Here is a 114,515-nt window from a genome sequence, read left to right on the forward strand (position 1 = left end):
GGAATGCGCCAGCCCCAGTCATGCAACTGCTGCACGCTCAGCAGCGCAGCCAGCAGCGCCACCAGCCCGGCGCCGGCCAACAGGCCGAGCGCGACGGTCAGCGATTGCCAGGCGCCGAACAGCCCGCGCTTGCCCTTTGGGGCGAACTCGGTCATCAGCGACACGGCGCCGCCGAATTCGCCGCCGGCGAACAGCCCCTGGAACATACGCAGCAGCGTCAGCAGCAGCGGGGCGGCGACGCCGATCGAGGCATAGGTCGGCATGACGCCGATCAACGCCGTCGCCAGCGTCATCAGCAGCAGGACCGCAATCAGCGTCGGACGACGGCCGATGCGATCGCCGATGCGGCCGAAGATCACCGCGCCGATCGGCCGGCAGAAAAACGCCAGCGCGAAGGCGGCGTAGGTGAGGATCAGGCTGGTGATTTCATTTTCACCCTGCAGCGTGAAAAAATTGGCGGCGATAACGGTGGCCAGGAACCCGTACACCCCGAACTCGTACCATTCGATAAAGTTGCCGACCGAGCCGGCCAGCAACGCCTGACGCGAGCGGCGCGCGTCGAGAGTCTGTTGATTCATCCCCGTTCCCATACTTTTGATTTATTGTTCGTCAGTTCTAAATTTATACGACAAAACAATCAATTGATTTCAGCGGGAACTGTGAGGCGCGATTCACCAGAGCAACGGCGCCGGCTCACGGCCGTTTTCGGCGTAGTACAGCGACGGCAGGAACTGCGCCAGATAGCTGAACTCGTTGTAGCAGTGGCGCATCAGGTTAAACCCGATGTCGTCCGACAGTTCGTCGTGGGCGTTGGCGCAGGCTTTACCCAACAGAAAACGGCTGCGCAGCACGCACCCGTAGGGCGTATCGCGCGCCAGATGCAGCATTTCGCCGTCGCAGGGATCGCCGTTGTCATCCAACGCCACCTGGTCGCCGAAGCCGATGCGCGCGCACACGGCGGCGGAGAGCGCCTGCGCGTCACGCGCCTGGCGCAGCGGTTGCGGCGCGAAGAAGTCCTCGGCGGCGTGGAATTTGAGGCGCGCCGCGACCGGTGGCAGCTCCGCCAGCCATTCGACCGCTTCGATGCTGGCGCCGACGTAGCTTTCCCCTTTTTTCCAATGGCGGTCCCAGCCGCGATGTTCGACGTGATCGTGCGGGTGCCACCAGTTGATGTGCTGCGTGTTCTCAAAGAAGGTGAACCACCAGTCCAGCATGCGCCCCTTGCAGCCGTGCAGATCGGTACGGACCGCGACGGTCAGCAAACCGTCGGCGCTGCGACTCAGCCCCATCTCCAGCCGCAGCGGTTCAGGTTTGAGCAACTCGTTGATATCGTTAACGCCCCACGGCGCCAGCAGGGAAGGATGTGTCATAATGGGTTCCTGTTTTATTTTGGAAACGAGTTGTGTTTCCAAAATAAAACTATGCCGCTATGCTGAGTCTGTCAATGCTTGTGAGGAATAAATATGGCGAACCCGAATGAAGAACCGCTGCGTGCTCGCGGCCGGCCGGCCACGCCGGAAACGGCGCTGCGCGCCGCGTTGGCGCAGGCGACGCTGGCGCTGTTGCTCGACGGCGGCTATGCCGCGGCAACGGTGGATGCGGTGGCGAAACGCGCCGGGGTGGCTAAAAAAACCCTGTATCGCTTTGCGGCCAATCGCGACGAACTGGTGGCGCAGGCGGTGAGCGGCTGGACCGATGCGTTTCAGCCGGCCTTCGCCCAGGATGCCGGGCGGTGGGAGGCGGTGGCGCCGCTGTTGGAAAAAGGGCTGACGGCGGTGGCGCAGCAGGTATTGAGCGCCGAAGCGGTGGGGATGTTTCGGCTGCTGCAAAGCGAGTTTCCGGGGCGCGAGGCGCTGCTGGACAGCTATCAGCGCAACGGCATTCTGCGCGGACGGGCGACGGTGGCGGACTGGCTGCGGCGCCAGCAGCAGTGCGGGTGGCTGCGTGAGCGCGACTGGGCGCAAACCAGCGATCTGCTGTTGGCGATGGCCATCGCCGAACCGCTGCGGCAGATGACCCTGGGGCTGTTGCCGCCCGGCAGCGCGATCGACGAGCGCATCGCGGCGGCGGTGGCGCTGGTGATGCCGGGTTTGCTGGCGGAAGGATGAAAAGATGAAAACAAGAAAGGGCCGAAAGTTCGGCCCTTAAACAGCAGGATGCAAAACGTCTGCGTTACAGCTTCGGCCCGGCGTTCACCAGTTTTTCGCCCGCCTGGGTGACGGTATATTTGGCGAAGTTATCGATAAAGCGCTGCGCCAGATCCTGCGCTTTCTCCTGCCACAGCGATTCGTCGGCGTAGGTTTTGCGCGGATCGAGGATCGACGGATCGACGCCCGGCAGCGCGGTCGGCACTGCCAGCCCGAAGATCGGCAGCGTGAAGGTGTCGGCCTGCTCAATGTCGCCATTCAAGATGGCGTCGATGATGCCGCGCGTATCTTTGATCGAGATACGCTTGCCGCTGCCGTTCCAGCCGGTGTTGACCAGGTAAGCCTGGGCGCCGGCGGCCTCCATGCGTTTCACCAGCACTTCAGCGTATTGCGTCGGGTGCAGCGTCAGGAACGCGGCGCCGAAGCAGGCGGAGAAGGTCGGCGTCGGGGCGGTGATGCCGCGCTCGGTGCCGGCCAGCTTGGCGGTGAAGCCGGACAGGAAGTGGTATTGGGTCTGCTCCGGCGTCAGGCGCGACACCGGCGGCAGCACGCCGAAGGCGTCGGCGGTCAAGAAGATGATCTTGCGCGCGTGGCCGGCTTTGGACACCGGTTTGACGATGTTCTCGATGTGATAAATCGGGTAAGAGACGCGGGTGTTCTCGGTTTTGCTGGCGTCGTCGAAGTCGATGCTGCCGTCGGCCCGCACGGTGACGTTTTCGAGCAGCGCATCGCGGCGGATCGCCTGATAGATTTCCGGCTCCGCCTGCGGCGACAGCTTGATGGTTTTGGCGTAGCAGCCGCCTTCGAAGTTGAACACGCCGTCGTCGTCCCAGCCGTGCTCGTCATCGCCGATCAGCTGGCGTTTCGGATCGGTGGAGAGGGTGGTTTTGCCGGTGCCGGACAGGCCAAAGAACACCGCGACGTCGCCTTGCTCGCCGACGTTGGCCGAGCAGTGCATCGAGGCGATGCCCTTCAGCGGCAGCAGATAGTTCATGATCGAGAACAGGCCTTTCTTCATCTCGCCGCCGTACCAGGTGCCGCCGATCAGCTGCATGCGCTCGGTCAGGTTGAAAGCGACGAAGTTTTCCGAGTGCAGCCCTTGCTGCTGCCAGTCCGGGTTGGTGCATTTGGCGCCGTTCAACACCACGAAGTCCGGCTCAAAGTCCGCCAGCTCGGCGTCGCTTGGGCGGATGAACATGTTTTTCACGAAGTGCGCCTGCCAGGCCACCTCGGTGATGAAGCGCACCTTCAGGCGCGTATCGGCGTTGGCGCCGCAGAAGGCATCCACCACGAACAGACGCTTGCCGGAGAGCTGGTTGCCCACCAGCGTCTTCAGATGCTGCCAGACTTCCGGCGACAGCGGCTGGTTGTCGTTCTTGCCGGTACCGTTGTCGGACCACCAGACGGTGTCGCGCGTGGTGTCGTCGCGCACGATGTATTTGTCTTTCGGCGAACGGCCGGTAAATTCGCCGGTCGCGACGTTGACCGCCCCCAGTTGGGTGAGGGTGCCGCGTTCCAGCGGCGGCAGGTCGGCGCGGGTCTCTTCGGCGAACAGCAATTCATAGCTGGGGTTATAGACGATGTCGGCGGCCTGATGGATGCCGTAGCGAGCGAGGGTTTGTGGGGTAACAGCGCGTGAAGACATATTCTACTTCCTTATGAGTCATATTATGCCTTTTTCCCGTGCGGTGCCGCGCGCAGGATTAAGGTTCGGATCAAGCTGACCGGATTCAGCTAATGGCGTTTCCGGTTCTTTATTAATAAAGCAGGGGGCTTTTTCGCCCTCCTATAGCATAGCAGCGAATTTAAGCCTGATTACTTTAATTACAAAATGCTGACGATAATTAATTAAAACCAACCTTGGCGGAGGGTCACAATATTGAATTCCCTCAGCGTAATTTAGTTTTGCATTTTTATTTTTTATCATATTGTCAGTGCTGTCTACTGTTTTATTTCTTATTAGAAAAAGCGAAATCCGCAATAGGATTTTTGTAATTAGTTGTTTTCACTTGGCTATGGCGGGATTGTTGCGCCAGGTGGATCTAACCGTACTGTACGCTTGTCAGCAGGGTGAATAATGAAACAGATAAATGCAGAAATAGCCTGTGATAAAAATACGGCATCGTCCGAATCATCAGGATTAATTAATCAACTTCGTCAAATAGATATCGGTGCGGTGCCGATCGCGTTGTTTATCACGATTTGCGCCATCGTGGCGATTTCCGCCTATGCTAACTTCCTGCCGAAGAATATGATCGGCGGCCTGGCGGTGATAATGACGCTGGGCTTTGCGTTGGCGCAGTTGGGTAAAAGCATTCCCGTGCTGCGCGATATCGGCGGGCCGGCCATTCTGTGTTTGATGGTGCCGTCGGTGCTGGTCTACTTCAACGTGTTCCAGCCCAACGTCATGGGCACCGTCCATCTGTTGATGAAAGACGCCAACCTGCTTTATTTCGTCATCGCCAGTCTGGTGGTCGGCAGCATTCTCGGCATGAACCGGGTGATCCTGATCCAGGGGATGATTCGCATGTTCGTGCCGCTGGTGGTGGGCACGGTCACGGCGGTGATCACCGGGCTACTGGTAGGGAAACTGTTCGGCTTCACCTTCTATCACACCTTCTTCTTTATCATCGTGCCGATCATCGGCGGCGGCATCGGCGAGGGCATTTTACCGCTGTCGCTGGCCTATTCGGCGATCCTGGGATCGACGCCGGACGTCTACGTCGCGCAGCTGGCGCCGGCGGCGGTGCTGGGTAATATCTTCGCCATCGTGACCGCCGGGGTGCTGGCGCGCATCGGCATGCAGCGCAAGGCGCTGAGCGGCGACGGCATGCTGATCCGTTCGGCGCAGGAGAACGCGATGTTCGCCATCAAGGAACAAAGCGGCAACGTCGATTTCCAACTGATGGGCGGCGGGCTGCTGGTGATCTGCGCCTTCTTTATCGTCGGCGGCCTGTTCGAGCATATCGTGCATATCCCTGGCCCGGTGCTGATGATCCTGTTCGCGGTGCTGTGCAAATACTGCCGGGTGATCCCGGCTTCGATGGAGACCGGCGCGCACAGTTTTTATAAGTTCGTCTCCACCGCGTTGGTATGGCCGCTGATGATCGGTCTGGGCATGCTGTACGTGCCGCTGGAAAGCGTGGTTGCGGTGTTCTCGGTCGGCTATGTGGTGGTCTGCGGCTCGGTGGTGCTGTCGATGGGGTTGGTCAGTTTCCTGATTGCGCCTTACCTGAAGATGTTCCCGGTGGAAGCGGCGATCGTCACCTGCTGTCACAGCGGCCTGGGCGGCACCGGCGACGTGGCGATCCTGTCGGCGTCCAACCGCATGGGGCTGATGCCGTTCGCCCAAATCGCTACGCGCATCGGCGGCGCTTCCACGGTCATTGGCGCGACGCTGTTGGTCGGTTGGTTAGTCTGAGTCCAGAGTGTGTTATGGATAGCCGGGGTTGGATTGCCCCGGTTTTTTTATACTTTTTTCGACATCGTGATAATGCTGATTATTACCTTGAAAATCATTCGCATGGCGGAAAATCCCTGTCACACTTTTGATAAGAAAAATCTGTTCTCGGTAAAATGTGTCTATTCTCTTCTCTTAAGGGATTATCGTTCTCATTCAGAGTGCCGATGGAAGGCGCCAGCGCATTACCGATATCCCCGTATTGATTCAACACCGGGCCGCTGCCGTTCAGGCAATCCGCCAGTTGGGGCATCACCCCGATTGAATTGACGAATATGGAGATAAGGTTATGTCATCAAGCAATGCTTCCGTTAAGGCCGAAGGCGTATTAGCCCTGCTGGGCGCTTATAAACCCGATGAAGACGACACCATTACCGTGCTTCATCCGTCGAAAACGTTCGAGAATGCCGGCCTGGAACTGGTGCGCGGCGATCGCAGTTGGCACGACAAGGGCGTGACCGAAAAGCCGGTCTCCCTGACCTACAGTTTCTGGGAAAAGGCGCCGGGCAATATGTCGAGCATGAGCATCAGCGGCTTCAGCAGCTTTAACGCGGAACAGCGCGAGCAGGCCAAACTGGCGCTGCAGTCATGGTCCGACGTGGCCAACATCACCTTCACCGAGACCAGCAACACCGCCGCCGCCAACATCAAATTCGGTCTGTTCGATTACAGCTCGCGCGGCTCCTATGCCTTTGCGTATAACCCGGATTCATCGCCTTCGGTCGCCGGTCAAACCTGGTATAACGCCAAGAACCACACCTTCGTCAACAACCAGATCCATGAAAACGAGTACGGCCGCCAGACCTTCACCCATGAGATCGGTCATGCGCTGGGGTTGCAGCACCCGGGCGACTATAACGCCGCGCCGGGCGTCAGCATCACCTACGCTAAAGACGCGACCTACTTCGAAGACAGCCGCGCCCACAGCCTGATGAGCTATTTCAGCGAAAGCAACACCGGGCAGGACTTTAAAGGCGCGTACTCTTCCGGGCCGTTGCTCAATGACATCACGGCGATCCAGCATTTCTACGGCGCCAACATGAACACCCGCACCGGCGACACGGTTTACGGTTTCAATTCCAACACCGATCGCGACTTCCTCACCGCCACCGGCGCGCAGGACAAGATAATCTTCACCGCCTGGGATGCCGGCGGCAACGACACCTTCGACTTCTCCGGCTTTGGCCAAAATCAGCGCATCAACCTGAATGAAAAGGCGTTCTCGGACGTCGGCGGCCTGAAAGGCAACGTGTCGATCGCGGCGGGCGTAACGATTGAAAACGCCATCGGCGGGTCGGGTAACGATGTGCTGGTCGGGAACGCCGCCGATAACGTGCTCAAGGGCGGCGCGGGCGATGATGTGTTGTACGGCGGCAAAGGGGCGGATCAGCTGTGGGGCGGCGCCGGCAAGGACACCTTCGTCTACTTCGCGGCGGATGAGTCGACGGCGGCGGCGCCGGATTGGATCCGCGACTTCGTGCGCGGTGAGGACAAGATCGATCTGACGCTGTTCAACACCGGCAGCGCCGACGGCATCCGCTTCGTCGATCAGTTCAGCGGCAAGGCGGGCGAGGCGAAGCTGAGCTACGATGCGCAAAATCACGTCAGCGATGTGGCGATCAACCTGGGCGGCGCCTTTGACGGCAACGATTTCCTGGTGAAAGTGGTGGGGCAGCCGCTGGATGCCGGCGATTTCGTGTTGGCGTAATGCAGGCAACAAAAATAGGGCGTTTTGGGCAAAAACCCGACAATTCCTATTAATTACGTCATATTAGCGTGACATAGTAGCGCGCAGAAGGCCGGGCTTGCATACCTCGGGCTTCTGTCGGATCGCCAACCTTTTCGGTTGGCGATTCATTTTCCGCCTTTCAGCATGTTGATGGCGGCGCCGAGCAGGATACGCCGTTCGATGTCGTTGCTCTCGGCCAGCTGCCGCGCCAGATGTTTCTCCAGCGTTTCCACCGACAGCGCCTCGCCGCGATGGCGCAGCTGCATCACGCTGTCGCCGATCAGGCGCGCGACTTCATCCCATACGGGTTTAATCTCCTGTTCCGAGAACGTCATGGCCTACACCTCGGTGGGTTGATTTTCGCCCAATGTAGCAGTTGAACTGCGGCTTCGCTACCGACGGCAAAAAACAGGAAGCATAAAAAACAAGCCATCAGTATTTCTTCTGGTTTTTGCGCTCAATACTGGCAATGTCGAAAAGCAGGAGAACACATCATGAACTGGGTCGAAACCTTCGCGGAGTACTACCGCCTCAGCCGCACGGGTGAAACGCAACATTGGCTGTGCCGTCGCTGGTTGCCACAGGGGGAAGCGCGTCTGGCCTATTTGCGCGAGTTACTGGAGCCGACCGCGGCGCCGCGGCGGTGAGCAGGGCGCCGGCGGTTGGCCGGCGTCGTTTTATGGGATTAACCGAACGCTATCGCCGCCCAACGCAACAGCAGCAACGCCAGGCAGATCAGCAGCAGCACCACCACCATTTTACTGAGCTTGTTGCCCATGCGTTTTGTCGCCACGTCGCCCTCTCTTAACTGAAATACCATCCGCCGGCGATGGCGATGAGCAACAGCGTCGCCAACGCGACGCTGTTGAGTAAATCGCTGAAGGTATCGTCAGCATCGAAATCGTCTTGCCGCATGTTGCCGCCTGGCGTTGCCATTGAGTGAATAATGTTCACAGTATGCGCCCCGTAGCGCTGAAGGCACAGCGAAGAACGGTAAAAACTCGTAAAGACGGCGCTGGCATAACGCGCAGTCGCGCTTGTGACGGATGCAGACGGCCGCCAATACGTTGTACTATCCTGTCTGCATTGAGGCATTTTTCCAAAAGGTATAATCATGGCGACGGCAATTCCACAGAAATACGAGCACCTTGAGCGCTGGGCGTTCGGCGATACCGAACAGCAGGCCGATGAAGTGGTGCAATTGATTTTGAACGGCACCAAAACGGCGACCTGCTCCAACCTGGACGGCGAGGGCATCCCACAGGCCGGCGATCGGTTCCTGGTGGTGGACGGCAAGGGAGAGCCGGTCTGCGCGGTTGAGCTGACCGCGGTGGAAATGAAAACGTACGATCAGGTCGATGAAGCGCACGCCTTTGCCGAAGGCGAGGGCGATCGTTCGCTGGCGCATTGGCGCAAAGAGCTGCAACGCTTCTTCGAAGAGTACGATCTGTTCTCGCCGGACATGACGCTGGTGCTGATGAATTTCAAAGTCGTCGACAAGTTCTAAACGGATGCGCGCCGTTCCCTACGAGTGCCAGTGGGCGAGCCCGGAGATGGCCGCCGATCTGATCGCCGGCCGCGCGACGCTGGCGCAAGACGAGAATTGGGCGCGCAGCGGCGCCCGCGATCGGGCGGAGTACGTCGAGTGGGCCAACCACGTGTGCGGCATGGCCTGCCTGAAAATGGTGCTGGGCCACCGCGATGGCGCAGCGCCGCCGCTGTTGGAACTGGCGCGCCGCAGCCTGCCTTATGGTGCCTATGTGCGTGAGAACGAGCGGATAAAAGGGCTGATTTACGCGCCGTTCGTCGAGTATGTGCGCGAGCAGTTCGCGCTGCAGGCGGAGGTGAAGGTGGGGTTGGCGGCCGCCGATGTGCCGGCGCTGCTTCATGAATGCCGCTACTTTATCGCCTCGGTGCATCCCGCCATTCGCCGGCCCGAGAACATACCGCCGCAGCGGGGCGGGCATCTGGTGTTGATCACCGCCGCCGATGCGCAAAGCGTGACCTTCCATAATCCTTCGGGCGACAGCCCGGCGACGCGCGAGCGAGTACAGCTGTCACTCAACCGCTTCGCCCACTTCTTTGCCGGCCGCGGCATCGCCATCGCATAAAAAAACGCGCTGTTTCTGATGAAAGCAGCGCGTCGTCAACCTACTGGATATATTTTCATGCCACCCGCATCACCCAGGCGTCCGTCTGTCGGTCGTAGTGTTGCTTGTACAGCAGCGACTGCTTGCCGTTGAGGATGGCCGGAATGCTGGTGTGTTCATCCCAGCCGTCGAGCTGCATGCACAGATCCGGATCGGACTTGCAGGGGATGCTCAGGGTGCCTGCACGGTCGGCGGTGGCGTGAAGATGCGCGTCATCGACCTCGAAGCTGCCAATTTTTACGACGGTTTTGCTCATGGGAACTCCTTGCTCAATGATGTGGTAGGAGGTTAGACCAGTCAGGTCATCGGTATGAGCATAGCCAAATGAGCAAAAAATGCCACATAAAAAATACACTCTGGCAACATTCGGCCGGGCGGCTAGCGGCTGCGCTAGTAAGTCACGACATAGCTGACGTTATCCTGATAGGTGCCGACCGGCACTTCGGTCTGCGCCGGATTGACGGCGGCGGTAAAGGGGATGCTTTGCGCCAGGCCAGTGCCGGTGCCGCTTTGCGCGTTGGTGCTGCTCCACACGGTGCTGGTATTGGGCAAATAGATCTGATACTGCAGGAAGTTGCTGGTGCCGCTGAGCATTCGCCGCCAGCCGGTGATCGGGTTGTTGCCGTTGGTGAAGTAGGAGCTGTAAGACTGGGATTTGGTGCAGGTCAGCGTGATGCTTTGGTTGATCGGATTGAATTGCCCCACTAAGGCCATGCTGCCGAAGTTGACGTTGTTGGCGGTGTTGATCAGGCAACTCTTGGTGATGACCGCGGTGACGGTCACGGTGCTGGGTTGATTGGTGCCGTCCCACCAGATGCAAAGCCCTATCAGGCCCAGGCCGCAGATATGGTAGTTCCACACCAGGTTGATGGTATCGGTATAGGTGCCGGCGCTGACGTTCGCGCCGACGACGGTTTTGATATACACCGGAAAGTTGACGTTGGAAGAGATCAGGATCAGCGACAGCAGATTCAGCGAGCTGTAATCGATGGTCTGGCCGACGCTATACGGGTACTGGTAGTTCGAATCCGGGTAGATCAAATAAGAAATTTTATCGCCTGAGCCGTTGCCGTTCAGCAGAGCCATGTTGTTGGTGGTGGAAGCGATCTTGACCGTGACGGTGTTTTGCGTCAGCAAATTGAGCCCGAGCCCGGTGCAGTTCAGCCCCGCAGTGCCCTGGGCGCTTATCTGGCCGTTGTAGACGGCGAAGGAGTTGCTGCTGGGCAGGGTAACCGTGCCGTTGGTGGTGGCGCAGTCCGCCAGCGCGCGTTGTCCACACATCAACAGCAGCGCCGCCAAAAAGATTTTCACTTGCCGAGACATCATTCTTCTTCTCCGTGTGTTACTGGCAGACGAGAGGGCCGACGCGTTGCAGCCCCTGCGGGTTGGCCAGGCTGAAACTGACCTGGCACGGCGGGCCGCCGTCGGCCGGGATTACGCTTAATCGGTTGTATTGCTGCACCGGATCGATATAGGTCATGCCATCCCACCCGACGTAGCTTTGTTGATTGCCGCCGAGCACCGCCACCTGGCTGCCGTTGGCCAGCGGTTTGCCTTGCGCATCGACCAGCTCCACGTCGGCGGCGGACAGGCGCTGGACGGGGAATTCGACCAGGTAGCCGCTGTGATCGCGGATGGCGACGGTTTTTTCGACCGCCGGCAGGTTAACGTCCGCCGGTAAATTGAGCGGGTCGATTTGGAACTTGGCGTGGTAATACGAGGTGACGGTGGGCACCAGCAGATAACCTTTGTCGTTGGTGACGCCGATGCGCTGGTTCTCGTAGCTGACCGGAATGCCGGCGTAGCCGTCGGTCGATACCAGCGCGAAGGCATCGTTGATGGTGTTGGTGGCATAAACGCCGCCGTTCATCGCCACCAGAGAACCGCTGACTTCGCCCCAGCGGGTGTAGTCGTTACGGTTGCCATACAGCCCGGCGCGGGTTTCCAACAGCGAGGTGCGCCAGGTCACATCCGCCTGACGATAATCGCTGTTGCTGCCCTGGCCGCCGGCATAGGCCAGATTCCAACCGAAACCGCCGTCGGTCGGCGCGGCGCGGCTGTAAGCCACGCGTTCGCTCCAGCGGTTGCCGGCGTCGCGGGCGGTGCTGACGTTGGCGGTGCCCCAGGTATCGAACGGAATGCTGATCTGCAGCTGAGAGCTGTAACCGTCACCGCCAATCTCGCGGTTTGCCGAGGCGTACAGGCTGATGTTGCGCCACAGCGTCAGGCTGTACGACAGGTTGACCAGGCGAGTGCGCTGGCCGATGGCGTCGCGCACGTCGAAATAACCGGCGCCCAGGCTGCCGAAGCGGCTCAGGCCGATGCTGCCGGTCAGCTGATCGGTGCGGCGGCTCAGCCGATAGCTGCTCTTGTAGGTGGAAAGATCGCCAAAGTCCGCGCTGCGCAGCACCCGTTGAGCGTTGAGGCTGAAATACTGATTGCTGTAGGTGTAACTCAGGCTGGTTTGATCGCCGTGGCGGCCGGCGTACTGATACACCGGACCGGCATCCGGTTGCTGCACCGGTTGGCCGGTGACCGGATCGTAATACCGCGGCGTGACCGGAGGGGCGTTGAAAGCGTCGCGGCCCGCCTGGCTGTAGCTGTAGGAGGCGTTGAGCACCCCTAGCTGCCCGATGCGCACGCCGGCGCCGGCGCCGGTGACCGCCAACTCCGCCGCACCTTCCGCCCGCCCTTCGATCGTGAGCCAGTCCGTGACGCCGTAACGCCCGCTGCCGCTGGCCACCCACTGGCCGTAGTCCGCGGATCGGTAACCGTAGTTTTGGCGCAGCGCGCCTGCCGACAGGCTGAAATCGCTCAACCCGGCCTGCAGCAGCGAACTGGCGACATAGAACGGCACCGTCGTGCTGATCTGGCGGCCGAGCGCATCGGTCGTCACCACCGTCGCCTGACCGGCGCCGTTGATGTAGGGCACGGTATTCAGGGTGAACGGGCCGGGATTCACGTTGGCGGAGGTGTTTTTATAGCTGTTGATGTACAGATCGACGCTGCTCGGCACGGCGGCCTGGCCGGAGAACTGCGGCAGCGGGTAGGTAATGAGATCCGGCCGCGTGGCGAAATTACGCGCTACCTGCAGACCGCCGATGCGCACCGAACTGGTCCAGGGCAGCGAGCCGGTCGTGAGATCGCCGGCGGTATAGCTGAGCATGGTGTCGTCGTCGCTGTAGCGCCAGCTGCTGTCGTAGCGGATATAGCGATTGTTCTGCTGCGTGGCGGTCTCGCCGTTGAAGCTGCTGCGGAAAATGCCGGTGTTGGCGATAACGCCGAAGCCGTCGAACAGGCGCTGTTCGCTCCAGGCGGAAAAATAGCCCGGATTGCTGCGCCCACCGCTTTGGCTGATGTAGGCGTCGTAATTCAGCAGGAAGGCCCAGGCTGCTTTGCGCCGGCAGCCGCTGCTCCGGGTTGGCGTCGCCGAGGGTTTGCCTGGGGAGCCAATCGTTGGGCACCGAGATCAGCAACTGCTGCGTTTCGCCGCTGTAGGTGACGTCGACCTTATCCAGTTGATCGACGGCGATCTCTTTCACCTGTTTGTCCGTCACCGGCAGGCCGGCATCGATCAGCTGCTGAGGCGTTAAATAGTAATGGCCGCCGCGGTAGGCGACCGGCACGACTTTGCCGGTCGGGCGGCCATTCACCACCGGCTCCAGATACAGCGTGGTATCCGGCATGCTGACGGCGCGGGGCGGCGGTGGCAAATCGTCGGCGGCGGCAGGCGGCGGGCACAGTTCTACCGCCATACAGAGTACGGCCAGGGCCAGCGGCTTGAGCTGCATGCCGCGTGAGGGCGATGGCGACATCCGCATCACCTGCGCCTCGGGCTCAGTAAGACGGGAGGGTTACGGGCTGTTTATTGTCGTTGACCATCGCCTGCAGCTTGCCGGCGGCAAAACTGCCCGACGGCGGCAGGGCGAAACGCATTTGCGAACCCGGCAGCACATAGCCCAGCAGCCCGTTGTTGAGCGGCTGGCCCTGAATGCTGACCTGCGACAGACGAGCATGCACGATGCCGTCATTGCGCACGTCGAGCCAGCGCTGGCTGTTTTGTTGCAGCAGCCGGTAGCTGAGCTTCGGCTGGTTGGCGGTGGCGTAGTCGCGCGGGTGTTCGAAGTCTTGCTTGGTCCAGACGCCTTTGCCGCTGACGAACAGCGGCACCGAATAACGCATCTGGAATTTCAGCCCCATCTGCGCGCCTTTGTCGGGCGCTGCGCCATCTTTATCTTTGATCGGCACTTCATCGACCAGGATGCGGTAAGCCCGCTCTTGTCCGGCGGCGGGCGGCGTCTGCTTGATCAGGCGAATCAGTTGGCGTTTGCCGGGGAGAATGGTGGCGACCGGCGGGCTGGCGAGCACCTCGCTCTGGTTGCGGTAATCGTCCTTACCGCCGGTTTGTTGCCAGCCCAGCACGCGAATTTGCATGTAAACCGGCTTGCTGTCGCGGTTTTCCAGCCACAGGGCTGTCGCCTGCTGGTTGTCTTCAATAACCGGATCGATGGGCCAAATCAGAATGGAGGCGGCGGCGAAGGCCTGCGGCTGGCCGGCTAACAACAATCCTGCCAGCAGAGGCAGGCGAAGCAGAGTAGTACGCATAATGTGATCCTTTTAAAAGCTCAATAACTCACCGTCACTAAGACCGTATCGTTGTAGGTGCCGCTGGTGGGCAAGGTGCTGCTCGCCATTAGACTGGCGTAGATTTTTATTTCCTGCGTACTGCCGGTGGAGGAGACGGTTTGGGCGGCGCCGCCGTTGCCGCCGTCTCCCCAAAAGACGGCGTAGTTGGCATCCTGGTAGAGCTGGTAAATCAGCGTTTCCGAGGTGACCGAGTTCAACAACTTGCGGCCGCCGGCGATGGAGCCGGACACGTTATTGCCGACGTTCAATCCCAGGGTGACGCTGAGCCCGGGGTTGCAGCGGATCAGGATCGAGCCGGCGCCGGCGCTCGAGACAATTTTTACCGGGCTGCTTAAAGACGCCACCTGGCCGAAGCTCATGCTGCCGAACGAGGTAACGTTGGTGACGCCGCTGCCGAGCACGCAGCCTTTGATGATCGAAGCATTGACCGTGAAGCCCTGGCTTTTGGTATCGTTGACGCCGGTATCGCTTTGGGCCGGGGAAGCGCCAGGCAGAGCAGCAAGCAGCAGGGAGCGCGCATTCCGTTCCATCACCAATTTATCGTCACCTGTACCGTGTCCGTATAAGTGCCCGTCGCCGGCGTCGCCTGCACCGGGATCATGCCGTACACCGGCAGCCAGACTTGCTCCGACCGGTGGCGGTCTGCGTCACGCCGGTGACGTTATCCCAGACGGTGGCGTAGCTGGCGCTGGTATACAGGTTGTAGTTCACGCGGGGGCCCGCCGCGCTTTGCAGATAGCGCGAAGCGGTATTGCCGCTCTGTCCGCCGCTGAGCAGCACCGTGTAACTGGTGCCGTTGTTGCAGTTGATCTGCAGTGCGCCGGCGTTCGCCTGGCCGGTCACTTTTATCGCCGTATTGAGGAAATAGACCGTGCCGAAGTTAAAGGTGCCGAACGTGGTGTTGCCGCCGCTGGTGGTGCCTGCGACACAGGATTTGACCAAGGTGGCGCTGACGCCGACCGTCGCAGTGCTGACGTCGGCGCGGCAAGCGCCTGCCAACGACAGCAGCATGCAGGTGACGGCCAGGCGCGTCATGCTTACCAGGTGACGGTCATGGTGACGGTATCGCTGTACGCGCCTGCCGCCGGGGTGGTGCCCGCGGCGGGCACCAGACCATAGACGATCAGCGGGACCGCCGAGCCGGTGCCGGTGCCGGTCAGCACGCCGGTAGTGCTGTTCCACGGCACGGCGTGGGCGCTGTCCTGGTAGAGGTTATAGCTGATGTAGGCGGGCACGCCGCTGGCCATGCGCCGCTGGCTGCCGGAGGCGTTGAGGCCGTTGTCCAGCGCCACGGTGTAGTTGGTGCCGGTGGTGCAGTTCAGCCCCAAGGTGCCGGTGCCGCCGCTGCCGGTGGCGCTGGCGGTGATGACGTTAGCCAGCGACGAGTAGGTGCCGAAGCTGATGGAGCCGAAGTTGTTGGTGGTGCCGGAGCTGTTGCCGCCGGTAACGACGCAGCCGGCGCCGATGGTCATTGTCACGCCCAGCGTGCCCTGAATGGTGCCCGCTGCGTTGGCTGCGCCACTGATGCACAGCAGAGGTGTTAACGAGAGCAAAACCAGCAGAGTTTTTTTCATCATGATTCCTTGCCATGTCAGAGAAAGTCCGCAAAAACGCCACCCAGAGCTGAGTTGCACGCATTTATTTACTTACATTTAAATTAATAGGATAAGAACGTGAAATTGTCTTTATCAAAGGTCAAAACTTTTTAATTGGCACAGGGCAAGCGTGCGCGGGTGAAATAACGTGATGGTGAAATGATTAGAATAATAACGAATGGCGATGGGAATATTGTTATCTTTATTTATCGCCGGGGAAAGCGGCTCCCCGGCGCCAGGGTGATTACAGGTGAAAATCCAGCGCGCCGTCGCGCACCAGCTCGCGCGGCAGGTTGTTCTTGATGCGGCTGCCGATGCGTTTGGCGATGCCCAGCGGTTGCCCCTGATAGGTGACGATGCACTCGTCGCCCGCCGGCGGCTGCTCAGGGTAGAGATCGCGGCCGTGATACCACTCCTGGGCCAGCGCGGCGTCCAGCTCGAAATGCTGTTTGCCGTCGGCGCCCGCGAGGGCGATCGCCGCTTCGTGCTGCCAACGGAAACCTTTCGGGAAGCGCTCCGCCAGCTTGAGGCCGATACGCGAGAAGCGCACTTTGCCGAACAGCGGCTCCAGCTCGGCCGGGAAGAGCCAGATTTCCTTGTCGCGCTCCCACAGCCGGCTGTCATCGCCCCAGGTTAAGCCGGATGCGGCGGCGGCTTGGGCGATCAGCGCCGCCTCTTTGCCGGACAGCGGGCTGAACGGGAATTTACCGACTTTATAGGTCGGCTTCGCCAACGGCGCCACGGCGTGTTTTTTACGCAGGCGGGCGACGAAAAACCCTTCGCTGTCGTAAATCTGCGGGAAGACGTGCAGAAAGCCCTCGGCGGTCAACGCCTTGTCGGCGCCGGGGAACAGCTCACCCAGCGGCTCGATGCTGACCGCGTCGCCATAGGTGTCCAGCAGCCAGCGCACCACCTGCTGATTTTCCTGCGCATTGAGGGTGCAGGTGGAATAAACCATCACGCCGCCCGGCGCCAGCGCATGAAACGCGCTGTCGATCAGCTCGCGCTGGGTGGCGGCGATCTCGGCGACGCTTTCCGGCGACCAGTTGCTCATGGCGTCCGGATCTTTGCGCACCACGCCTTCGCCGGAGCAGGGGGCGTCGAGCAGAATGGCGTCAAAACTCTCCGGCAGCGCGGCGCCGAACACCCGGCCATCGAAGTGGGTCAGCGCCGTATTCTTCACGCCGCAGCGGCTGATATTGGCGTGCAGCACTTTCACCCGGCTGGCGGAGTATTCGTTGGCGACGATGCCGCCCTGATTATCCATCAACGCGGCTATCTGGGTGGTTTTGGAACCCGGCGCGGCCGCCACGTCCAGCACCCGATGGGGCGCTGCGCCGCCGGCGAACAGCGCGCTGACCGGCAGCATCGAGCTGGCCTCCTGAATGTAGAACAGGCCGCTCAAATGTTCGGCGGCGCTGCCCAATCGCAGCTCTTCATCGTCGCGCTCGATCCAGAAACCTTCCGCGCACCAGGGAATGGGTTCCAATCGCCAGTCGTAGTCCCGCACCAGCGCCAGGAAGTCGGTGACGCTGATTTTCAGCGTGTTGACGCGCAGGCTGCGGCGCAGCGGGCGTTGACAGGCGGCGATAAAATCGTCCATCGCCAGCTCGGCGGGCATGATGGCGCGGGTGGCGTCAAGGAAAGCGGGGGGCAGAAAAACGGCGGTGGATTTGGCCACGGGGCGAACTCTCAGGGTGCAATAAAGACAAGGGCGAGAGTTTATCACAAAGCGAAAAAAAACAGGGCCCGGCATTGCCGGGCCCTGAGGAAAACGCGAAAGTTAATCGCGCGGAATGGCGGTGCCCCAGGTTTTCCAGTCCTTCGGCTCTTCCGGATTCAGCAGAAAGTGCTTGTTCGGCGTCGCTTTCGGCGCCAGCGGAATAGTCGGCGGGGTGGCGAAGGCGATACCGCCGCGAATGAACTGCTGGAAGGTGCCGCTCTTGATCACGCCGCCGGTCAGGCCGAACTGCAGGTTGTAACCCGACGCCAGCCAGAACACGCTGTTGTTGCGCACCAGATGCTGGTACTTCTTGCTGATGCGCAGCGCGACGTGCACCCGATCGGACATGGCGCCGAGGTAGAAACCGGTGATGGTGCCGACCTCCACGCCGCGGAACAGCACCGGCGTGCCGATCTGCAGCGAGCCGGTTTCGGCCGCGTCGAGCACGACGCTCAGGCCATCGAGATAGCGCGAGTCGGTGATGCTGGCCTGCTGCAGCTCGAAGGTGCGCAGCTCGCGGCCGCGCCCCGGCTCCACGTTGATATAAGGTTGAAGCAGGGTATCGAGATTGCTGACGCCGGCGGCGGAGATCTCCGGCGACACGATCGAGAAGCGGCTGCCGAGGCGCGCGAAGGTCTGCACGTATTCCGGATACAGCACCGCTTTGGCCAACACTTCGTTGCGCTCCGGCGCCAGCTGCAGCGACTCTACCTGTCCGACGTCGATGCCGAGGTAGCGCAGCGGCATACCCGCCGACAGCTTGCTGGCGTCATAGGTTTTCAGCGTGATTTGGCTGCCCACCGCGCGGGCGGCGGTTTCGCTGGCGTACAGTACGCGGTTGGCGCCTTTGTTCAGCGTCACGCCCTGCAGGTTGTCGAAGCTGATGGCGCCTTTCAGCGCGCGGTTGAGCGGTGAAGCCTGCACCGTCAGGCCGCTGCCGTTGAGCTGCACCTTGGCGCCGCCTTCGGCCCAGAAGATGCTTTCACGGGTCAGCAACTTACGGTATTCCGGGCTGATGTAGACGTCCACCTCAAACTCGTTGGCCTTCGGCCGAACGTTAACGATCTCGCCCACCTGGAATTTACGATACAGCACCACTGAGCCGGCCTGCACGTCCGGCAGGCTGGTGGCGCTGAGGGTCAGGGTGGTGGAAGGGGCGTTGCCGACGATGCCTTCCTCGGCTTTTTCGCTGTTGGCGTACAGCGGGTACTGGCCGCCAGGCTCCCCTTTGCTGCCGGGGATAATGCGCACGCCGCCGTCTACCCACTCCTGCGCGCTGGCGCCGAGCACTTCCATGCCGTCTATCCCCAGCTTGACGTCGAGGCGGCTGTTGACCACGAATTTGCTGTCTTTGTGCAGCAGGCCGCGATATTGCGCATCAATGGCGGCGGTGAACACCACGCCGCTGGCGGTCAAGGTGCGGCTCAGGATTTGGCCGACTTTCACGCCGTGCACCACCAGCGGTTGCCCGACGTCGATGCCGTAGCTTTGCGGCGCCGTCAGCGTGACGGTCAACACGCCCGGCTGTTGCAACAGCGTTTCGCTGCTGTCCAGCACGTTGAAGCGCTGCTGCGGTTCGCCTTCACCCGGCACCAGTTCCAGCGTGGTGCCGGTCAGCAGTTGGCTGAGCTTGGCGTCGTTGAGGCTGATGCGCGGGCTGCGCATCACGATGCGGGTGCCGCTGCGCATCAGATCGACCACCGAAGGATCGATGGTCAGTTCACCGATGACTTTGCTGTCCTGTTGCAACGTCAGCTTGGTCAGGGTGCCGACCTGCAGCCCCTGGTACATCAGCGGCGTGCGGTTTTCACTCAAATTGTTGCCGCTCGGCAGATCCAGCAGAATATTGACGCCGCGCTGGCTGTGGGCCAGGTCCGGGTAAAGGGTATAGTTCTGATCGCCCTTGGCCTGCTGGCCATCGGCCGGCGAATCGAAGGCGATGGCGCCGTTGACCAGCGCCGCCAGGCTCTCCATCTGCACCGTGGCGCCGGACAGGCTGAAATCGCCCTTGAAGCCGGAGACATTCCAGAAGCGGCTGTTGCTCTTCACCAGGTTGGCGAAGCGGCGGTCGATCAGCACGTCGATGGTTACGCCCTTGTTGCCTTCGCTGATGGTGTAGTCATACACCTTGCCGACCGGGATTTTACGGTAATAGACCAGCGAGCCGCTGTTGAGCGAACCCAGGTCGTCGGCGTGCAGGTGAATCATCAGCTCGCCGGTGTTCAGGCGGTACTTCGGCTGGGTATCGAGCGCGGTGAAGTGGGTTTGCTCCTTGCCGCTGCCGGGCATCATGCCGATATAGTTGCCGCCGACCAGCGCATCGAGCCCGGATACCCCGGCCAGCGAGGCCTTGGGCGTCACCAGCCAGAACTGGGTGCCTTCGCGCAGCGAGTCTTCCAGATCGCTTTTGATGCTGGCTTCCACCACGATGCTGCGCAGATCTTTGCTCAGGCTGATTTTTTGCACCGTGCCGACCTCAACGCCCTGGTAGCGCACCGGCGTGCGGCCGGCGACGATGCCCGCCGCCGATTGGAAATCGATGGTGACGGTGGTGCCGCGCTCCTGGAAATTGTTATAGACCAGCCACCCGGCGATCAGCAGGGCGATGAACGGCAGTAACCAGAACGGTGAAATGCGGCGTTTGTTCTTGACCCGCGCTTCAGTCGGTGTAGTCGGCGTTTCCTGTTGCATGTGCATCCCAAATCAATCGGCTATCGAGCCATTCAACGGCAAGAATAGTCAAAATGACCGCCGAGCCAAAGTAAAACGCGGCCGGTCCCATAGTAAAAGATAACAGTTGATCGCGATTTACCAGCGACATCATCAAGGCGATAACGAACAGATCGAGCATCGACCAACGGCCGATCCAGGTGACCAGGCGCAGCAGACGGATGCGCGTCTTCAGGCTGTGCGAGGTTTTGAAGTGGATGCTCAGCAACAGCACGATCAGCACGATCACCTTGGTGAAGGGCACCAGTACGCTGGCGATGAACACGATGGCGGCGATCGGCACGTTGCCGGAGGTGGCCAATGAGACCACGCCGGAGAAAATGGTGTCTTCCAGCCGTGTGCCGTTGGCGTAAATGATGGAAATCGGCAGCAGGTTGGCCGGTATCAGCAGGATCATCGCGGCGATCAGCGCCGCCCAGGTTTTCTGCAGGCTGTAGGGCTGGCGATGGCACATCGGCACATGGCAACGCGGGCAGCGGCCGCGCGCGTCGGGATAGCCGGTATAGTGGCAGGACAGACAAATGTGCAGCGCCGTCGGTGGGCCTTCCGGCTGTTCCTGCGGATAGTAGCGCTCCCACAGCTGCTCCAGGTTGACGTGGATCAGCGTCAGGATGCTCAGCACCGTGAGTGACAGGTAAGCGATCAGCGCGCTGCCGGGCTGGATGTCGGCGTAATCCTGCACTTTGATCGCCGCCACCGCCATGCCGATCAGATAAATGTCCAGCATCACCCACTCTTTGAGTCGCTCCAGCATCAGCAGCACCGGGCGCAGGTTCATGCCGAGCGCATGGCCGAAACGCAGGTACAGCAGCGACAGCACCAGCGTCAGCGGGGCGCCGATGGTGCAAAACGCCACCATGCTGGCGGTGAGCGGATCGCCCTGGCGGCTCATCTGCCAGATGCCCTCCAGCAAACTGGCGTCGATGCGCGTGCCGAGCAGGCGGATGCTGATCAGCGGCTCGGTGAAGGCGAACGGCATCAGCAGCAGCATGGCGATCGCCATGGCGGTCAGGCGCGTCATCGACCAGTCGCGGCCGCTCACCACCTTGGCGTTGCAGCGCGGGCAATAGGCGGCCTGATTGCCGCTGAGCGGCGGCAGCACGAACAGCAGGTCGCACTCGCAGCAGCGTTGGTGGCGCGCTTTGGAAAGGGGGGCGGTGATCGCGTGTATTTTCATTTTTGACAAGTAGCTGCCCTTGAGCCCGCCGGAACTGTCAGCGTAGCTGAAAAATAAACCGGCCGCGTCACCGGCGATCGGGCGCCGGACGGTAAAACGAGGTAAACCGGGATTCTGAGCGGCAAACATACCCCGAGCGACGGGGTTTTGTGAAGCAACAGATGATTAACCTTGTGGCTATACGCATTTAATGCTTATTTTATAGGGCCTAAGCTTTGGGCTTCTGGCCATCTTCACTGTTTTAATGGTTAACACATGACAAAAGAACAATTCTACGCGGAATTAAAACGTGACCTGAGCGCGTTGCTCGGCGGGGAAACCAACTTTATCGCGGCGCTGTCCAACGCCAGCGCGTTGCTCAACGAGCGTCTGGATGACGTGAACTGGGTCGGTTTCTATCTGATGGATGGCGACCAACTGGTGCTGGGGCCGTTCCAGGGCAAGATCGCCTGTGTGCGCATTCCGGTGGGCAAGGGCGTGTGCGGCACGGCGGTGGCGGAAAATCGCGTGCAGCGCGTCGGTGACGTGCATGCGTTTCCGGGCCATATCGCCTGCGATGCGGCCAGCAACGCGGAAATCGTGCTGCCGCTGGCGGTTGGCGGCCGAGCGATCGGCGTTTTGGATATCGATAGCACGGTTTATCAACGCTTCGACGAACAGGACGAAGTGGGCCTGAAAGCAGTGGTGGCGGGGCTTTGTGAGCAACTGGAACAGTGTGACAGTGCGAAATATGTGACTGTGGCGGCAAGTTGATCGACGGTTAACGTGGCAATTACCGATGGCGTCATTATAATGACGCCTGTTCATGCCTGTGGCTTGTTGGCAATACCGTTGTAATCAGGAAATTTCATGGAAAATCAACCTAAGTTGAACTCTAGTAAAGAAGTCATTGCTTTTCTTGCCGAGCGTTTTCCGCTCTGCTTTAGCGCCGAAGGCGAAGCTCGTCCGCTGAAAATCGGTATTTTTCAGGATTTGGTAGAGCGCGTGCAGGGGGAAGAGAATCTCAGCAAAACGCAATTGCGTTCTGCCCTGCGCCTATACACCTCAAGCTGGCGTTACCTGTACGGCGTCAAGGTTGGCGCGCAGCGCGTCGATCTGGACGGCAATCCGTGCGGTGAACTGGAGCAGCAGCATGTCGATCATGCTCGCCAGCAGCTTGAAGAAGCCAAAGCGCGCGTTCAGGCACAGCGTGCCGAACAAAACGCCAAAAAACGTGAAGCCGCCGGCGAATCCGCCGATGCCGCTCCGCGCCGTCCGCGTCCAGCCGGTAAAAAGCCCGCTGCGCGTCGCGAAGGCGGAGCCGCGCCGGAAAACCGCAAGCCGCGCCCACAAACTCGCCCACAGCCCGCTCGCCAACCTCGTGCAGCCAAAGAGGAAAGCCAGCCGCGTTATGCGCCAGTCACGGATATCTCTAAACTGCAAATTGGCCAGGAAATCAAAGTCAGAGCAGGCAAGAGCGCGATGGATGCTACCGTACTCGAAATCGCTAAAGATGGCGTACGTGTGCAGCTCTCTTCCGGTCTGGCGATGATTGTGCGCGCAGAACACTTGCAGTTCTGATACGGAGGCCAACCCAGGCATGAACAAATTCGTCAGATTAACAGCGATTGCAGGGCTGCTGTGGGCGGGTGTCAGTTACGGCGCGGAAACAGCCAACATCCGCATCGGCCAACTGCCCCAACTGCAACAGGAACCCCAGCACGCTACGGTGAGTGAGCGCGTCACCTCGCGCTTCACTCGCTCTCATTACCGCCAGTTCGCCCTCGATGCGGAATTTTCAGGCAAGATCTTCGATCGCTACCTGAACATGCTGGACTACAACCATAACGTGTTGCTGGCCTCCGACGTGGCGCAGTTCGCCGGCAAACGCAATCAGGTTGGCGAAGAGCTGAAAACCGGCAAGCTGGACACCTTCTACGCGCTGTTCAATCTGGCGCAGAAACGCCGCTTTGAGCGTTATACCTATGCGTTGTCGTTGCTGGACAAGCCGATGAACTTCACCGGCAACGGCACTATCGATCTCGACCGCAGCAAAGCGCCGTGGCCGAAAGACAAGGCCGAGCTGGATAGCCTGTGGGATGCGAAAGTCACGTATGACGAGCTGAACCTCAAGCTGACCGGCAAGACCGACAAAGAAATCCGCGACACGCTGACCAAGCGCTATCAGTTCGCCATCAAGCGGCTGACGCAAAGCAACAGCGAAGACGTCTTCCAGCTGGCGATGAATGCCTTTGCGCATGAAATCGACCCGCACACCAACTATCTGTCTCCGCGCAACACCGAGCAATTCAACACCGAGATGAGTCTGTCGCTGGAAGGCATCGGCGCGGTGCTGCAGATGGATGACGACTACACCCTGATCAACTCGATGGTGCCGGGCGGTCCGGCGGCGAAGAGCAAGGCGATCACCGTGGGCGATCGCATCGTCGGCGTCGGCCAGGCCGGCAAACCGATGGTGGACGTGATCGGCTGGCGCCTGGACGACGTAGTGTCGTTGATCAAAGGGCCGAAGGGCAGCAAGGTGCGTCTTGAGATCCTGCCGGCCGGCAAGGGCACCAAAACCCGCGTGGTCACCTTGACCCGCGAGCGCATCCGTCTGGAAGACCGCGCGGTGAAAATGACCATCAAGACCGTCGGCAAAGAGAAGGTGGCGGTGTTCGACATCCCCGGGTTCTATGTCGGTCTGACCGATGACGTGAAAGTGCAGCTGCAGAAGATGGCCAAGCAGAACGTCAAGAGCGTGGTCATCGATCTGCGCACCAACGGCGGCGGCGCGCTGACCGAAGCGGTGTCGCTGTCCGGCCTGTTCATTCCGAGCGGCCCGGTGGTGCAGGTGCGCGACAACAACGGCAAAGTGCGCGAAGACGCCGACACCGACGGCGTGACCTACTATAAAGGCCCGCTGGTGGTGCTGGTCGATCGCTTCAGCGCCTCCGCCTCCGAAATTTTCGCGGCGGCGATGCAGGATTACGGCCGCGCGCTGATTGTCGGCGAGCCGACCTTCGGTAAAGGCACCGTGCAGCAGTACCGTTCGCTGAACCGTATCTACGATCAGATGCTGCGCCCTGAGTGGCCGGCGCTCGGTTCCGTGCAGTACACCATTCAGAAGTTCTACCGCGTCAATGGCGGCAGCACCCAGCGCAAGGGCGTGACGCCGGACATTCTGATGCCGACCGGCGTCGATCCGGCGGAAACCGGCGAAGCGTTTGAAGACAACGCCATGCCGTGGGACAGCATCAATGCGGCGACCTACAGCAAGACCGGCGATATGGCGCCGTTCGAGCCGGAGCTGCTGAAAGATCACCAGCAGCGCATCGCGCAAAATCCGGAGTTCCAGTACATCGCGCAGGATATCGCGCATTACAAGGCGCTGAAGGATAAACGCAACATCGTGTCCCTCAATCTGGCGGTACGCGAGAAAGAGAATCACGATGACGACGCGACCCGTTTGAAACGCATCAACGAGCGTCTGGAACGTGCGGGCAAGAAGCCGCTGAAATCGCTCGACGATCTGCCGAAGGATTACCAGGAGCCGGATCCGTACCTGGATGAAACCGTGCATATCGCGCTGGACCTGGCTCATCTGGAAAAGGATCAGCCCGCTCAGCAGCCGACGCCGGCCAAATAAGGCCACGGCTTTGCCTGTGAAAAACGCACCCTTGGGTGCGTTTTTTTGGTTGCGGCAAGCCCGGCTTAAGCCGGTTTCTTGCGGTGACGCAGCCCGAGCTGAATGCAGGAAACCACCACCAGCAGACAGCCGAACAGCGACAGCAGCAGCGGGATCTCATGCCAGAACAGCCAACCCCAGGCGATGTTGAACACGATGCCGATATAGCGCACCACCGAGACCACGATCAGGTTATCGGAAGAGAAGGCCTGGGTTAAGACGACCTGCCCCAACAGCGACACTAGGGCGATGGCGAGCAGAATGGCGAACTGATAGGCGTTGGGCCAAACGAACGCGTTCCACATCAGCGGCAGCGAGATCAGCGTTGCGATGAACAGGAAGTAGAACACGATCTCGTAGTTGTGGTGGCGCTTGCTGAGTTTGTTGACCGACAGATAGGCGATCGAGGCGAACACCGCGCTCATCACGCCGACCAGCGACGCCAGAGTATAGGCCGAGAAGTGCCACGGCCGCACCAGCAGCACGGCGCCGATGATGACCATTGCCAGCCAAAACGCGGTGCAGGCGCTGACCCGTTCACGCAGCACCAGCAAGGAGAGCAAAATGGAGAAAAACGGCGACAGGTAGGCCAGCATGCTGGCGTCGGCCAGCGTCAGATGGGCGATGCTGTAAAAATAACAAATGAGATACAGCCCGCCCATGGTGCCGCGCAACACCAGCAGCGGCCGGTCTACGCGGCTGAAGGCGATGCGGTGGCGGTACATCAGCAGCAGAACCAGCACACAGCCGATGCTGCTGCGAAAGAACACGATTTCACCGGTGGGAATAGCATCGGAGATGGTTTTAACCAGCGCGTTCATGACGCTGAAAATCAATGAGGCAAAAATGGCCAGTAGCGCACCCTGATTCATGCTTGCCTCCGCCATTGTCGGTAAATGATGTCCGCCTGCTCGTCGCAGGTATCGTCCAGCAACGAACGATGGCAATGCTCGGCGCCGATCCGGGTGACGAAGCGCTGCAGCGCCTGCTGAAAGCGGGCCAACAGACGCTGGGCGGCGGGCATCTCGACGTCAAGCCGCTGCGCCAGCAAGACCAGGACGCGCAGTTTGCGCACGTCCTCTTGCGGCACGCGCGGCAGTCGCCAGCGCCCCTGGGCATCCTGGAAGACGCGGGCGACCCTGACGGCGGAAAAATCATAGTAGCGGCCCTGCGCATCCGGCTCGGAATAGGGGTCGACCAGCAGCGCGGTATAACGCGTAAACAGCGCATAGCATTGCTCCGTCGGCGCGAGCTGCGGGAATTGGTCAATCCAGCGGCGGCTCACCATACGGGGCGGAACCGGGTAGTTGTCGTCATTCAAAAAGCGCAGCAGGTTAATGGCCTCGATGCCGAGCCGGTTGAGCAACTGCTGGTAATCCTGCGAGAGCGCCAGCATGTCGGCGATCGCCTCGGGACAGATGGGGCCCTCGGGGTGGGTTTTATACAGGTACTGGATCGGCGCCTGCGGCTGGAATATCGCCTGCAGCGTGGTTTCGGCCAGCGCCAGCGGAGGATGAACATAATTGGTGATGCTGAAGCGCTCGGCGGCGAGCAGGCTGTTGCAGCGTTGGGCGTCAATGCCGTGATGCGCCAGCAGCGAGCAAAGCCAGTCGAGTTCGGCGCAGTCTGACCTTGTGCCTGCGCCGGCCAGATAAATTCGCTGCTTGAACGCCTTGGTGTAGGCGCGGTAAGGCTGTTCGGCGTTCTGGTATTTGGTGTCGGCGTAGTAGCTCGACAGGCTGATAACCTCGACGTGGGATTGCCCGGCCTCCTGCAGCAGGCTTTGCGCCATCAAGCCGGAGCCGATGGAGGGAGAGAGCAGGATCAGTGAGCGCAGTTGGGGCAACGCCGCCCATGGCACCTGTCGCAGCACGTCATGGTATTGATCGGCGGGGACGGCAAGGATCAGTCTGCGCCAGTCGCCGCCGACGAGCGCCAGATCATCGCAATAGCGGTCAATCGTCACCTGCGCATCGTCTTGGGTGCGTTGCGCCTTACCGGCGCCCGTCAGCCACAGGCTGGGCGTGTGCGCCAGATGTTGCTTCAGGCGGCGCCCTTTTTCGCTGGTGCGGTTGTACAGGCCGATGCGCGCATTGCCCGCGGTCTTGATGTCCGCAGCCAGTTGGATCGCCGCCGGGCCGGCGCCGAGGATCAGGGTGGGAAAGGCATTATTCATGGCGGTGAGGCTCCAAAATCAACAGATCGTACAGTGGGGTGGTGAGCGGTTTACCGCTGACGCGCCAGGGCGAGCCGGCGGCCTGGTGGTGGTAAGGGCAGTTGAAGATCGACTTGAGGCCATTGCCATAGCGCACCAGCAATTTGCCGCACTGGGGCAGCAAAGGCCGCAGCGCCTTCAGCAAACCCTGCTTGTCCGCCACCAGGGAGGCGATGATGATGTGATCGATATCGTTGCGCGTCAGGCCGTTCAGATTGTCGATGCAGGGCATCTGCTGCACCAGCCCCAGGTGGCGCGTGAGCCGGCGGGCAAAACGCTGGGCCGCCGGATCGCAATCGTAGCAAATGACGGTGGCGGAGAGCCTGGCGACCAGCGCCAGCGCCGTGGTGGGCAATGCGCCGCTGCCCACCAGCAGCACCCGTTCGCCGGGTTTAATGTCGGCGGCCGCGATCTCCAGCTGCAGCGCGCGGTCGAAACTGTTCAGGTAGGCGTTGGTTTGCGCCGGTTCCCGGCACAGCGCCGAGACGCGATGCTTTTCGTAGTCGCACAACGCGGCGTTGGCCGTCGCCCGCAGTTGGGTGATCTGCGCCGTTATCAAACGGTCGTTTTCCAGCTTTTGACGATAGGCCTGCAGCTGCGGTTCGTCGTTAAAGGCCTGCAGGCGGCTGAAACGACGTTCCAGCAGGGAAAAATGGCGCCGATCTTGCCGGGCGGAACGGTGAAGCTGGTGAATTTCCTGTTGCAAGCCGGCGAGTTGCGCCAGCATGTCCGCCTTGGTCAGAGTGTACATGGGGATTCTCCGTGTGCGTGTAACAGCTGTGTCGGCAGCAGATAGGGGTAGCCCTGCGGGCTGACGCCGTTTTCGATGCCGACGCCAAATACGCGAGACACCATCGGATGTCCCATCATCTGATGGGTATCGCCGTGGCAAACGACGCGTCCGTGCGCGAGCAGCGTGAGTGAGTGGCAATAGCGCAGCGCCAATCCCAGATCGTGGATCACCAGCAGCGTGATGCAGCGGTGGCGCCGGCCGTAGTCGGCGATCTGATTGAGCACGCGCAGCTGGTGGTGGATATCCAGCGCGCTGGTGGGTTCGTCGAGCAAAATGATCTGCGGCTGAGAGACGAAGGCCTGAGCCAGCATCACCAACTGTCGCTGGCCGCCGCTGAGACGGTTGAAGGGGCGATCGGCGAGCGCGGAAATGCCGCATTCCGTAAGCGCCTGCTCGACCGCATCGGTCTGGGCGGCGCTGATGCGCCAGCTCAACTGGCGTACCTTGCCCAGCAGCACCATGTCAAAAGCGGTCAATGCCGAATCGCAGCGATTAAGCTGCGGCACATAGGCGATACGGCTGGTTTTCGGATCGAGAGGGCGCTCGCGGTAAGCGATCTCGCCGCTGCACGGCACCATGCGGTTAATCGCTTTCAGCAGCGTCGATTTGCCGGCGCCGTTGGGGCCGATGATGCCGCCGAGCTGCGCCTCCGGCCAGCTCAATGAAACGTCTGCCAATAGCGAGCGGCGATGCAGCGAGACGCCGACGCGGGTGAGGGTCAGTTGAGTCATGGGCGTTTAACCTGTCGAGTGACGAAGTAAAACAGCACCGGCACGCCGATCAGTGCGATAACGATGCCGATGGGCACCACGCCGTTCGGCATCACCAGCTTGGCGACGATCGAGGCGCACAGCAGCAGCAGGCTGCCGCAGAGGGCGGAAATGCAGATCAGGTAGCGCTGATCCTCACCCACCAGAAAGCGGGCGAAATGCGGGGCGATCAGCCCGACGAACCCGATGGTGCCGACAAACGAGACCGAGGCGGCCGTCAGCAAGGTCGCCAGCAGAAAGGCCAGCTTGCGCAAGGCGCTGACATTGATGCCCAGCCCCTGGGCCTGCTCTTCGCCGGCGGACAGCGCCGTCAGCCGCCAGGCGAGCCGCAGACTGACGAACAGCGCGCACAGCAACACGACGCCGGTGATCGCCACGCCGTGCATATTGGCTTTGAGCAGGCTGCCGAACAGCCAAAAGACAATTTGCTGCATGGCTTCCGGCGAGGCCAGAAACAGCAGCAGCGATTGCAGCGACTGAAAGAAAAACAGCACCACGATGCCGCTCAACACTAATATTTGCGGCGTCATGCCGCGGCGTTGTCCCAGCAGATAGACAGGCACGCAAGCCAACAGCGCCATCAGCGAAGCCAGCAGCGGCGTGCCCAGCGCCAACGCGCCGCCCAGGCTGAAGCCGGTGAGGATCGCCAGCGCCGCGCCGAACCCCGCCGCGGCAGAGATCCCCAGCGTATAGGGGCTGGCGAGGGGATTGGCCAGCACGGTCTGCATCAGCAGGCCCGCCAGCGCCAGGCTGGCGCCGACCACCAAGGCGGTGAGCGTCATCGGCAAGCGAATCGACCAGAAAACCGCCTGATGCAGTGCGTTGCCAGGCGCAGAGCCGGGCCAAAGCATCCGCACGATATCCGTGAGGCCAAGTTGCGCGGCGCCGACGGTGAGATCGATGGCGGTCGCCGCCAGCAGCGCGCCGAGCAGCGCCAGCGTCAATAGCCCGCGGCGCAGCCTGCGCCGTCGCAAAAACGCACGTCCTGTGTGGGCCACGGTTATTCTCCTTGCCAGCGTTGCAAGAAGACGCCGTCCGCCTCTATCGGCAAATATTGATGGTAGAACTGCGCCAGATTGCGCGCGGGATCAACATCGGTAAACGCGGCGGGATAGAGCGCTTTTGCCAGATACTGGACAAAGATAAAATCGTAAATCGTGCGCGCGCCGCCATGGTAAAGCGCATAAAGACGCTGATTTTTTACCGCCGGCAGTTGCGGCCATCCCGCCCGCCGGGCGTATTGCGTCAGGCGCGTCTGTAGGGGGGCTGCCTGCGTGCCGTAGCCCATCGGCACGGCGTTCGGCATGTTTTCCCAGTCGCCACCGGCGAGAAAAATCACCTCGGGCCGTTGGGTCAGGACATAGTCGGCGCGCAAGGGGGAAGGGCTGCCGACGACGCCGGCGGCGATATTGTCGGCGCCGGCCAGCTGCAGCAGCGGCCCCCAGATCGATGCGCCATAGCTGCTGCCGTACTCGCCGGGGCCCTTGTCCCCCAGCTCAATGTAGGTGACCGGCGGCGGCAGCTGCGCCTGGCGGATGCGCCGCCGGGTATCCTCGAGACTTTGGCGATATTCGTCGGCCAGCCGTTCCGCTCGCTCGGCGTGGCCCATCGCCTGGCCCATTAACCGGATGCTGGCGAGCTTGACTTCAACGCCCTGATTGAAGTCGACGACGATGTAAGGAATGTTGAGCTGTTGCAGCACCGGCAGGTAGTTGGCGAAGCCGTCGAGCTGCCACTTCGCCAGGATCAGCAGGTCTGGCCGCGTGGTCAGCAGGCGTTCAAAATCGAAGCTCTGGTTATAGAGCGAACCGACATCGACCAGCTGAGCGAGCCGTGGCAGCGCCGCCTGATAGCGCGTCCATTGGCTGGCGCGCAACGCCCAGTCGCTTTTGGAGAAGGCGACGACCTGTTGATAACTCTCCGGGCCGTTCACCGCCAGAAAGTCTTCGTAGTAAAAGCCGATATAGGCGCGCTGTGCGGGGGCGGCCAGGGTAACCTGGCGTCCTTCAACGTCGGTGAGGTGAATTTCAGCGTGCGCGACCTGGCAGAAAAGCAGCCACGTCGCCAGCATCCAGACGATACGCGATAACATGATTGACATCCCTTTACGATTAATTGTGATGTTATAATGTAACAATTAATCGCGAGATTCAAACTTTCGTCGCCGCTGAATCAGGCGGGGCATGATGAAACGCGCTGAGCGGATATTGGCCTATAAAGCGTGAGGATAACGGTTCTCGTTGTCATGGCGTGCGGGCAAAGAAATTTTTCTGCAAAATCCCTCCGCCTTGCGCAACAATCGTTTACAATTTGCCAAATCCCGGTCGCGCGTCGTTTTTGTAAAGTTTCGTATTTTTAGTAGGTTAATGGCGCGCAACTCTTGAAACTGTGACGAATGCCCATACGATCCAGGGTATCTGGACAGTGTTTTGTTAACATTTATGAGGAAGTAAACATTTTATGATGCGTATAGCTCTGTTCCTGCTCACCAACCTGGCGGTGATGTTGGTTTTCGGGCTGGTGCTCAGCCTGACAGGAATCCAATCCAGTAGCGTTCAGGGCCTGATGATCATGGCCGGTCTGTTCGGCTTCGGCGGCGCTTTCGTGTCGTTGCTGATGTCCAAATGGATGGCGCTGCGCTCCGTGGGCGGGGAAGTGATTGAACAGCCGCGTAACGAAACCGAAAACTGGCTGCTGGAAACGGTGCGCCGTCAATCGCAGCAGGCGGGCATCGCCATGCCGCAGGTCGCTATCTACCACGCGCCGGACATCAACGCCTTCGCCACCGGCGCACGGCGCGACGCTTCGCTGGTCGCCGTCAGCACCGGCCTGCTGCAGAGCATGAGCCGCGACGAAGCGGAAGCGGTTATCGCGCACGAAATCAGCCACGTCGCCAACGGCGATATGGTGACCATGACCCTGATCCAGGGGATCGTGAACACCTTCGTCATCTTCATTTCGCGCCTGATCGCACAGGTTGCCGCCGGCTTCCTGGGCAACCGCGACGGTGAAGGGGAAGGCAACGGCAACCCGATGATTTACTTCGCCGTGTCGATGGTGCTGGAACTGGTGTTCGGCATCCTGGCGAGCATCATCACCATGTGGTTCTCGCGTCACCGCGAATTCTATGCCGACGCCGGTTCCGCCAAACTGGTGGGCCGCGAGAAGATGATCGCCGCCTTGCAGCGTCTGAAAACCAGCTATGAACCGCAGGAAGCGGGCAGCATGATGGCGTTCTGCATCAACGGCAAATCCAAGTCGTTCAGCGAGCTGTTCATGTCGCACCCGCCGCTCGACAAGCGCATCGAAGCGCTGCGCACCGGTCAGTACCTGAAGTAATCGGCTGAATGAAATGAAAAACCCCGGCTTGCCGGGGTTTTTTTATGGCATGCCTGAACCGCTATTTCAGCGGCGGCGACGGATTCAACAATGAAATTCGGCAATGAATGGGGTGAGCGCTTCACCGAAGTTTGCGGGCGTTAATGCCGTGCAGCAGCGCCCGAAGTCCCTGAAGCCTACCTGCAAACCGCGTCTTTCGGCCTCTCAGCCTGGGCAGGCGCGGTGCCAGATCACCCGGTGAGAGGGCAAGCCGCATCGGGCCCGGTCACGACCGCCTGTTTGGCTTTGGAAGCACATGTTATATGCTCTGGCACAATGACATTTGTCCCTGAGGCCCTATGAAAATCAACCACCTTCCCTTACTCAACGGTGATGAGGTGCCGGCGCGCCTGGCCGCATTGGCTGGCGGTGTCGCCGATGCGGTTGCGGAATTGTTGAACCGGCATGATGACGATGATGAACCGCCGGTTATTCGCTGGCATTCAGGCGATCTGCGCCTGCCGGCGTTTTTCCCCGATGAGCACGACGGCCACGATTACGATTACCTGATCGTGGACGGCGATGTGATCGTGGAGGGATGCCTGGCGGTGTCACCGCAGCGAGAGGACGGCGGCATTGTTGTGCTGGGGCGGCTGCAGGCGGATACGCTGATTTGCTGGGGCGGACTGGTCGTGCGTGACGATGTCCGCATACGCCATGCCTATTGCAGCTCAGGAAACGACGGCGCGTTCGTGGTGGGGGGAGACCTGACCGCGCTCACCCTGGTAGAAACGGGGGAGTTTATCCATGTTCATGGCGACCTCGACGCGCGATGTCTCGCTTCGTTGCAGAACTTCGTTCAGGTTGACGGAGAGACGCGCTGCGACTGCCGCATCGACAGCGCGCAATCCGAAGATCTGATAAAGCGCATGTTCGCCCCCGGCCTGCTCAAGGCCTTCGAGGGGATGGATAACGACGGCCAACGCCTTGTTGGCTGGTATCCGGATGACGACGCCTATTTAGCCTGTTTACGACAAGGCCGCAGCCCGTTGAGGCGCGGCGACTGACGCCTGGCCTGCCATGCTCCCGGCACCGCACCCGACGCGGCCCGGCCGCCAGTGCTGGTCCCGTCGGTTTTACAATCGATGGGGGCTCGGCTCTTTTATGTGCGCTATTTCACCTCACGGCTGGGCTGCGCCGTTTGCGTCGTCGGTTGAGTGATACGCAGGCTGCTGACGGCCGCCGCCAGGGTGGCGAACACCCCAGCCAGGATCAGTGAAGCGTGGGTGCCGGAGGTCGGGAACAGGTTGAACATCAGCGCCACCAGCGCGGCTCCCGAGGTTTGTCCCAGCAGACGGGCAGTGCCCAGCATGCCGCTGGCGCCGCCGCTGCGGTTGCGCGGCGCGGCGGAGATGATGGTGTGGTTGTTGGGCGACTGGAACAGGCCGAAACCGGCGCCGCACAGCACCATGCGCCAGATGATGTCCATATTCGACGGCGCCGCGGGCAGCAGCGCCAGCGAGAACAGCCCGAGCGCGAACACCGCCAGCCCGATGCACCCCAGCAGGCCGGCATGCACGCGTTCCACCAACCGGCCGGCGATCGGGGCCATCACCACGATCGCCAGCGGCCACGGCGTCAGCAGCAGCCCGGTCGCCACCTCGTCGCGGCCCAATGCGCTTTGCAAGAAGAACGGCAGCGACACCATCGCCAGCATTTGCGCGGCAAACGAGCAGATTGAGGTGCCCATCGACAGGGCGAAGATCGGAATGCGCAGCAGATCGACCGGCAGCAACGGAAATTCCTGGCGCAGCTGGCGGCGTACGAACACCGCGCCAATCGCCAGCAGCGCGGCGATCTCGCTGAAGATCAGCGTCAGGCTCTGGCCCTGGGCGAAGCCGCTGATGGCGGTGATCAGCAGGCCGAAGGTCAGCGCGTTCAGCACGGCGCTGGTGGGATCGAAACGGCGGTTATCGCTTTTTTGGCCGTTGGCCGGCAGGAATTTCATCCCCAGCAGCAGCGCGACGATGCCGATCGGCAGGTTGATGGCGAACAGCCATTGCCAGGACGCGACCGACAGGATAGCGGCCGCCACCGTCGGCCCGGCCGCCGAGGAGCAGGCGACGATCAGCGAGTTGATGCCCATGCCGCGGCCGAGAAAACGCTGCGGGTAGATGATGCGGATCAGCGCGGTGTTGACGCTCATGATGGCGGCGGCGCCAAAGCCCTGCAGCACGCGGGCGATGGTCAGGGTGAGCAGCGAGTCGGACAGGGCGCAGAACAGTGAGGTGATGCTGAACACCAGCAATCCAGCCTGATAGATGCGGCGATAGCCGACCAGATCGCCGAGCGACGCCAGCGACAGCAAAGAGACGGTGATCGCCAGTTGATAGGCGTTAACCACCCAGATGGAACTGGCCGGACTGGCGTTGAGATCGCGCGCGATGGTGGGCAGCGCCACGTTGGCTATCGCGCCGTCGAGCACGGATACGGTAATGCCGAGGGCGATGGCGAGGATCGCCCCATAGCGTTGCGGGACGGGGAGGCCGTCGGAACAAGGACGCATGCAGGTCTCAGCGGTATTTATTCAGGAGAGTATTATCATGCTAATCATATTCGCCTGCGATTGCATGCCCCTTGTCCGCTTAATTGTAAACGGCGGTGAGCGGCAGGCGGTTATTCATTTGGCTTCAATCGCTTAGCCTTCAGCTGCGTTGCGCGTCGCGATCTGTTCCGATTATACTGAAACCCTTGTTTAAATTTCCTGAAACAAAACCGTTAAGTAGGGTATTCGCCATGGCTAACGCAGATTCAGACAAGCAACCGGATGCCGTCTCATCCGTGATGAAAGTGTTCGGCATTTTGCAGGCGCTCGGCGATGAGCGCGAGATAGGCATTACCGAACTGTCCCAGCGGGTGATGATGTCTAAAAGCACCGTCTACCGGTTTCTGCAGACCATGAAAGCGCTGGGTTACGTTTCACAGGAGGGCGAGACGGAAAAGTATGCGCTGACGCTCAAGCTGTTCGAACTGGGCGCCAAATCGTTGCAGAACGTCGATCTGATCCGCAGCGCCGACGTGCAGATGCGCGAGCTGTCGAATCATACCCGTGAAACCATCCACCTCGGCGCCCTGGACGAGGATGGCATCGTCTACATCCATAAGATCGACGCGATGTACAACCTGCGCATGTATTCGCGCATCGGCCGCCGCAACCCGCTGCACAGCACCGCCATCGGCAAGGTGCTGCTGGCCTGGCGCGAGCGGGATGAGGTGGCGCAGATCCTGTCGCAGATTGAATTTACCCGCAGCACCGAGCATACCCTGACCAGCGCCGCCGAACTGTTGCCGGTGCTGGATCGGGTGCGTGCGCAGGGATACGGCGAAGATGCCGAAGAGCAAGAAGCGGGGATCCGCTGCATCGCGGTACCGGTCTTTGACAGGTTCGGGGTGGCGATCGCCGGGCTGAGCATCTCTTTCCCGACGCTGCGCTTTTCCGAAGCGGCGCGGGAGGAGTATGTGGCGTTGCTGCACGTCGCCGCCCGACGCATTTCCGAACAGCAGGGCTATCACGACTACCCGTTCTGACCTGCGTTTCGATGAGCAAGGCGCCGTCATGACGGCGCCTTGCTGTTATTTCGCGCCGGGCGTCAACCGCTGAGAAATCCGCTCCAGCACCAACATCAGCACCAGCGTGGCCGCCACCAGGATCATGGTCAGCGTTGCGCCATTGGCGATGCTGCCGCGATCGGTCAGACTAAAAATGGTGACCGGCAGCGTCGCCCAGCTCGGCGGGTAGATCATCATGGTCGCGCCCAGCTCCCCCATCGACAGCGACAGGCTGAGCGCGAAGGCGGAGATCATGTAGGGGGCGATCATCGGCAGGGTGACGTGGCGCAGGCGAAACAGCGGCGAAGCGCCCAGGCTCGCGGCGACGTTCTCGTAGTCGTCAGGCAGCCGGGTCAGCCCGGCCATGACGTTGCCGAAGGTAAAGGCGGAAATCAGCACGAAGTGGGCGGCGGGCACGATCAGGAAGGTGCCGTTCATCTGCAGCGGCCCCTGGCTGAACGCCACCAGCATCCCCAAACCGATAGAGACCGAAGGCACCGCGCTGGGAATGAAAAACAGCGTGCCCAGCAGCCGTCGGCCGCGTTCAGGCACGTGGCGCAGCGCCAACGCCGCCCAGGTGCCGCACAACAACGCGAACAGGCTGGCGCTGAAACCGATAGCCAGACTGGCGATCAGCGCGTCCCAGGAGGCGCCGCTGAACGCCTGGCGGAAGTGGCTGAGGGTGAAGCCGCTCGGCAGCACGCCGCTCCACTGTTCACTGAGGCTGGACATCAGGATCACCGCCAGCGGCAGGCAGAAGAACAGGGCGAACAGCGTGACCGCCAGTGTGCAGGTCAGGGTGCGTCCGGTGCGAGACCAAATCAACATCGTCAGTTCCTCAGCCCGGCGCGCGCCGCGGCGTAGCGGTAAAGGGAGAACAGCCCGAGCGACAGCGCGATATTCACGACGGCGATCGCGCAGGCGACGGCGTAGTCCGATTCCAAAATCGCTTTGGCGTAGACCATCATCGGCAGCGTGGTGACGCCCTTGGCGCCGATAAACAGCACGATGCCGAACTCATTGGTGGTCAACAACAAACACAGGCTGCCGCCGGCCAGCAAGGCCGGCAGCGCGGCCGGTAAAATCACCTGGCGCACCACCCGTCCCGGCCGGGCGCCGAGGATGCTGGCGGCCTCGAGCTGGCTGCGGTCGATCTGCGACAGCGCCGCCATCAGTGGGCGCATCACCAGCGGGGTAAACACGGTGATTTCCGCCAGGATCACCCCCCAAATGGAGTAAAGAAAATCCACCGGCGGCAGGGTGAAACCAAAGGTCGCCATCAGCGTGCCGTTCAGCAGGCCGGCGGAACCGTAGATGAACGTGAAGGCCAGCGTGATGAGGAAGGTCGGCATGGCGATAAAGGTATCGATCACCCGGGCGATCAGTCGGCTGCCGGGGAACGGCGTGAACACCAGCAGCAGCGACAGCAGGGTGCCGAGCACCAGGCAGCCCAGCGTCGCCAGCAGCGCGATCTGCAGCGTGTTGAGAAGGGCGCCGACAAAGCGGCGTGATTCGAACGCCTGTTGCAGCGCGGCGGCGCTGAACAGCCCCTGGTCGTCGGTAAATGCCTGTTTGATGATCAACGCCAGCGGGTAGAAAAACAGCGTCGCCAGCGCCAGCAGCGGCAACAGGATCCACAGGCGGCGCGGCAAACGCAGCCGCTGGGCCGGGCGAGTAAGCGTAGAGTCGGTCATGTCAGTCCTCGATCAGTACTGCATCGTCGGGGGCGAAATAGAGCGGCACGCGTTCGCCGATCTGCGGCATCCGGCTGCGATGGGTGGTGACCACGCGCAGAGGATGGCCTTGAACGTCGAACTGCAGGTGCGTCAGTTCACCCTGCCAATGAATATCGCGCAGCGTGCCGATAAGGCAGTTGCTACGCTGGGCGTCGGCATCGAGCGCAATATGCTGCGGCCGGATGCACAGCAGCTTGTCGAAGCCGCGTTGTGCGCCGTAGGTGAAACAGCCGATCACTTTGCCGGCGCAGCTGACGGTGGTCATGCCTTGCCCGGTGGTGGTCTCCAGCGCGGTGGCCGGCAGCAGGTTGGCGCGGCCGAGAAACTCGGCGGCGAAGCGGTTCGTCGGATGGTGGTACAACGCGCGGGTTTCGCCGTGGGCGATCAGGTGGCCGTCGCGCATGATGCCGATCTTGTCCGCCAGCGTCAGCGCTTCGCCCTGATCGTGGGTGACGTACAGGATGGTCAGATCCGGCAGCTCGCGGTGCAGGCGGGCGATCTCTTCCACCATGCTGTGGCGGATTTGCGCGTCCAGCGCCGACAGCGGTTCATCCAGCAACAGCACTTTGGGGCGCACCGCAATGGCGCGGGCGATCGCCACCCGCTGTTGCTGGCCGCCGGAAAGCTGGCTGGGATAGCGCCTGGCGTAGGCGGACATGCCGACGATGGCCAACGCTTCTTCGACGCGCTCGGCGGTCAGGCCGCGCGGCTTGCCCTGGGCGCGCAGGCCGAACGCCACATTGTCTTCGACGCGCATATGCGGAAACAGCGCATAGTTCTGCACCACCATGCCCAGGCCGCGTTCATAGGGCGGCACGTCGGTGACATCGATATCGCCGATGGCGATGCGTCCGGCGGACGGCTGCACGAAACCGGCAATCGCTCGCAGTACGGTGGTTTTGCCCGAGCCGGAGGGGCCGATCAGCGCCAGCACTTCGCCGGGCGCGATGGTGAGCGTCAGGGGTTTCAGCACTTCGGTGCCGCGGTACGACACGCTGACGCGGTCGAGCTGAATGCCCGACGGCCCGGCGATGTCCCGGCTGTTATCCCGCGCCTCAGCGCGGGAAGCGAGAAGAGAAGGCATGGTCAGCGTCATTCTGTCACCTTGTGCCAGCGGGAAATGTCGGCGGACAGGCTGCTCACCACCTGATTCCAGTCCGGCGCCCAGATATCCACGCCCTGCAGCGCAGCCTGCGACTGCCTGAAGTTATCGTCGGTCGGGGTCACGTCTTTACGCACCGGCATGCCGTAGGAAATGGCGCTGACGCTGCTCTGCGCCTCTTTGCTCAGCAGGAAATCGATCAGCTTTTTGCCGTTGGCGCTTTGCGGCGCGCCTTGCACCAGGCCGATGTAGTAAGGCAGCACCAGCGTGCTGCGCTTGCCGTCCGGCCCGGCCGGCCAGAACACCTTCACGTTCGGGTTGCTGCGCATCTGCGCCAGGTTCATCTGCAGATCGCCGTTGGCCACCAGCAGCTCCCCTTTATTGACCAGCGCGGTCAGCTTGCCGGTGGAGGCGGAAGGGCCGACGTTGTTGCTTTGCAGCTTGCCGAGGTAGTCGAAACCGGCGTCTTTGCCGCCGAAGCTGTGGAACGCCTGCAGCATCACCGCAGTGCCGTCACCCGCCTGGCCCGGCGTGGAGTACTGCAGCTTATTGCGGAACTGCGCGTCCAGCAGCTGTTGGTAGCTGGCGGGCGCCTGCGGCAGCAGTTTGGCGTTATAGATGAAGCTCAGGTAGTTGTTCACCAGCGGCACGAACTGCGGTTGCGCATCGGCGATTTGCGCGGCCGCCTGCGGGGTAAAGTCCTGTAGCAGTTTTTCCGCCGCCGCGCGTTGAATGAACGGCGGCAGCGTCACGAGCACGTCGGCCTGCGGGTTGCTGCGCTCTTTCGACAGGCGTTCCACGATGGCGCCGGAGCCGCCTTCGACGTACTGCACCTTGACGCCGGTCGCCTGGGTGAAGGCGTCGAACTGCGTTTGATACCAGCTGTGATCGCCGTCGTGCAAACCATCGGCGGAGTAGACGGTCACCACCGCCTCGGCGGCCCAGAGCGGCGCGGCGCCGAGTGCGATGGCGGTCATCACGACCAGTCGAGAAAGTTTCATAGCTTCAGCCTCACTGTTACGGGTTAATGCGAAACTGGTATACACCAGGTATGCGGCCACGCTAATCGGCGAATATGACAAACAAATGAAATCAGCAAAATTTCATTGCCGGAAACGGGGAGGACGACGCGGGAGAGAAAGGCGGGCCTGCGTGCGCAGGCCCCGTTGGGCAGGGGATTAAAGCGTATCGACTTCGATGCGCAGGCTGTCGTGGCGCCAGTATTCGATATCGAAATCGAGAATGCGGCCGTGCTGATCGTAATTCAAGCGGCGCAGCAGCAACGCGGGCAGGCCGACCATGGCGCCAAGCGCGTTGGCGGCGCGATAAGGCAGGGCGGTCGGGTAGAACGACAGGTGCATGTTGCTGTAAATCAAATCGTAATGCTGCTGATAAACCTCGGTCAGGCTGCCGTTGAGATCGTGGCTGAGCAGTGCCGGCACCCGTTGCGGCAGGCAGTGGTTCTCGCAATAGCAGATGGCGCGGCCGTCGGCATAGCGCACCCGGCGCAGCAGATACACCTGATCGAACGGTTCGAGCGCCAGCGGTTGCATCACGTCGAGCGGCACCGTGGTTTTTTCGCCGGACAGCAGCGCGGTGCGTGGCGTGCGCCCTTGCTCCTGACAGAGACGGTGGAAGTTGGTGTTTTGCGTCGGATCCAGCCACAGCCGCTCCGGCGTGACGAACCAGCCGCGACGATCGGCGCGGTAGATGGCGCCGGTGGCTTCCAACTGCGCCAGGCTCTCGCGGATGGTGACGCGGGTGGTGGAGAAGATGGCGCACAGCTCGCGCTCCGAAGGCAGCTTGTCGCCTGCCTGCAGCGCGCCGCGGGTGATGCGCGCCTGAAGCTGATCCTTGATCTGCAGATAGTGGGGCATATCGCCCGGATGTTCTTTCATTTCATCTCGCTATGGCATCGGCCTGGCATTCCGGCCCGCTTATTATACATAGCCAGATGAATTTTTTGTTTCACCGCGCTTTGCCGTTTGACCTGGGAAGGAATTTGCCGCCACAATCAGCGTAATCTGGTATAGACCAATAGGTGAATAACATGTCCGACCGTAACTACCTGCTGTTGACCCCCGGCCCGTTGACCACGTCGAAAACGGTGAAAGAGGCGATGCTGTATGACAGCTGCACCTGGGATGAAGATTACAACCTCGGCGTGGTGCAGCGCATTCGCCAACGGTTGGTGGCGCTGGCGACGCCGTCCGCCGGCTATACCTCGGTGCTGCTGCAGGGCAGCGGCAGCTTTGCGGTAGAGGGCGTGCTGGGCACGGTCATCGGCCCGCACGACAAGCTGCTGATCGTCAACAACGGTGCCTACGGGGCGCGGATGATCGAAATGGCGCGGCTGATGGATATTGACCACCACGCTTTCGACTGCGGCGAGGTCAATGAGCCGGACGTGGCGGCAATGGAGGCGGTGCTGAAAAGCGATGCGCGCATCAGCCATATCGCCATGGTGCACTGCGAAACCACTACCGGCATGCTCAACCCGCTGCAGAAAGTCGCCGGCCTGGCGGCGCGCAACGGCAAGACTTTCATCGTCGATGCCATGAGCAGCTTCGGCGGCATTCCGTTGGATGTGGACGCGCTGGGCATCGATTTTCTGATCAGCTCCGCCAACAAATGCATTCAGGGCGTGCCGGGCTTCGCTTTCGTCATCGCCCGCCGCAGCGAGCTGGAGAAATGTGCCGGCCGTTCACGTTCGCTGTCGCTGGATCTGTATGCCCAGTGGCGCTGTATGGAAGACCAGGCCGGTAAATGGCGCTTTACGTCGCCGACCCACACCGTGCTGGCCTTCGCGCAGGCGCTGAAAGAGCTGGAACAAGAGGGCGGTATCGCCGCGCGCCACCACCGCTATCAGACCAATCAGCGTCGGCTGGTGGCGGGTATGCGCGAGCTGGGCTTTGAGACCCTGCTGGACGATGCGCTGCATTCGCCGATCATCACCGCGTTCTATTCGCCTGAGGCCGACACTTACCGCTTCGCCGAGTTTTATCAGCGCCTGAAGCAGCAAGGGTTTGTGATCTATCCCGGCAAAGTGTCGCAGAGCGACTGCTTCCGCATCGGCAACATCGGGGAAATTTATCCGCAGGATATCGAACGCTTGCTGGCGGCCGTCGGGCAGGCGATGTACTGGAATCAATAAGGATTGACCATGAAACAGATCAACGCAGTGATCCTCGACTGGGCCGGCACCACGGTGGACTTCGGCTCCTTTGCGCCAACGCAGATTTTCGTCGAGGCGTTCAAGCAAACCTTCGATATCGACATCAGCCTGGCGGAGGCGCGCATTCCGATGGGGCTCGGCAAATGGCAGCACATCGAGGCGCTGGGCAAACTGCCGGCGGTCGACGCACGCTGGCGGCAGAAGCTGGGCCGCTCGATGAGCCATCAAGACATCGACGCGCTGTATCAAGCGTTTATGCCGCTGCAAATCGCCAAAGTGGTCGACTTCGCCGATCCCATCGAGGGCGTGCCGCAGGTGATTGCCGCTCTGCGTGAACAGGGCATCAAAATCGGCTCCTGCTCCGGTTATCCGCGCGCGGTGATGGCGGTGCTGGCGCCTGCCGCGGCGCAGCGCGGCTACGCGCCGGATTACTGGGTCGCCACCGACGATCTCGCGGCCGGCGGGCGACCGGGGCCGTGGATGGCGTTGCAAAACGTGATTGCGCTGGGCATCGATGCGGTGACGCATTGCGTGAAGGTGGATGACGCGGTGCCGGGCATTGCCGAAGGGCTGAACGCCGGGATGTGGAGCGTCGGGCTGGCGCTGTCCGGCAACGAGTTTGGCGCGACCTGGCAGGAGTATCGCCAAATGCCGCAAGGGGAGATCGAGCGCCGCCGCACGGCCGCCGCCGATAAGCTGTACGCGGCGGGCGCGCACTATGTGATAGACACGCTGGCGCAATTGCCGGGTGTGATCGCCGATATCAACCGGCGGCTGGCGAACGGCGAGCGGCCGTAACGACCGAACGCAGGGCATAAAAAAACCGGGGATCATCCCCGGTTTTTTCGTTCGCGGAAGGCGTTAACGGTGAGCCAATTCGACTTCGTCTTCGCTGTCCATCACGGCTTTGTCGGTTTGCTTCATCAGTTGGCTGGTGATGGTGCCCGCCGCCATGGAACCGTTGACGTTCAGCGCGGTACGGCCCATGTCGATCAGCGGTTCGACCGAGATCAGCAGCGCGACCAGCGTCACCGGCAGGCCCATCGCCGGCAGCACGATCAGCGCGGCGAAGGTGGCGCCGCCGCCCACGCCCGCCACACCGGCGGAGCTGAGGGTGACGATGCCGACCAGGGTGGCGATCCACACCGGATCCAGCGGGTTGATGCCGACGGTCGGCGCAACCATCACCGCCAGCATCGCCGGGTAGAGGCCCGCACAGCCGTTCTGGCCGATGGTGGCACCGAACGACGCCGAGAAGCTGGCGATGGATTCCGGCACGCCCAGGCGGCGAGTCTGCGCTTCCACGTTCAATGGAATGCTGGCGGCGCTGGAGCGGCTGGTGAAGGCGAAGGTGATTACCGGCCACACCTTGCGGAAGAACTTCATCGGGTTCACGCCGGTGAAGGCCAGCAGGATGGCGTGTACCACGAACATGATGGCGAGACCGATATAGGAGGCCACCACGAAGCTGCCGAGCTTGACGATGTCATGAATGTTGGAGCCGGCGACCACTTTGGTCATCAGCGCCAGCACGCCGTACGGCGTCAGCTTCATGACCAGACGCACCAGCTTCATCACCCAGGCCTGCAGGGTATCGATAGCCACCAGCACGCGCTCGCCTTTCGGCTTGTCGTCTTTCAGCAGCTGCAGCGCCGCCACGCCGAGGAAGGTGGCGAAAATCACCACGCTGATGATCGAGGTCGGGCTGGCGCCGGTCAGATCGGCGAACGGGTTTTTCGGGATGAACGACAGCACCATCTGCGGCACGGTCAGATCGGCCAGTTTGCCTACGTAGTTGGTCTGGATGGCCGTCAGGCGCGCGCTTTCCTGCGCTCCCTGCACCAGGCCTTCGGCGGTCAGGCCGAACAGATTGGTGACCAGCACGCCCACCAGCGCCGAGATCAGCGTGGTGAACAGCAATGTGCCGATAGTCAGAACGCTGATTTTGCCCAGCGAAGAGGCGTTATGCAATTTGGCGACCGCGCTCAGGATAGAGGCGAAGACCAGCGGCATGACGATCATTTGCAGCAGTTGCACATAGCCGTTGCCGACGATGTTGAACCAACTGATGGATTCTTTCAGTACCGGGTTGTCGGCGCCGTACACCAGCTGCAGCCCCAGACCGAACACCACGCCGACCACCAGGCCGACCAGCACTTTTTTCGCCAGGCTCCATTGCTTGTGGCGGGTTTGCGCCAGCAGCAAAAGGAGCGCGACAAACACCAGCACGTTAATCACGAGCGGAAGATTCATCCCCAATATCTCCAATAATCTTTCTTATATAAAAACGACTACGCACCATTAGGTGTGTCGCGATGTAAATATCGTAACAGTTTGCCGAGGGGCCTACTTATATCCAAATGGAATTTAATATAGCTTTTTGTGTGATTTTGTTCGTTTTATATACACATGGGTGATGGGTTGAGCGATTTTTTGTGATCAGGGTCTAATATTTCTGATTTGCTCTACGTAGGATTGCACCGGGAGGGTGAAATCACCTTGCCAGCAGATGGCAAACGCCACCAGGCAGAGGCACAGCACGCGCTCCAACTGATTGCCTTTTTGCGAGTTGAGCAGCGGCAGGCGAAAACGCCAGCGGCACGGCCACAGCAGCGGTACGCCGGCGGGCGTGAGCATGTCGGCCAGCAGATGGCTGAAGTAACCGATGATCATGGCGTGCAGCGCGTCGGCCGGGATCGGCCAACTGCGCGGCACATCCAGCTGGAACAGCGCCATGCCGCCGGCGATCGCCAGCAGGCTGTGGGTGAAACCGCGGTGGCCGAAGGCGCGGGCGATGGGAATGGCGATCCAGCGCAGACGCTGGCCCAGCACCGACTTGGGGTGATCGATGTCCGGCAGCAGTGAGGTCAGCAGCGCGGCGGGTATGATGTGCCACCAGTCGCCGGTAGCCAGCTCTGGCGTCACTTCCGCCTTCTTGGCGAAGATCGCGCAAGCGACAGAGAATATAAGGTGTCCTTCCGCGGTCATGCTGTTGCGATTCCGACTGGTAAACTGTTAATTTATCCAGTATATGGGAAAATTCCCAGTAGTGGAAGCAGTTACCCTGTAACCAATTGTTTATTTTTCCCTGTTTTACAACGGCTTGTTACGGCAATGGGTAACAAAGCATCGATTTTGACGCGCGAGAACAAAAAGCGGGCGATGGGGGGCGTATGGCGGTGAGAAAAAAGACGGTTGCTCGGCGTGTGGCGGGAGGAAGCGGCGGCCTTGAACCGCGCTGCGTGGCAGTGACAACGCGCCGCGGGCCGTCGCTTTCCCTGCCATGCAGCATAATGAGAACGTCATGCCAATTCAATAAAATGAAACGGTGTTTCGTTTGTTTTGCGGTGTGGATCCCTTTTATGACGCAGAGCGGCAAACCCAGGGCGCCGATGGCCGGCGCCGCAGGTCAGGCAAAGTGGGCGGGGGTGAGCTGTTCCAGGGTGTCCAGCTTGTGGTCCGCCAGCGCCCAGCGCGGATCGTGACGGTATTCGGCTGCCGGGATCACGATGGAACGCATGCGTGCGGCCTTGGTGGCGATCATGCCGTTAAACGAGTCTTCCAGCGTGATGCAGCGCAGCGGATCGCTGCCCAGGCGTTCGGCGGCGATCAGGTAGACCTCCGGGTGCGGCTTGCTGTACGGCAGGTATTCGGCGGAAACCAGCTGATCGAAGTAATCCTCAAGCTCGAACATCTTCAGCACCTGCCGTTGCATGTGCAGCGGCGAGGCGGAGGCGAGACCGATGTTCAGCCCCTGGCTGCGACACAGCTCCAGCGCCTGCTGAACGCCCGGCAGCAGCGGACGCGTCTCGTGCACCAGCTCGATGGCGCGCTCGATAATCCGCGCCGACACCTCATCAAGCGAAACCCCTTGCCACGGCATCGCCTGATACCACATCTTCACCACCAGATCGATGCGCAGCCCCAGCGTGTCCGGCAGCTTGTGACGGTCGGACAGATCCAAACCCAGCGCGCCGAAGATATCCAACTCAGCCTGCAGCCACAGCGGTTCCGAGTCGATCAACAAGCCGTCCATATCAAAAATTGCGGTTTCAATGCGTTGCGAATAAGCCATTAACGGTTAACTCCTGCCGGCGCGGGTGAATGTGCCCGACACTTTATCATCGCCGGTGACGAGACTAAAACCTTTGCCTGCGCGTTTGGCTTTTGCCAAAACGCAGGATATTCCACACCTCGCGCAATTTTAGCCACCAGCGCTGGTGTTGACGCTCGGTGACCTGTTGCAACATGCGTGCGTAGTCCAGCACCAAACCCGGCGTCCAGGTCATGCTTTCGCCGCGGCTGCGCAGTACCGCCAGCATCCACAGGTTGGGATCGAGCACCAGCAACAGAAAGCGGCGCCACAGATGTTTATCGCCCAGCACGCCTTCCAACGCGCTGTCGAGCGCGCCGATGACCGTGGTGGAGCAGTTGCGCCGGGTCAGATTGTAGGTGGCGTCCTGCCGATAACGCAGCCAGAATGCGCGCAGCGCCGCCGGGTTATAGCGGTAGAATTGAATTTTCTTGTCCGGGGGGCACCAGGCGGCGATCTCGCCCGCCAGGTCGGGCAGGAAACGCCCGTCGACGTTGTTCTGTTCGCCGGCATGCAACAACTGGCGGAAATCCTGAACGGAATGGCTGATGTCGTTGAGCGGGTAGTGACTGATATACACATCCGGCGCGAGCGCCAGGGCGGCGTGACCGGTGGAGATATTGCCGCCGCCGTCGACCGCCGCGATGTATCGGTCGACGATGTAACGCCGGCGCGGATCTTTAGCCGCACCAATCGGTGTCCAGACATACACCGTGAGCGGCGCAGTCTCATCCTCCGGGTGCGGTGGCTGCCGCGCGGGGTGCTGATTCAGAGAGAAGCTTGTCAGTCTCCGGGCGATACGCAATAAGGCCCAGCCGGAAAGCACCATCATCACGCCGAGGCAAAAGGGCACCGTCATCCGATGCGGCGCCGGCCAGCCGACAAAAATCATCAACGAAAGCAGGATCTCGCCGCTGCCCGCCAGCGCCACGCCTTTCCATCGACTGTGTTGAATCACCGTGGAGGAGGCGATGCGCACGGCGCCGTCAAGCAGCAGCGCGCTGCCAAACACCACGGTGGCGACGATGTTATCGTCTGCGGGCACGTCCAGCATTAAAAAGGCCATAAAGACAAAACCCAATCCTTTCAGCAGCACCGGCCTGCTGGCCGAAGAGCCGATCACCAGCGCGGCGGATACCGCCACCAACCCCTCCAGCGCCAGGATGACCGCCAGCGCATCCAGCGCCAGCACCGACCGGCCATCCTGCAGGATGTCGAACAGCATCAGCGCCCCTGCGGCTATCCACAGCCAACCGAACAGCACCAGCAGACGGCGCTGACCGTGCAGCGCCTGCGCGCCCAGCAATAAGATAATCAGTCGAATCATGGCGGCCTCTGCCCGAATGGATAACGTTATCTCTTCAATGATAGTGTGCCGGCGCGGTTAAGTTTTTGATTTCGACTAATTCGGCTAAGCTTGTAGCACAGCGGGAGTGAAGAAAACGGTGGGCGAGTTTCGCCAACAGCAGGTAGACTTAGCCGATTCGGTTACGTCGCTAACAAGGGGAACACATGACGTATCAACAGGCCGGGCGTCTCGCCATTTTGAAACGCATTCTCGGATGGGTGGTTTTTATCCCGGCGTTGCTGTCGACGCTGATTTCCGTGCTGGGTTTTATCTATCAGCACAGTGAAAAAACCAAGGGCATCAACGCGGTGATGCTGGATTTCGTCCACGTGATGGTGGACATGGTGCGTTTCAACACGCCGTTCCTGAACCTTTTCTGGTACAACTCACCGGTGCCCGACGTGGATAAAAGCCTGTTCAGCGGCGCCAATCTGATGTTCATCATCATCTATATTCTGATCTTCGTCGGGCTGGCGCTGCAGGCTTCCGGCGCGCGCATGTCGCGTCAGGTCAAGTTCATCCGCGAAGGGTTGGAAGACCAGATGATCCTGGAGCAGGCCAAGGGCAGCGAAGGGCACACGCGCCAACAGCTTGAGGAGCGCATTACGCTGCCGCACCACACCATCTTCCTGCAGTACTTCCCGCTGTACATCCTGCCGATCGTGATTGCGGTGATCGCCTGGTTCGTGATCCGCCTGTTGGGGCAGTTGGCCGGCGCGGCCTGAACCATGAACGGGGCGCCGCTCGGCGCCCCGGAACGTTATGACGCTTCGGGCTGCAACAGCGCCTCCACCGCGCGTTGGGCAGCCACCAAATGCTGGCCGCCGAACAGATTGCTGCGGTTGAGCAGGTAGTACAGCTGATACAGCGGCTGGCGTTCGATAAATCCGGCCCCCAGCGGCCACACGCTCTGATAGCCGTCGTAGATCTGCGGCGGCAGCTCCGGATACAGCGGCAGCATCGCCAAATCGCACTCTCTGTCGCCCCAGTAGCTGGCCGGATCGAACAGTATCGGCCCGTTGGCGGTCATCGCGCAGTTGCCCGGCCACAGGTTGCCGTGCAGCAGGGAAGGCTGCGGCTGGTGGTGCTGCAAGCGCAGATACACCCGATCGACGATGTCGTCGATGTCGCCGAAGGTCATGCCTTTTTCCGCCGCCAGCTGCAGCTGCCAGCCGATGCGCTGCTCGGCGAAGAATTCCGACCAGCGGCGTTGCCAGGCGTTGGGTTGCGGGGTGGTGGTCAGATCGCTGTCGAAGTCGAGACCGAACTGCGGTTGCTCGCTCCACTGGTGCAGATGCGCCAGTTGTTGCCCCAGGCAGTAGGCGCCATGGGCGTCGAGGGGTTTCAACTGCTGATACTCCAGCAGCAGGAAGCTGTAGTCGCGATCGCTGCCGACGCCGTACACTTCCGGCACCCGCACGCTTTTGCTGCGCGCCAGCAGCGCCAGCTGATCGGCCTCGGCGGTGAATATCGGCAGTTGTTCACGGGCGTCGCATTTCACGAACACCTCGTTGTCACCGTAACTCACGCGCCACGCCGGGTGAATGTCGCCCCCGGGCAGTTCAATCCTTTCGCGTATCTCTGCGCTGCCAAGATGTTCACTTAACAGACGGCTAACGGCTTGCCACATGGTATTTCCCCCTCTGTGCTGCCTGATAATTCATTAGGTTAGCGTCTTTCCCGTGGTGAAAACACGACGCGGCGCACAGCCGGCGTCAAAGGCGGCGATTTTTTCAGCATCCCGCCAGCTCACAGTATATACCCTATTGATTAATTTAAGCGCAATACCGGTTGCAACTTGATGACAACGGATAAGGGGGCAGAGGAAACAGGATGCGGCGGAGAGCGCCGCCGCATCAGAGGAGGGCGTTTAACTGTCGCCCAGGGCGGTTTGGTTACGCTGTAACGGACGCAGTTTACCGTACAGTAAGGCGATAACGAACAGCACGGCCTGTACAATGACGATGCAGGGCCCGGTTGCGCCGTCGATGTGGAAACTGATCAGCGTGCCGAGCACGCAAGAGAACACCGACACCACCGTCGCCACCATCAGCATGCGATCGAAGCGGCGGCACAGCATAAAGGCGATGATGCCGGGGGCGATCAGCATGGCGATCACCAGGATCACCCCCACAGCCTGCAGCGAGGCGACGATGGTCATCGCCAGCAGACACAGCAGCCCGTAGTGCAGCAGCTTGACCGGCAGGCCAATCACCCGCGCATGGTGCGGATCGAAACAGTAGAGCATGAAGTCTTTGCGTTTAAGCAACACCACCGCCAGGGTGAAGCCGGCGATCAGCAGGGTTTGCTTCAGCTCGCCGTCGGTGATGCCCAGCATGTTGCCGAACAGAATGTGGCTCAGGTGCTGGTCGGTGTCGATGCGCGAGAACAGCACCAGGCCGAAGGCGAACATGCCGGAGAAAACGATGCCCATCACCGTGTCTTCTTTCACCCGGCTGTTCTCTTTCAGGTAGCCGGTGGCCACCGCGCAGAAGATGCCGGAGAGGAAGGCGCCGATCGCCAGCGGAATGCCGATGACGAACGCCACTACGATGCCGGGCAAGACGGCGTGCGAGATGGCGTCGCCCATCAGCGACCAGCCCTTGAGCACCAGATAGCAGGAGAGCACGGCGCATACCACGCCGGTGACGATGGCGGCGACGATCGCCCGCTGCATGAACGGGTAGGCGAAGGGTTCGCTGAGCAGTTGGTAGAGCGTGTCCATCAGCGGCCTCCGGTTGGTGACTGTGCTACGCGACGTTTTGCCGCCAGCAGGCCGTGTTTCGGCGCGAAGCAGAACGCCGCCAGGAACACCAGCGTTTGCAGGGTGACGATCACCCCGCCGGTGGCGCCGTCGAGGAAGAAACTCAGGTAGGCGCCGATGCCGCTGGTCAATGCGCCGATGATGATGGCGATGATCACCAGCCGGCTGAAGCGGTCGGTCAGCAGATAGGCGGTGGCGCCCGGCGTGATCACCATGGCGATCACCAAAATGGCGCCGACGGTTTGCAGTGCGGCGACGGTGCAGGCGCTGAGCAGGGTGAAGAACAGGATCTTCAGCTTCAGCGGCGACAGGCCGATCGACACCGCGTGGCTTTCGTCAAAGAACACCGCCAGCAGATCTTTCCACACCAGGCACAGGATCAGCAGCGAAACGCCGATGATGATTTCCACTTGCAGCACGTCTTCGTCGGCGATGCCGAGGATATTGCCGAAGATGATCGACTGTACGTTGACCGAGGTGGGGTTGAGCGACACGATCAGCAGGCCGACGGCAAAGAAGGTGGAGAAGATAAAGCCGATGATGGCGTCTTCGCGCAGCCGGGTGATGTGGCGCACCAGCGTCATCGCCAGCGCCGCCAGCATGCCGGTGAAGAAGGCGCCGGCGGCGTAGGGCAGGCCGAGGGCATAGGCGCCGGCCACGCCGGGCACCACCGAGTGCGACAGCGCATCGCCCATCAGCGACCACCCTTTCAGCATCAGGTAGGCGGACAGAAACGCGCAGGCGGCGCCGACGATGGCGCTGACCCAGATGGCCTTCACCATGTAGTTATAACTGAAAGGTTGCAGCAGAAGGTCCAGCATCAGGATTGTTTCTCCCTGGCCTGACTGTTGGCAGGCGGATCGCTCTTGGTGTGGCCATAGAACACCGCCGGGCGTTCATCGTCGGTCAACACCGTGACGGTGCGCGGATCGTTGTCGTCGTGCAGATCCGGGCCGGAGAGGTTGATATGGCGCAGCACGCCGCCGAACGCCAGCTCCAGATTACTCTGGGTGAAGGTGGTTTCGGTCGGGCCGGCGGCCAACACCGTGCGGTTGATGAGGATCACCCGATCGCAGAACTCCGGCACGCTGCCGAGGTTATGGGTGGAAACCAGGATTAAATGCCCCTCGTCGCGCAGCGAGCGCAGCAGATCGATAATGGCATTCTCGGTTTTCACATCCACGCCGGTGAAAGGCTCATCCAGCAGCAGCACCGTGCCCTGCTGCGCCAGGGCGCGCGCCAGAAACACGCGCTTCTTCTGACCGCCGGAGAGTTCGCCGATCTGCCGGCCGCGCAGCTCGCTGAGGCCGACGCGCTCCAGCGCCTTGTCGACCCGCAAGCGATCCTCGCGCGACGGAATGCGCAGGAAATTCATCTTGCCGTAGCGGCCCATCATCACCACGTCTTCCACCAGCACCGGGAAGTTCCAGTCGACGTCTTCGGTTTGCGGCACGTAGGCGATCAGGTTCTTTTTCAGCGCGTCCGCCACCGGTTTGTCGCTCAGCGACACCCGGCCGCTGGTGGGCTTGACCAGCCCCATAATGCTTTTGAACAGCGTCGATTTACCGCTGCCGTTAACGCCCACCAGCGCGCAGATAGAACCGCCGCTCAGGGTAAAACTGGCGTTATGAATGGCGGTGTGCCCGTTGTTGTAGGTCACGGTGACGTCGTCCACGCTCAATTCAGGGCGGACAAACAGCTCATGGGTCATTGATCGAATCCTTTGGCGATGGTTTGCACGGTGGTGTTAAGCAGATCGATATAGGTCGGCACCGGGCCATCGCGGGTGGACAGCGAGTCCACGTACAACACGCCGCCGTATTTGGCGCCGGTCTCTTTCGCCACCTGCTTGGCCGGCTTGTCGGAAATGGTGCTCTCGCTGAACACCACCGGAATATGGTGGGCGCGCACCGCGTCGATCACCCGGCGGACCTGTTGCGGCGAGCCTTGCTCATCGGCGTTGATCGGCCACAGATAGACTTCTTTCAGCTGATAGTCCTGCGCCAGGTAGCTGAAGGCGCCTTCACTGGTCACCAGCCAACGCTGCGCGGCCGGAATGCGCGCCAGGCGTTCGCGCAGCGGAGCGTCCAGCGCGCCGATTTTCTCTGCGTAGGCCTTGGCGTTGCGGTTGTAGGTTTCCGCATTGGCCGGATCGTGCGCCACCAGCGCTTTGCGGATGTTTTCGATATATACCAGCGCGTTGCTCGGTGACATCCAGGCATGCGGGTTCGGGTTGCCGTTATAGGGCCCTTCACGGATCGGCAGCGGGGTGATGCCTTCTGTCACGACTGCCGCCGGCACCTGCTTGATGTTCTCGAAGAAGCGCTGGAACCAGCGTTCCAGGTTCATGCCGTTCCACAGGATCAGGTCGGCGTGCTGCGCTTTGACGATATCGCGCGGGGTGGGCTGGTAATCGTGGATCTCGGCGCCCGGTTTGGTGATGGATTCCACGACGGCGGCGTCACCCGCCACGTTCTGGGCGATATCCTGAATGATGGTGAAAGTGGTCACCACGCGCAGCTTTTTTTCCGCCAGCGCGGGTTGGCTGACCAGAGCGGCGCCGAGCAGCAAACAGGCGAGCGTGAAGGGGCGTAACAGTGCGGCAGCGCGGGGAGGGCGACTGCGACGAAAAGCGCAAGTTATCAATGGCATGATGACGTCTCCTGGTTCAAATGAAAATGATTATCAATATCAATTGAAGCGAAGTCAAGCGTCACTTGCCCACCGCCGACGGGGCTATTTCTCCAACTGAAAAATAATACCGTCCGGGGAGTTATAGCATTTTATGTATCAGTATGTAACCGCTGAAGGTAGTCCTTACAGGTGCAGATCGCCACCTCCGGCTGTTTTCCCAACGCCAACTGCCCGAACCCCTGCGCAAGTCGCTGCACATCCTCTTGATCCAGAACGGTTATGAACGCAAAACTGTTGCTGCCGAGCTCATGATGAACGCCATTTTCGTCTGTCACCGACGTGACAAAACCTTCACGGGTCAATTGCCCGGTCAGCTTGGCCAGGTCGGTCAGTCCCGCTTCCTGATAGCGAAAAGTCACCACAAAGCAGCTTGTTGCAGATTGACTCATAAATCACCTCTTGGTATATGGATAGCTTGAGATTAGTCCAAAAAATTACTGCAGGTGTCCTTACAAGTTGTATATGCTACGCAACTCATTGAAAGGAGTGAGGGATTCTGTGAAAACAAAAATAGGTTGCCTTACGGCAATTTTGCTTTTGTCGGGGTGCGCCAAAGACCCGCAAACGGCGAGCAATATTTCAGGCAGTGGCACAACGCGCGGCGGTTGGTTAAAACCCCCTCCGCAGGCACCGGTAAACCGCACAGGCACCCCGGTTGCTTATAACGATTACATTCGTCAGGCCGCCAGCAACTACGGCGTCGACGAAACGCTGATTAAAGCGATTATTCAGGTGGAGTCCGGGTTTAACCCGAACGTGGTCAGCACCTCGAACGCAGTGGGATTGATGCAGCTGAAGGCTTCTACCGCCGGCCGCGACGCCTATCGCATGAAAGGACGAAGCGGGCAACCCAGCTCGCGTGAGCTGAAGGATCCGGCGGTCAATATTGATCTGGGAACTGCCTATATCAATATTCTTCAAAGCCAGCAGCTAGCCGGGATCAACAACCCACAGACTTTGCGTTACGCCACCATCGTTTCGTATGTGAACGGGGCGGGCGCCATGTTGCGCACTTTCTCCTCGGACAAGCGCGTGGCGGTTAATCGCATCAATCAGATGAGTCCGGATGAGTTTTATCAGCACATCCAGAAAAAGCACCCGGCACCGCAGGCGCCGCGCTATTTATGGAAAGTGACCACCGCTTATCAGGCGATGTCGCAGTAATCCCATCCTTTGAATCGGCCGCCGAACGCGGCCGATTTTGTTTTCGGCGTCAGTTTTTAGCGCGACCCGCCTCTCATTTTTCGTTATTTCCTCATCGCTTATCAGAAAAACCGCACAAAAAGTTAAATTTACGTTAGCAGATAAATCTTTACGTTCATTCAATAAGTTACCGGTAACATTTTTGCTTTTGCTCGCATTCTGACCTTCAATAAATAGACAAATAAGTAACAAATTATTTTAAAAACCCGTATCGATCGCAAGGTTGCGGTTAAATAGTTGTGACTATCTTTGGATGGAATGTGACATGTCGAATCATAAAACCAACAATTCGCGGCGCGATTTCTTGTTGAAATCGATGACCTTAATTCCTGCGGCGGTAATTGGTGGCAGCGGCGTTGGCGCGCTGACGGCCCCAGCACCAGCGGTCGCTGCCTCGAACACTTCAACGCAGAACGATTACCAACCGACCTTTTTCACCCCGGAAGAGTGGGCCTTCATCAAGACCGCCGTCGCGCGCCTGATCCCGGCCGACGAACGCGGCCCTGGCGCGCTGGAAGCCGGCGTGCCGGAGTTTATCGATCGCCAGATGAACACGCCGTACGCCACCGGTTCCATCTGGTACATGCAGGGGCCGTTCAACCCCGATGTGCCGAAGGAAATGGGCTACCAGCTGCCGCTGGTGCCCAAGCAAATCTACAACCTCGGCATCGCAGACGCCGACGCCTACAGCAAGAAAACCGCCGGCAAGCCTTTCGCCGAACTGGATGGCGCGCAGCAAGACGCCCTGCTGCAAAAGTTCGAGTCCGGCGAGGCGGAGTTCCAGCAACTGCCGTCGAAACTGTTCTTCTCCTATCTGCTGCAAAACACCCGTGAAGGTTTCTTCAGCGATCCGATCCATGGCGGCAACAAAGACATGGTTGGCTGGAAGCTGATTAATTTTCCGGGCGCGCGCGCCGATTTTATGGACTGGGTTGAGCGAGGGGAGCGTTATCCCTTCCCGCCGGTCTCGATTCGTGGGGAGAGGGGCTAACCATGGCAACGGTAATGAAAAAAGTAGACGCGGTGATCGTCGGCTTCGGCTGGGTGGGCGCGATCATGGCCAAAGAGCTGACCGAGGCCGGCCTCAACGTGGTGGCGCTGGAGCGCGGCCCGATGCGCGACACCTACCCGGACGGGTCTTATCCGCAGGTGATCGACGAGCTGACCTATAACATTCGACGCAAGCTGTTCCAGGATCTGTCGAAAAGCACCGTCACCATTCGCCACAACAGCAGCCAGACCGCGGTGCCTTACCGCCAGCTGGCGGCGTTCCTGCCGGGCACCGGCGTCGGCGGCGCCGGTCTGCACTGGTCGGGCGTACATTTCCGCGTCGATCCGATCGAACTGCGCATGCGCAGCCATTATGAAGAACGCTACGGCAAAAACTTCATTCCGAAGGACATGACCATCCAGGACTTCGGCGTGACCTACGACGAGCTGGAACCGTTCTTCGACAAAGCGGAGAAAGTGTTCGGCACTTCCGGCACCGCCTGGACCATCAAAGGGCAGAAAGTGGCGCAGAAGGGCGGTAACCGCTTTGCGCCGGATCGCTCCGACGACTTCCCGCTGCCGGCGCAGAAAAACACCTACTCCGCCCAGCTGTTCGAGAAAGCGGCGCTGGAGGTGGGTTACCACCCTTACAACCTGCCGTCCGCCAACACCTCGGACTCTTACACCAACCCGTACGGCGCGCAGATGGGCCCGTGCAACTTCTGCGGTTTCTGCAGCGGCTACGCCTGCTACATGTATTCCAAAGCCTCGCCGAACGTCAACATCTTGCCGGCGCTGCGCATGGAGAAACGCTTCGAACTGCGCACCAACGCCAACGTGCTGAAGGTCAACCTGACCGATGACAAGTCCCGCGCCACCGGCGTGAACTACGTCGATGCGCAGGGCCGCGAGATTGAACAGCCGGCCGACCTGGTGATCCTGGGCGCGTTCCAGTTCCACAACGTGCACCTGATGCTGCTGTCCGGCATCGGCAAGCCTTACGATCCGGTGACCGGCGAAGGCGTGGTCGGGCGCAACTTCGCCTACCAGAACATGACCACCATCAAGGCGTTCTTTGATAAAGACGTCTTCACCAACCCGTTCATCGGCGCCGGCGGCAACGGCGTGGGCGTGGATGACTTCAACGCCGACAACTTCGATCACGCCAAAGAAGGCTTCGTCGGCGGTTCGCCGTTCTGGGTCAACCAGGCGGGCACCAAGCCGATCTCCGGCCTGCCGACCCCTCCGGGTACCCCGGCCTGGGGCAGCAAGTGGAAAGCGGCGGTGGCGGATGCCTACACCCACCACGTCTCGATGGATGCCCACGGCGCGCACCAGTCGTACCGCAACAACTATCTGGATCTCGATCCCAACTACAAGAACGTGTTCGGCCAGCCGCTGCTGCGCATGACGTTCGACTGGCAGGAAAACGACATCAAGATGGCGCAGTTCATGTACGACAAGATGGCGCCGATCGCCAAGGCGATGAACCCGAAACTGATCGCCGGCAGCCCGAAAAACGCCAACAGCCACTTCGATACCACCAGCTACCAGACCACCCACATGAACGGCGGTGCGGTGATGGGGGAAGATCCGAAGACCAGCGCGGTCAACCGCTATCTGCAGAGCTGGGATGTGCACAACGTGTTCTCGATCGGCGCATCGGCCTTCCCGCAAGGGCTGGGCTACAACCCGACCGGCACCGTGGCGGCGCTGGCTTATTGGTCTGCCCGCGCCATTCGCGAGCAGTATCTGAAAAACCCAGGCCCATTGGTGCAGGCATAAGGACGGCGAACGATGAAAGCATTTGTACCGGCACTGGTTCTCAGTGCAGTGAGTTTCTCCGTTTGGGCGCAGGACGCCACCGTCAGCAGCGAGCTGATCAAGCGCGGCGAGTACCTGGCGCGCGCCGGTGACTGTGTGGCCTGCCATACCGATGGCAAGAACGGCAAGACCTTCGCCGGCGGCCTGGCGATGGAGACGCCGATCGGCACCATCTACTCGACCAACATTACGCCGGACAAGAAAACCGGCATCGGCGATTACAGCTTCGAGGATTTCGACAACGCGGTGCGTAAGGGCGTAGCCAAAAACGGCAGCACCCTGTACCCGGCGATGCCGTACCCGTCGTTCGCGCTGGTGAAAGAGGACGACATGCGCGCCATGTATGCCTATTTCATGCACGGCGTGCAGCCGGTGGAGCAGGCCAACAAGGATTCCGACATCCCGTGGCCGCTGTCGATGCGCTGGCCGCTGAGCATCTGGCGCGGCATGTTTGCGCCGTCGCCGGCGGATTTTGTCGCCGACGCCAAGGCCGATCCGGTGATTGAGCGCGGCCGCTACCTGGTGGAAGGCCTGGGCCACTGCGGCGCCTGCCATACCCCGCGCAGCATCACCATGCAGGAGAAAGCGTTGAGCAACAGCGAAAGCGACGACTACCTGTCCGGGAGCAACGCGCCGATCGACGGGTGGGTGGCTTCCAGCCTGCGCGGCGACCGCAAGGACGGCCTGGGCAGCTGGAGCGAAGCCGAGCTGACCGAGTTCCTGAAAACCGGCCGTAACGACAAAGCCATCGTGTTCGGCGGCATGAGCGACGTCGTGGAGCACAGCCTGCAATACCTGAGCGACGACGATCTGACCGCCATCGCGCGCTACCTGAAATCGCTGCCATCGAAAGACGGCAAGCAGCAGGCGGCGCCGGTCGAAGACAGCGTGGCCAAGGATCTGTGGCGGGGGAATGACAGCAAGCCCGGCGCGGCCCTGTATGTTGATAACTGCGCGGCCTGCCACCGCACCGACGGCGTGGGCTACAAGCGCGCCTTCCCGTCGCTGAAGGGCAATCCGGTGGTGCAGACCGAGGACGCGACCTCGCTGATCCACATCGTGCTGACCGGCAACACCACGCCGGCGGTGCAGGGCGCGGTGTCCAACATCACCATGCCGCCGTTTGGCTGGCGTTTGAACGATCAGCAGGTGGGGGACGTGGTGAACTTCATCCGCTCCAGCTGGGGCAACAGCGCCAAACCGGTGAGCGCCTCCGATGTGGCCGACGTGCGTAAAGACCGCTCGATGATCCGCGATGAGAAGGAGATGGGCAGCGCCGAGGTGCCGGACCATCCGGACGCGAAGAAGTAAACCGTTTAAGGGCTCCGCAAGGGGCCCTTAGTTTTTCTGCCGCCGCCTGCTTTTTCAGCAGATTGTGTTCGCAAATCGTCCGTTCAGCCGATAAAACATAGACCCGCAGCGGATTTTTCATTATCCTTTGCCGTCCTTTCATCAGGCGTAAGTATGAAATATCGCTTTAATTCACTGATTATTATTAAAAAACTCGCGGAGAAGGATATCCCGTTAGGCGCAATCGTTGTCGCCGCAGATTAAGGTAGACTGTCTCATGAGTACGATTTCTCCCGATTCAGGCACGCTGACGGCCGCTCAGACTGCCAAATGGAACAAAACCGACACCGTCTGGATGTTCGGTCTCTATGCGACTGCGGTGGGCGCAGGTACGTTGTTCTTGCCGATCAACGCCGGCCTGAACGGCCCGCTGGTGCTGCTGTTGATGGCGCTGTTCGCTTTCCCGCTGACCTATTTGCCGCACCGCGCGCTCAGCCGCTTCGTGCTTTCCGGCTCCAGCCGCGACGGCAACATTCACGATGTGGTGGTGGAACACTTCGGCGTGCTGGCCGGCAAAATCATCATGGTGCTGTATCTGATGGCGTTCTTCCCGATCGTGCTGGTGTACAGCATTTCGATCACCAACGCGCTGGACAGCTTCCTGATCCATCAGTTTCACGTGGCGCCGCTGCCGCGCCTGTGGCTGAGCCTGGCCGTGGTGGTGGTGCTCAATCTGGTGCTGCTGCGCGGCAAAGACAGCATCGTGGCGGCGATGGGCATGCTGGTGTTCCCACTGCTGGTGTTCCTGATGGGCATTTCGCTCTATCTGATGCCGAGCTGGAATACCGCCAACTTCGTGCATGGCCTGGCCGCCACCCGCTTCGACACGCCGGGATTGTGGCATTCTCTGTGGCTGGCCGTGCCGGTGATGGTGTTTTCCTTCAGCCATGCGCCGATCATCTCTTCCTTCGCCTCGACCCAGAAGAGCCTGTACGGCGACAAGGCGGAACGCCGCTGCGCGCGCATCATGCGCTACAGCTATGTGCTGATCTGCGTTACCGTGCTGTTCTTCGTGTTCAGCTGCGTGCTGAGCCTGTCTCATGAAGACATGCTGCAGGCGAAAGAGCAGAACATCACGGTGCTGACCACGCTGGCCAACAAGTTCTCCAACCCGCTGATCGCCTACCTTGGCCCGGTGATGGCGATGCTGGCGATGGCCAAATCCTATCTCGGCACCTCGCTGGGGGTGACGGAAGGGGCGACCAGCCTGATCGACGGCGTCACGCGCGCGGTCGGCAAGCCGCTCAGCTCGCGCATGACGCACCGCATTTCGGCGGTGTCGCTGTTCCTGCTCACCTGGGCGGCGACGGTGTGGAACCCCAGCGCGCTGCATATCATCGAAACCATCAGCGGCCCGCTGATTGCGGCGATCCTGTTCATCCTGCCGATGTACGCCGTGCGTGCGGTGCCGGCCATGCGCCAATATCGCGCGGCGAGCAACGTCTTCGTGCTGGTGATGGGGCTGATCGCGCTCTCGGCGCTGATCTACGGCCTTATATGATCCCCTGGGCGCGCCGGCTCCGGCGCGCCTCTTATCCTTCCTTTACACATCCCTTTGCAATTAATCGCCGGCATGCCGGGCGTTATCTTTGATAATGCAAGCCATTCTCATTAGTATTTCCTGAATGTATTCATGACTAAGGAGTCTTTCGTGCACCGTCGAATCACTTTGCCGGCGCTGGTTTGCGCCGCCTTACTCGCCTCTCCGGCGATGGCCACTACCTATCCGTTGACCCTGACCGACACCTCCGGCCAGACGGTCACCCTCCCGCAGGAGCCGAAACGCATCGTGGTGCAGGACGGGCGCGACATTCTTACGCTGGCGCTGCTCGATCGCGCCAACCCGTTCGGCCGGCTGGTGGCCTGGAATAACCTGCTGAAGAAAAGCGACGCGGCGACCTGGGAAATCTTGCAGAGCAAATGGCCGGCGGCGAAAAACATCATCGACATGGGATTCAGCGATAAAGGCGAAGTGAATCTGGAGAGCGTGATCGCCAAGCGCCCCGATCTGATGATCGCCCAGCTGCGCTCCAAGCCTTCGCTGAGCCAAACCGGCGTGCTGGATAAGCTGAAGGCGCTGAACGTGCCGGTGTTGTTTATCGATACCATGCTCAAGCCGGTGGAAAACACGCCGAAAAGCGTGACGCTGTTGGGGGAAACCCTCAACCGTGAAAGCGAAGCCAAGCAATATACCGATTATTATCAGCAGCATTATCAGGCCATTCTGGCCAAAACGCAGGCGGTGGAACCTAAACCGTTGGTGTTCTTTGAAGCCAAGGCCGGTCTGAATGGCCTGGAATCCTGCTGCTTCACCCATGCGCACGTCGGCTGGGGCGCGTTGGTCGAAGCGGTCGGCGCGCGCAACATCGGTTCTGCGCTGCTGCCGGGCGCGACCGGCGACGTGGCGCTGGAAAAAGTGATCAGCATGAAACCGGATGCGTATATCGTTTCCGGCTCACAGTGGGCCAGCAAGACCAACGCAGCGGTGCCGTTCGGCTATGGCGTGACGCAGCAGCAGGTGGATGAGGCCTTCAACCGCATGAAGCAGCGCCCGGGGTTCTCGCAGGTGTCGGCGGTGAAGGAAGGGCGGTTCTACGGCATCTACCATAACTTCTACAACCACCCGTACAACATCGTCGGGCTAGAGTATCTGGCGAAGTTTATCTATCCGGCGCAGTTCCCGGATTTGGATCCGGCCAAGACCTACAGCGAGATCCTCAGTCGCTTTACCGAAGTGCCGGAAGGCAAGGGCATTTTGGGCGCGCAGGCGCCGGCGGGGAAATAACGGCAACGGGCGCGATGTCGCGCCCGTTTTTCATGGTCAGGCGGCGGCCGGTGTATAGGTGGAGATGATCTCCAGCACGCCGTTGATGATGAACTGAACGCCCATGCACACCAGCAGGAACCCCATCAGGCGCGAGATCGCCTCGATGCCGCTTTTTCCCACCAACCGCATGATGGCGCCGGAACTGAGCAGGCAGGCCCACAGGATCACCGCGACCGTCAGGAAGATGGCGACCGGCGCCACGGCCAACACCCAGGGTTCAAAACCCAGCGAGTTCGCTTTGACGCTCGACGCCGAGCTGATGATCATCGCGATGGTGCCCGGCCCGGCGGTGCTCGGCATGGCCAGCGGCACGAAGGCGATGTTGGCCGACGTCTTGTGGCGCAGCTCGTGCGACTTGCTCTCCACCTCCGGCGCGTCTTCGGGGCTCTGCTGCGGGAACAGCATGCGAAAACCGATGAAGGCGACGATCAGGCCGCCGGCGATGCGCAGGCCGGGGATCGAAATGCCGAAGGTGTTCATCACCACCTGCCCGGCGTAAAACGCCACCGTCATGATGCAGAACACATAAACCGAGGCCATCAGCGACTGCTGATTACGCTCTTCGCGCGTCATATTGCCGGACAACCCGAGCAGCAACGCCACCGTGGTCAGCGGGTTGGCCAGCGGCAACAGCAGCACCAAACCCAGTCCGATGGCCTGGAATAACTGCAAAATACCCGTCATAAAATTGACTCCCTGTGCAACGTTCAAGCCGCCAAACGGCGGCCCATGAGCTGAACAGCCTAGCCTGCCGTACGCCTGGCGGCAATGGGGATAGCTCGTAACGTTAATTAACCGTCGGCCCGGGCGTTCAGCGTCGCCGGCCGGCGAAATTCGTCGGCGCGAGACTCATCGTCATCGCCGCACTCGCCGGCGAGCTCAGGTTCATCCTCACACCCCAGCGGCGCCTCGTTGACCGCAATCGCGCGCGGCACCGAACGCGCGCCAAAATGCACCCGCCCATACAACGTTGCTAATACCGCGCATAGCACGACGAGGACTGCGAGTAACCGGTTCATGTTGTGCGCTAAGACCCTGTTCTCTGGTGGATAGCGTAAGAATAGTGACGCTAAGGCGGTCTGTCAGCGTAGCGCCGCTGAAAGTAAACGCACGTCTGAAGTCATTATCATTAATTATTTTTAACTGTTTTCACCCTTTAACCGCCTGGTTGATGAAGCGGGTCTATAATGGTAAGGCTTTCTGGCATTTCTTTATAATCGAAAACTTAAAAGGAGTTTTACTATGGAAGTGGCAAAAGAATGGGTAGCGGCGAAAAAAATCTCCTGGGGCAGCGTCATCGGCGGCGTGATCACCGTATTGGCTGTTTCACTGTTGCTGTCGACGTTAGGCACCAGTCTTGGATTCTCCATCGTGGATCCGACATCAGACGATCCGATAAACGGCGCCGGTACCACCGTAGTGATTTGGTCCGCTGTTTCAATCATTATTAGTTTGGCCGCCGGCGCTTTTATTGCCGGGCGTTTGGCTGCTAATGACGGACTTATTCATGGCTTCCTGGTATGGGCGACCTCACTGATTGTGGCGGCGGTGCTGGGGGGGATGCTGGTCGGGTCTGCCGTGAAGGCGACCGGCAATGCGCTGGGCGCTATCGCTTCGACCTCCGGCAGCTTGCTCTCCGGCGCCGGTTCAGCGATTGGCAAAGGGGCATCCGGATTGGCGGACGCCGGCGGTAAAGTGTTTGACAAGTTGGGCATTGACACAACCTTGGAACCTGAACAGCTGCAAGGCGATGTGGTTACGGCGCTTAAAAAAAGCGGTATCCCGTCATTGCAGCCTGAATTCATGCAACAGCAGTTGAATGCGGCCAAAACTGATTTGGCGGACGCAGTAAAAGCTCTGGCACTTCAGCCTGACAATAGCGACGCCATTATTAATCAACTGGTCGCCAAGCTTAAAAAACAGGGTGAGGCCATCTCGCAAGATGTGGATCAAGACGCCCTGAAAAAGGCCTTGGCGGAAAATACCGATATGACGCCGCAGGAAGTGGACCAGACGGTGAAGAATTTGGTCGAAGCCAAAAATAAAACTGCGCAGCTGGTTAATCAGCGTTTGGATGACGCCGAAGCAAAAATCAATCAGGCAAAACAGGAGTATGTGGAGCTGAAACAGAAGGCGCGCGAACAGGCTGCCGCTGCTGCGGACGAATTGTCGCGGGCCGCATTGTGGTCGTTCTTTGCGCTGTTGATTGGCGCAGTGGTCAGTGCGTTGGCCGGCTTGTGGGGCGTTAACACCAATGTCCGCCGTATCGCGGTATCACCTGCGCAGGCGTAATCTTCAGGCTCCTTTGCGCGTCTCGATGATATAGGGATGAGAGCCTGGAATACTGACGACGATGAAGTGACTGCCAGGAAAGACTGGCCTCACCCCGGCCCAGGTGCCGGGGTTTTTTATTGTTTCGGCGTAATTAACGACCACCTTTCGCGCGGCGCAGGGCATTAGGCATCAATTGCCACGATCCCTGAGAACAGGTGGATACCATAGATGCGCTGTAAATAATAATGAGTGTGATTATGAAACAAGAACTGCATATTTTACTGGGGAAAATCGGCGCATTCGCGCTTTCCGCCGCCTTCATGGCGGCATTGGTCGGCCTGGTGTTTATCGATGTGCACTGGCTGCATAACTTCGTGCATGAAACTTCGTTGACCGAAGCGGCGCAGGAGCTGTTGCTGCTCGCCATCTCCGGCGGTTTCTTTGCCGCGGCTCGGCGACAGGCCGAGCGTCGTTCCGCCTGGCTGCTGGTTGGCGGCTTCTTTCTCTGCATGCTGATCCGCGAGATGGACTTCGCTTTCGATGCGTTGTGGCACGGCGCCTGGGTGTGGTTCGCGCTGGCGGTCGCCTTGGCCTGTCTGTGGCATGCCGCAAGGCATATTGCGGCTACGGCGCGCGGTCTGGTCTATGTCGTGTCGCACCCTGGCTACGGCATGATGTGCGCCGGCCTGCTGTGCATCCTGGTGTTTTCACGCCTGTTCGGCATGAGCGCGCTGTGGCAAACGCTGATGCTGGACGGTTACAACCGGGTGGTGAAAAACATGGTGGAAGAGGGATGCGAACTGCTGGGCTACGGCCTGTGCCTGCTGGCCACCCTTAGCTACCTGAAAGGCGTGTTTGCGCCGGATAGAGCGAAAGCGTGAGGGCGGCGGCGCTTTATTTATCCGGAACAATTTTAGTGATACTATTCGCTTAGCCGAATGCGGCTGAGAAGGTATGCGTTCCATTCTGTATACCCAGTGAGGTTTCAATCTGGCAATTGTGGGCGAGATCTGAAACCTGGCTGACCAAACCCAAAATCCAATTTTCGTACTGCATGTGATCTGTCGTGTGGGTCACCACTGTAGATAAGGAATTATTAATGCCTGTTATTACCCTTCCTGACGGAAGTCAGCGTCATTTCGACCACCCCGTTTCCCCGATGGATGTCGCGCGCGATATCGGCCCTGGCCTGGCGAAAGCCTGTATCGCCGGCCGCGTCAACGGCGAGCTGGTCGACGCCGGCGATCTGATCGAATCAGATGCGCAGCTGGCCATCATCACCATCAAAGACGAAGACGGTCTGGAAATCATGCGCCACTCCTGCGCGCACCTGCTGGGTCATGCGATCAAGCAGCTGTGGCCGGATACCAAAATGGCGATCGGTCCGGTGATCGACAACGGTTTCTATTATGACGTGGATATCGACCGCACCCTGACGCAGGAAGACCTGGATCTGCTGGAAAAGCGGATGCACGAGTTGGCCGATAAGGATTACGACGTCATCAAGAAGAAGGTCAGCTGGCAAGAAGCCCGCGACACCTTCGCTGAGCGCGGCGAAATCTATAAAGTGGCGATCCTGGATGAGAACATCAGCCATGACGATCGTCCGGGCCTGTATCACCACGAAGAATACGTCGACATGTGCCGCGGTCCGCACGTGCCGAACATGCGTTTCTGCCACCATTTCAAACTGCAGAAAACCTCCGGCGCTTACTGGCGCGGCGACAGCAAAAACAAAATGCTGCAGCGTATCTACGGTACCGCCTGGGCAGACAAGAAGCAGCTGAACGCCTACCTGCAACGCCTGGAAGAAGCGGCCAAGCGCGATCACCGCAAGATCGGCAAACAGCTCGACCTGTATCACATGCAGGAAGAAGCGCCGGGCATGGTGTTCTGGCACAACGACGGTTGGACTATCTTCCGCGAGCTGGAAGCCTTCGTGCGCATGAAGCTCAAAGAATATCAGTACCAGGAAGTGAAAGGTCCGTTCATGATGGACCGCGTGCTGTGGGAAAAAACCGGCCACTGGGAAAACTACAAAGACGCCATGTTCACCACCGCGTCGGAAAACCGCGAATACTGCATCAAGCCGATGAACTGCCCGGGTCACGTGCAGATCTTCAACCAGGGCCTGAAGTCGTACCGCGATTTGCCGCTGCGCATGGGCGAATTCGGCAGCTGCCACCGCAACGAGCCTTCGGGTTCCCTGCACGGCCTGATGCGCGTGCGCGGCTTCACGCAGGATGACGCCCACATCTTCTGTACCGAAGAGCAGGTGCGCGCCGAAGTGAACGAATGCATTCGCATGGTCTATGACGTGTACGGCACTTTCGGCTTCGACAAGATCGCCGTCAAGCTGTCCACGCGTCCGGAAAAACGTATCGGCACCGACGACATGTGGACCCGTGCAGAAGAAGACCTGGCCGCCGCGCTGACCGAGAACGGCATTCCGTTCGAGTACCAGCCGGGCGAGGGCGCCTTCTACGGACCGAAAATTGAATTTACCCTGCATGATTGTTTGGATCGCGCATGGCAATGTGGTACCGTGCAGCTCGATTTCTTCTTGCCGGGCCGTTTGGGCGCATCGTACGTTGGCGAAAACAACGATCGCGTCGTGCCGGTAATGATTCACCGCGCCATTTTGGGTTCCATGGAACGCTTCATCGGTATCCTTACCGAAGAATATGCCGGGTTCTACCCGACCTGGATCGCTCCGGTGCAGGTGGTGGTGATGAATATCACCGACAGCCAGTCTGATTACGTCCAGCAATTGACCAAAAAACTGCAGGATGCAGGTATTCGCGTGAAAGCGGACTTGAGAAATGAGAAGATTGGCTTTAAAATTCGCGAACATACTTTACGTCGAGTCCCTTACATGTTGGTGTGCGGTGACAAAGAGGTCGAAGCAGGCAAAGTTGCCGTTCGTACCCGCCGTGGCAAAGACTTGGGAAGCCTGGACGTAAACGAAGTCGTAGACAAGCTGCTGAAAGAGATTCGCAGCCGTAGTCTTCATCAACTGGAGGAATAAAGTATTAAAGGCGGAAAACGAGTTCAACCGGCGCGTCCTAATCGCATTAACAGAGAAATTCGCGCGCAAGAAGTTCGCCTAACCGGCGTCGATGGCGAGCAGATTGGTATTGTCAGTCTGAATGAAGCTCTTGAAAAAGCTGAGGAAGCGGGCGTTGATTTAGTAGAAATCAGCCCAAATGCCGAACCGCCAGTTTGCCGAATCATGGATTACGGCAAATTCCTCTACGAGAAGAGCAAGTCGACGAAAGAACAGAAGAAGAAGCAAAAAGTTATCCAGGTTAAGGAAATCAAATTCCGTCCTGGCACCGATGATGGCGACTATCAGGTCAAACTACGCAACCTGATTCGCTTTCTGGAAGATGGCGATAAAGCCAAAATCACCCTGCGTTTCCGCGGGCGTGAGATGGCGCACCAGCAGATCGGCATGGAAGTGCTTAACCGCGTCCGTAAAGACCTGTGTGAAGATATGGATCTGGCAGTGGTCGAGTCCTTCCCTACGAAGATCGAAGGCCGCCAGATGATTATGGTGCTCGCTCCTAAGAAGAAACAGTAAGGCTTACAAGTAATGGAACCCGCGCGGCGCTTGCGCTGTGTGGGTTTTATTCGCCCAACTGATTCGTTGTTTAACAATGCGAAGTGGATTTAATTAAAATGCCAAAGATTAAAACTGTACGTGGTGCAGCCAAGCGCTTCAAAAAAACCGGCAGCGGTGGTTTTAAGCGTAAACATGCCAACCTGCGTCATATTCTGACCAAAAAAGCAACCAAGCGTAAACGTCACCTGCGTCCGAAAGGCATGGTGTCTAAAAACGATCTGGTCCTGGTTACCGCGTGCCTGCCGTACGCATAAGCCATTTTTTTTGAATTTAGAATAAGACTTTAGGAGAGAGCATATGGCTCGCGTAAAACGTGGTGTAATTGCACGCGCACGTCACAAGAAAATCATGAAGCAGGCGAAAGGCTACTACGGTGCCCGTTCGCGCGTATATCGTGTTGCCTTCCAGGCAGTAATCAAAGCAGGTCAGTATGCTTACCGTGACCGTCGTCAACGTAAGCGTCAGTTCCGTCAGCTGTGGATTGCACGTATCAACGCAGCTGCTCGTCAGAACGGTCTGTCTTACAGCAAGTTCATCAACGGCCTGAAAAAAGCCTCGATCGAAATTGACCGTAAGATCCTGGCTGACATCGCAGTCTTCGACAAAGTGGCCTTCGGCGCACTGGTTGAGAAAGCGAAAGCAGCTCTGGCGTAAGTCAGTAGAAGAGGGAGCTTGCTCCCTCTTTTAATCTTTGTTTTCAGCGACAAATATTGACTTTCATTGCCCGCCGCTATATCACTGGTGGACAATCATCGACAAGGTACCGCAATTATGCACGCAGCTATTTTTCGTTTCTTTTTTTACTTTAGCGCCTGATTTCAGGAGGCTTTGCGCGTAAGAAAAGAAACGAAAAGTAGCGCCTAAGCCTCCCTCGTGGAGGCTTTTTTGTTTTTGGCCATCGTCCCGCCTTGCAAAGCGTTGCGGTCAGAACGGCGGGTACTCAGCCGGCCCTGCGCCGCGCAGGCGAGCCGCCTGGCCGGCAACGCATTGAAAAGTCTTTGAAGATTGCTCAAAGGCGTGTTCGAATAATAGATAACAATTACTTAGGGCCATCCCGGCCAGAGGAAGAGGAAAGCAATGCCACATCTCGCAGAGCTGGTTGCCAATGCCAAGGCAGCCGTAGAAGATGCCCAGGATGTTGCCGCGTTAGATTTGGTGCGCGTCGAATATTTTGGCAAGAAAGGTCATTTCACCTTGCAGATGCAGTCTCTGCGCGACGTACCGGCGGAAGACCGCCCGGCGGCCGGCGCGGTGATCAACCAGGCCAAGCAAGAGGTGCAAGACGCCCTGAACGCGCGTAAGAACGCGCTGGAAAGCGCCGCGCTGAACGCGCGCCTGGCGGCTGAAACCATCGACGTCTCCCTGCCGGGCCGTCGCATGGAAAACGGCGGCCTGCACCCGGTGACCCGTACCATCGACCGCATCGAAACCTTCTTCGGCGAGCTGGGCTTCTCCGTCGCTACCGGCCCGGAGATTGAAGACGATTACCATAACTTCGACGCGCTGAACATTCCAGGGCATCACCCGGCGCGCGCCGACCACGATACTTTCTGGTTCGACGCCACGCGCCTGCTGCGCACTCAGACCTCCGGCGTGCAGATCCGCACCATGAAGAACCAGCAGCCGCCGATCCGCATCATTGCGCCGGGCCGCGTTTATCGTAACGACTACGATCAGACTCACACCCCGATGTTCCACCAGATGGAAGGGCTGATCGTCGATAAAGACATCAGCTTCACCAACCTGAAGGGCACGCTGCACGATTTCCTGAATAACTTCTTTGAAGAAGACCTGCAGGTTCGTTTCCGTCCGTCCTACTTCCCGTTCACCGAGCCGTCCGCCGAAGTGGACGTGATGGGTAAAAACGGTAAATGGCTGGAAGTGCTGGGCTGCGGCATGGTGCATCCGAACGTGCTGCGCAACGTGGGCATCGATCCGGAAGTTTACTCCGGCTTCGCCTTCGGTATGGGCATGGAGCGCCTGACGATGCTGCGTTACGGCGTCACCGACCTGCGCGCATTCTTCGAAAACGATCTGCGTTTCCTCAAACAGTTTAAGTAAGGCGGGAATATCACATGAAATTCAGTGAACTCTGGTTGCGCGAATGGGTAAACCCGGCCATCAGCAGCGAAGCATTATCCGATCAAATCACCATGGCCGGTTTGGAAGTGGACGGCGTGGATCCGGTTGCCGGCGCGTTTAACGGCGTCGTGGTGGGTGAGGTTGTCGAGTGCGGTCAGCACCCGAACGCCGATAAACTGCGTGTCACTAAAGTTAACGTGGGCGGCGATCGCTTGCTCGACATCGTCTGCGGCGCGCCGAACTGCCGCACCGGCCTGAAAGTGGCGGTCGCCACCGTGGGCGCGGTGCTGCCGGGCGATTTCAAAATCAAGGCCGCCAAACTGCGCGGCGAACCTTCGGAAGGCATGCTGTGTTCGTTCTCCGAACTGGGCATTTCTGACGATCATGACGGCATTATCGAGCTGCCACTGGATGCGCCGATTGGCACCGACATCCGTGACTATCTGAAACTGAACGACAACACCATCGAGATCAGCGTCACCCCGAACCGCGCCGACTGCCTGGGCATCATCGGCGTCGCGCGTGACGTGGGCGTACTGAACCAGGTTGCGCTGACCGAGCCGGACATGAGCCCGGTGCCCGCGACGATTGACGCCACGCTGCCGATCCGCGTTGATGCGCCGCAGGCGTGCCCGCGTTATCTGGGCCGCGTGGTCAAAGGCATCAACGTGAAGGCGCCAAGCCCGCTGTGGATGCGTGAAAAACTGCGTCGTTGCGGTATCCGTTCTATCGATGCCGTCGTCGACGTCACCAACTATGTGCTGTTGGAACTTGGCCAGCCGATGCACGCTTTCGATCTGAGCCGCATCGACGGCGGCATCGTGGTACGCATGGCGGAAGAAGGGGAAACCTTGACGCTGCTGGACGGCAACGAAGCCAAACTGAACGCCGACACCTTAGTGATCGCCGATCACCAAAAAGCATTGGCGATGGGCGGCATCTTCGGCGGCGAGCATTCCGGCGTCAACGGCGAAACCCAGGACGTGCTGCTGGAGTGCGCTTTCTTCAGCCCGCTGTCGATCACCGGCCGCGCGCGCCGTCACGGCCTGCACACCGATGCTTCTCACCGCTATGAGCGCGGCGTCGATCCGGCGCTGCAGTACAAAGCCATGGAGCGCGCCACGCGCCTGCTGCTCGACATCTGCGGCGGCCAGGCCGGCCCGATTATCGACGTGACTCACGAGAATGAACTGCCGAAACGCGCCACCATCACGCTGCGCCGCGAGAAGCTGGATCGCCTGATCGGCCACGTGGTGCCGAGCGAGCAGGTCAGCGACATTCTGCGCCGCCTGGGTTGCCAGGTGACCGAACAGGGCGACAGCTGGCAAGCGGTCGCGCCGAGCTGGCGTTTCGATATGGAGATCGAAGAGGATCTGGTGGAAGAAGTGGCGCGCGTTTACGGCTACGACAACATTCCGGATGTGCCGGTGCGCGCCGATTTGGTGATGACCCAGCATCGCGAAGCCGATCTGACGCTCAAGCGCGTGAAGACCATGCTGGTCGATCACGGTTATCAGGAAGCGATCACCTACAGCTTCGTCGATCCGAAAGTGCAGGCGCTGCTGCACCCGAATGAAGAAGCGCTGATCCTGCCGAGCCCGATTTCGGTCGAAATGTCGGCGATGCGTCTGTCGCTGTGGACCGGTTTGCTGTCTGCGGTGGTGTATAACCAGAACCGCCAGCAGACGCGCCTGCGCCTGTTCGAAAGCGGCCTGCGCTTTGTGCCTGATAGTGCGGCAGATCTGGGTATCCGTCAGGACGTCATGCTGGCGGGCGTGATCGCCGGCCATACGCACGATGAACATTGGGATCTGGCGCGCAAGCCCGTCGACTTCTATGATTTAAAAGGGGATCTGGAGTCTGTCCTCGAGCTGACCGGTAAATTATCCGAAATTCAGTTCCGGGCGGAAGCCAATCCGGCCCTGCATCCAGGGCAAAGTGCGGCGATTTATTTGCACGGCGAACGCGTTGGTTTCATCGGTGTGGTTCACCCGGAACTTGAACGTAAACTGGATCTTAACGGCCGCACCGTGGTGTTTGAACTGGAGTGGAACAAGCTTGCGAGCCGCGCCGTGCCTCAGGCGCGGGAGATTTCGCGCTTCCCGGCAAACCGCCGTGATATCGCCATTGTGGTGGCTGAAAACGTCCCCGCAGAAGATATTTTGGCCGAGTGTAAGAAAGTTGGCGCAAATCAGGTAGTTGGCGTAAACTTGTTTGACGTGTACCGTGGCAAGGGCGTGGCAGAAGGTGACAAGAGCCTGGCTATCAGTCTGGTATTGCAGGATACCGCTCGTACACTGGAAGAAGAGGAGATAGCCGCTACCGTTGCAAAATGCGTAGAGGCTCTAAAACAGCGATTCCAAGCATCCTTGAGGGATTGAACCTATGGCGCTTACTAAAGCTGAAATGTCAGAACACCTGTTTGAGAAGCTTGGGCTTAGCAAACGGGACGCCAAAGACCTGGTGGAACTGTTCTTTGAAGAGGTCCGTCGGGCCCTTGAGAATGGCGAACAGGTAAAACTGTCGGGTTTTGGCAACTTTGATCTGCGTGACAAGAACCAACGTCCGGGGCGTAACCCGAAGACCGGCGAAGACATTCCGATTACGGCGCGCCGCGTGGTGACCTTCCGTCCGGGGCAGAAGCTGAAAAGCCGGGTAGAAAACGCCAGCCCGAAAGGGTGAGTGACGTGACATCAAAAAAGGCCGCTTGCGCGGCCTTTTTCTTTTCTGGGACAAAATTCAGTTTATTCCTAATCGATAAGACATGACTCCATTGAGCCGTTAAGTCGGCACGGCGAAAATCATTGCCCTTAATTGCGGAATATTCTTATATCTTATTTCATGTAATGCGTGGCTTTTATTTCTCACTTCAATAATGGCCGTAATAATGGCCAGGGCCATCGCCACGGTGGCCGCCGCCTCCGTGAGGGCCCCAGCAACAGGCGCTAAGGGTTGAGGCCAGGGCGACCACGGCCAGCAGCATACCGAGTCGTTTAATCATCTTATTATCCTCCGGTGGGGATCCGTTTAATTATCATTGTCGCGCCGCTTAAGCGATGTCAGTTATTCGTTAAGCCTTGGCAGAGGCAATAATAATTAAAGACGTCGGCAAACAGTGTCGGGATTGTGTAAGGCCGTCGAAAACGATCTGAAAATAGGCACCGGTGAGATAGTCGCTAAATAAGCGCACTGATATAACCACTGCAGCAAGAAAAATAGAGTGAGAAGGCAAAATGAAAAAGATCCTGTTGCTGGTGTGTTTTCCGCTGTTGCTGCCGCTGGCGGCACAGGCCGATGTCTCCGTCGATATCAACGTGCCGGGCGTTTCCCTGCATTTGGGGGATCAGGACCGCCGCGGCTACTACTGGGATGGCTACGACTGGCGTCCCCCGCAATGGTGGCATGCACACCAGGGCCGCGGTTTGGGGGAGCGCAATGCGCGTGGCCTGTACTGGGACGGCGGGCGCTGGCAGCCTTCGCCGCCGCGCGGCTATGAGCATCGCGAGCCGGCGCGCAGCGGCAATCCTTTCCACGGCGATCGCGATAATCGTGATCATGATGGCCGCCATGACGATCGCGGCGACCATGACCGGCGCGATGACGGCCGCGGCCGGCCCTATCCGCAGGGCAACCCCGGTCAGCATCGTTAACCCCTGAGTTTATCGGCGGCTGGTTTTGCCATCATCCTGGCGATGACGGGCAGGGCCAGCCGCTGCTTTCCTGTGCCATCGCTTACGCAAGGCTTCCCCTTGCGGCGTTAACCCCCTAATATTTGACTCAGACGTCAATTATCCGGCCACGACAGCGGCCGGCAGGGAATCGCCGCGCCATGCCAACCAGCCGTACCTTCACCTTACTGTTGCAACATCAACGTTACCGCGATAAACGCCAGGTCATTCTGTTGGCGCTGGGCGTGGTGCTGGCATTGCTGTTTAGCCTTTGCGCCGGCGATCGATGGATATGGCCGTCAGAATGGTTCAGCGATCGGGCGCAGCTGTTCGTCTGGCAACTGCGATTGCCGCGTGCGCTGGCGGTGATGTTGGTCGGCGCCGCCCTGGCGGTAGCCGGGGCGGTGATGCAGGCGCTGTTTGAAAACCCGTTGGCGGAACCTGGCCTGCTGGGGGTGGCGAACGGCGCCGGCGTCGCGCTGGTGCTGACGGTGCTGCTGGGCCACGGTCTGCTGCCGGTAGCGCTGATGAGCGCCGCCGCGATAGCAGGCGCGCTGGCGATGACGTTCTTGCTGCTGGGCTTCGCTCGCCGGCGCCGCCTGACCAATGCGCGGCTGTTGCTGGTGGGAGTGGCGCTGGGCATCGTGTGCAGCGCGCTGATGACCTGGGCGGTCTATTTCAGCACCAGTCTCGATCTGCGGCAGTTGATGTACTGGATGATGGGGGGCTTCGGCGGCGTCGACTGGCGCCAAAAGTGGCTGGTGTTGGCGCTGCTGCCGGTGCTGCTGTGGCTGTGCGGCCAGGGGCGAGCGCTTAACCTGATGGCGCTGGGCGAGGTGCAGGCGCGGCAGCTCGGGCTGTCGCTGCATCTGTGGCGCAACCTGCTGGTGCTGGCGATCGGCTGGCTGGTGGGCGTCAGCGTGGCGCTCGCCGGGGTGATCGGCTTCGTCGGGCTGGTGATCCCGCATATTTTGCGGCTCACCGGCCTGACCGACCAACGCTATCTGTTGCCGGCCTGCGCGCTGGCGGGGGCCGGCGTGTTGCTGGTGGCCGATGTGATCGCCCGCGTTGCGCTGCTGGCGGCCGAACTGCCGATCGGCGTGGTGACCGCTACGCTGGGAGCGCCGCTATTTATCTGGTTACTGACCCGGGCAAAAGGCGTAAGGTAGTTTTCTTCATTCACCTGCCATTAAAAAACTACAGGATGACAACCGATGAGCAATCCAATTTATAACCTGCCGTTACAGACCATCGCAAATCAGGCTACCACGCTGGGGGCCTATCAGGGCAAGGTGCTGCTGGTGGTCAACGTGGCCTCGGAGTGCGGCCTGACGAAGCAATATGAAGGGCTGGAAGCGCTGTACGAAACCTATCGCGATCGGGGGCTGGAAGTGCTGGGGTTCCCGTCCAATGAATTCCTGGGGCAGGAGCCGGGCAGCAACGAAGAGATCCTGGCGTTTTGCCGTGGCACTTTCGGCGTGCAATTCCCGATGTTCGCCAAGATTGAGGTGAACGGCGAACACCGTCATCCGCTGTATCAGGCGCTGATTGCCGCGCAGCCGGCTGCTGTCGCGCCGCAGGGCAGCGAGTTCCTGGCGCGGATGACCAGCAAAGGGCGTGCGCCGAAGCACGCCGGCGATATTTTGTGGAACTTCGAGAAATTCCTCATCGCGCGCGACGGCACGGTGATCCAGCGCTTCTCGCCTGACACCACGCCGGAAGATCCGGCGCTGGTGGCGGCGGTGAAACAAGCGCTGGCAGGGTAAGACGAATGCTGCAACTCGTTGAGGTTGGGGTGGCGGGGCGCCTGGCGCCTTTTTCGGCACAGATTGACGGCGGGTTGCAGGTTCACCTGATCGGCCCAAACGGCGCCGGGAAGAGCACTCTGCTGGCGCGGGTGGCGGGCATGCTGCCGGGGCTGGGCGAGGTTCGTCTGGACGGACGCGCGCTCTCAGATTATCCGGGGAGCGAACTGGCATCCCGGCGTGGTTACCTCAGCCAGCAACAGCCGCCGGTGTCGCTGATGCCGGTGTTTCAGTATTTGGCGCTGCACCGGCCTGCGGCGGCGACGCAAACCGATGTGGAGCACGCCATCCTCTATCTGTGCCGGCGGTTGAAGCTGGTGGATAAGCTGTCACGCATGCTGACGCAGCTTTCTGGAGGCGAATGGCAACGGGTGCGGCTGGCGGCGGTCTTGCTGCAGGTGTGGCCCAGCGTCAATCCGCACAGCCGCCTGTTGTTGCTGGATGAGCCGACCAACAGCCTGGATGTGGCGCAGAAAGTCGCGCTGGATCGCCTGCTGCGCGAATTCTGCCAGAGCGGGCGCAGCGCGCTGGTATGCGCGCACGATCTGAATCACACCCTGCAGCAGGCCGATCGGGTTTGGTTGCTGCATGCCGGCCGGCTGGTGGCGCAGGGCGTCACGCGTGAGGTGATGGCGCCCGCGATGCTGTCGCAGATTTATGAAGTGGATTTTCAACTGCAATGGGTAGGGGAGCAGCGTTGGATCATGACCCGCACGGCTTAATTAACCCAGTCGGCGGGGCGCAACGTAAACGGAAACTAAACACAGTGAATATAAATAGCGGGGTAAGGATCGGCGAATATTGTGCGGTCTCTCATTTTCTTATCGATTTTCTTGAAAAACGTCGATGACGTGCTACGCTTGATTCGGCAAAAATAAAATACGTAAGTAATTATTAAAAAATATAAGAAATTGATTTACATAATAAAATTAAATTAATGATGACGGCACCTTCCTATCAGTTCTCCCACTGATGACAAGTCTCGTCTTAAGGTTTAGTTAAGCTTGCGGCCTTACATTGGCAGTTAATCCACGGAAACGATTCTTCTCTGGCGTTTAATATTCGTTAAACGAAAGGGATTTACAGTGTCATCAAAAGCAGTTCGATACGTTTGGGGTTAACTATGGATCAATTTTTACCTTTCTCTCGACCAGCCATCGGCGATGAAGAAATCGCCGCGGTAGAGAAAGTGTTGCGTTCCGGTTGGATCACCACCGGCCCGCAAAATCAGCAACTGGAAAGCGACTTCTGTTCCACCTTCGGCTGTAAGCACGCCATCGCCGTGAGTTCCGCCACAGCGGGCATGCACATCACTTTGATGGCGCTGGGCGTGGGGCCCGGCGATGAAGTCATCACCCCTTCCCAAACCTGGGTTTCCACCCTCAACATGATCGAACTGCTGGGCGCTACGCCGGTGATGATCGACGTTGACCGTGAGACCTTGATGGTCAGCGCCGCCGACGTTGAGGCTGCCATCACCCCGAAAACCAAAGCGATTGTTCCGGTGCATTATGCCGGCGCCCCCCTGCAGATGGACGCTTTGCGCGCCGTGGCCGAACGCCATGGTCTGCCGTTAATCGAAGACGCCGCCCATGCGGTCGGCACGCGTTACAACGGCGAATGGGTCGGCGCGCGCGGCACGGCGATTTTCTCGTTCCACGCGATTAAGAACGTGACCTGCGCCGAAGGCGGCCTGATCGCCACCGACGACGATGCGCTGGCGGATCGCCTGCGTTGCCTGAAGTTCCACGGCCTGGCCGTCGATGCCTTCGATCGCCAGCAGCTGGGCCGCAAACCGCAGGCCGAAGTGGTGGAGCCGGGGTACAAATACAACCTGTCCGACATTCACGCGGCGATCGCCGTGGTGCAACTTTCGCGCTTCGCTGAGCTGAACGCGCGCCGCAAGGCGCTGGCGCAGCGCTACCTGAGCGCGCTGGAAGGCTCGCCGTTCCAGCCGTTGGGCGTGCCGGATTATCCGCATGACCACGCCTGGCACCTGTTTATGGTGCGCGTCGATCCCGAGCGCTGCGGCCTCGATCGCGACCAGCTGATGGAGCGCCTGAAAGAGGTTGGCATCGGCACCGGGCTGCATTTCCGTGCGGCGCACACCCAGAAATTCTACCGTGAGCGCTATCCGCAGCTGTCGTTGCCGAATACCGAATGGAACTCGGCGCGGCTGTGCACCTTACCGCTATTCCCTGATATGACCGACGCCGATGTGGATCGCGTGGTCAATGCCTTGTCTTCTGTTGTGGAGTCTTTACGTGTCTCGCGTTGAACCGATCAAAAAAGTGTCGATAGTCATCCCGGTATACAACGAGCAGGAAAGCCTGCCTGCGTTGCTGGAGCGCACTACCGCCGCCTGTAAGCAGTTATCCCAACCTTATGAAATCATTCTCGTCGACGATGGCAGCAGCGACAACTCCGCTGACATGCTGACCGCGGCGGCCGAAAAGCCGGACAGTCACGTGATTGCCGTCCTGCTTAACCGCAACTATGGCCAACATTCGGCGATCATGGCCGGTTTCAATCAGGTGACCGGCGATCTGGTGATTACCCTTGACGCCGATCTGCAGAACCCGCCGGAGGAAATCCCTCGGCTGGTCAGCGTGGCGGAAGAGGGCTATGACGTGGTGGGCACCGTGCGCGCCAACCGTCAGGACTCCTGGTTCCGCAAAAGCGCTTCGCGCGTAATCAACATGATGATTCAACGCGCCACCGGCAAATCGATGGGGGACTACGGCTGCATGCTGCGCGCCTACCGTCGTCATATCGTTGAGGCGATGCTGCACTGTCATGAGCGCAGCACTTTCATCCCGATCCTGGCGAATACCTTCGCCCGTCGCACGACCGAGATCGACGTGCGTCACGCCGAGCGCGAGTTCGGCGACTCCAAATACAGCCTGATGAAGCTGATCAACCTGATGTATGACCTGATCACCTGTCTGACCACTACGCCGCTGCGTTTGCTCAGCGTGGTCGGCAGCATCGTAGCGCTGTCCGGGTTCGTGTTGGCGCTGGTGCTGATCGCGCTGCGTCTGCTGCTCGGTCCTGAATGGGCCGCCGGCGGCGTGTTCACGCTTTTCGCCGTCCTGTTCACCTTTATCGGCGCCCAGTTTGTCGGCATGGGGCTACTGGGTGAATACATCGGCCGCATCTATACCGACGTGCGCGCACGTCCTCGCTATTTTGTTCAGAAAGTGGTCGGCGTACAGCAAGACCACAATACTCAGGAAGAAGAATGATGAAAGCTATTGTATTTGCTTACCATGATATTGGCTGCGCAGGTCTGAAAGCGCTGACTGAGGCGGGTTATGACGTGCAGGCTGTGTTCACGCACACCGACGACCCAGGTGAGAACAACTTCTTCTCCTCCGTGGCCCGTTTGGGCGCCGAATTGGATCTGCCGGTCTATGCGCCGGAAGACGTGAACCACCCGCTGTGGGTTGATCGCATTCGCGAACTGCAGCCGGACGTGATCTTCTCGTTCTACTACCGTCACATGCTGAGCGACGAGATCTTGTCGCTGGCCCCGTTGGGCGGTTTCAACCTGCATGGTTCGCTGCTGCCGCGCTACCGTGGCCGCGCGCCGGTGAACTGGGCGTTGGTGAATGGCGAAACCGAAACCGGCGCCACCCTGCACAAAATGGTGAAACGCCCTGACGCCGGCGACATCGTGGGCCAGCAGAAAGTGGCTATCGCCGACAACGACACCGCGCTGACGCTGCACAAAAAAGTGCTGGAAGCCGCGCAGGCCGTGTTGAAAGAGCAGCTGCCGAAGCTGAAGAACGGCACCGCCACTTTTACCAAGCAGGATGAGTCTCAGGCCAGCTACTTCGGGCGCCGCACCGCGGCGGACGGCGAGATCTTGTGGCACAAATCCGCCAAAGAGATCAACAACCTGGTGCGCGCCGTCACTGAACCGTACCCGGGGGCATTCAGCTACCTCGGCCAGCGCAAGCTGATCGTCTGGCGTTCCCGCGTGCTGGATACCCAACACGATAAACAACCGGGCACCGTGCTGAGCACCGCCCCGCTGGTCATCGCCTGTGGCGAAGGCGCGCTGGAAATCGTCGCCGGGCAGAACGAAAGTGGCCTGTACGTGCAGGGCAGCCGCCTGGCGCAGGAAATGGGCATCGTCACCGACGTGCGTCTGGCCGCCAAGCCTAACGCCGTGATGAAACGCCGCACTCGCGTGCTGATCCTCGGGGTCAACGGTTTCATCGGCAACCACCTGACCGAGCGTCTGCTGCGCGACGATCGTTACGACATCTACGGTCTGGATATCGGCTCTGACGCCATCAGCCGCTTCCTCGACAACCCGCGCTTCCACTTCGTGGAAGGCGACATCAGCATCCACTCCGAGTGGATCGAGTATCACATCAAGAAATGCGACGTGGTGCTGCCGCTGGTGGCGATCGCGACGCCGATCGAATACACCCGTAACCCGCTGCGCGTGTTCGAGCTGGACTTCGAAGAGAACCTGAAGATCGTTCGCGACTGCGTGAAATACAACAAGCGCATCATCTTCCCGTCCACCTCCGAAGTGTACGGCATGTGCGACGACAAAGAGTTCGATGAAGACCATTCGCGTCTGATCGTCGGGCCAATCAACAAACAACGCTGGATTTACTCGGTCTCCAAACAGCTGCTGGATCGGGTGATCTGGGCTTACGGCGCCAAAGAAGGCCTGAAGTTCACGCTGTTCCGTCCGTTCAACTGGATGGGGCCGCGTCTGGATAACCTGGACGCCGCGCGCATCGGTTCTTCCCGCGCCATCACCCAACTGATCCTCAACCTGGTAGAAGGTTCGCCGATCAAACTGATGGACGGCGGCGCACAGAAGCGTTGCTTCACCGACATCAACGACGGCATTGAAGCGCTGTTCCGCATCATTGAGAACCGCGACGGCCTGTGCGACGGCCAGATCGTCAACATCGGTAACCCGACCAACGAAGCGAGCATTCGCGAGCTGGCGGAAATGCTGCTGGAAAGCTTCAACAACCACCCGCTGCGCGACCGCTTCCCGCCGTTTGCCGGCTTCAAGGACGTGGAGAGCAGCAGCTACTACGGTAAAGGTTACCAGGACGTCGAGCACCGCACGCCGAGCATCAAAAACGCGCGCCGCCTGCTGGGCTGGCAGCCGACCATCGAGATGAAGCAAACCGTCGCCGATACGCTGGACTACTTCCTGCGCACTACCGTTCAGGAAGGGAACGATGCATGAAGAAAGTCGGTCTGCGGGTTGATGTAGATACCTTCAGCGGCACCCGTGAAGGGGTGCCGCAGTTGCTGGACCTGTTCGAAAAGTACGACATTCAGGCCAGTTTCTTCTTCAGCGTGGGACCGGACAACATGGGGCGCCATCTTTGGCGCCTTTTGCGTCCGAAATTTCTGTGGAAAATGCTGCGCTCGAACGCCGCTTCGCTGTACGGCCTGGATATTCTGCTGGCCGGCACCGCGTGGCCGGGGCGCAACATTTCACGCGCGCTGGGGCCGCTGATGAAGCGCACCGCCGAAGCCGGCCATGAAGTCGGGCTGCACGCTTGGGATCACCAGGGATGGCAGGCCAACGTCGGCAAATGGAGCGAGGCGCAGCTGACCGAACAGGTGCAGCGGGGCGTCGATGCCCTGAGCGCCAGCACCGGCCAGCCGGTGAAATGCTCCGCCGTAGCAGGGTGGCGTGCCGACACGCGCGTGCTGGAGGTCAAGCAGCGCTTCGGCTTCCATTACAACAGCGATTGCCGCGGCACCCATCCGTTCCGTCCGGTGCTGAGCGACGGGCGTCACGGTACGGTGCAGATCCCGGTGACGTTGCCGACCTTCGACGAAGTGATCGGCAGCGAAGTCAGCATGGCCGACTTTAACGACTACATTCTGCGCGCCATCGAGAACGATCGCGGCGTACCGGTGTACACCATTCACACCGAAGTGGAAGGCATGTCGCAAGCGGCGATGTTCGAACAGTTATTGCAACGCGCACGGCAGCAGGGCATCGAATTCTGCCCGCTGAGCGCGCTGTTACCGCAAGATTTGGCGTCACTGCCGTTGGGCCGCATCAAGCGCGCTCCTTTCCCCGGCCGCGAAGGTTGGCTGGGCTGTCAAACCGATGTGAAGGACGTTACATGAAGGCGCTAAAAGGATCCTGGGCCATTCTGCTGGCCGTTTTTTTTGCTCTGGTCTATCTGATCCCGCTTAACGGTCGCCTGCTGTGGCAGCCGGATGAAACGCGTTATGCCGAGATCAGCCGTGAAATGCTGCAACGCGGCGATTGGGTGGTGCCGCACCTGCTGGGGCTGCGCTATTTCGAGAAGCCGGTAGCGGGATACTGGTTTAATAACATCAGCCAGTGGCTGTTCGGGGAAAACAACTTTGCGGTGCGGTTCGGCTCGGTGTTCAGCACCGGCATGACCGCGCTGCTGGTGTTCGCGCTGGCGATGCTGATGTGGCGTAATGCGCGTCGCGCCAGCCTGGCGATGCTGATGTTCCTGTCGATGGTGCTGGTGTTCAGCATCGGCACTTACAGCGTGCTGGATCCGATGATTTCGCTGTGGCTGGCGGCGGCAATGGTCAGCTATTACCTGACGCTGAAAGCCACCTCGGTCAAAGGCAAGCTGGGTGCCTACGCCTTGCTGGGCTTGGCCTGCGGCATGGGCTTTATGACCAAGGGCTTCCTGGCGCTGGCGGTGCCGGTGATTGCGGTGATCCCGATTGTCATTCAGCAACGTCGCATCAAGGATCTGCTGTGCTACGGCCCGGTGGCGATCGTGACCGCCACGTTGCTCAGCCTGCCGTGGGCGCTGGCGATCGCGCAACGTGAGCCCGATTTCTGGAATTACTTCTTCTGGGTCGAACACATTCAGCGCTTCGCCGAAGATAACGCCCAGCACAAGGCGCCATTCTGGTATTACCTGCCGATCCTGCTGGCGGCGGTGTTGCCGTGGCTGGCGCTGCTGCCCGGCGCGCTGCTCAAAGGTTGGCGCGAACGCGTGCAGCGCCCGGAGCTGTTCTTCCTGCTGAGCTGGGCGATGATGCCGCTGATCTTCTTCAGCATCGCCAAAGGCAAGCTGCCGACCTATATTCTGCCGTGCATGGCGCCGCTGGCGCTGCTGATGACCGCCTATGCGGAAGACTATGCCGCCACGCTGCGCGCCAGGCTGTTTAAGGCCAACGCCTGGCTGAACGGCCTGTTCGGGCTGATTGGCATCGTGGCGCTGGTGGTGTTGAGCTCCGGTTTGCTGCCGAAAGCGCATCTGTTTACTCCGCAGGAGTGGCCGAAAGTGGTGCTCGGCCTGATCGCGTTCGGCGGTTGGCTGCTGTTCGCGCTGGTCTCCGCGCGCGATAACGGCCGCCAATGGCGTTGGGCGGCCGCTTGCCCGGTGCTGCTGTGCCTGGTGATCGGTTACGCGATTCCGCAGCAGGTGACCGATTCCAAACTGCCGCAGAACTTCGCCCGCGCCACGATGGCCGAACTGGGCGACAGCCGTTACGTGCTGACCGACAGCGTCGGGGTGGCGGCCGGCTTGGCCTGGGAACTCAAGCGCAGCGACGTGCTGATGTACAGCCAGAAAGGCGAGGTGGCCTATGGTCTGGAGTATCCGGACGCCAAAGGGCACCTGATCAGCGACGCCGACTTCCCGCAGTGGCTGGCGCAGGCGCGCAAGCAGGGGAATGTGTCGCTGGTGTTGCAGCTCTCCCGCGGCGAAGCGCTGCCGCAGGAACTGCCTGCCGCAGACAAGGTGGATCGCATGAACCGTCTGGTGCTGATGTGGTATAAACAGCAACCATGATCGGTTTTCTGTTGGTGATAGTGGTCAGTCTGCTCACCTGTGGTGGGCAGCTGTGCCAGAAGCAGGCGGCGCACTGCTGGGAACGGGCGGACGAGGCGCGGCTCAAGCAGACGCTGCGTTGGCTGGCGCTGGCGGTGCTGTTGCTGGGGCTGGGCATGGCGGTGTGGCTTAATGTGCTGCAACGCCTGCCGCTCAGCCTGGCTTACCCGATGCTCAGCCTTAACTTCGTGATGGTGACGCTGGCCGCGCGCTGGCTGTTTCATGAGCCGACGACCGCGCGCCATTGGTGTGGCGTGGCGTCGATTATGCTGGGGATCCTGCTGATGAGCGTGCATTCATGAAGGGCTATGCCTGGGGCGCTGCCAGCGTACTGCTGGTGACGCTGGCGCAGTTGCTGATGAAGTGGGGCATGGTTCAGATCCCGCTGATGTCGTTCGCCGACGTCTCGCTGACGCTGATCGGCGACTACTGGCTGCCGCTGCTGGCGGTGGGCGGCGGCATCTTTGGCTATGCGCTGTCGATGCTGTGTTGGTTCTTTGCGCTGCGCCATCTGCCGTTAAACCGCGCTTATCCTCTGCTGAGCGTCAGCTATGCGCTGGTTTACCTGGCGGCGGTGATCCTGCCGTGGTTTAACGAATCCGCTACGCTGCTGAAAACGTTGGGCACGCTGTTTATTCTGTTCGGCGTCTGGCTGATTAACAGCAAATCCGAGACCAAATCGCCGCAATAGGGCCAAAACCGGCGATCCTGCTATTATCTCCCTCATGGCGCTTGCCTTTTTCCCCGTGCGGGAGATAAATTAACGCGAAATAGCGCTTTCCTTACGTGGTGCCGGCTTTGCCTCGCAGGCAGTGTAGTGGTGTACCGAATGGCATAATGCGGCAACGTGTTCAATGAAGGGATATTATGCGGATGCGTGTGTGGTTTTTATTAGCCAGTTTAATCCTCGCCGGTTGCAGCAGCCATGCGCCGCCACCCAGCGGCCGCCTGGCGGATTCTATCGTGGTGGTGGCTCAGCTCAATGAACAACTGCGCCAGTGGTACGGCACGCCATACCGTTACGGTGGCCTGGATCGCGGCGGCGTGGATTGCTCCGGCTTTGTTTACCGCACGTTCCGCGATCGCTTCGATATGCAGCTGCCCCGTTCGACCGAAGAGCAAACCTCGCTGGGCACCAAGGTCTCGCGCGACGAACTGATGCCGGGCGATCTGGTGTTTTTCAAAACCGGCGGCGGTGAGAACGGTCTGCACGTCGGCATTTACGATACCAACGACCAATTTATCCACGCTTCGACCAGTCGCGGGGTGATCCGCTCCTCGCTCGATAACGTTTACTGGAAACGGGTGTACTGGCAGGCGCGGCGCATTTAGCCTTAACCCGTTGATTTGGTGTATCATGGCGGCATCACGTGTTTTGAACGGTGCCTGCCATGAACAGTTTGCGTTTACTGATCTCCGACTCCTACGATCCCTGGTTCAACCTGGCGGTGGAAGAGTGCATCTTCCGCGAAATGACCACGCAAAAAATCCTCTTCCTGTGGCGCAATGCCGAAACGGTGGTGATCGGCCAGTCGCAGAACCCCTGGAAAGAGTGCAACACCCGGCGTATGGAACAGGATGGCATTCGGCTGGCGCGGCGCAGCAGCGGCGGCGGGGCGGTATTCCACGATTTGGGCAACACCTGTTTCACCTTTATGGCCGGCAAGCCGGGGTACGATAAAAGCGTCTCCACGAACATCATTCTGCAAGCGCTGCGGCAGTTGGGCGTAACGGCCGGCGCATCGGGGCGCAATGACCTGGTGATGGAAACTGCCGATGGGCCGCGCAAAATATCCGGCTCCGCCTATCGCGAAACGCAGGATCGCGGTTTCCACCACGGCACGCTGTTGCTGAATGCCGATCTTGAGCGGCTGGCGGACTACCTCAATCCGGATCCCAAAAAACTGCAGGCCAAGGGCATCACCTCGGTGCGTTCGCGCGTCGCCAACCTGGCGGAGTTTTTGCCGGGCATCAGCCATGAGCAGGTGTGTGAGGCGATCGTGCAGGCCTTCTTCGCCCACTATGGCGAGACGGCCGAGCCGGAGATCATTTCGCCGGATGTATTCCCCGATCTGCCCGATTTTGCCGCGCAGTTCGCCAAACAGAGCAGTTGGGAATGGAATTTCGGCAAGGCGCCGGCGTTCAGCCATCTGCTAAATGAACTCTTCGTCTGGGGCGGCGTGGACCTGTTCTTCGATGTCGAGAAGGGGACAATTGTTCGTGCGCAGGTATTCACCGACAGCCTGAATCCGGCTCCGCTACAGCGGTTGGCGGACATGCTGGTGGGCTGCGCGTACCGCAGTGAGCCCGTCGCCGCCTGCTGCGACCGTCTGGTGGTGGCCTATCCGCAACAGGCGGCTGAATTGACCGAGCTGCGGCAATGGCTGAGCGATACCATCCGCTAGCCGGGCGGTCTGGCAGTGAGGGGATGAGCGTGCTCATCCCTTTTTTTATCGCTGAAAGCGACGTTTCGCTGGGCGTAGCGCAGATTTTCTGAAAATCAAGGTGGGCATTTTTTCAGGTTTTCAATGCTGCGAATAACGGGCGGAATTGATGCGTTATTAAATTTAATCAGTCATCGTTAACGGCCGGAAAAATTGGCGTTAAGTCAGAAAGATTATTTTACTTTATTTAGGATTTTTCTTAATTAAAACAAAGGTGATAAGTCAAATTTGGCCTCAAATCCATTCCACTTAAGCCAAATATCTTTTCGCATCACGCGCCGAACGAGAAAACTGGCATAAGTGCGGCTGCTTTTCTTTGCGCCGTTCGCGATTGTCGTATAGCTTTAATCTATCAATTAAATGATATTTTACGAGCATTTGCATTGATATTTCCGATTAATCCCAGAAGGATTGATCGATAAAATATATTGATATACGATGATACGCTAGCCATTCATCCTGTGGCATTAAAATGAACATCCAACTCGAAGCTGACTTTATTAGTAGCTATGTTTTTCAACCTGTTTACTCAATGGAGGGCGGGCTGTTGGCGGTGGAAATGTTGAGCCGTTTCAACAGTCTCGACGGTGATTTAGCCATGCCGGCCGAAATTGGGATTAATTTATTGGCGCCTGAACAAAGGATTGAGTTATTTAATGAGCAATTGAGACTGGCGGAGCAGCATGCTGCCTGGTTTACCGGTAACAGCGTGCAGTTGACCATCAATATCGAAGAAACCATCGTCGAGCTTATTCTTTCCGATCCGGCCTTGTGCCAGAGGATCCGGCAATATCCTTTTATTGCATTTGAAATGAGTGAGAGTTTTCCGAATCTTTCTGCCGGAAAGAACAATACGAGCGTGCGGCGATTAAGCGAATTGTTTACGCTGTGGCTCGATGATTTCGGTTCCGGTAAAGCCACGCTGACCGCGTTGTACGATGGTTTGTTTGACTACGTAAAGATAGACAAGCGTTTTTACTGGCAGCTGTTTACCCATCAGGGGTATGACGTGGTCATCGACTCGTTGTTAAAGAATATCAACCTGTTGTGTAAAGGCGTGATCGTCGGAGGAATAGAGAAAAAAGAGTACTTTAATAAACTCAGATACGCCGGTGTTTTAGGCCTGCAAGGTTTTTTATGGCCCAGCGTTGGTGTGGATAATCTGCAAGCTTTGCTGGCGATGCCCAGCGAGTTCAATAATTAAGAAGTGATACAAAAAAACTACACACAATGAGGTAAATAAGCGACGGGGTGATGTTTAGCGTGATTCAGTCGCCGTTATTCACCCACGTTTTTGCTGATAACCGCGTTTGTCAGCCGACGTTCAGCGCGTTTCCTCACGCGAAACCTCCCGCATCCGTTCTGGCGACAGGCGGATGCGTTCTCCCTGCATTCCTTCGGTGTTAATCCTCCCGTTCAGGCTCTACACTACGCTGAAACGGAGGGCCTATGCCGCAATTCGATAACGCTTACTATCAACAATTACCCGGTTTTTACACCGCCCTGAACCCGACGCCGCTCAAGGATGCGCGTCTGCTGTACCACAGTGAGCCGCTGGCGCGCGAGCTGGGGCTGGATGACAGTTGGTTTACTCAGGATAAAACCCCGATTTGGGCGGGGGAAACGCTGCTGCCGGGCATGCAGCCGTTGGCGCAGGTGTACAGTGGCCACCAGTTCGGCGTCTGGGCCGGGCAACTGGGCGATGGGCGCGGCATTTTGCTGGGCGAACAAGTCCTCGCGGACGGCAGTCACCGTGACTGGCACCTGAAGGGCGCCGGGCTGACGCCGTATTCACGCATGGGGGATGGCCGCGCGGTGCTGCGTTCGGTTGTCCGCGAGTTTCTGGCCTCTGAGGCGTTGCACCATCTGGGGATCCCCACCACGCGTGCGTTAACTATTGTCACCAGTCAACAACCGGTATACCGCGAGCAGCCGGAACGCGGCGCGATGCTGCTGCGGGTGGCGGAAAGCCATGTGCGTTTCGGTCACTTCGAACACTTTTATTACCGCAAACAGCCGGAGCAGGTGCGGCAGCTGGCGGATTTCGTCATCGCCCGTCACTGGCCGCAGTTGCAGGATCAGGCCGATCGTTACCTGTTGTGGTTTACCGACGTGGTCGAACGCACGGCGCGCCTGATCGCCCATTGGCAAACCGTCGGATTCGCCCACGGCGTGATGAACACCGACAACATGTCGATTCTCGGCATCACCATCGATTACGGCCCTTACGGCTTCCTCGATGACTATCAGCCCGGCTACATCTGTAACCATTCCGACCATCAAGGGCGTTACGCCTTTGATAATCAGCCGGCGGTGGCGTTATGGAACCTGCATCGCCTGGCGCAAACTTTGTCGGGGCTGATGACTGCCGAACAGCTGCAGCAGGCGTTGGCGGCGTATGAACCGGCGTTGATGCGCGCTTATGGCGAACAGATGCGCGCCAAACTGGGCTTCTTCACGCCGACGGCGCAGGATAACGACGTGCTGACCGGCCTGTTGAGCCTGATGGCCCAGGAAGGGCGGGACTATACCCGCACGTTCCGCCTGTTGAGCGAAACCGAACAGCAACAGGCGCAGTCGCCGCTGCGCGATGAGTTTATCGACCGCGCGGCCTTCGACGCCTGGTATCAGCAATATCGTCAGCGTTTGCAGCAGGAGCAGGTCAGCGACGCGGAGCGGCAACGGGCGATGAAGGCGGTGAACCCGCGGCTGATCCTGCGCAACTACCTGGCCCAGCAAGCGATTGAGGATGCGGAGAAAGACGACGTCGGCCGTTTGCAGCGGTTGCATCAGGCCTTGCTGCGGCCGTTCGACGATGCGCCGGAGTATGACGATCTCGCCGCTCTGCCGCCGGACTGGGGCAAACATCTGGAGATTTCCTGCTCCAGCTGAGATGAAAAAAGGGCGCCTCATGGCGCCCTTGAACGTTTCATTGGCGCAGATAGACCTGCGGCAACGACACTTCGGGATGATGAATCACGCCGAGATCGGCCTGGTACCAGCGGGTGAGGATTTCCGTCTGCAACACTTCCTGCGGTGTGCCGCTCGCCACCAGACGCCCCTGATGCAACAGCAGGATGCGGTCGGCGTACAGCGCCGCCAGATTGAGATCGTGCAGCACACAGCAGACGCCCAGCGGCTGTTGGCGCGTCAACGAGCGCAGCAGGCGCAGGGTATGCTGCTGGTGGTAAAGATCCAGCGCCGAAGTCGGCTCGTCGAGGAACAGCCAGGCGGGGGACGGCTGCGGCTGCCACAGCTGCGCCAATACCCGCGCCAGTTGCACCCGCTGCTGTTCGCCGCCGGACAGCTGACGATAGTCGCGCTGCGCCAGCGCCAGGCAATCGGTCTGCGCCATCACCTGTTGGATCGCCTGGTGCTCGTCGCGTTTGCCGTGCGGCGCGCGTCCCATGCTGACCACTTCTTCCACGCTGAAGGGGAACGCCAGATCGCTGTATTGACGCATCACGGCTCGGACTTTGGCCAACTGCTGCGGCGCCCAGTGTTCCAGCGGGCGGCCAAGCAGCCGGCATTCGCCGCAGTCCGGCGTCAAATAGCCGGTCAGCAAACGCAGCAGCGTCGATTTGCCGGCGCCGTTAGGGCCGATAATCGCCACCATTTCACCGCCGGCGAGGCTGAGCGAAACATCGTTGATCAAGCGGCGCGTACCGAGGCTGTAGCGCAGCTCCCGGGCCGTGAGGTTGGCGACGTTATCCACCTGTTCGCTCCCGCTGGCGCATCACCAGCCACAAGAAGTAAGGGCCGCCGATCAGGCTGGTCATCAATCCCACCGGCATTTCGGCCGGCGCCACCAGCGTGCGCGCCAGGGTGTCGCTGACCAGTAGCAGGCAGGCGCCGCCCAGAGCAGAGCAGGGCAGCAGCCAGCGGTGATCCCCGCCGAGGCGCATGCGCACCAGATGCGGCACCACCAGACCGACGAAGCCGATCACGCCGCTCATCGCCACCGCCGCGCCGATCAACAGGGCGCTCAACAGCAGCAGCTGCAGCTTGGCGCGCTGAACGTTCACGCCGAGGTAGTGTGCCTCTTCGTCCCCCAGCTGTAACAGGTTCAGACGACGCGCCTGCAGCAGCGTCAGCAGCGCCGTGGGCAGGATCAGCGAGGCGGAAACGGCCAGCGTCGGCCATTGCGACTGGCTGAGGCTGCCCATCATCCACAGCGAGAATTGGCGCAGCTGTTGATCGCTGCTGATGTAGGAGAGCACGCCGATGGCCGCCATGCACAAGGCGTTGATCGCGATGCCCGCCAGCAGCAGCCGCGACAGATTGCCGTGCCCGCTGCGGCTGATGCCGTAGATCAGCAGCGATACCAGCAGGCTGCCGAGGAACGCCGCCAGCATGTGGCCATACAACGCGATCGTCACCGGCAACGCCAGCGGCATCACGATGAACAGCGCGACAAACAGCGCGCCGCCGCTGCTGATGCCCAGCAGGCTCGGATCCGCCAGCGGATTGCGGAACAGCCCCTGCATCACGGCGCCGGATACCGCCAGCGCACAGCCGATCACTACCGCCAACAGCACGCGCGGCAGACGAATGTTGAGCCAGATGTGCCAGGCGGCGTCGCTAAAGGGTTCGCGCCACAGGGTGCCAAATGACAGCGTCAGCGCGCCCAGGTTAGCGGCGACCAGCGCCAGCAGCGTCAGCAGCACCAGCAGGCCGATGATGGCTAACTGAGGCGAGGTGCGACAGCGCATTACTTTTGCTCCGCCGCGTGGCGCAGTTTGGCCAGCGCAGCCGGCGTTTCCAGACCGAAGCCCAGCAGCGCCATGTCATCGACGATCAGCACGCGACGCTGCTTGCCTGCCGGCGTCAACGCCAGACCCGGCAATGTCCACAGTTGCTGTTCGCCGCCGAGGGTGCGCACGCCGTCGGTGGTGACCAGCAACAGGTCCGGCGCGCTGGCGATGACGCCTTCCTGCGACAGCGGGCGGTAGCGGTCAAAACCCTGCATGGCGTTTTTCAGTCCGGCGGCGGTGATCACCGCGTCGGCGGCGGTGTGTTGCCCGGCCGCCATCGGCGTAATGCCGCCGTGGCTCATCACAAACAGCACCTTGACCGGCAGCGGAGTGGTATCGACCGCCGCCAGCTGCTGTTGATAGCGCTCGCTCAACTGCTTGCCTTGCTCATCACGCTGCAGCGCGGCGGCGATCGCGGCGATTTTTTGCGGCACCGCCTGCAGGGTGGTGTCACCCGGCACGCTGACGACCTTGACGCCGCTGTCCGCCAGTTGTTTGAGCACCAGCGCCGGCTGCGCCAGCTCGGTCGTCAGCACCAGCGTCGGTTTCAGCGCCAGAATGCCTTCGGCGTTCAGCTGGCGCATGTAGCCGACGTCCGGCAGCTTTTTCACCGCTTCCGGATGCAGGCTGGTGCTGTCGCGGGCGATCACGTCGTCGCCGGCGCCGAGCGCAAAGGCGATTTCCGTCACGTCGCCGCCGATCGAGACGATGCGCTGTGCGGCGGCGGCGGTGAGCGGCAGCGTCAGCGTCACCATCAACGCCAGGCGGCGGATCAAGGAGGATTTCATGCGGCGATGTCCTTGGCGGCGAGCGCGGCGACCTGCTCGCGCCACTGGGTTTGTTCCGGTTGGCCTTCGGTGCGCTGGCCATACAGCTGCGCGATCTGCGTGCCATCTGCGGCGAACAGCTCCAGGCTGGTGACGATGCCGTCTTTGGTCGGTTTGCGGGTGATCCAGCTTTCGGCGATGGCGTTTTCAATCAGGTGCAGCGTGAAGCGGCGGTTGAACACGTTGATCCAGCCTTCCTGCGGCATCAACCGTTCGATCTGGCCGGTGAAAATCTGCACGCAGCCACGGTTGCCGACGAAGATCATGATCTCATTTTGCTGTTGCTGCGCCGCCTCCAGCAGTTGCGACAGCGCGCTGTTGTCCACCTGATAGGCCAGATCGTCGCCGACGGCGCGGAAGGCCTGCTGGCGCGTCAGCTTATTGCGGCTCAGCAGCTGGAAGAACTGGTGGACGTCGGTCATCGCGCGCCATTCAGCGTCGATTTTAGCCTGATCCTGCGTGGCTTCATCGGAGGTGGCCGCCTCGGCGGGCTGCAGTGCCAGCGCCGGGTTTTCTTCGCTCAGGTGGCGTTCCACCAGCGCCATCCAGGCCGGCAGATCGGTTTCCTCGGTGGTATAGACCTTGTGCAGCGCATCGCCCTGCGGGTCAAAGAACTGAATGCTGTGGCGCACGCCGCGCTTGTTGGTTTCGCTCATGGCGAAGACGCTGGTCCAGTGGTTGAGGAACAGGCGCAGATCCAGCTCGCGCGGGTTGAGGATCAGCCCGGCGTGGCCGTTGAGGTGCTGGTTGCGGTAGCGGCCCATCTGCTCATGCACCGCATAGCTGTTGCGGGTGATGGACTTGGTGACGCCCACTTGCTCGAGTTCGGTCAGCAACGTGCGGGCGTCGGCCTGCAGGCGGCGAGCGTCGTGGCCAACGCGGGCGTGCGTCAGTTCCGCTTCGCTGACGCCAAGGATCGCCGCCAGGTCGCGGGCGTATTTGCCGGGATGGTCGATTTTAGCCTGTTGGTAACGTTCGTACAGGGTGTTGCTCATGCGGGATTCTCCTGCGCTGTGATGCGAATGGCGGACACACCGGATGTCCGCCAGATAGTCAAATGATCACCACTGGTAGCTGACCAGCAGTTTGGCGTTGCGGCCATCCTGCGGGACGCCCTGCGGCGAGTAGTACTCTTTGTCGAAGGCGTTGCCCAGCACCACGGTGGTGGTGACGCCCTGCAGACGGTCGCGGCCTTTGTAGCTCAGATAGAAGTCGTTAACCCCGTAGCCGCCTTGCTCCGGCGTCCCCGTCTGCACGCGGGTGGCGCGTTCGGCGAAGGTGGCGACCCAACCGGCGGACAGACCGGTTTCGCCCAGCGGCACATCCAGCGAGCTGGTGACGGTGTCCGGATTGATGCTGCTCAACCAGTCACCGGTCGCTTCATTTTTGCCGCGGGTGCGGTTATAAGCCAAATCCCAGCCGAACCATGAGGTTTTATAGCTGAGCGTAGCGTCCCATCCCCAGATTTTTGCGCGATCGATATTGGTCGAGAAGGTGGTGCAACTGATGCAGTAAGGGCCGCGCGGGCCGCGTCCCAGCTCCATGGTGACGTCGGTTGTGATGTAATCCTTGGCTTTGGTATCGAAATAGCTCGCTTTGAACTGCAAGCTATCATCGGCGAGCAGCAGATCGTCGAAACGCAGACCAAATCCGTACTCTTGAGTTTCATTGGTTTCCGGTTTCAAATTAGGGTTCGGCACCCAATAGTTGGTGATGGTGGTAGGCCCCATTGGGATGGAGAAGTGTTTGGAGTCGTTGTACATCTCACCCATCGTCGGTGCGCGGAACGCCTGAGAATAGGAGCCGAACAGCATCAGCCAGTCGGTGGGGGTAATGCTGACTGCGCCGCGTGAGGACCATTTGTTCGCATCCACATCGGCATAGCCGTCACTTGAACCCTTGTAATTGTCATAGCGGGTGCCGGCGAGCAGGGTGACGGGCAGATCGCGCAGCGTGATTTCGTCCTGCAGCCAGCCTGAAGCGAAGTTGATTTTTGCGTGCGGGAAACTTTCGGTCGCTCCGCCCGGCGTTTGCTCCTGTTTGTAAGCCTCGGTGCCGTAGGTCAGCAGGTGCGAAGCGAAAGTATCTGCAAACAGGCGCGTGCGGTTTTCGAGTTTGGCGCCTTTAGTGGTTTGTTTGCGAGCTTCATCTTCGCTGCCGCTGGCGTGCGCGTTAATTTTCACGTCCGAGTAATACACTTTCGCTTCAGCATCCAGCCAATCCTGGCCGACCGGCTTCAGTTTGTAACTCAGAGCCGCGTCGCGTTGGATCGTCGAACGATCGGTCATTAAGTTTCCAGCGGAGCTGGCTGGCGTTTGTGGGTTTTTCGGCTCTTGGGCGCTGTTGTTGTAGTAACGAAGGTTGCCGCCCAGCGACTGGTTGTCGTCGATCTTCCAGGTGCCTTTGGCCAGCACGTTGTTGATGGTTTCGTCGTTGGGGGCATCGAAGCCATTGCCCTGGCGCAGATTGCCGACGTCGCGGGTGCCGAACGACAGCAGGCCGTCGAGGTTATCGGTCTTGCCGTAGGCGCTGGCGCCCATGCCCAAGCTGTGATCGCCGCTGCCGGCGGTGCCGTAGACGCGGAACCCGCTGTCGTGGCCTGGCAACAGCAGGTCGGCGGCGTCGACAGTTTCATAAGACACTACGCCACCCAGCGCGCCGCTGCCGTACAGCAGGGCAGAAGGGCCGCGCACGATTTCGATGCGTTTCACCAACGCAGGATCTAAAAATGTGCCGTTAATATGGCCGGTATCGGTGCCCTGGCGGATGCCGTCGACCAGCGTCAGCACGCCGCGTCGGTCGTAACCGCGCATCATGAGATCCTGCCCATTGCTGCGGCCGGAGCCCGTGACGGTAATACCCGGCACGCGACGCAGCATATCGGCAGCCGAGGTGGCGGTCTGGCTTTCCGGCGAACTGCCTTCGATGACCGTCACCATCATCGGCGCTTCAAAGCTGCTGCGCTGATTGCCGGTGGCGACCACGGTCATGGTTTCGTCAGCGGCTTTGGCTTTTTTGGCCGGCGTCGCGGGGGAGGAAGAGGGTGTCGTGCTGGTGTTTTGTGCCAAGGCCACCGTAGGCAGAGCGCAGGCAATCGCCAGACTCAACGCGGAAAAACGCAGCCGGGTGGAAAATGTCAGAGGCATGGTGCAACTCTCCGTATGTAATGAAACATATCAATAGATTTGCTGGCTGCCTGGATCACAAGATCGGGGTGGCTGGCGTTTGAGGATTCTGTGGTTATTTGGTCAGGATCAATTTCCCTGCCTTGGTCTGCCGCAGTTGATAGCGCTGGCCCTGATGGGTAATGAACGCGATGCCGTCGGCGCCGAGCAGCTGTGCGCTGTCGTAGCTGGGCGGCGCGTTTGCGCTGTGCTCGGTCGGGGCCGCGGCGGCGGGAGTTGGCGTGTTGGCAGTATCCATCATCTTTGTGCTTATAAAACAGACCATTAAATGGTAATTAATATCAAATTGAGAATCATTATCATGTGATGGAAAGGTTACATCAAGGAAAATTTTCTTACCGACGGAACCTTTTTGCCGAACGGACATCCGGCGACGGGCCGAACGCGCTCGGCCCGTAATAAAGAGGGGATTATTTCAGCAGGGTTTCGATACGGTCGAACAGACGCTCAGGTTTGGTGATCGGCGCAAAGCGTGTGACACGTTGACCATCGGCGGTGAGCAGGAATTTGGTGAAATTCCATTTGATGCGTCGGCTGCCCAGAATGCCGGGCGCCAGGCGTTTCAGTTCGTTGAACAGCGGATGGGCGCCGGGGCCGTTGACCTCTATTTTGTTGAACAGCGGGAAACTGACGCCGTAGTTGAGGCTGCAAAAATTGGCGATCTCAAGCGGACTGCCCGGCTCCTGAGAACCAAACTGGTTGCAAGGGAAGCCGAGCACCATCAACCCGCGTTCGCGATAGTATTGCCACAAATTTTCCAGCCCGCGGTATTGCGGGGTGAAGCCGCACTTGCTGGCGGTGTTGACCACCAGGTAAGCGCGCGCCGGGAAATCGCCCAGCGTTTTTTGCTCGCCCTGCAGCGTGACGCAGGGGATGGATAACAGAGAGTGAATCATGCCGGGGCTCCCAGTGCGTTGCGGCGGGTGTTAAAGGATTGCGATCAGTATAGATGAGCGAAACAGGGGAGATAAAGCCGAGGCGTGGCCCCGGCCTGCGATAGGCTAGAAGCGGCTATCGATGGCATCCGCCAGCATCGCCAGCAGCTGTTCGCTGTCGGACCAGCTCAGGCAAGGATCGGTGATCGACTGGCCATAGGTCAGCGGCTGGCCGGCGACGATTTTCTGCGTGCCTTCCACCAGGAAGCTTTCCGCCATCACGCCGGTGATGGCGGCAGAGCCGGCGCGGATCTGCTGGCAGACATTGTCGGCCACTTCCAATTGACGGCGATGCATCTTCTGGCAGTTGCCGTGGCTGAAGTCGATCACCAGGTGCTCCGGCAGATCGAATTCACGCAGGCTGTCACAGGCGGCGGCGATATCGCTGGCGTGGTAGTTCGGCGTTTTGCCGCCGCGCATGATGATGTGGCCGTACGGGTTGCCGCTGGTCTGGTAGATGGTCATCTGACCATGCTTGTCCGGCGACAGGAACATGTGCCCGGCACGCGCCGCGCGAATGGCGTCGATGGCGATGCGGGTGTTGCCGTCGGTGCCGTTTTTGAAGCCGACCGGGCAGGAGAGCGCCGAGGCCATTTCACGGTGGATCTGGCTTTCGGTGGTGCGCGCGCCGATGGCGCCCCAGCTGATCAGATCGGCGATGTATTGGCCGACGACCATGTCCAGGAATTCGGTGGCGGTCGGCAGGCCGAGCTGGTTCACCTCCAGCAGCAGGCGGCGCGCCATTTCGATGCCGCGGTTGACCTGGAAGGTGCCGTCCAGTGCCGGATCGGAGATCAGGCCTTTCCAGCCGACAACGGTGCGCGGTTTTTCGAAGTAGGTGCGCATCACGATCTCCAGGCGATCCTGGTAGCGTTCGCGCAGGGCGTTCAGCCGGCCGGCGTAATCGACGGCGGCGTCGAGATCGTGGATGGAGCAGGGGCCGATCACCACCAGCAGGCGGCGGTCTTCACCGGTAAGGATTTTTTCAATGCGCTTACGTGACGCTGTCACGTTATCGGCGACGGCCGCCGAGATCGGCAGCTTATCCGCCAACGCTTGCGGCGTGACGAGGCTGTCGATGCGCGCGGTCCGCAGTTCATCTGTTTTGTGCATGTTGTTCCCTGGAAACTGTTCTTCTCTGCGGCAGGAGCGCCGGGAAGTGATGGCGATCACAATAACGCAAAAAGCGCTGAATTCAACCGTAGAGATTGCGTTCTGTTGATCAAAGCCGCGAAAAAAAGCACAAAAAAATCAGCTGCTGCTGAAATAAACGGCAGGCGGCGGGGCGCGATGGCACCGTGGGGAAAGATCAGAACATGCGGCGGCTCATGCCGAGGATATCGAGGATTTTGGTGGAGATCTCTTCGACCGAATAGTTGGTGGTGTTGAGGTAGCGGATCTGGTTTTTGCGGAACAGCGCCTCGACCTCGGCGATTTCCATGCGGCACTGGCGCAAGGAGGCGTAACGGCTGTTTTCGCGCCGCTCTTCACGGATCGCCGCCAGGCGCTCCGGATCGATGGTCAGGCCGAATAATTTATGCTGAAACGGTTTCAGCGAGGCCGGCAGGTGCAAATTGTCCATATCGTCGGCGATAAACGGATAGTTGGCGGCGCGGATGCCGAACTGCATCGCCAGATAGAGGCTGGTGGGGGTTTTGCCGCAGCGCGAGACGCCGAGCAGGATCACCTGCGCCTGATCGAGGTTGCGCAGCGAAATGCCATCATCGTGCGCCAGGGTATAGTCGATGGCGGCGATGCGGGCGTCGTACTTGCCGAGATTGCTGGCGGTCAGGCCGTGGGTGCGGTTCGGCACCGGCGTCGGTTCCACATCCAGCTCGCCCTGCAGCGGGCCGACCAGCGCCTGCACGATATCCTGGCAGAAGCCCTGGCTCTGGACGATCACATCGCGCACTTCCGGCGAGATAATGGAGTAAAACACTAACGGGCGCACGCCGGTTTCATGGTAAATATCATCGATTTGCTGGCGAACTGCGCGTGCGCGGGCCTCGGTTTCGACAAACGGCAGGGTATAGGTGGTCGCCGTGACCGGGAACTGCGACAGCACCGCGTGTCCCAGCACTTCGGCGGTGATCGCCGTACCATCCGAAATATAAAAAACGCTTCTTTCCACCCGAGGCTCCTTACCTGAAAACGGTGTTCCTGCTGTCATCACTGTCAATATCATGGGCCGCAGACGATCCGTCGGTAAAGGGGCGAGAGAAAAAATTGTGACGACGGGGCGATAAACCGCCATGCGGCGGCGCGGGCGGAAAGCGCGATTAGCGGCCGTAAAAAGTGCGGCCCAGCGGCGCTTTTCCACCTGAAGCGCGAGTTTGCCGTTATTTTCACCAAAAACGGTAGCGTTTGCGCGGTCATTAAAACAGAAGTTTAAAAAGAACGTAATTTGTTGAGAACTAAGCTTTTCGTGCGTTTGGGAACGGTTCCCAGGCAAATCAGCCGGTTAGGACATTCTCTTAAAAACCACTTTCTTCAGTGGGTTGATCGATTCACCTTTCCATTTTCCCCGGATCAGTGTGCTAGTCTGATTCGGCTCCGCGTTTAGCGGCGCCGTAAAGCAAGCGAATTAAATCCGTCTTTACCCTACTGATAGCAATAAGGATTGTCTCGATGTCCAACAATGGCCCAGACTTGCGTAATGTGCTTTGGTACAACCAGCTTGGCATGCACGACGTTGACCGTGTCGGCGGCAAAAACGCTTCCCTCGGTGAAATGATCACCAATCTTTCCGATTTGGGCGTGGCCGTGCCGAACGGTTTTGCCACCACCGCGCAGGCGTTTAACGATTTCCTCGAACAAAGCGGTGTTAACCAGCGCATCTATCAGTTACTGGATCAGACTGACGTTGACGACGTTGCACAACTGGCCAAGGCCGGTGCCCAGATCCGCCAATGGGTGATCGACACGCCGTTCCACGCCGAGTTCGAGCGTGAAATTCATCAGGCTTACCAACAGCTCGCCGACGGCGAACCGGAAGCTTCCTTTGCGGTGCGCTCCTCCGCCACGGCGGAAGACATGCCGGACGCTTCCTTCGCCGGCCAGCAGGAAACCTTCCTCAACGTGCAGGGCATCGACGCCGTGATGGTGGCGATCAAGCACGTGTTCGCGTCGCTGTTCAATGACCGCGCCATCTCTTATCGCGTGCACCAGGGCTACGACCACCGCGGCGTCGCGCTGTCGGCGGGCGTACAGCGCATGGTGCGCTCCGATCTGGCCTCCTCGGGCGTGATGTTCACCATCGACACCGAGTCCGGCTTTGATCAGGTGGTGTTCATCACCTCCGCCTTCGGTCTGGGTGAGATGGTGGTGCAGGGCGCGGTGAACCCGGATGAGTTCTATGTGCACAAGCCGACGCTGCAAAAAGGCAAGCCGGCGATCGTGCGCCGCAACCTGGGTTCGAAAAAAATCCGCATGGTGTACGCGCCGTCGCAGGATCACGGCAAGCAGGTGCGCATCGAAGACGTGCCGGAAGCGCAGCGCAGCCGGTTCTCGCTGACCGATGACGAAGTGCAGGCGCTGGCGCATCAAGCGATCCTGATCGAAAAACATTACGGCCGCCCGATGGATATCGAGTGGGCGAAAGACGGCCATACCGGCAAACTGCTGATCGTGCAGGCGCGCCCGGAGACCGTTCGCTCCAACGAACAGACCATGGAACGCTATCAGCTGAACGGCTCCAGCCCGGTGCTGGTGGAAGGCCGCGCCATCGGTCATCGCATCGGCGCCGGTCCGGTGAAAGTGATTCACGATATCAGCGAAATGGATCGCATCCAGCCGGGCGACGTGCTCGTGACCGACATGACCGACCCGGACTGGGAGCCGATCATGAAGAAGGCCGCTGCGATCGTCACCAACCGCGGCGGGCGCACCTGCCACGCGGCGATCATCGCCCGTGAGCTGGGCATTCCGGCGGTAGTGGGCTGTGGCCACGCCACCGACGTGCTGAAAGACGGCCAGAAAGTCACCGTATCCTGTGCGGAAGGCGACACCGGCTTCGTTTACAGCGACATGCTGGACTTCAGCGTGCAGAGCTCCGAAGTGACCGAACTGCCGGATCTGCCGCTGAAGATCATGATGAACGTCGGCAACCCGGATCGCGCTTTCGACTTCGCGCGTTTGCCGAACGAAGGCGTGGGCCTGGCGCGGCTGGAATTCATCATCAACCGCATGATCGGCGTGCACCCGCGCGCGCTGCTGGAGTTCGATCAGCAAACGCCGGCGTTGCAAAACGAAATTCGCGCGTTGATGCAGGGCTATGACCACCCGGTCGAGTTCTACGTCGGTCGTTTGACCGAAGGGATCGCGACGCTGGGCGCCGCCTTCTGGCCGAAGCGCGTGATCGTGCGTCTGTCCGACTTCAAATCCAACGAGTACGCCAACCTGGTGGGCGGCGACAAGTATGAACCGCACGAAGAGAACCCGATGCTGGGCTTCCGCGGGGCCGGCCGCTACGTGGCCGACAGCTTCCGCGATTGCTTCGCGCTGGAGTGCGAAGCGGTGAAACGCGTGCGTAACGAAATGGGGCTGACCAACGTCGAAATCATGGTGCCGTTCGTGCGCACCGTGGCGCAGGCGGAAGCGGTGGTGGCCGAGCTGGCGCGTCAGGGGCTGAAACGCGGCGAAAACGGGCTGAAAGTGATCATGATGTGCGAGATCCCGTCCAATGCGCTGCTCGCGGATCAGTTCCTTGAGCACTTCGACGGCTTCTCCATCGGCTCCAACGACATGACCCAGCTGGCGCTGGGGTTGGATCGCGACTCCGGCGTGGTGTCAGAACTGTTCGACGAACGCAACGACGCGGTGAAAGCGCTGCTGTCGATGGCGATCCAGGCGGCCAAACGCCACGGCAAATACGTCGGTATCTGCGGCCAGGGGCCGTCCGACCATGAGGACTTCGCCGAGTGGTTGATGGAGCAGGGCATCGATAGCCTGTCGCTCAATCCGGATACCGTAGTGCAGACCTGGATCAACTTGTCGAAAAAGAAATAAGGCTTCGGCGCTGCTAATAAGGCATTAATACCCGGCCGCAGTTTACGCTGCGGCTTTTTTATTTCTGAATGTAAATAACGGCGCGTTAAATAATCAATTTGGCGAAAAAAGAATAAAAAAAAGCCCATCGTAGGAGATGGGCAAAGACTACACACAGCAATTCACATGTATGGCATTACATTGTTCAGAAAGGTTGCTTTAAAATCAGTTATTTGAAGCAATAGATGGCCATAATACTAGATATTTGAACGCGACTAGTCATTAAGAATCATCCTAATCGATAGCGGTATCACCATTTATTTGCGGGCGTTATCTCTTTTTGCATTTTGCAGCAAACACGGATTTACATTGCACCTTTCCATTTGCCGCGCCTTAATCAATAAACAACGGCATTATATTTGGCGAAGATATTACCCGAATGAGGTAGGCGTAATGAGAGGGGAAACTCTTCCGCCCGGCGATGCGGGCGGAAGGGAGGGCGATTAACGTTTTTCCAGTTCTTCGATCACTTGCTCCGGCGCGGTGGTCGGCTCCGGCGCTTCATCCATCCAGGCGGTCAGCAGTCGATAAGACACCGCCAACACCACCGGGCCGATGAACAGGCCGATCATGCCGAAGGCCAGCAAACCGCCGATAACGCCGGACAGGATCAGCAGCAGCGGCAGATCGGCGCCCATGCGGATCAGCACCGGGCGCAGCACGTTATCCAGCGTGGCCACCACGCAGCTCCAGACCAGCAGCACGGTGCCCCAGGTGGTGTCGCCGTGCCAGTACAGCCAAATGATGGCCGGCACCAGCACCAACAGCGGCCCCAATTGCGCCACACAGCAGATGAAGATCAGCATCGTCAACAGGGTGGCGGCCGGAATGCCGCTTACCGCCAGACCGATGCCGCCCAGCACCGACTGCACCAGCGCCGTCACGACCACGCCCAGCGCGACCGCGCGGATCGCCTGGCCGCCCAGCAGCACCGCCGCATCGCCGCGCGCGGAACCGAGGCGCACCGCAAAGTGACGGATACCCAGCGCGACCTGTTCGCCGCGCGCGTACAACAAGGCGCTGAACAGCAGCATCAGCGCGCAGTGCAGCAGCAGGCGGCCGATATGCGCCGCCTGCGCCACGAACCAGGTGGCGGTCTGGCCGAAGTATGGCTGTACCTTCGCCAGCAGCGCGGCGCCGCCGGCGTTAACCAGCGTATGGTAGCTGGTATAGAGCTTGTCGCCGATCATCGGGACGGATTGCAGCCAGGCGAGGTCGGGAATATGCAGCTTGCCTGGCGAGCTGGCCCAGGCGATCAACGGCGCGCTGTTATCCACCACGCTGCTGATCAGCAGGGAGATGGGCAGAATGAACAGCAGGATCAACAGCAGGGTCATGACCAGCACCGCCAGCGAGCGGCGGCCCCACAGCAGCTTTTGCAGTTTGAGCAGCAGCGGCCAGGTGGCGATGACCACCATGCCCGCCCAGGCGAAGCCGAGAATAAACGGTTGGATCACCCAGAAACAGGCGACGATCATGATGGCGATAAACAGCACGCCGAAAATAATTCGCGGTAAGTCGTAACGCGATTGCGGGAGTGGCATCAGTGGGTTCTCATCCTGGTCAATTAAATCCCTGGCACCGGCGAATCGGGGTGCCTGTCGGTCGGTTTATCACCGCCGGGCGGCCGCCTGTGGCGGCGCTCGCAGGGCGGTAATAATGTGAATGCCTTCACTAAACGAGTATGTTAGTTTTTAGTGTCACTAAAAAATAGGGTGGGTCTGAATTAAAGGCCCGATTCAGCGTACATCAGCGCATAAAAAATAGACGGACAGGGTCAAAAAAGCGAATGATCCCACAGATTTCTCAGGCGCCCGGCCTCGTTCAACGGGTGCTCGACTTTTTGGAAGCACTGAAGCAAAACGGATTCAACGGCGATACCGCCACCAGCTACGCCGACCGGCTGACGATGGCCACCGACAACAGCATTTACCAGCTGTTGCCCGATGCGGTGGTGTTTCCCCGTTCCACCGCCGACGTGGCGCTGATCGCCCGCCTGGCGGGGGAAGAGCGTTTCAATACGCTGACTTTCAGCCCGCGCGGCGGCGGCACCGGCACCAACGGTCAGTCGCTCAATACCGGCATCGTGGTCGATATGTCGCGTCATATGAACCGCATTCTGGAGATCAACGTCGAACAGGGCTGGGTGAAAGTCGAAGCCGGGGTCATCAAGGATCAGCTGAATCAATATTTGCGGCCGTTCGGCTACTTCTTCTCGCCGGAACTGTCCACCAGCAACCGCGCCACCTTGGGCGGCATGATCAATACCGACGCCTCCGGCCAGGGCTCGCTGGTATACGGTAAAACCTCCGATCACGTGTTGGGCCTGCGGGCGGTGCTGCTGGGCGGCGAGATGATCGACACCCGCGCCATGCCGACGGCGCTGGCGGAAACGATTGCCCTGGAAGAGACAGCCGAAGGGCGCATCTACCGCACGGTGCTGAATCGCTGCCGCGAGCAGCGCGCGCTGATCCTGGAAAAATTCCCCAAACTCAACCGCTTCCTCACCGGTTACGATCTGCGCCACGTGCTGAGCGACGATCTGCAAACCTTCGATCTGACGCGCATCCTCACCGGTGCGGAAGGCACGCTGGCCTTTATCACCGAAGCGCGGCTGGACATCACGCCGCTGCCGAAGGTGCGTCGTCTGGTTAACGTGAAATACGACTCCTTCGACTCGGCGCTGCGTAATGCGCCCTTTATGGTCGAGGCCAAGGCGCTGTCGGTGGAAACCATCGACTCCAAGGTGCTGAATCTGGCGCGTGAAGATATCGTTTGGCATTCGGTAAGCGAACTGATCGCCGACGTGCCGGACAAAGAGATGCTTGGGCTGAACATCGTCGAATTCGCCGGCGACGATCGCGCGCTGATCGACGGCCAGATGGAGACCCTGTGCCAACGGCTGGATGAACTGATCGCCCAGCGGCAGGCTGGCGTGATCGGGTACCAGATCTGCGGCGACCTGGCGGGCATCGAGCGCATTTACAACATGCGCAAGAAGGCGGTCGGGCTGCTGGGCAACGCCAAAGGGCGCGCCAAGCCGATCCCGTTCGCCGAGGATACTTGCGTGCCGCCGCAGCACCTGGCGGACTATATCGTCGAGTTCCGCCAACTGCTCGACGACCACAAGCTGAGCTATGGCATGTTCGGCCACGTCGATGCCGGGGTGCTGCACGTGCGTCCGGCGCTCGACATGTGCGACCCCCAGCAGGAAGTGCTGATGAAGCAGATCTCCGATCGGGTGGTGGCGCTCACCGCCAAATACGGCGGCCTGCTGTGGGGCGAGCACGGCAAGGGGTTCCGCGCCGAGTACAGCCCTGAATTCTTCGGGGAAACGCTGTACGAGGAGCTGCGCCGCATCAAGACGGCGTTCGATCCGGATAACCGTCTTAACCCGGGCAAGATCTGTGCGCCGCTGGCGGTGGATGCGCCGATGATGCAGGTGGATGCGGTCAAACGCGGCACCTTCGATCGCCAGATCCCGGTTGAGGTGCGCACCTCGTTCCGCGGCGCGCTGGAGTGTAACGGCAATGGCCTGTGCTTCAACTTCGACGTGCGCAGCCCGATGTGCCCGTCGATGAAGATCAGCGGCAACCGCATTCATTCGCCGAAAGGGCGGGCGACGCTGGTGCGCGAGTGGCTGCGTCTGTTGGCCGAGCAGGGCGTCGATCCGTTGGCGCTGGAGAAACAGCTGCCGCAGCAGCGCCTCAGCTTGCGCGGTCTAATCGAGAAAACCCGCAACAGCTGGCATGCCGGCAAGGGCGAGTACGACTTTTCGCACGAAGTGAAAGAGGCGATGTCCGGCTGTCTGGCCTGCAAGGCCTGTTCCACCCAGTGCCCGATCAAAATTGACGTGCCGGGGTTCCGTTCGCGCTTCCTGCAGCTTTACCATACCCGCTACCTGCGCCCGGTGAGCGACTACATGGTCGCCGGCGTAGAGAGCTATACCCCATTGATGGCCCGCGCGCCGAAGGTGTTCAACTTCTTCTTCCGCCAGCCGTGGCTGCGGGAGATGAGCCGCAACGCCATCGGCATGGTCGATCTGCCGCTGCTGTCCAGCCCGACGCTGCGTCAGCAGCTGTCCGGCCACCGGGCGACCACGCTGACGCTGGAGCAGCTGGAAGGGCTGAGCGCCGAGCAACGCGAAGAACACGTGCTGATTGTTCAGGATCCGTTCACCAGCTATTACGACGCCAAAGTGGTGGCGGATTTTGTCCGGCTGGTGGAAAAGCTCGGTTATAAACCGGTGCTGCTGCCGTTCTCGCCGAACGGCAAGGCGCAGCATGTGAAGGGCTTCCTGACGCGCTTTGCCCGCACCGCACGCAAAACCGCCGATTTCCTCAACCGCGTGGCGCAGCTCGGCATGCCGCTGGTGGGCGTCGATCCGGCGCTGGTGCTGTGCTATCGCGACGAATACCGCGAGATCCTCGGCGCCGAGCGCGGCGATTTCCAGGTGCAGCTGGTGCATGAATGGTTGCAACAGCGGATCGCGGATCGGGCCGAACAGCCGGCGACCGGCGAACCCTGGTATCTGTTCGGTCACTGCACCGAAACCACCGCGCTGCCGGCCAGCGGCCAACAGTGGGCGGCGATCTTCGCCCGCTTCGGCGCCAAACTGGAGAACGTCAGCGTCGGCTGCTGCGGCATGGCCGGCACTTACGGCCATGAAGCCAAGAACCTGCAAAACTCGCTCGGCATTTATGAGCTATCATGGCATCCGACGCTGCAGCGTTTGCCGCGTCAGCGCTGCCTGGCGACCGGCTATTCCTGCCGCAGCCAGGTGAAACGCATCGAGGGCAATGGCGTGCGCCACCCATTACAGGCACTTCTGGAGATGATTGAGTGAAATTGTGGAAACGTGAAACATCGCTGGAGCAGCTGAACCGCGCCGGCGACGGCTGCATGGTCAGCCATGTGGGCATCGAGTTTACTCAGCTGGGCGAGGATTTCCTGGAGGCCACCATGCCGGTGGACGGCCGCACCCGGCAGCCGTTCGGGCTGTTGCACGGCGGGGCGTCGGTGGTGCTGGCGGAATCGATGGGATCGATGGCCGGCTACCTGTGCAGCGAAGGCGAACAGAAGGTGGTGGGGCTGGAGATCAACGCCAACCACCTGCGGGCGGTGTTCGATGGCCAGGTGCGCGGGGTGTGCCGCGCGCTGCACGTTGGCCGCCGTCATCAGGTGTGGCAGATAGAGATCTTCGACGCGCGCGATCGGCTGTGCTGCACCTCGCGTCTGACCACGGCGGTCATCGACTGATCCCCGCCGGTTTCCGCAGGCGATCGGCCTGCGGAGCGCTTCGTTTTACAGCTGAAACGGCACGCGTTTGACGAAGTCCTTCTGAAACGCGTTCGCCTTCTCCCAGGTGCCTTCCATCGCATATTTTTGGCAGATCAGCGTCAGCGTGTGGCGGGCGAAGTGGTAGCTTTGCACCCGAAACAGCTGGCAGCGCTGCGGATTGTTGATCTCGACGATCAGCCGGTTGTGCAGCTTGCTGAGCGCGTGCAGATAGCTGTCATCATCGCCGTTCTCCAGGCATAGATTGGCCATGGTGAGGCTGACGCTGTTGTACCGCTTCAGATGATCAATATTGCATTCCGGGCGGCGCAGCGCCGCTTCGGCCATATAAAAGTCCACCGTGGCGTCGCGCACGCTGAATTTGTAGTCATCAATCTTGCCCAGCAACCATGCGTTGATCGAAAGAGTCATTGGCTTCGCGCTCAAATTCAAATTGAATGATAATCATTATCATATAAACTGCCGCGTTGCCGATCAATCCCCGTGGCGGCGTTTTTTCATTCCATGGGGGTAAAAGGCCATCGACGGCCCAACTTAACCCAGAGCGACTAAACTTTAACTTAAAGGCCGCGCCTTGCGCCGCGGCGCAAAATGCCGATAAACGCACATTTACGACAGACAGAATGCAGAAATAGGTATTTTCTATGAATGTTTAGATCGGCAACGCACCGCGGCGCTGTAACGCTGACGGGCCACCGGGGAGTGCGGTACGGTGATGCAGGATAAAGAACAAATTCATAGGGATAGCATGCACGCCTTGCCGCCACACGCCGCAAGCCGCCACGGATGTCCCGCTGGCTTGCCGCACGCCGCAGCGAAAAACCGCGCTCGCGGCGGATACCCCCGCAAAACAAACGGTTGAAGTGATAATCGTTATCACTAACATATAAGTAACCCAGATTGGCTGTGGCCAAACACGAGTGTGAGGTAGACCCTATGCAAACGGAAAATGTCGGCACTTTTTCTTTGGACGAGAATGTCTGGCAAGGCATTTCGCTCAGCGACAGCGCCGTACGACAAATAACGAAACTGATGCAGCAGGATCCGCAGGTGAAAGGGCTGCAGCTAGGGGTAAAACAATCCGGCTGCGCCGGCTTTGCCTATGTGCTGGATCTGACCCGCGAACCCGCCGATGACGATCTGCTGTTTGAGCGCGACGGCGCCAAACTCTATGTGCCGCTGAAGGCGATGCCGTTTATTGACGGCACCACGGTAGATTATGTCCGCGAAGGGCTGAATCAGATATTCAAATTCAATAACCCTAAAGCTCAGCATGCCTGCGGGTGCGGCGAGAGTTTTGGCGTTTGAGCGATGCAATCAACATGACACGAAGCAATGTAGAAATGCCTAATGAAGTGCAGGCTTGGGTCAGCGAAGGTCGCTACAAAGAAGGTTTCTTCACCCAGCTGGCAACCGATGAGTTGGCCAAGGGCATCAACGAAGAGGTGGTGCGCGCTATCTCGGCCAAGCGCAACGAACCCGAGTGGATGCTGGAATTCCGCCTCGAGGCCTACCGCGCCTGGCTGCAGATGGAAGAGCCCCACTGGCTGAAGGCCAATTACGAACGCCTTAACTACCAGGACTACAGTTACTATTCGGCGCCGTCCTGCGGCAGCTGCGACGACGCCTGCGGTTCGCAGCCCGGCGCCGAGCAGCAACCGGGCGCGGCGACGGAAAAAGATTACCTGACCAGCGAAGTGGAGCTGGCGTTTAACCAGCTCGGCGTGCCGGTGCGCGAGGGCAGCGAGGTGGCGGTGGACGCTATCTTCGACTCGGTCTCGGTCGCCACCACTTACCGTGAAAAACTGGCGGAGAGCGGGGTGATCTTCTGCTCGTTCGGCGAAGCGATCCAGGAATACCCGGATCTGGTGCGTCAGTATCTGGGGCGCGTGGTGCCGTCCAACGATAACTTCTTCGCCGCGCTGAACGCCGCGGTGGCCTCCGACGGCACCTTCGTCTACGTGCCGAAGGGCGTGCGCTGTCCGATGGAGCTGTCGACCTATTTCCGTATCAACGCCGCCAAAACCGGCCAGTTCGAGCGCACCATTCTGATCGCCGACGAAGGCAGCTACGTCAGCTACATCGAAGGCTGTTCCGCCCCGGTTCGCGACAGCTATCAGCTGCACGCGGCGGTGGTGGAAGTGATCCTGCATAAAGACGCCGAAGTGAAATACTCGACGGTGCAGAACTGGTTCTCCGGCGGTGAGAGCAAGGGCGGCATCCTCAACTTCGTCACCAAGCGCGCGCTGTGCGAAGGCGCCGGCTCGAAAATGTCCTGGACCCAGTCGGAAACCGGCTCGGCCATCACCTGGAAATACCCGAGCGTGATCCTTCAGGGCGACAATTCGATCGGCGAATTCTTCTCGGTGGCGCTGACCAGCGGCCATCAGCAGGCGGACACCGGCACCAAGATGATCCACATCGGCAAAAACACCAGGTCGACCATCATCGCCAAAGGCATTTCCGCCGGCCACAGCGAGAACACCTATCGCGGCCTGGTGAAAATCCTGCCGGGGGCGGAAAACGCCCGTAACTTTACCCAGTGCGACTCGATGCTGATCGGGCCGGACAGCGGCGCCCACACGTTCCCTTACGTTGAAGCGCGCAACAACAGCGCGCAGCTGGAGCACGAAGCCACCACCTCGAAGATTGGCGACGACCAGCTGTTCTACTGTTTGCAGCGGGGCATCAGCGAGGATGACGCCATTTCGATGATCGTCAACGGTTTCTGCAAGGACGTTTTCTCCGAGCTGCCGCTGGAGTTCGCCGTCGAGGCGCAGAAACTTTTGGCCATCAGCCTGGAACACAGCGTGGGCTAATCGCCGCATTTTTAGCGCCGTCGGCGCTATCTGAGGACACAGCATGTTAAGCATCAAGAATTTGAAAGTGAGCGTGGAAGGCAACGAGATCCTCAAGGGATTGGATCTGGAGATCAAACCGGGCGAAGTGCACGCCATCATGGGGCCGAACGGCTCGGGCAAGAGCACGCTCTCCGCCACGCTGGCCGGGCGTGAAGAGTACGAAGTGACCGAAGGGGAAGTCACCTTCAAGGGCAAGGACCTGCTGGAGTTGGATCCGGAAGATCGCGCGGGCGAAGGCGTGTTTCTGGCCTTCCAGTACCCGGTGGAGATCCCCGGCGTCAGCAACCACTTCTTCCTGCAGACCTCGGTCAACGCGGTGCGCAAATACCGCGAGCAGGAGCCGCTGGATCGTTTTGACTTCGCCGATTTCATCGAAGAGAAAATCGCGCTGCTGGATATGCCGGCCGATCTGCTGACCCGTTCGGTCAACGTCGGCTTCTCCGGCGGTGAGAAAAAGCGCAACGACATTCTGCAGATGGCGGCGCTGGAGCCGGATCTGTGCATTCTCGATGAAACCGACTCCGGTCTGGATATCGACGCGCTGAAAATCGTCGCCAACGGCGTCAACTCGCTGCGGGACGGCAAGCGCGCCTTTATCATCGTCACACACTACCAGCGCATTTTGGACTACATCCAGCCGGATTACGTACACGTGCTGTCCCAGGGGCGCATCGTCAAATCCGGCGATTTCTCGCTGGTGAAACAGTTGGAGGAGCAGGGCTATGGCTGGCTTACCGACCAACAGTAACGCCAACGCGTTGCAGCAGCTGTATCGCTTGTTCGAGGGCCGCGGCGGCGAGCGTTCGCCCCATGCGCTGGCGCACTGGCAGCAGGCGCTGAGACTCGGCTGGCCGACGCGCAAACATGAGAACTGGAAATACACGCCGCTCGAGGGGCTGCTGGAGCAGCAATTCCTTGAGCCGCAGCCCGCATCCGTGAACGCCGCGCAGCTCGAGGCGCTGGCGCTCGGTATCGACGCCTGCCGGCTGGTGTTTATCGATGGCCGCTACAGTGCCGCGCTCAGCGATGGCGATCTGGGCGACTACCAGTTCGAGCTGACCGCCTACGGCACGCCGCAGGCGCTGCCGGAGCCCATTCAGCCCGAAGTTTTCCTGCATCTGACCGAAAGCCTGGCGCAGGAAACCAGCCTGATCCGTCTGCCGGCCGGTAAAGCCCCCACACGGCCGCTGTACCTGCTGCATATCAGCAGCGGCCGCGGCGTGACGGGGGAAGTGAATACCGTGCATCATCGTCATCATCTGGAGATCGGGCGCGGGGCCGAGGCGGAAGTGATTGAACACTATGTCAGCTTGGGCGAGGCCGCGCACTTTACCGGCGCGCGCCTGACCGCCAACGTGGCGGACAACGCCGGGCTGTTGCACTGCAAGCTGGCGTTTGAAAGCCGGCCGAGCTACCACTTTGCCCATAACGATCTGGTCATCGGCCGCGACGCGCGGGTGAAAAGCGACAGCTTCCTGTTGGGCGCAGGCCTGACGCGCCACAACACCAGCGCGCAGCTGAACGGCGAAGGTGCCAATCTGGTGATCAACAGCCTGGTGCTGCCGGTGGGCAAGGAGATCTGCGATACCCGCACCTATCTGGAACACAACAAGGGCTACTGCGAAAGCCGCCAGCTGCATAAAACCGTGGTCAGCGATCGCGGCAAAGCGGTGTTCAACGGCATGATCAAAGTGGCCAAACACGCCATCAAAACCGACGGGCAGATGACCAACCACAATCTGTTGTTGGGGAAAGTGGCGGAAGTGGATACCAAGCCGCAGCTGGAGATCTACGCTGACGACGTCAAGTGCAGCCACGGCGCCACCGTGGGGCGTATCGATGAAGAACAGCTGTTTTATCTGCAGTCGCGCGGCATCGACAAACGCGCGGCGCAGCAGATGATTATCTTCGCCTTCGCCGCCGAGCTGACCGAAGGCATCGCCAACGACACCATCCGGGAACGGGTGCTGGCGCGCATCGCCCAGCGCCTGCCGGGGGAGGCTGCATGAGTTATCCGATTGAACGCGTGCGTGGTGACTTCCCGCTGCTGGCGCGCGAGGTGAACGGCCAACCGCTGGCCTACCTCGACAGCGCCGCCAGCGCGCAGAAACCGCAGACGGTGATCGACCGCGAACTGGATTTCTATCGCCACGGCTATGCCGCGGTGCATCGCGGCATCCACACCCTGAGCGCCGAGGCGACTCAGCAGATGGAAGCGGTGCGGGAACAGGCGGCGCGCTTTATCAACGCCGCCTCGGCGGAAGAGATGGTGTTCGTCAAGGGCACCACCGAAGGCATTAACCTGGTGGCCAACAGCTTTGGCCGCCACCGGCTGCAGCCGGGCGACGCGATTCTCATCACCGAGATGGAGCACCACGCCAACATCGTGCCCTGGCAGATGCTGGCGCAGGAGCGCGGTCTGCAGCTGCGGGTTTGGCCGCTGCAGACCGACGGCACGCTGGATCTGGCGCGGTTGCCGGAACTGATCGACGCGTCCTGTAAACTGCTGGCGCTGACCGAGGTCTCCAACGTGCTGGGCACCGTCAACCCGGTGCGCGACATCATCGCCCGCGCCAGAGCCCTGGCGCCGGATCTGACCGTGCTGGTGGACGGCGCGCAGGCGGTGATGCACCAGCGCGTCGATGTTCAGGCGCTGGACTGCGATTTCTACGTGTTTTCCGGCCATAAGCTGTATGGCCCTTCCGGCATCGGCATGCTGTATGGGCGCCAGGCGCTCCTGCAGCAGATGCCGCCGTGGGAAGGGGGCGGTTCGATGATCCGTCAGGTCAGCCTGACGGCGGGCACCACCTTCGCCGATCCGCCCTGGCGTTTCGAGGCCGGTTCGCCGAACACCGCCGGCATCATGGGGCTGGGCGCGGCGTTCGATTACGTCGAAGCCCTGGGGCTGAATGCGATTCGCGATTATGAACAGTCGCTGATGCATTACGCGCTTGAGGCGCTCAAGCAGGTGCCGACGCTGAAAATCTATGGTCCGGCGCATCGGGCCGGGGTGATCGCCTTCAATTTGGGGGAACACCATGCCTATGACGTCGGCAGCTTCCTCGATCAGTACGGCATCGCCATTCGCACCGGCCACCATTGCGCCATGCCGCTGATGGCGTTTTATCAGGTGCCGAGCATGTGCCGCGCGTCGCTGGCGTTATATAATACCCGCGAAGAGGTGGACCGGCTGGTGGCCGGGCTGCAACGCATTCATCAGCTGTTAGGCTAGCCGGGGCGCGTCCTCGGCGGTACAAAAGGATCCCCATGGCGAATTTGCCGGACAAAGACAAATTGGTGCGTAATTTCTCCCGCTGTTTGAACTGGGAGGAGAAATACCTGTACGTGATTGAACTCGGTGCCAAATTGCCGCCGCTGGACGAGGCCGAGCGCCAGGCCGAGAACCTGATTTCCGGCTGCCAGAGCCAGGTGTGGATCGTGATGCGCCGCGATGAGCAAGGGCAGGTCGAATTCCATGGCGATAGCGACGCGGCGATCGTCAAAGGGCTGCTGGCGGTGGTGTTTATTCTTTATCGTCAATTGACGCCACAGCAAATCGTCGAGCTCGACGTGCGGCCGTTTTTCACCGAGCTGGCGCTCAGCCAACATCTGACGCCTTCGCGCTCGCAGGGGCTGGAGGCGATGATCCGCGCCATTCGCAGTAAAGCCGCTCAGCTGGCCTGATCCTTAACGCCACTGCTCTTTAAAGGCTCATTGATATATTCGCTTTGTCAATGAGTCTTTACAATCCGCCGTTTTCCCCAGGATTCATCCCCCAATTCAGTGATATTTCAGCAGCTTACCCATTGACGTTTCGTTGACAATCAGCGACGGCGATTACGTTATAACGTGTTGATTTTTAGAGAACTTATTGCCTTTGATGCCAGCGTTGCTAGTATTAATCAGGTATTGTCTGATTTACCCACCGCCAGGCGCTCGTTAGCCTTGGGGGCGAACCGTCATAAAAAATATAGGGATGATAATGAAACGTGCGTTGAGTTTAATGGGCATGGTCTTCGCCACCGTACTGGCCGGCACGCAGGCCGCCAGTGCGACCGAATACCCGCTGCCGCCGCCGGACAGCCGTCTGATCGGTGAAAACACCACTTATACCGTGCCAAACGACGGCCGTCCGCTGGAGGCGATCGCCGCCGACTACAAGATTGGCCTGCTGGGCATGCTGGAAGCCAACCCCGGCACCGATCCGTTCCTGCCTAAGCCGGGTACGGTGCTGACCATTCCGACCCAAATGCTGCTGCCTGACACCAAGCGTGAAGGGATCATCGTCAACCTGGCCGAGCTGCGCCTTTACTACTATCCGAAAGGCGAGAATAAAGTGATCGTCTATCCGATCGGTATCGGCCAGACCGGGATGCACACGCCGCTGGAGGTAACTTCCATCAGCCAGAAGATCCCTAACCCGACCTGGACGCCCACCGCCAACATCCGCAAGCGCTATCAATCCCAGGGCGTGACGCTGCCTGCGGTGGTGCCGGCCGGCCCTGAGAACCCGATGGGGCTGTTCGCCCTGCGTCTGGCGATGGGGCGCGGTGAATACCTGATCCACGGCACCAACGCCAACTTCGGTATCGGCATGCGCGTCAGCTCCGGCTGTATTCGCCTGCGTCCGACGGATATCGAGGCGCTGTTCAACATGGTGCCGCGCGGTACGCGGGTGCAAGTGATCAACGATCCGGTGAAGATTTCGGTCGAGCCGGACGGCAAACGCTATGTGGAAGTGCACCAGCCGCTGTCGCGGGTGGAAAGCGACGATCCGCAGACCATGCCGATCGCGTTGTCTAAAGCGGAGAAAGCCTTTGCTGCCGATGGGCAAACCGATCGCGCCGTGTTCGATAGCGCGGTTGTACGCCGCTCTGGCATGCCGGTGCTGGTCAACGTAGGGGAGAGCCCGTCTGAGGTGAGTTTAACGCCTGCAGCGGCTCCTGCGGCGAATAAGAGCCCATTCAAGGCAGCGCCAATCAGCTCGGTGAACTAAGTTTGCCGGATTGAGCGGTCGAAGAGGGGTTCAGCGTGCTGAACCTCTTTTTTTTGCCTGCCGCGCTGGAAAGCCCAGGCCGACAAACAGACAAAAAAAACGGCGCACAATGTGCGCCGTTTTCAATAACCAAAGCTATCTTACTTTTTGTAAGCGTGAGCTTGGTTGTCCAGACGCTGGTTAGCGCGTGCTGCGTCGTCTTTAGCCGCTTGAACGTCAGAACGCATTGCGTTCACGTCGTTGCTCAGCTGATCAACTTTAGCGTTCAGAGTCTGAACGTCAGAAGACAGTTGATCGATTTTAGCGTTGCTAGAGCAGCCAGCCAGCAGAGTGGAACCCAGGATTACCGCGCCCAGTACCAGTTTAGTACGATTCATTATAACACCCTCTAGATTGAGTTAATCTCCATGTAGCGTTACAAGTATTACACAAACTTTTTTCGAAAGAGAATAATTTTTTAGTGTTGAGGTGCTTTATTTTGATCGTTCGCTCAAACTTGCATCTGGTTTTACAAATTAGTTAAAAAAACGAGGGAAAACAGCCGGCTTCCATGGGACTACTCCGATTTGTTATTAGCTAAATAATGAGCAGATCGCGGTTGCGTTTTGAGAAAAATAGTTTACTGCCGATAAAAAAAACGCCGCAAAGCGGCGTTTTGATCAAGATAATTATGTCACGTTTTATATTACAGCACGTGTACCGAGGCGGTGTTGGTGGTGCCGCTCGGCACCAGCGCGCCGGAAACCATCACCACGACGTCGCCTTTTTGCGCCAGGCCGCTGGCCAGCGCGGCTTCTTTACCAATGCGGTAGAAGTCATCGGTGGAGGCGATTTCTTTGACCATCTGCGGGATAACGCCCTTGCTCAGCACCAGCTGATGCGCGGTGGTCTGGTTGGTGGTCAGCGCCAGGATCACGGCGTTCGGGAAGTATTTACGCACGGATTTCGCTGACTTGCCGCCGCTGGTGGCGACGACGATCAGCGGCGCGTCCAGTTTTTCGGCGGTTTCAACCGCGCCGCGGCATACCGCTTCGGTGATGCGCAGCTTGCGGCGATCGTTCAGGGTATCGATGCGGCTTGGCATCACGCGATCGGTGCGTTCGCAGATGGTCGCCATGATGTTGACCGCTTCCAGCGGGTATTTGCCCTTGGCGCTTTCGCCGGACAGCATGACGGCGTCGGTGCCGTCCAGAATGGCGTTGGCGACGTCACCGGCTTCCGCACGGGTAGGGCGCGGGTTCTTGATCATGGAATCGAGCATCTGGGTGGCGGTGATCACCACTTTACGCGCACGGTTGCATTTTTCGATCATCATCTTCTGGGCGAAGATCACTTCTTCTACCGGGATTTCAACGCCCAGATCGCCGCGGGCAACCATGATGCCGTCGGACGCTTCGAGAATTTCGTCGAAGTTGTTCAGGCCTTCCTGGTTCTCGATCTTGGAGATGATCTGGATCTGCTCGCCGCCGTGCGCTTTCAGGTGCTCGCGGATTTCCAGCACGTCGGAGCGTTTACGGATAAAGGACGCCGCCACGAAGTCGACGCCTTGCTCGCAGCCGAAGATCAGGTCGCGTTTGTCTTTCTCGGCCAGCGCAGGCAGCTGGATGGACACGCCCGGCAGGTTGACGCCTTTGTTCTCGCCCAGGTCGCCGTTGTTCAGCACCTTGCAAACGACTTCGTTCTCGGTCACGTTGGTGACTTCCATGCCGATCAGGCCGTCGTCAACCAGCACGGTGTTGCCGATCTTCAGGTCGGCGGCGAAGCCGGCGTAAGTCACCGCCACGCGTTCGCTGTTGCCGATCACGCTCTGGTCGGTGGTGAAGGTGAAGGTTTGGCCGGCGACCAGAGAGGCGTCTTTGCCGCCTTCCAGTTTCATGGTGCGAATTTCCGGGCCTTTGGTATCCAGCAGGATGCCGGCGTTGATACCGGTTTTCGCCATCACGGCGCGCATGTTCTTAATGCGGTTGCCGTGCTCTTCATAGTCGCCGTGAGAGAAGTTGAGACGCATCACGTTCATGCCCGCATTGAGCAGGTTGGTCAGCATTTCTTC

General features: G+C 60.0%; 106 protein-coding genes, 1 other RNA gene, 2 pseudogenes and 1 other annotated feature (2 of these 110 cut by a window edge). Of the genes and pseudogenes, 56 read left to right on the forward strand and 53 right to left on the reverse strand.

The genetic code is table 11. The features are described from left to right. Together ACORQT_RS10510 and ACORQT_RS10515 are read right to left on the reverse strand one after the other, a co-directional pair. A protein-coding gene (locus tag ACORQT_RS10510) for an MFS transporter (protein WP_147838863.1) crosses the window boundary here: on the reverse strand, positions 1-578 show its start. 727 nt of this gene lie to the left of the window's left edge; only the first 578 of its 1,305 coding nucleotides appear in the window; it begins with the start codon at positions 576-578; the stop codon falls past the left edge of the window. A 93-nt stretch (positions 579-671) separates the two neighbouring features. After that, on the reverse strand, positions 672-1,370 hold the full coding sequence (locus ACORQT_RS10515) for a DAPG hydrolase family protein (protein WP_025302572.1): 699 nt from the start codon (positions 1,368-1,370) through the stop codon (positions 672-674). A 93-nt stretch (positions 1,371-1,463) separates the two neighbouring features. Here ACORQT_RS10515 and ACORQT_RS10520 point away from each other — a divergent pair, with 93 nt between their 5' ends. Next, positions 1,464-2,108: a TetR/AcrR family transcriptional regulator gene (locus ACORQT_RS10520; protein ID WP_072627733.1), complete on the forward strand. Its 645-nt coding sequence runs from the start codon at positions 1,464-1,466 to the stop codon at positions 2,106-2,108. A 64-nt stretch (positions 2,109-2,172) separates the two neighbouring features. Here the strand turns inward: ACORQT_RS10520 and pckA are convergent, their stop codons facing one another. Beyond that, positions 2,173-3,792, reverse strand: a complete 1,620-nt coding sequence (gene pckA, locus ACORQT_RS10525) for a phosphoenolpyruvate carboxykinase (ATP) (RefSeq protein ID WP_033642831.1) — start codon at positions 3,790-3,792, stop codon at positions 2,173-2,175. A 432-nt stretch (positions 3,793-4,224) separates the two neighbouring features. Here pckA and ACORQT_RS10530 point away from each other — a divergent pair, with 432 nt between their 5' ends. Both ACORQT_RS10530 and ACORQT_RS10535 read left to right on the forward strand, forming a co-directional pair. After that, positions 4,225-5,568: a 2-hydroxycarboxylate transporter family protein gene (locus ACORQT_RS10530; RefSeq protein ID WP_444859402.1), complete on the forward strand. Its 1,344-nt coding sequence runs from the start codon at positions 4,225-4,227 to the stop codon at positions 5,566-5,568. A 328-nt stretch (positions 5,569-5,896) separates the two neighbouring features. Next, positions 5,897-7,315 carry a serralysin family metalloprotease gene (locus ACORQT_RS10535; protein ID WP_046686934.1) on the forward strand — a complete coding sequence of 473 codons (1,419 nt, stop codon included), beginning with the start codon at positions 5,897-5,899 and terminating at the stop codon, positions 7,313-7,315. A 146-nt stretch (positions 7,316-7,461) separates the two neighbouring features. Here the strand turns inward: ACORQT_RS10535 and ACORQT_RS10540 are convergent, their stop codons facing one another. Further along, positions 7,462-7,671: a hypothetical protein gene (locus tag ACORQT_RS10540; protein ID WP_033642834.1), complete on the reverse strand. Its 210-nt coding sequence runs from the start codon at positions 7,669-7,671 to the stop codon at positions 7,462-7,464. A 159-nt stretch (positions 7,672-7,830) separates the two neighbouring features. On the opposite strand from ACORQT_RS10540, the gene ACORQT_RS10545 reads away from it, so the two are divergent. Continuing rightward, a complete protein-coding gene (locus ACORQT_RS10545; protein WP_162997461.1) occupies positions 7,831-7,983 on the forward strand; it encodes a hypothetical protein in 153 nt (50 codons plus the stop codon). A 38-nt stretch (positions 7,984-8,021) separates the two neighbouring features. Here ACORQT_RS10545 and yniD read toward each other — a convergent pair whose 3' ends face one another. Then, complete coding sequence (gene yniD / locus ACORQT_RS10550) at positions 8,022-8,114, reverse strand: small membrane protein YniD (protein WP_016928013.1); 93 nt, start codon at positions 8,112-8,114, stop codon at positions 8,022-8,024. A gap of 336 nt (positions 8,115-8,450) precedes the next feature. On the opposite strand from yniD, the gene ACORQT_RS10555 reads away from it, so the two are divergent. Together ACORQT_RS10555 and ACORQT_RS10560 are read left to right on the forward strand one after the other, a co-directional pair. Continuing rightward, the gene (locus ACORQT_RS10555) at positions 8,451-8,843 is read left to right on the forward strand and encodes an ASCH domain-containing protein (protein ID WP_033638276.1); all 393 of its coding nucleotides are present in this window, start codon (positions 8,451-8,453) and stop codon (positions 8,841-8,843) included. A 4-nt stretch (positions 8,844-8,847) separates the two neighbouring features. Further along, a complete protein-coding gene (locus ACORQT_RS10560; RefSeq protein WP_089191602.1) occupies positions 8,848-9,447 on the forward strand; it encodes a C39 family peptidase in 600 nt (199 codons plus the stop codon). 55 nt (positions 9,448-9,502) lie between these two features. Here ACORQT_RS10560 and ACORQT_RS10565 read toward each other — a convergent pair whose 3' ends face one another. The 10 genes and pseudogenes from ACORQT_RS10565 to yebS form a co-directional block, all read right to left on the reverse strand. After that, positions 9,503-9,742 (reverse strand): YebV family protein, encoded by a 240-nt coding sequence (locus ACORQT_RS10565; protein ID WP_033652110.1) that lies wholly within the window; start codon positions 9,740-9,742, stop codon positions 9,503-9,505. Between the two features lie 134 nt (positions 9,743-9,876). Further along, complete coding sequence (locus ACORQT_RS10570) at positions 9,877-10,812, reverse strand: Csu type fimbrial protein (protein WP_187048822.1); 936 nt, start codon at positions 10,810-10,812, stop codon at positions 9,877-9,879. 16 nt (positions 10,813-10,828) lie between these two features. Next, positions 10,829-13,277: pseudogene (locus tag ACORQT_RS10575) on the reverse strand (fimbria/pilus outer membrane usher protein). 46 nt (positions 13,278-13,323) lie between these two features. Next, complete coding sequence (locus ACORQT_RS10580; RefSeq protein WP_444859403.1) at positions 13,324-14,091, reverse strand: fimbrial biogenesis chaperone; 768 nt, start codon at positions 14,089-14,091, stop codon at positions 13,324-13,326. 20 nt (positions 14,092-14,111) lie between these two features. After that, on the reverse strand, positions 14,112-14,663 hold the full coding sequence (locus ACORQT_RS10585; protein ID WP_444859427.1) for a Csu type fimbrial protein: 552 nt from the start codon (positions 14,661-14,663) through the stop codon (positions 14,112-14,114). Further along, positions 14,663-15,144 (reverse strand): annotated as a pseudogene (locus ACORQT_RS10590) (Csu type fimbrial protein). Before ACORQT_RS10590 ends, ACORQT_RS10585 begins: the two are co-directional and overlap by 1 nt. 26 nt (positions 15,145-15,170) lie before the next feature. Further along, on the reverse strand, positions 15,171-15,707 hold the full coding sequence (locus ACORQT_RS10595; RefSeq protein WP_444859428.1) for a Csu type fimbrial protein: 537 nt from the start codon (positions 15,705-15,707) through the stop codon (positions 15,171-15,173). Between the two features lie 265 nt (positions 15,708-15,972). After that, positions 15,973-17,409: a 16S rRNA (cytosine(1407)-C(5))-methyltransferase RsmF gene (gene rsmF, locus ACORQT_RS10600; RefSeq protein WP_060660801.1), complete on the reverse strand. Its 1,437-nt coding sequence runs from the start codon at positions 17,407-17,409 to the stop codon at positions 15,973-15,975. A gap of 102 nt (positions 17,410-17,511) precedes the next feature. Then, the gene (locus ACORQT_RS10605; RefSeq protein WP_164057539.1) at positions 17,512-20,142 is read right to left on the reverse strand and encodes a PqiB family protein; all 2,631 of its coding nucleotides are present in this window, start codon (positions 20,140-20,142) and stop codon (positions 17,512-17,514) included. After that, positions 20,111-21,358 carry a membrane integrity lipid transport subunit YebS gene (yebS, locus tag ACORQT_RS10610; RefSeq protein ID WP_033644263.1) on the reverse strand — a complete coding sequence of 416 codons (1,248 nt, stop codon included), beginning with the start codon at positions 21,356-21,358 and terminating at the stop codon, positions 20,111-20,113. The genes ACORQT_RS10605 and yebS overlap by 32 nt, the downstream gene beginning before the upstream one ends. A 255-nt stretch (positions 21,359-21,613) precedes the next feature. Between yebS and ACORQT_RS10615 the strand changes: the two genes are divergently transcribed. From ACORQT_RS10615 to prc, 3 genes are all read left to right on the forward strand, one after another. Beyond that, the gene (locus tag ACORQT_RS10615) at positions 21,614-22,111 is read left to right on the forward strand and encodes a GAF domain-containing protein (protein ID WP_033642843.1); all 498 of its coding nucleotides are present in this window, start codon (positions 21,614-21,616) and stop codon (positions 22,109-22,111) included. Positions 22,112-22,207: 96 nt separating this feature from the next. Further along, entirely contained in the window at positions 22,208-22,918 is a 711-nt protein-coding gene (gene proQ, locus ACORQT_RS10620) for an RNA chaperone ProQ (RefSeq protein ID WP_004931497.1), read from the forward strand. A 19-nt stretch (positions 22,919-22,937) separates the two neighbouring features. Further along, the gene (gene prc / locus ACORQT_RS10625) at positions 22,938-24,986 is read left to right on the forward strand and encodes a carboxy terminal-processing peptidase (RefSeq protein ID WP_042784328.1); all 2,049 of its coding nucleotides are present in this window, start codon (positions 22,938-22,940) and stop codon (positions 24,984-24,986) included. A gap of 65 nt (positions 24,987-25,051) precedes the next feature. On the opposite strand, the gene ACORQT_RS10630 is transcribed toward prc, so the two are convergent. From ACORQT_RS10630 to ACORQT_RS10655, 6 genes are read right to left on the reverse strand one after another with little or no spacing between them, the layout of a single operon-like run. After that, positions 25,052-25,897, reverse strand: coding sequence for a DMT family transporter (locus tag ACORQT_RS10630; protein WP_033642846.1), 846 nt, complete (start codon positions 25,895-25,897; stop codon positions 25,052-25,054). After that, positions 25,894-27,201 (reverse strand): opine metallophore biosynthesis dehydrogenase, encoded by a 1,308-nt coding sequence (locus ACORQT_RS10635; RefSeq protein WP_072627727.1) that lies wholly within the window; start codon positions 27,199-27,201, stop codon positions 25,894-25,896. Before ACORQT_RS10635 ends, ACORQT_RS10630 begins: the two co-directional genes overlap by 4 nt. Next, the gene (locus ACORQT_RS10640) at positions 27,194-27,991 is read right to left on the reverse strand and encodes a nicotianamine synthase family protein (protein WP_072627726.1); all 798 of its coding nucleotides are present in this window, start codon (positions 27,989-27,991) and stop codon (positions 27,194-27,196) included. The genes ACORQT_RS10635 and ACORQT_RS10640 overlap by 8 nt, the downstream gene beginning before the upstream one ends. Further along, complete coding sequence (locus ACORQT_RS10645) at positions 27,979-28,764, reverse strand: ABC transporter ATP-binding protein (RefSeq protein WP_047026224.1); 786 nt, start codon at positions 28,762-28,764, stop codon at positions 27,979-27,981. Before ACORQT_RS10645 ends, ACORQT_RS10640 begins: the two co-directional genes overlap by 13 nt. Next, positions 28,761-29,801: a FecCD family ABC transporter permease gene (locus ACORQT_RS10650; protein WP_033652483.1), complete on the reverse strand. Its 1,041-nt coding sequence runs from the start codon at positions 29,799-29,801 to the stop codon at positions 28,761-28,763. The genes ACORQT_RS10645 and ACORQT_RS10650 overlap by 4 nt, the downstream gene beginning before the upstream one ends. Before the next feature lie 2 nt (positions 29,802-29,803). Then, on the reverse strand, positions 29,804-30,895 hold the full coding sequence (locus ACORQT_RS10655; RefSeq protein WP_042784331.1) for an ABC transporter substrate-binding protein: 1,092 nt from the start codon (positions 30,893-30,895) through the stop codon (positions 29,804-29,806). A 368-nt stretch (positions 30,896-31,263) separates the two neighbouring features. On the opposite strand from ACORQT_RS10655, the gene htpX reads away from it, so the two are divergent. Then, positions 31,264-32,142 (forward strand): protease HtpX, encoded by an 879-nt coding sequence (gene htpX, locus ACORQT_RS10660; protein ID WP_033652481.1) that lies wholly within the window; start codon positions 31,264-31,266, stop codon positions 32,140-32,142. Positions 32,143-32,480: 338 nt separating this feature from the next. Next, a complete protein-coding gene (locus ACORQT_RS10665; protein WP_164057538.1) occupies positions 32,481-33,188 on the forward strand; it encodes a hypothetical protein in 708 nt (235 codons plus the stop codon). A 104-nt stretch (positions 33,189-33,292) separates the two neighbouring features. On the opposite strand, the gene ACORQT_RS10670 is transcribed toward ACORQT_RS10665, so the two are convergent. Next, positions 33,293-34,687: an MFS transporter gene (locus ACORQT_RS10670; RefSeq protein WP_089191607.1), complete on the reverse strand. Its 1,395-nt coding sequence runs from the start codon at positions 34,685-34,687 to the stop codon at positions 33,293-33,295. A gap of 230 nt (positions 34,688-34,917) precedes the next feature. On the opposite strand from ACORQT_RS10670, the gene kdgR reads away from it, so the two are divergent. Next, entirely contained in the window at positions 34,918-35,709 is a 792-nt protein-coding gene (kdgR, locus tag ACORQT_RS10675; RefSeq protein WP_033642855.1) for a DNA-binding transcriptional regulator KdgR, read from the forward strand. 45 nt (positions 35,710-35,754) lie between these two features. On the opposite strand, the gene ACORQT_RS10680 is transcribed toward kdgR, so the two are convergent. The 5 genes from ACORQT_RS10680 to phnR form a co-directional block, all read right to left on the reverse strand. Next, complete coding sequence (locus tag ACORQT_RS10680; protein WP_047026220.1) at positions 35,755-36,558, reverse strand: ABC transporter permease; 804 nt, start codon at positions 36,556-36,558, stop codon at positions 35,755-35,757. Positions 36,559-36,560: 2 nt separating this feature from the next. Beyond that, positions 36,561-37,424, reverse strand: a complete 864-nt coding sequence (gene phnU, locus ACORQT_RS10685; protein ID WP_164057537.1) for a 2-aminoethylphosphonate ABC transporter permease subunit — start codon at positions 37,422-37,424, stop codon at positions 36,561-36,563. Position 37,425: 1 nt separating this feature from the next. Next, entirely contained in the window at positions 37,426-38,550 is a 1,125-nt protein-coding gene (phnT, locus tag ACORQT_RS10690; RefSeq protein ID WP_072627753.1) for a 2-aminoethylphosphonate ABC transport system ATP-binding subunit PhnT, read from the reverse strand. Between the two features lie 8 nt (positions 38,551-38,558). Continuing rightward, positions 38,559-39,569, reverse strand: a complete 1,011-nt coding sequence (locus tag ACORQT_RS10695; RefSeq protein WP_164057536.1) for a 2-aminoethylphosphonate ABC transporter substrate-binding protein — start codon at positions 39,567-39,569, stop codon at positions 38,559-38,561. A 177-nt stretch (positions 39,570-39,746) separates the two neighbouring features. Further along, positions 39,747-40,466 (reverse strand): phosphonate utilization transcriptional regulator PhnR, encoded by a 720-nt coding sequence (gene phnR, locus ACORQT_RS10700; RefSeq protein ID WP_047026219.1) that lies wholly within the window; start codon positions 40,464-40,466, stop codon positions 39,747-39,749. 152 nt (positions 40,467-40,618) lie between these two features. Between phnR and phnW the strand changes: the two genes are divergently transcribed. Both phnW and phnX read left to right on the forward strand, forming a co-directional pair. Then, a complete protein-coding gene (gene phnW / locus ACORQT_RS10705; RefSeq protein ID WP_164057535.1) occupies positions 40,619-41,722 on the forward strand; it encodes a 2-aminoethylphosphonate--pyruvate transaminase in 1,104 nt (367 codons plus the stop codon). Positions 41,723-41,731: 9 nt separating this feature from the next. After that, positions 41,732-42,541 carry a phosphonoacetaldehyde hydrolase gene (gene phnX / locus ACORQT_RS10710; RefSeq protein ID WP_164057534.1) on the forward strand — a complete coding sequence of 270 codons (810 nt, stop codon included), beginning with the start codon at positions 41,732-41,734 and terminating at the stop codon, positions 42,539-42,541. Between the two features lie 63 nt (positions 42,542-42,604). Here phnX and ACORQT_RS10715 read toward each other — a convergent pair whose 3' ends face one another. The 4 genes from ACORQT_RS10715 to ACORQT_RS10730 form a co-directional block, all read right to left on the reverse strand. Beyond that, complete coding sequence (locus ACORQT_RS10715) at positions 42,605-43,996, reverse strand: L-cystine transporter (RefSeq protein WP_047576041.1); 1,392 nt, start codon at positions 43,994-43,996, stop codon at positions 42,605-42,607. A gap of 186 nt (positions 43,997-44,182) precedes the next feature. After that, a complete protein-coding gene (locus ACORQT_RS10720; RefSeq protein ID WP_164057533.1) occupies positions 44,183-44,731 on the reverse strand; it encodes a metal-dependent hydrolase in 549 nt (182 codons plus the stop codon). A 421-nt stretch (positions 44,732-45,152) separates the two neighbouring features. Beyond that, a complete protein-coding gene (hxpB, locus tag ACORQT_RS10725) occupies positions 45,153-45,818 on the reverse strand; it encodes a hexitol phosphatase HxpB (protein ID WP_094142158.1) in 666 nt (221 codons plus the stop codon). Positions 45,819-45,882: 64 nt separating this feature from the next. Next, on the reverse strand, positions 45,883-47,163 hold the full coding sequence (locus ACORQT_RS10730) for an HdeD family acid-resistance protein (protein WP_046686946.1): 1,281 nt from the start codon (positions 47,161-47,163) through the stop codon (positions 45,883-45,885). A 185-nt stretch (positions 47,164-47,348) separates the two neighbouring features. Between ACORQT_RS10730 and ACORQT_RS10735 the strand changes: the two genes are divergently transcribed. Further along, positions 47,349-47,909, forward strand: a complete 561-nt coding sequence (locus ACORQT_RS10735; protein ID WP_025302601.1) for a YniB family protein — start codon at positions 47,349-47,351, stop codon at positions 47,907-47,909. A 35-nt stretch (positions 47,910-47,944) separates the two neighbouring features. Here the strand turns inward: ACORQT_RS10735 and ACORQT_RS10740 are convergent, their stop codons facing one another. The 6 genes from ACORQT_RS10740 to ghoS all read right to left on the reverse strand — a co-directional run bounded on the left by ACORQT_RS10740 (position 47,945) and on the right by ghoS (position 53,031). Next, on the reverse strand, positions 47,945-48,814 hold the full coding sequence (locus ACORQT_RS10740; protein WP_033642864.1) for a fructosamine kinase family protein: 870 nt from the start codon (positions 48,812-48,814) through the stop codon (positions 47,945-47,947). A 240-nt stretch (positions 48,815-49,054) separates the two neighbouring features. Then, a complete protein-coding gene (locus ACORQT_RS10745) occupies positions 49,055-49,909 on the reverse strand; it encodes a metal ABC transporter permease (RefSeq protein WP_033642865.1) in 855 nt (284 codons plus the stop codon). After that, complete coding sequence (gene yfeC, locus ACORQT_RS10750) at positions 49,909-50,769, reverse strand: iron/manganese ABC transporter permease subunit YfeC (protein WP_016927980.1); 861 nt, start codon at positions 50,767-50,769, stop codon at positions 49,909-49,911. The genes ACORQT_RS10745 and yfeC overlap by 1 nt, the downstream gene beginning before the upstream one ends. Then, on the reverse strand, positions 50,769-51,659 hold the full coding sequence (locus ACORQT_RS10755; RefSeq protein WP_033642866.1) for a manganese/iron ABC transporter ATP-binding protein: 891 nt from the start codon (positions 51,657-51,659) through the stop codon (positions 50,769-50,771). Before ACORQT_RS10755 ends, yfeC begins: the two co-directional genes overlap by 1 nt. Then, positions 51,656-52,600, reverse strand: coding sequence for a metal ABC transporter substrate-binding protein (locus ACORQT_RS10760; RefSeq protein ID WP_108680601.1), 945 nt, complete (start codon positions 52,598-52,600; stop codon positions 51,656-51,658). The genes ACORQT_RS10755 and ACORQT_RS10760 overlap by 4 nt, the downstream gene beginning before the upstream one ends. Before the next feature lie 131 nt (positions 52,601-52,731). Continuing rightward, on the reverse strand, positions 52,732-53,031 hold the full coding sequence (gene ghoS, locus ACORQT_RS10765; RefSeq protein ID WP_033642868.1) for a type V toxin-antitoxin system endoribonuclease antitoxin GhoS: 300 nt from the start codon (positions 53,029-53,031) through the stop codon (positions 52,732-52,734). A gap of 109 nt (positions 53,032-53,140) precedes the next feature. Between ghoS and ACORQT_RS10770 the strand changes: the two genes are divergently transcribed. From ACORQT_RS10770 to ACORQT_RS10795, 6 genes are all read left to right on the forward strand, one after another. Next, complete coding sequence (locus tag ACORQT_RS10770; protein ID WP_004931439.1) at positions 53,141-53,806, forward strand: transglycosylase SLT domain-containing protein; 666 nt, start codon at positions 53,141-53,143, stop codon at positions 53,804-53,806. A 304-nt stretch (positions 53,807-54,110) separates the two neighbouring features. Continuing rightward, on the forward strand, positions 54,111-54,836 hold the full coding sequence (locus ACORQT_RS10775) for a gluconate 2-dehydrogenase subunit 3 family protein (RefSeq protein ID WP_042784344.1): 726 nt from the start codon (positions 54,111-54,113) through the stop codon (positions 54,834-54,836). A 2-nt stretch (positions 54,837-54,838) separates the two neighbouring features. Next, positions 54,839-56,620, forward strand: coding sequence for a GMC family oxidoreductase (locus ACORQT_RS10780; RefSeq protein WP_004931432.1), 1,782 nt, complete (start codon positions 54,839-54,841; stop codon positions 56,618-56,620). 12 nt (positions 56,621-56,632) lie between these two features. Continuing rightward, the gene (locus tag ACORQT_RS10785) at positions 56,633-57,970 is read left to right on the forward strand and encodes a c-type cytochrome (RefSeq protein ID WP_164057531.1); all 1,338 of its coding nucleotides are present in this window, start codon (positions 56,633-56,635) and stop codon (positions 57,968-57,970) included. Between the two features lie 256 nt (positions 57,971-58,226). Further along, complete coding sequence (locus ACORQT_RS10790; protein ID WP_033652462.1) at positions 58,227-59,510, forward strand: serine/threonine protein kinase; 1,284 nt, start codon at positions 58,227-58,229, stop codon at positions 59,508-59,510. Between the two features lie 150 nt (positions 59,511-59,660). Further along, positions 59,661-60,794: an ABC transporter substrate-binding protein gene (locus ACORQT_RS10795; RefSeq protein ID WP_116286382.1), complete on the forward strand. Its 1,134-nt coding sequence runs from the start codon at positions 59,661-59,663 to the stop codon at positions 60,792-60,794. A 36-nt stretch (positions 60,795-60,830) separates the two neighbouring features. On the opposite strand, the gene ACORQT_RS10800 is transcribed toward ACORQT_RS10795, so the two are convergent. Then, positions 60,831-61,520, reverse strand: coding sequence for a MarC family NAAT transporter (locus ACORQT_RS10800; protein ID WP_033652461.1), 690 nt, complete (start codon positions 61,518-61,520; stop codon positions 60,831-60,833). A 107-nt stretch (positions 61,521-61,627) separates the two neighbouring features. After that, positions 61,628-61,771 carry a hypothetical protein gene (locus ACORQT_RS10805; RefSeq protein ID WP_164057523.1) on the reverse strand — a complete coding sequence of 48 codons (144 nt, stop codon included), beginning with the start codon at positions 61,769-61,771 and terminating at the stop codon, positions 61,628-61,630. Positions 61,772-62,078: 307 nt separating this feature from the next. Here ACORQT_RS10805 and ACORQT_RS10810 point away from each other — a divergent pair, with 307 nt between their 5' ends. From ACORQT_RS10810 to ACORQT_RS10930, 25 genes are all read left to right on the forward strand, one after another. After that, entirely contained in the window at positions 62,079-63,128 is a 1,050-nt protein-coding gene (locus ACORQT_RS10810) for a YrzE family protein (RefSeq protein ID WP_033642876.1), read from the forward strand. Positions 63,129-63,367: 239 nt separating this feature from the next. After that, entirely contained in the window at positions 63,368-63,991 is a 624-nt protein-coding gene (locus ACORQT_RS10815) for a hypothetical protein (RefSeq protein WP_033642877.1), read from the forward strand. Positions 63,992-64,209: 218 nt separating this feature from the next. Continuing rightward, on the forward strand, positions 64,210-66,138 hold the full coding sequence (gene thrS / locus ACORQT_RS10820; RefSeq protein ID WP_025159696.1) for a threonine--tRNA ligase: 1,929 nt from the start codon (positions 64,210-64,212) through the stop codon (positions 66,136-66,138). A 3-nt stretch (positions 66,139-66,141) separates the two neighbouring features. After that, the gene (gene infC, locus ACORQT_RS10825) at positions 66,142-66,693 is read left to right on the forward strand and encodes a translation initiation factor IF-3 (protein ID WP_048233542.1); all 552 of its coding nucleotides are present in this window, start codon (positions 66,142-66,144) and stop codon (positions 66,691-66,693) included. Positions 66,694-66,791: 98 nt separating this feature from the next. After that, positions 66,792-66,989 (forward strand): 50S ribosomal protein L35, encoded by a 198-nt coding sequence (gene rpmI / locus ACORQT_RS10830; RefSeq protein WP_004931418.1) that lies wholly within the window; start codon positions 66,792-66,794, stop codon positions 66,987-66,989. Positions 66,990-67,032: 43 nt separating this feature from the next. Continuing rightward, positions 67,033-67,389 carry a 50S ribosomal protein L20 gene (gene rplT, locus ACORQT_RS10835; protein ID WP_004931417.1) on the forward strand — a complete coding sequence of 119 codons (357 nt, stop codon included), beginning with the start codon at positions 67,033-67,035 and terminating at the stop codon, positions 67,387-67,389. 113 nt (positions 67,390-67,502) lie between these two features. Then, positions 67,503-67,625 (forward strand) — a sequence feature (Phe leader region). Beyond that, the gene (gene pheM, locus ACORQT_RS10840; protein WP_121626058.1) at positions 67,507-67,551 is read left to right on the forward strand and encodes a pheST operon leader peptide PheM; all 45 of its coding nucleotides are present in this window, start codon (positions 67,507-67,509) and stop codon (positions 67,549-67,551) included. (Overlaps the previous feature by 45 nt.) Positions 67,626-67,812: 187 nt before the next feature. Then, a complete protein-coding gene (gene pheS / locus ACORQT_RS10845; protein WP_004931416.1) occupies positions 67,813-68,796 on the forward strand; it encodes a phenylalanine--tRNA ligase subunit alpha in 984 nt (327 codons plus the stop codon). A 14-nt stretch (positions 68,797-68,810) separates the two neighbouring features. Beyond that, complete coding sequence (gene pheT / locus ACORQT_RS10850) at positions 68,811-71,198, forward strand: phenylalanine--tRNA ligase subunit beta (protein WP_033642878.1); 2,388 nt, start codon at positions 68,811-68,813, stop codon at positions 71,196-71,198. A gap of 4 nt (positions 71,199-71,202) precedes the next feature. Next, complete coding sequence (ihfA, locus tag ACORQT_RS10855) at positions 71,203-71,499, forward strand: integration host factor subunit alpha (RefSeq protein WP_004931414.1); 297 nt, start codon at positions 71,203-71,205, stop codon at positions 71,497-71,499. A gap of 551 nt (positions 71,500-72,050) precedes the next feature. Next, positions 72,051-72,467 (forward strand): DUF2502 domain-containing protein, encoded by a 417-nt coding sequence (locus tag ACORQT_RS10860; protein ID WP_047026211.1) that lies wholly within the window; start codon positions 72,051-72,053, stop codon positions 72,465-72,467. Between the two features lie 179 nt (positions 72,468-72,646). After that, positions 72,647-73,654, forward strand: coding sequence for a vitamin B12 ABC transporter permease BtuC (gene btuC, locus ACORQT_RS10865; RefSeq protein WP_033652456.1), 1,008 nt, complete (start codon positions 72,647-72,649; stop codon positions 73,652-73,654). Positions 73,655-73,699: 45 nt separating this feature from the next. Beyond that, positions 73,700-74,251, forward strand: coding sequence for a glutathione peroxidase (locus tag ACORQT_RS10870; protein WP_072627708.1), 552 nt, complete (start codon positions 73,700-73,702; stop codon positions 74,249-74,251). Positions 74,252-74,256: 5 nt separating this feature from the next. Further along, positions 74,257-75,012 carry a vitamin B12 ABC transporter ATP-binding protein BtuD gene (btuD, locus tag ACORQT_RS10875; RefSeq protein ID WP_089191669.1) on the forward strand — a complete coding sequence of 252 codons (756 nt, stop codon included), beginning with the start codon at positions 74,257-74,259 and terminating at the stop codon, positions 75,010-75,012. A gap of 401 nt (positions 75,013-75,413) precedes the next feature. Then, the gene (gene arnB / locus ACORQT_RS10880) at positions 75,414-76,568 is read left to right on the forward strand and encodes a UDP-4-amino-4-deoxy-L-arabinose aminotransferase (RefSeq protein ID WP_047026209.1); all 1,155 of its coding nucleotides are present in this window, start codon (positions 75,414-75,416) and stop codon (positions 76,566-76,568) included. Further along, entirely contained in the window at positions 76,555-77,535 is a 981-nt protein-coding gene (gene arnC, locus ACORQT_RS10885) for an undecaprenyl-phosphate 4-deoxy-4-formamido-L-arabinose transferase (protein WP_033642884.1), read from the forward strand. Before arnB ends, arnC begins: the two co-directional genes overlap by 14 nt. Continuing rightward, the gene (gene arnA, locus ACORQT_RS10890) at positions 77,535-79,517 is read left to right on the forward strand and encodes a bifunctional UDP-4-amino-4-deoxy-L-arabinose formyltransferase/UDP-glucuronic acid oxidase ArnA (RefSeq protein ID WP_033644264.1); all 1,983 of its coding nucleotides are present in this window, start codon (positions 77,535-77,537) and stop codon (positions 79,515-79,517) included. The genes arnC and arnA overlap by 1 nt, the downstream gene beginning before the upstream one ends. After that, positions 79,514-80,419 carry a 4-deoxy-4-formamido-L-arabinose-phosphoundecaprenol deformylase gene (arnD, locus tag ACORQT_RS10895; RefSeq protein WP_033652453.1) on the forward strand — a complete coding sequence of 302 codons (906 nt, stop codon included), beginning with the start codon at positions 79,514-79,516 and terminating at the stop codon, positions 80,417-80,419. Before arnA ends, arnD begins: the two co-directional genes overlap by 4 nt. After that, on the forward strand, positions 80,416-82,080 hold the full coding sequence (gene arnT, locus ACORQT_RS10900; RefSeq protein ID WP_033652452.1) for a lipid IV(A) 4-amino-4-deoxy-L-arabinosyltransferase: 1,665 nt from the start codon (positions 80,416-80,418) through the stop codon (positions 82,078-82,080). Before arnD ends, arnT begins: the two co-directional genes overlap by 4 nt. Continuing rightward, entirely contained in the window at positions 82,077-82,421 is a 345-nt protein-coding gene (gene arnE / locus ACORQT_RS10905; protein WP_033642887.1) for a 4-amino-4-deoxy-L-arabinose-phosphoundecaprenol flippase subunit ArnE, read from the forward strand. The genes arnT and arnE overlap by 4 nt, the downstream gene beginning before the upstream one ends. Continuing rightward, entirely contained in the window at positions 82,418-82,810 is a 393-nt protein-coding gene (arnF, locus tag ACORQT_RS10910; RefSeq protein WP_033642888.1) for a 4-amino-4-deoxy-L-arabinose-phosphoundecaprenol flippase subunit ArnF, read from the forward strand. The genes arnE and arnF overlap by 4 nt, the downstream gene beginning before the upstream one ends. A gap of 176 nt (positions 82,811-82,986) precedes the next feature. Then, complete coding sequence (locus tag ACORQT_RS10915) at positions 82,987-83,451, forward strand: NlpC/P60 family protein (RefSeq protein WP_016927954.1); 465 nt, start codon at positions 82,987-82,989, stop codon at positions 83,449-83,451. Positions 83,452-83,510: 59 nt separating this feature from the next. Next, positions 83,511-84,524 carry a lipoate--protein ligase A gene (locus ACORQT_RS10920; protein WP_444859404.1) on the forward strand — a complete coding sequence of 338 codons (1,014 nt, stop codon included), beginning with the start codon at positions 83,511-83,513 and terminating at the stop codon, positions 84,522-84,524. 511 nt (positions 84,525-85,035) lie between these two features. Further along, positions 85,036-85,767 carry an EAL domain-containing protein gene (locus ACORQT_RS10925; protein ID WP_033642891.1) on the forward strand — a complete coding sequence of 244 codons (732 nt, stop codon included), beginning with the start codon at positions 85,036-85,038 and terminating at the stop codon, positions 85,765-85,767. Positions 85,768-86,012: 245 nt separating this feature from the next. Beyond that, complete coding sequence (locus ACORQT_RS10930; RefSeq protein ID WP_033642892.1) at positions 86,013-87,455, forward strand: protein adenylyltransferase SelO; 1,443 nt, start codon at positions 86,013-86,015, stop codon at positions 87,453-87,455. 37 nt (positions 87,456-87,492) lie between these two features. Here ACORQT_RS10930 and ACORQT_RS10935 read toward each other — a convergent pair whose 3' ends face one another. The 9 genes from ACORQT_RS10935 to ppsR form a co-directional block, all read right to left on the reverse strand. Continuing rightward, positions 87,493-88,278 (reverse strand): heme ABC transporter ATP-binding protein, encoded by a 786-nt coding sequence (locus tag ACORQT_RS10935; protein ID WP_047026206.1) that lies wholly within the window; start codon positions 88,276-88,278, stop codon positions 87,493-87,495. Further along, on the reverse strand, positions 88,271-89,275 hold the full coding sequence (locus ACORQT_RS10940; RefSeq protein ID WP_044031352.1) for a FecCD family ABC transporter permease: 1,005 nt from the start codon (positions 89,273-89,275) through the stop codon (positions 88,271-88,273). The genes ACORQT_RS10935 and ACORQT_RS10940 overlap by 8 nt, the downstream gene beginning before the upstream one ends. Further along, positions 89,275-90,105 (reverse strand): heme/hemin ABC transporter substrate-binding protein, encoded by an 831-nt coding sequence (locus ACORQT_RS10945; protein WP_047026205.1) that lies wholly within the window; start codon positions 90,103-90,105, stop codon positions 89,275-89,277. The genes ACORQT_RS10940 and ACORQT_RS10945 overlap by 1 nt, the downstream gene beginning before the upstream one ends. Beyond that, a complete protein-coding gene (locus ACORQT_RS10950; RefSeq protein ID WP_033642896.1) occupies positions 90,102-91,139 on the reverse strand; it encodes a hemin-degrading factor in 1,038 nt (345 codons plus the stop codon). Before ACORQT_RS10950 ends, ACORQT_RS10945 begins: the two co-directional genes overlap by 4 nt. Positions 91,140-91,205: 66 nt before the next feature. Then, a complete protein-coding gene (locus ACORQT_RS10955) occupies positions 91,206-93,290 on the reverse strand; it encodes a TonB-dependent hemoglobin/transferrin/lactoferrin family receptor (protein WP_047026204.1) in 2,085 nt (694 codons plus the stop codon). A gap of 94 nt (positions 93,291-93,384) precedes the next feature. After that, positions 93,385-93,567, reverse strand: coding sequence for a hemin uptake protein HemP (hemP, locus tag ACORQT_RS10960; protein ID WP_016927944.1), 183 nt, complete (start codon positions 93,565-93,567; stop codon positions 93,385-93,387). Between the two features lie 172 nt (positions 93,568-93,739). After that, positions 93,740-94,225, reverse strand: a complete 486-nt coding sequence (locus ACORQT_RS10965) for a glutathione peroxidase (RefSeq protein ID WP_033642898.1) — start codon at positions 94,223-94,225, stop codon at positions 93,740-93,742. Positions 94,226-94,330: 105 nt separating this feature from the next. Continuing rightward, on the reverse strand, positions 94,331-95,377 hold the full coding sequence (locus tag ACORQT_RS10970) for a 3-deoxy-7-phosphoheptulonate synthase (protein ID WP_033642899.1): 1,047 nt from the start codon (positions 95,375-95,377) through the stop codon (positions 94,331-94,333). 196 nt (positions 95,378-95,573) lie between these two features. After that, positions 95,574-96,434 (reverse strand): posphoenolpyruvate synthetase regulatory kinase/phosphorylase PpsR, encoded by an 861-nt coding sequence (ppsR, locus tag ACORQT_RS10975; RefSeq protein WP_160880175.1) that lies wholly within the window; start codon positions 96,432-96,434, stop codon positions 95,574-95,576. Between the two features lie 458 nt (positions 96,435-96,892). Between ppsR and ppsA the strand changes: the two genes are divergently transcribed. Next, a complete protein-coding gene (ppsA, locus tag ACORQT_RS10980) occupies positions 96,893-99,271 on the forward strand; it encodes a phosphoenolpyruvate synthase (RefSeq protein WP_033642901.1) in 2,379 nt (792 codons plus the stop codon). Positions 99,272-99,383: 112 nt separating this feature from the next. On the opposite strand, the gene rprA is transcribed toward ppsA, so the two are convergent. Both rprA and ydiK read right to left on the reverse strand, forming a co-directional pair. Beyond that, positions 99,384-99,495, reverse strand: an RNA gene (rprA, locus tag ACORQT_RS10985) — antisense sRNA RprA. Positions 99,496-99,753: 258 nt separating this feature from the next. Then, entirely contained in the window at positions 99,754-100,854 is a 1,101-nt protein-coding gene (gene ydiK / locus ACORQT_RS10990; protein WP_042784360.1) for an AI-2E family transporter YdiK, read from the reverse strand. A 245-nt stretch (positions 100,855-101,099) separates the two neighbouring features. Here ydiK and ydiJ point away from each other — a divergent pair, with 245 nt between their 5' ends. Together ydiJ and menI are read left to right on the forward strand one after the other, a co-directional pair. After that, positions 101,100-104,156 (forward strand): D-2-hydroxyglutarate dehydrogenase YdiJ, encoded by a 3,057-nt coding sequence (gene ydiJ, locus ACORQT_RS10995; protein ID WP_164057527.1) that lies wholly within the window; start codon positions 101,100-101,102, stop codon positions 104,154-104,156. Then, positions 104,153-104,569, forward strand: coding sequence for a 1,4-dihydroxy-2-naphthoyl-CoA hydrolase (gene menI / locus ACORQT_RS11000; protein WP_016927938.1), 417 nt, complete (start codon positions 104,153-104,155; stop codon positions 104,567-104,569). Before ydiJ ends, menI begins: the two co-directional genes overlap by 4 nt. Before the next feature lie 45 nt (positions 104,570-104,614). On the opposite strand, the gene ACORQT_RS11005 is transcribed toward menI, so the two are convergent. Then, positions 104,615-105,019, reverse strand: a complete 405-nt coding sequence (locus ACORQT_RS11005; RefSeq protein ID WP_004931369.1) for a hypothetical protein — start codon at positions 105,017-105,019, stop codon at positions 104,615-104,617. A 525-nt stretch (positions 105,020-105,544) separates the two neighbouring features. Between ACORQT_RS11005 and sufA the strand changes: the two genes are divergently transcribed. From sufA to ACORQT_RS11040, 7 genes are all read left to right on the forward strand, one after another. Further along, entirely contained in the window at positions 105,545-105,916 is a 372-nt protein-coding gene (gene sufA / locus ACORQT_RS11010; protein ID WP_004931368.1) for a Fe-S cluster assembly scaffold SufA, read from the forward strand. A 14-nt stretch (positions 105,917-105,930) separates the two neighbouring features. After that, a complete protein-coding gene (gene sufB, locus ACORQT_RS11015; protein WP_004931367.1) occupies positions 105,931-107,427 on the forward strand; it encodes a Fe-S cluster assembly protein SufB in 1,497 nt (498 codons plus the stop codon). 43 nt (positions 107,428-107,470) lie between these two features. Then, a complete protein-coding gene (gene sufC / locus ACORQT_RS11020) occupies positions 107,471-108,217 on the forward strand; it encodes a Fe-S cluster assembly ATPase SufC (RefSeq protein WP_016927936.1) in 747 nt (248 codons plus the stop codon). After that, a complete protein-coding gene (gene sufD / locus ACORQT_RS11025; protein ID WP_099782859.1) occupies positions 108,192-109,478 on the forward strand; it encodes a Fe-S cluster assembly protein SufD in 1,287 nt (428 codons plus the stop codon). The genes sufC and sufD overlap by 26 nt, the downstream gene beginning before the upstream one ends. Next, positions 109,475-110,701 carry a cysteine desulfurase SufS gene (sufS, locus tag ACORQT_RS11030; protein ID WP_164057526.1) on the forward strand — a complete coding sequence of 409 codons (1,227 nt, stop codon included), beginning with the start codon at positions 109,475-109,477 and terminating at the stop codon, positions 110,699-110,701. The genes sufD and sufS overlap by 4 nt, the downstream gene beginning before the upstream one ends. A 35-nt stretch (positions 110,702-110,736) precedes the next feature. Continuing rightward, positions 110,737-111,153 (forward strand): cysteine desulfuration protein SufE, encoded by a 417-nt coding sequence (sufE, locus tag ACORQT_RS11035; RefSeq protein ID WP_047026200.1) that lies wholly within the window; start codon positions 110,737-110,739, stop codon positions 111,151-111,153. A 298-nt stretch (positions 111,154-111,451) separates the two neighbouring features. After that, positions 111,452-112,465 (forward strand): L,D-transpeptidase family protein, encoded by a 1,014-nt coding sequence (locus tag ACORQT_RS11040; protein ID WP_033652724.1) that lies wholly within the window; start codon positions 111,452-111,454, stop codon positions 112,463-112,465. A 140-nt stretch (positions 112,466-112,605) separates the two neighbouring features. Here the strand turns inward: ACORQT_RS11040 and ACORQT_RS11045 are convergent, their stop codons facing one another. After that, complete coding sequence (locus tag ACORQT_RS11045; protein ID WP_004931354.1) at positions 112,606-112,842, reverse strand: major outer membrane lipoprotein; 237 nt, start codon at positions 112,840-112,842, stop codon at positions 112,606-112,608. 308 nt (positions 112,843-113,150) lie between these two features. Further along, positions 113,151-114,515 carry the 3' portion of a pyruvate kinase PykF gene (gene pykF / locus ACORQT_RS11050; protein ID WP_033642909.1) on the reverse strand. 48 nt of this gene lie beyond the right edge of the window, so 1,365 of the gene's 1,413 nt are visible here — the last part of the coding sequence; its start codon lies beyond the right edge, outside the window; the stop codon is at positions 113,151-113,153.

It is taken from the genome of Serratia sp. (in: enterobacteria) (assembly GCF_052400455.1).
Taxonomy (GTDB): domain Bacteria; phylum Pseudomonadota; class Gammaproteobacteria; order Enterobacterales; family Enterobacteriaceae; genus Serratia; species Serratia ureilytica.

Bases quoted from the DNA above. Each gene is read 5' to 3' on its own strand.
- ACORQT_RS10515 (WP_025302572.1), bottom strand. From the start codon at position 1,370: ATGACACATCCTTCCCTGCTGGCGCCGTGGGGCGTTAACGATATCAAC.
- ACORQT_RS10520 (WP_072627733.1), top strand. From the start codon at position 1,464: ATGGCGAACCCGAATGAAGAACCGCTGCGTGCTCGCGGCCGGCCGGCC.
- pckA (WP_033642831.1), bottom strand. From the start codon at position 3,792: ATGTCTTCACGCGCTGTTACCCCACAAACCCTCGCTCGCTACGGCATC.
- ACORQT_RS10530 (WP_444859402.1), top strand. From the start codon at position 4,225: ATGAAACAGATAAATGCAGAAATAGCCTGTGATAAAAATACGGCATCG.
- ACORQT_RS10535 (WP_046686934.1), top strand. From the start codon at position 5,897: ATGTCATCAAGCAATGCTTCCGTTAAGGCCGAAGGCGTATTAGCCCTG.
- ACORQT_RS10540 (WP_033642834.1), bottom strand. From the start codon at position 7,671: ATGACGTTCTCGGAACAGGAGATTAAACCCGTATGGGATGAAGTCGCG.
- ACORQT_RS10545 (WP_162997461.1), top strand. From the start codon at position 7,831: ATGAACTGGGTCGAAACCTTCGCGGAGTACTACCGCCTCAGCCGCACG.
- yniD (WP_016928013.1), bottom strand. From the start codon at position 8,114: ATGGGCAACAAGCTCAGTAAAATGGTGGTGGTGCTGCTGCTGATCTGC.
- ACORQT_RS10555 (WP_033638276.1), top strand. From the start codon at position 8,451: ATGGCGACGGCAATTCCACAGAAATACGAGCACCTTGAGCGCTGGGCG.
- ACORQT_RS10560 (WP_089191602.1), top strand. From the start codon at position 8,848: ATGCGCGCCGTTCCCTACGAGTGCCAGTGGGCGAGCCCGGAGATGGCC.
- ACORQT_RS10565 (WP_033652110.1), bottom strand. From the start codon at position 9,742: ATGAGCAAAACCGTCGTAAAAATTGGCAGCTTCGAGGTCGATGACGCG.
- ACORQT_RS10570 (WP_187048822.1), bottom strand. From the start codon at position 10,812: ATGATGTCTCGGCAAGTGAAAATCTTTTTGGCGGCGCTGCTGTTGATG.
- ACORQT_RS10580 (WP_444859403.1), bottom strand. From the start codon at position 14,091: ATGCGTACTACTCTGCTTCGCCTGCCTCTGCTGGCAGGATTGTTGTTA.
- ACORQT_RS10585 (WP_444859427.1), bottom strand. From the start codon at position 14,663: ATGGAACGGAATGCGCGCTCCCTGCTGCTTGCTGCTCTGCCTGGCGCT.
- ACORQT_RS10595 (WP_444859428.1), bottom strand. From the start codon at position 15,707: ATGAAAAAAACTCTGCTGGTTTTGCTCTCGTTAACACCTCTGCTGTGC.
- ACORQT_RS10605 (WP_164057539.1), bottom strand. From the start codon at position 20,142: ATGCAACAGGAAACGCCGACTACACCGACTGAAGCGCGGGTCAAGAAC.
- yebS (WP_033644263.1), bottom strand. From the start codon at position 21,358: ATGAAAATACACGCGATCACCGCCCCCCTTTCCAAAGCGCGCCACCAA.
- ACORQT_RS10615 (WP_033642843.1), top strand. From the start codon at position 21,614: ATGACAAAAGAACAATTCTACGCGGAATTAAAACGTGACCTGAGCGCG.
- proQ (WP_004931497.1), top strand. From the start codon at position 22,208: ATGGAAAATCAACCTAAGTTGAACTCTAGTAAAGAAGTCATTGCTTTT.
- prc (WP_042784328.1), top strand. From the start codon at position 22,938: ATGAACAAATTCGTCAGATTAACAGCGATTGCAGGGCTGCTGTGGGCG.
- ACORQT_RS10630 (WP_033642846.1), bottom strand. From the start codon at position 25,897: ATGAATCAGGGTGCGCTACTGGCCATTTTTGCCTCATTGATTTTCAGC.
- ACORQT_RS10635 (WP_072627727.1), bottom strand. From the start codon at position 27,201: ATGAATAATGCCTTTCCCACCCTGATCCTCGGCGCCGGCCCGGCGGCG.
- ACORQT_RS10640 (WP_072627726.1), bottom strand. From the start codon at position 27,991: ATGTACACTCTGACCAAGGCGGACATGCTGGCGCAACTCGCCGGCTTG.
- ACORQT_RS10645 (WP_047026224.1), bottom strand. From the start codon at position 28,764: ATGACTCAACTGACCCTCACCCGCGTCGGCGTCTCGCTGCATCGCCGC.
- ACORQT_RS10655 (WP_042784331.1), bottom strand. From the start codon at position 30,895: ATGTTATCGCGTATCGTCTGGATGCTGGCGACGTGGCTGCTTTTCTGC.
- htpX (WP_033652481.1), top strand. From the start codon at position 31,264: ATGATGCGTATAGCTCTGTTCCTGCTCACCAACCTGGCGGTGATGTTG.
- ACORQT_RS10665 (WP_164057538.1), top strand. From the start codon at position 32,481: ATGAAAATCAACCACCTTCCCTTACTCAACGGTGATGAGGTGCCGGCG.
- ACORQT_RS10670 (WP_089191607.1), bottom strand. From the start codon at position 34,687: ATGCGTCCTTGTTCCGACGGCCTCCCCGTCCCGCAACGCTATGGGGCG.
- kdgR (WP_033642855.1), top strand. From the start codon at position 34,918: ATGGCTAACGCAGATTCAGACAAGCAACCGGATGCCGTCTCATCCGTG.
- ACORQT_RS10680 (WP_047026220.1), bottom strand. From the start codon at position 36,558: ATGTTGATTTGGTCTCGCACCGGACGCACCCTGACCTGCACACTGGCG.
- phnU (WP_164057537.1), bottom strand. From the start codon at position 37,424: ATGACCGACTCTACGCTTACTCGCCCGGCCCAGCGGCTGCGTTTGCCG.
- phnT (WP_072627753.1), bottom strand. From the start codon at position 38,550: ATGCCTTCTCTTCTCGCTTCCCGCGCTGAGGCGCGGGATAACAGCCGG.
- ACORQT_RS10695 (WP_164057536.1), bottom strand. From the start codon at position 39,569: ATGAAACTTTCTCGACTGGTCGTGATGACCGCCATCGCACTCGGCGCC.
- phnR (WP_047026219.1), bottom strand. From the start codon at position 40,466: ATGAAAGAACATCCGGGCGATATGCCCCACTATCTGCAGATCAAGGAT.
- phnW (WP_164057535.1), top strand. From the start codon at position 40,619: ATGTCCGACCGTAACTACCTGCTGTTGACCCCCGGCCCGTTGACCACG.
- phnX (WP_164057534.1), top strand. From the start codon at position 41,732: ATGAAACAGATCAACGCAGTGATCCTCGACTGGGCCGGCACCACGGTG.
- ACORQT_RS10715 (WP_047576041.1), bottom strand. From the start codon at position 43,996: ATGAATCTTCCGCTCGTGATTAACGTGCTGGTGTTTGTCGCGCTCCTT.
- ACORQT_RS10720 (WP_164057533.1), bottom strand. From the start codon at position 44,731: ATGACCGCGGAAGGACACCTTATATTCTCTGTCGCTTGCGCGATCTTC.
- hxpB (WP_094142158.1), bottom strand. From the start codon at position 45,818: ATGGCTTATTCGCAACGCATTGAAACCGCAATTTTTGATATGGACGGC.
- ACORQT_RS10730 (WP_046686946.1), bottom strand. From the start codon at position 47,163: ATGATTCGACTGATTATCTTATTGCTGGGCGCGCAGGCGCTGCACGGT.
- ACORQT_RS10735 (WP_025302601.1), top strand. From the start codon at position 47,349: ATGACGTATCAACAGGCCGGGCGTCTCGCCATTTTGAAACGCATTCTC.
- ACORQT_RS10740 (WP_033642864.1), bottom strand. From the start codon at position 48,814: ATGTGGCAAGCCGTTAGCCGTCTGTTAAGTGAACATCTTGGCAGCGCA.
- ACORQT_RS10745 (WP_033642865.1), bottom strand. From the start codon at position 49,909: ATGGACACGCTCTACCAACTGCTCAGCGAACCCTTCGCCTACCCGTTC.
- yfeC (WP_016927980.1), bottom strand. From the start codon at position 50,769: ATGCTGGACCTTCTGCTGCAACCTTTCAGTTATAACTACATGGTGAAG.
- ACORQT_RS10755 (WP_033642866.1), bottom strand. From the start codon at position 51,659: ATGACCCATGAGCTGTTTGTCCGCCCTGAATTGAGCGTGGACGACGTC.
- ACORQT_RS10760 (WP_108680601.1), bottom strand. From the start codon at position 52,600: ATGCCATTGATAACTTGCGCTTTTCGTCGCAGTCGCCCTCCCCGCGCT.
- ghoS (WP_033642868.1), bottom strand. From the start codon at position 53,031: ATGAGTCAATCTGCAACAAGCTGCTTTGTGGTGACTTTTCGCTATCAG.
- ACORQT_RS10775 (WP_042784344.1), top strand. From the start codon at position 54,111: ATGTCGAATCATAAAACCAACAATTCGCGGCGCGATTTCTTGTTGAAA.
- ACORQT_RS10780 (WP_004931432.1), top strand. From the start codon at position 54,839: ATGGCAACGGTAATGAAAAAAGTAGACGCGGTGATCGTCGGCTTCGGC.
- ACORQT_RS10785 (WP_164057531.1), top strand. From the start codon at position 56,633: ATGAAAGCATTTGTACCGGCACTGGTTCTCAGTGCAGTGAGTTTCTCC.
- ACORQT_RS10790 (WP_033652462.1), top strand. From the start codon at position 58,227: ATGAGTACGATTTCTCCCGATTCAGGCACGCTGACGGCCGCTCAGACT.
- ACORQT_RS10800 (WP_033652461.1), bottom strand. From the start codon at position 61,520: ATGACGGGTATTTTGCAGTTATTCCAGGCCATCGGACTGGGTTTGGTG.
- ACORQT_RS10810 (WP_033642876.1), top strand. From the start codon at position 62,079: ATGGAAGTGGCAAAAGAATGGGTAGCGGCGAAAAAAATCTCCTGGGGC.
- ACORQT_RS10815 (WP_033642877.1), top strand. From the start codon at position 63,368: ATGAAACAAGAACTGCATATTTTACTGGGGAAAATCGGCGCATTCGCG.
- thrS (WP_025159696.1), top strand. From the start codon at position 64,210: ATGCCTGTTATTACCCTTCCTGACGGAAGTCAGCGTCATTTCGACCAC.
- rpmI (WP_004931418.1), top strand. From the start codon at position 66,792: ATGCCAAAGATTAAAACTGTACGTGGTGCAGCCAAGCGCTTCAAAAAA.
- rplT (WP_004931417.1), top strand. From the start codon at position 67,033: ATGGCTCGCGTAAAACGTGGTGTAATTGCACGCGCACGTCACAAGAAA.
- pheS (WP_004931416.1), top strand. From the start codon at position 67,813: ATGCCACATCTCGCAGAGCTGGTTGCCAATGCCAAGGCAGCCGTAGAA.
- pheT (WP_033642878.1), top strand. From the start codon at position 68,811: ATGAAATTCAGTGAACTCTGGTTGCGCGAATGGGTAAACCCGGCCATC.
- ihfA (WP_004931414.1), top strand. From the start codon at position 71,203: ATGGCGCTTACTAAAGCTGAAATGTCAGAACACCTGTTTGAGAAGCTT.
- ACORQT_RS10860 (WP_047026211.1), top strand. From the start codon at position 72,051: ATGAAAAAGATCCTGTTGCTGGTGTGTTTTCCGCTGTTGCTGCCGCTG.
- btuC (WP_033652456.1), top strand. From the start codon at position 72,647: ATGCCAACCAGCCGTACCTTCACCTTACTGTTGCAACATCAACGTTAC.
- ACORQT_RS10870 (WP_072627708.1), top strand. From the start codon at position 73,700: ATGAGCAATCCAATTTATAACCTGCCGTTACAGACCATCGCAAATCAG.
- btuD (WP_089191669.1), top strand. From the start codon at position 74,257: ATGCTGCAACTCGTTGAGGTTGGGGTGGCGGGGCGCCTGGCGCCTTTT.
- arnB (WP_047026209.1), top strand. From the start codon at position 75,414: ATGGATCAATTTTTACCTTTCTCTCGACCAGCCATCGGCGATGAAGAA.
- arnA (WP_033644264.1), top strand. From the start codon at position 77,535: ATGAAAGCTATTGTATTTGCTTACCATGATATTGGCTGCGCAGGTCTG.
- arnD (WP_033652453.1), top strand. From the start codon at position 79,514: ATGAAGAAAGTCGGTCTGCGGGTTGATGTAGATACCTTCAGCGGCACC.
- arnT (WP_033652452.1), top strand. From the start codon at position 80,416: ATGAAGGCGCTAAAAGGATCCTGGGCCATTCTGCTGGCCGTTTTTTTT.
- arnE (WP_033642887.1), top strand. From the start codon at position 82,077: ATGATCGGTTTTCTGTTGGTGATAGTGGTCAGTCTGCTCACCTGTGGT.
- arnF (WP_033642888.1), top strand. From the start codon at position 82,418: ATGAAGGGCTATGCCTGGGGCGCTGCCAGCGTACTGCTGGTGACGCTG.
- ACORQT_RS10915 (WP_016927954.1), top strand. From the start codon at position 82,987: ATGCGGATGCGTGTGTGGTTTTTATTAGCCAGTTTAATCCTCGCCGGT.
- ACORQT_RS10920 (WP_444859404.1), top strand. From the start codon at position 83,511: ATGAACAGTTTGCGTTTACTGATCTCCGACTCCTACGATCCCTGGTTC.
- ACORQT_RS10925 (WP_033642891.1), top strand. From the start codon at position 85,036: ATGAACATCCAACTCGAAGCTGACTTTATTAGTAGCTATGTTTTTCAA.
- ACORQT_RS10930 (WP_033642892.1), top strand. From the start codon at position 86,013: ATGCCGCAATTCGATAACGCTTACTATCAACAATTACCCGGTTTTTAC.
- ACORQT_RS10940 (WP_044031352.1), bottom strand. From the start codon at position 89,275: ATGCGCTGTCGCACCTCGCCTCAGTTAGCCATCATCGGCCTGCTGGTG.
- ACORQT_RS10945 (WP_047026205.1), bottom strand. From the start codon at position 90,105: ATGAAATCCTCCTTGATCCGCCGCCTGGCGTTGATGGTGACGCTGACG.
- ACORQT_RS10950 (WP_033642896.1), bottom strand. From the start codon at position 91,139: ATGAGCAACACCCTGTACGAACGTTACCAACAGGCTAAAATCGACCAT.
- ACORQT_RS10955 (WP_047026204.1), bottom strand. From the start codon at position 93,290: ATGCCTCTGACATTTTCCACCCGGCTGCGTTTTTCCGCGTTGAGTCTG.
- hemP (WP_016927944.1), bottom strand. From the start codon at position 93,567: ATGGATACTGCCAACACGCCAACTCCCGCCGCCGCGGCCCCGACCGAG.
- ACORQT_RS10965 (WP_033642898.1), bottom strand. From the start codon at position 94,225: ATGATTCACTCTCTGTTATCCATCCCCTGCGTCACGCTGCAGGGCGAG.
- ACORQT_RS10970 (WP_033642899.1), bottom strand. From the start codon at position 95,377: ATGCACAAAACAGATGAACTGCGGACCGCGCGCATCGACAGCCTCGTC.
- ppsR (WP_160880175.1), bottom strand. From the start codon at position 96,434: ATGACAGCAGGAACACCGTTTTCAGGTAAGGAGCCTCGGGTGGAAAGA.
- ppsA (WP_033642901.1), top strand. From the start codon at position 96,893: ATGTCCAACAATGGCCCAGACTTGCGTAATGTGCTTTGGTACAACCAG.
- ydiK (WP_042784360.1), bottom strand. From the start codon at position 100,854: ATGCCACTCCCGCAATCGCGTTACGACTTACCGCGAATTATTTTCGGC.
- ydiJ (WP_164057527.1), top strand. From the start codon at position 101,100: ATGATCCCACAGATTTCTCAGGCGCCCGGCCTCGTTCAACGGGTGCTC.
- ACORQT_RS11005 (WP_004931369.1), bottom strand. From the start codon at position 105,019: ATGACTCTTTCGATCAACGCATGGTTGCTGGGCAAGATTGATGACTAC.
- sufA (WP_004931368.1), top strand. From the start codon at position 105,545: ATGCAAACGGAAAATGTCGGCACTTTTTCTTTGGACGAGAATGTCTGG.
- sufB (WP_004931367.1), top strand. From the start codon at position 105,931: ATGACACGAAGCAATGTAGAAATGCCTAATGAAGTGCAGGCTTGGGTC.
- sufC (WP_016927936.1), top strand. From the start codon at position 107,471: ATGTTAAGCATCAAGAATTTGAAAGTGAGCGTGGAAGGCAACGAGATC.
- sufD (WP_099782859.1), top strand. From the start codon at position 108,192: ATGGCTGGCTTACCGACCAACAGTAACGCCAACGCGTTGCAGCAGCTG.
- sufS (WP_164057526.1), top strand. From the start codon at position 109,475: ATGAGTTATCCGATTGAACGCGTGCGTGGTGACTTCCCGCTGCTGGCG.
- sufE (WP_047026200.1), top strand. From the start codon at position 110,737: ATGGCGAATTTGCCGGACAAAGACAAATTGGTGCGTAATTTCTCCCGC.
- ACORQT_RS11040 (WP_033652724.1), top strand. From the start codon at position 111,452: ATGAAACGTGCGTTGAGTTTAATGGGCATGGTCTTCGCCACCGTACTG.
- ACORQT_RS11045 (WP_004931354.1), bottom strand. From the start codon at position 112,842: ATGAATCGTACTAAACTGGTACTGGGCGCGGTAATCCTGGGTTCCACT.